At 44.6% G+C, this 115,343-nt stretch carries 110 protein-coding genes, 1 tRNA gene and 3 pseudogenes (2 of these 114 cut by a window edge); 42 read left to right on the forward strand and 72 right to left on the reverse strand.

What is annotated here, in order from left to right; all coding sequences use genetic code 11:
• Positions 1-96, forward strand: partial view of a phosphosulfolactate synthase gene (locus MHB72_RS11460; RefSeq protein ID WP_020451713.1) — the final stretch only. The gene continues 669 nt to the left of window position 1, outside the view; 96 of the gene's 765 nt are visible here — the last part of the coding sequence; its start codon lies off the left edge, out of view; its stop codon occupies positions 94-96.
• Positions 97-114: 18 nt separating this feature from the next.
• On the opposite strand, the gene MHB72_RS11465 is transcribed toward MHB72_RS11460, so the two are convergent.
• The 8 genes from MHB72_RS11465 to gltB all read right to left on the reverse strand — a co-directional run bounded on the left by MHB72_RS11465 (position 115) and on the right by gltB (position 12,627).
• Positions 115-738 carry a YitT family protein gene (locus MHB72_RS11465; protein ID WP_020451714.1) on the reverse strand — a complete coding sequence of 208 codons (624 nt, stop codon included), beginning with the start codon at positions 736-738 and terminating at the stop codon, positions 115-117.
• 90 nt (positions 739-828) lie between these two features.
• Entirely contained in the window at positions 829-1,935 is a 1,107-nt protein-coding gene (locus MHB72_RS11470; protein ID WP_023855743.1) for a mandelate racemase/muconate lactonizing enzyme family protein, read from the reverse strand.
• 17 nt (positions 1,936-1,952) lie between these two features.
• Positions 1,953-3,194 carry an MFS transporter gene (locus MHB72_RS11475; protein WP_020451716.1) on the reverse strand — a complete coding sequence of 414 codons (1,242 nt, stop codon included), beginning with the start codon at positions 3,192-3,194 and terminating at the stop codon, positions 1,953-1,955.
• A 65-nt stretch (positions 3,195-3,259) separates the two neighbouring features.
• Positions 3,260-4,267: a glycosyltransferase family 2 protein gene (locus MHB72_RS11480; protein WP_020451717.1), complete on the reverse strand. Its 1,008-nt coding sequence runs from the start codon at positions 4,265-4,267 to the stop codon at positions 3,260-3,262.
• Positions 4,268-4,289: 22 nt separating this feature from the next.
• Positions 4,290-5,990: a DUF6044 family protein gene (locus tag MHB72_RS11485; RefSeq protein ID WP_340904113.1), complete on the reverse strand. Its 1,701-nt coding sequence runs from the start codon at positions 5,988-5,990 to the stop codon at positions 4,290-4,292.
• Between the two features lie 139 nt (positions 5,991-6,129).
• Entirely contained in the window at positions 6,130-6,330 is a 201-nt protein-coding gene (locus MHB72_RS11490; RefSeq protein ID WP_020451719.1) for a hypothetical protein, read from the reverse strand.
• A gap of 233 nt (positions 6,331-6,563) precedes the next feature.
• A complete protein-coding gene (gltD, locus tag MHB72_RS11495; protein WP_020451720.1) occupies positions 6,564-8,045 on the reverse strand; it encodes a glutamate synthase small subunit in 1,482 nt (493 codons plus the stop codon).
• Between the two features lie 16 nt (positions 8,046-8,061).
• The gene (gene gltB, locus MHB72_RS11500; RefSeq protein ID WP_216920759.1) at positions 8,062-12,627 is read right to left on the reverse strand and encodes a glutamate synthase large subunit; all 4,566 of its coding nucleotides are present in this window, start codon (positions 12,625-12,627) and stop codon (positions 8,062-8,064) included.
• A 148-nt stretch (positions 12,628-12,775) separates the two neighbouring features.
• On the opposite strand from gltB, the gene MHB72_RS11505 reads away from it, so the two are divergent.
• The gene (locus MHB72_RS11505; RefSeq protein WP_020451722.1) at positions 12,776-13,678 is read left to right on the forward strand and encodes a LysR family transcriptional regulator; all 903 of its coding nucleotides are present in this window, start codon (positions 12,776-12,778) and stop codon (positions 13,676-13,678) included.
• Positions 13,679-13,834: 156 nt separating this feature from the next.
• Here the strand turns inward: MHB72_RS11505 and MHB72_RS11510 are convergent, their stop codons facing one another.
• Both MHB72_RS11510 and MHB72_RS11515 read right to left on the reverse strand, forming a co-directional pair.
• Positions 13,835-13,999, reverse strand: coding sequence for a hypothetical protein (locus MHB72_RS11510; protein ID WP_023855739.1), 165 nt, complete (start codon positions 13,997-13,999; stop codon positions 13,835-13,837).
• 69 nt (positions 14,000-14,068) lie between these two features.
• Positions 14,069-15,985, reverse strand: a complete 1,917-nt coding sequence (locus MHB72_RS11515) for a di-heme oxidoredictase family protein (protein WP_216920761.1) — start codon at positions 15,983-15,985, stop codon at positions 14,069-14,071.
• Between the two features lie 130 nt (positions 15,986-16,115).
• Here MHB72_RS11515 and MHB72_RS11520 point away from each other — a divergent pair, with 130 nt between their 5' ends.
• From MHB72_RS11520 to MHB72_RS11540, 5 genes are all read left to right on the forward strand, one after another.
• Positions 16,116-17,690 carry an alkaline phosphatase family protein gene (locus MHB72_RS11520; RefSeq protein WP_026579594.1) on the forward strand — a complete coding sequence of 525 codons (1,575 nt, stop codon included), beginning with the start codon at positions 16,116-16,118 and terminating at the stop codon, positions 17,688-17,690.
• Between the two features lie 139 nt (positions 17,691-17,829).
• The gene (locus MHB72_RS11525) at positions 17,830-18,303 is read left to right on the forward strand and encodes a MarR family winged helix-turn-helix transcriptional regulator (protein WP_026579593.1); all 474 of its coding nucleotides are present in this window, start codon (positions 17,830-17,832) and stop codon (positions 18,301-18,303) included.
• Positions 18,300-20,027: an ABC transporter ATP-binding protein gene (locus tag MHB72_RS11530; RefSeq protein WP_023855736.1), complete on the forward strand. Its 1,728-nt coding sequence runs from the start codon at positions 18,300-18,302 to the stop codon at positions 20,025-20,027. The genes MHB72_RS11525 and MHB72_RS11530 overlap by 4 nt, the downstream gene beginning before the upstream one ends.
• On the forward strand, positions 20,024-21,847 hold the full coding sequence (locus tag MHB72_RS11535) for an ABC transporter ATP-binding protein (protein WP_026579592.1): 1,824 nt from the start codon (positions 20,024-20,026) through the stop codon (positions 21,845-21,847). The genes MHB72_RS11530 and MHB72_RS11535 overlap by 4 nt, the downstream gene beginning before the upstream one ends.
• Before the next feature lie 236 nt (positions 21,848-22,083).
• Positions 22,084-23,298, forward strand: coding sequence for a cytochrome P450 (locus MHB72_RS11540; RefSeq protein WP_095292032.1), 1,215 nt, complete (start codon positions 22,084-22,086; stop codon positions 23,296-23,298).
• 46 nt (positions 23,299-23,344) lie between these two features.
• Here MHB72_RS11540 and MHB72_RS11545 read toward each other — a convergent pair whose 3' ends face one another.
• A complete protein-coding gene (locus MHB72_RS11545; RefSeq protein WP_020451729.1) occupies positions 23,345-24,061 on the reverse strand; it encodes a 3-ketoacyl-ACP reductase in 717 nt (238 codons plus the stop codon).
• A gap of 342 nt (positions 24,062-24,403) precedes the next feature.
• Here MHB72_RS11545 and ppsA point away from each other — a divergent pair, with 342 nt between their 5' ends.
• The 3 genes from ppsA (at position 24,404) to MHB72_RS11560 (ending at position 31,047) form a co-directional block, all read left to right on the forward strand.
• On the forward strand, positions 24,404-26,998 hold the full coding sequence (ppsA, locus tag MHB72_RS11550) for a phosphoenolpyruvate synthase (RefSeq protein WP_216920763.1): 2,595 nt from the start codon (positions 24,404-24,406) through the stop codon (positions 26,996-26,998).
• Between the two features lie 438 nt (positions 26,999-27,436).
• Positions 27,437-28,861, forward strand: coding sequence for an MDR family MFS transporter (locus MHB72_RS11555; protein WP_026579590.1), 1,425 nt, complete (start codon positions 27,437-27,439; stop codon positions 28,859-28,861).
• Between the two features lie 146 nt (positions 28,862-29,007).
• Positions 29,008-31,047: a molybdopterin-containing oxidoreductase family protein gene (locus MHB72_RS11560; protein ID WP_050821053.1), complete on the forward strand. Its 2,040-nt coding sequence runs from the start codon at positions 29,008-29,010 to the stop codon at positions 31,045-31,047.
• Between the two features lie 40 nt (positions 31,048-31,087).
• Here MHB72_RS11560 and MHB72_RS11565 read toward each other — a convergent pair whose 3' ends face one another.
• On the reverse strand, positions 31,088-31,564 hold the full coding sequence (locus MHB72_RS11565; RefSeq protein ID WP_023855731.1) for a MarR family winged helix-turn-helix transcriptional regulator: 477 nt from the start codon (positions 31,562-31,564) through the stop codon (positions 31,088-31,090).
• Positions 31,565-31,765: 201 nt separating this feature from the next.
• On the opposite strand from MHB72_RS11565, the pseudogene MHB72_RS11570 reads away from it, so the two are divergent.
• Positions 31,766-33,218, forward strand: a pseudogene (locus MHB72_RS11570) (MDR family MFS transporter).
• A 4-nt stretch (positions 33,219-33,222) separates the two neighbouring features.
• Here MHB72_RS11570 and MHB72_RS11575 read toward each other — a convergent pair.
• From MHB72_RS11575 to abc-f, 7 genes are all read right to left on the reverse strand, one after another.
• Entirely contained in the window at positions 33,223-34,320 is a 1,098-nt protein-coding gene (locus MHB72_RS11575; RefSeq protein ID WP_216920765.1) for a spore germination protein, read from the reverse strand.
• Positions 34,321-34,359: 39 nt separating this feature from the next.
• A complete protein-coding gene (locus MHB72_RS11580; protein ID WP_216920767.1) occupies positions 34,360-35,556 on the reverse strand; it encodes a Ger(x)C family spore germination protein in 1,197 nt (398 codons plus the stop codon).
• The gene (locus tag MHB72_RS11585; RefSeq protein ID WP_216920769.1) at positions 35,543-36,643 is read right to left on the reverse strand and encodes a spore germination protein; all 1,101 of its coding nucleotides are present in this window, start codon (positions 36,641-36,643) and stop codon (positions 35,543-35,545) included. Before MHB72_RS11585 ends, MHB72_RS11580 begins: the two co-directional genes overlap by 14 nt.
• A gap of 30 nt (positions 36,644-36,673) precedes the next feature.
• On the reverse strand, positions 36,674-37,780 hold the full coding sequence (locus tag MHB72_RS11590; RefSeq protein WP_216920771.1) for a spore germination protein: 1,107 nt from the start codon (positions 37,778-37,780) through the stop codon (positions 36,674-36,676).
• A 21-nt stretch (positions 37,781-37,801) separates the two neighbouring features.
• A complete protein-coding gene (locus MHB72_RS11595; protein WP_216920773.1) occupies positions 37,802-39,370 on the reverse strand; it encodes a spore germination protein in 1,569 nt (522 codons plus the stop codon).
• 1 nt (position 39,371) lies between these two features.
• Entirely contained in the window at positions 39,372-39,497 is a 126-nt protein-coding gene (locus MHB72_RS11600; protein WP_023855724.1) for a hypothetical protein, read from the reverse strand.
• Between the two features lie 146 nt (positions 39,498-39,643).
• Positions 39,644-41,371 (reverse strand): ribosomal protection-like ABC-F family protein, encoded by a 1,728-nt coding sequence (gene abc-f, locus MHB72_RS11605; protein ID WP_216920842.1) that lies wholly within the window; start codon positions 41,369-41,371, stop codon positions 39,644-39,646.
• A 464-nt stretch (positions 41,372-41,835) separates the two neighbouring features.
• Here abc-f and tlpB point away from each other — a divergent pair, with 464 nt between their 5' ends.
• A complete protein-coding gene (tlpB, locus tag MHB72_RS11610) occupies positions 41,836-43,821 on the forward strand; it encodes a methyl-accepting chemotaxis protein TlpB (RefSeq protein WP_216920775.1) in 1,986 nt (661 codons plus the stop codon).
• Positions 43,822-43,865: 44 nt separating this feature from the next.
• Here tlpB and csaA read toward each other — a convergent pair whose 3' ends face one another.
• Entirely contained in the window at positions 43,866-44,198 is a 333-nt protein-coding gene (gene csaA / locus MHB72_RS11615; RefSeq protein ID WP_075213116.1) for a chaperone CsaA, read from the reverse strand.
• Positions 44,199-44,420: 222 nt separating this feature from the next.
• Between csaA and MHB72_RS11620 the strand changes: the two genes are divergently transcribed.
• Entirely contained in the window at positions 44,421-45,749 is a 1,329-nt protein-coding gene (locus tag MHB72_RS11620) for a S8 family peptidase (RefSeq protein WP_101560970.1), read from the forward strand.
• A gap of 50 nt (positions 45,750-45,799) precedes the next feature.
• Here MHB72_RS11620 and MHB72_RS11625 read toward each other — a convergent pair whose 3' ends face one another.
• From MHB72_RS11625 to MHB72_RS11635, 3 genes are all read right to left on the reverse strand, one after another.
• Positions 45,800-46,210, reverse strand: coding sequence for a DUF5367 family protein (locus tag MHB72_RS11625; protein ID WP_026579583.1), 411 nt, complete (start codon positions 46,208-46,210; stop codon positions 45,800-45,802).
• A 6-nt stretch (positions 46,211-46,216) separates the two neighbouring features.
• Complete coding sequence (locus MHB72_RS11630) at positions 46,217-46,816, reverse strand: TetR/AcrR family transcriptional regulator (RefSeq protein WP_023855718.1); 600 nt, start codon at positions 46,814-46,816, stop codon at positions 46,217-46,219.
• A gap of 100 nt (positions 46,817-46,916) precedes the next feature.
• On the reverse strand, positions 46,917-47,402 hold the full coding sequence (locus MHB72_RS11635) for a MarR family transcriptional regulator (RefSeq protein ID WP_216920845.1): 486 nt from the start codon (positions 47,400-47,402) through the stop codon (positions 46,917-46,919).
• Positions 47,403-47,551: 149 nt separating this feature from the next.
• Between MHB72_RS11635 and yqeK the strand changes: the two genes are divergently transcribed.
• Positions 47,552-48,166 carry a bis(5'-nucleosyl)-tetraphosphatase (symmetrical) YqeK gene (gene yqeK, locus MHB72_RS11640; protein WP_375541449.1) on the forward strand — a complete coding sequence of 205 codons (615 nt, stop codon included), beginning with the start codon at positions 47,552-47,554 and terminating at the stop codon, positions 48,164-48,166.
• Between the two features lie 69 nt (positions 48,167-48,235).
• Here yqeK and MHB72_RS11645 read toward each other — a convergent pair whose 3' ends face one another.
• The 9 genes from MHB72_RS11645 to MHB72_RS11685 form a co-directional block, all read right to left on the reverse strand.
• Positions 48,236-48,721, reverse strand: a complete 486-nt coding sequence (locus tag MHB72_RS11645) for a DinB family protein (RefSeq protein ID WP_216920785.1) — start codon at positions 48,719-48,721, stop codon at positions 48,236-48,238.
• A 30-nt stretch (positions 48,722-48,751) separates the two neighbouring features.
• Positions 48,752-50,398, reverse strand: coding sequence for a YndJ family protein (locus MHB72_RS11650; RefSeq protein ID WP_216920787.1), 1,647 nt, complete (start codon positions 50,396-50,398; stop codon positions 48,752-48,754).
• On the reverse strand, positions 50,395-51,012 hold the full coding sequence (locus MHB72_RS11655) for a DUF4166 domain-containing protein (protein ID WP_026579579.1): 618 nt from the start codon (positions 51,010-51,012) through the stop codon (positions 50,395-50,397). The genes MHB72_RS11650 and MHB72_RS11655 overlap by 4 nt, the downstream gene beginning before the upstream one ends.
• Before the next feature lies 1 nt (position 51,013).
• A complete protein-coding gene (locus MHB72_RS11660; protein WP_216920788.1) occupies positions 51,014-51,913 on the reverse strand; it encodes a DoxX-like family protein in 900 nt (299 codons plus the stop codon).
• A 243-nt stretch (positions 51,914-52,156) separates the two neighbouring features.
• Positions 52,157-52,729 (reverse strand): TetR/AcrR family transcriptional regulator, encoded by a 573-nt coding sequence (locus tag MHB72_RS11665; RefSeq protein ID WP_197407142.1) that lies wholly within the window; start codon positions 52,727-52,729, stop codon positions 52,157-52,159.
• A gap of 7 nt (positions 52,730-52,736) precedes the next feature.
• Positions 52,737-53,450 (reverse strand): MBL fold metallo-hydrolase, encoded by a 714-nt coding sequence (locus tag MHB72_RS11670; protein WP_216920790.1) that lies wholly within the window; start codon positions 53,448-53,450, stop codon positions 52,737-52,739.
• An 81-nt stretch (positions 53,451-53,531) separates the two neighbouring features.
• Positions 53,532-54,005, reverse strand: coding sequence for a GyrI-like domain-containing protein (locus MHB72_RS11675; protein WP_041817222.1), 474 nt, complete (start codon positions 54,003-54,005; stop codon positions 53,532-53,534).
• Complete coding sequence (locus MHB72_RS11680) at positions 54,002-54,286, reverse strand: zinc ribbon domain-containing protein (protein WP_216920792.1); 285 nt, start codon at positions 54,284-54,286, stop codon at positions 54,002-54,004. The genes MHB72_RS11675 and MHB72_RS11680 overlap by 4 nt, the downstream gene beginning before the upstream one ends.
• Before the next feature lie 53 nt (positions 54,287-54,339).
• Entirely contained in the window at positions 54,340-55,275 is a 936-nt protein-coding gene (locus MHB72_RS11685) for a helix-turn-helix transcriptional regulator (protein ID WP_216920794.1), read from the reverse strand.
• A 207-nt stretch (positions 55,276-55,482) separates the two neighbouring features.
• Here MHB72_RS11685 and MHB72_RS11690 point away from each other — a divergent pair, with 207 nt between their 5' ends.
• On the forward strand, positions 55,483-55,962 hold the full coding sequence (locus MHB72_RS11690; protein ID WP_189396870.1) for a sporulation protein: 480 nt from the start codon (positions 55,483-55,485) through the stop codon (positions 55,960-55,962).
• A 40-nt stretch (positions 55,963-56,002) separates the two neighbouring features.
• Here the strand turns inward: MHB72_RS11690 and czrA are convergent, their stop codons facing one another.
• The 3 genes from czrA to MHB72_RS11705 form a co-directional block, all read right to left on the reverse strand.
• A complete protein-coding gene (gene czrA, locus MHB72_RS11695) occupies positions 56,003-56,335 on the reverse strand; it encodes a Zn(II)-responsive metalloregulatory transcriptional repressor CzrA (protein ID WP_003182557.1) in 333 nt (110 codons plus the stop codon).
• Between the two features lie 85 nt (positions 56,336-56,420).
• The gene (locus MHB72_RS11700) at positions 56,421-57,245 is read right to left on the reverse strand and encodes an MBL fold metallo-hydrolase (RefSeq protein ID WP_216920797.1); all 825 of its coding nucleotides are present in this window, start codon (positions 57,243-57,245) and stop codon (positions 56,421-56,423) included.
• A gap of 139 nt (positions 57,246-57,384) precedes the next feature.
• Complete coding sequence (locus MHB72_RS11705; protein ID WP_231006556.1) at positions 57,385-57,636, reverse strand: YnfE family protein; 252 nt, start codon at positions 57,634-57,636, stop codon at positions 57,385-57,387.
• A 152-nt stretch (positions 57,637-57,788) separates the two neighbouring features.
• Here MHB72_RS11705 and MHB72_RS11710 point away from each other — a divergent pair, with 152 nt between their 5' ends.
• Complete coding sequence (locus MHB72_RS11710; RefSeq protein ID WP_023855703.1) at positions 57,789-59,126, forward strand: APC family permease; 1,338 nt, start codon at positions 57,789-57,791, stop codon at positions 59,124-59,126.
• A 90-nt stretch (positions 59,127-59,216) separates the two neighbouring features.
• Positions 59,217-59,867, forward strand: coding sequence for a lysozyme family protein (locus MHB72_RS11715; RefSeq protein WP_254122149.1), 651 nt, complete (start codon positions 59,217-59,219; stop codon positions 59,865-59,867).
• A 134-nt stretch (positions 59,868-60,001) separates the two neighbouring features.
• Here MHB72_RS11715 and MHB72_RS11720 read toward each other — a convergent pair whose 3' ends face one another.
• The 6 genes from MHB72_RS11720 to MHB72_RS11745 form a co-directional block, all read right to left on the reverse strand.
• Positions 60,002-60,988, reverse strand: a complete 987-nt coding sequence (locus tag MHB72_RS11720) for a polysaccharide biosynthesis protein (RefSeq protein WP_145624558.1) — start codon at positions 60,986-60,988, stop codon at positions 60,002-60,004.
• Between the two features lie 38 nt (positions 60,989-61,026).
• Complete coding sequence (locus tag MHB72_RS11725; RefSeq protein ID WP_101560980.1) at positions 61,027-61,674, reverse strand: DUF1796 family putative cysteine peptidase; 648 nt, start codon at positions 61,672-61,674, stop codon at positions 61,027-61,029.
• A gap of 192 nt (positions 61,675-61,866) precedes the next feature.
• On the reverse strand, positions 61,867-62,424 hold the full coding sequence (locus MHB72_RS11730) for a hypothetical protein (protein WP_101560981.1): 558 nt from the start codon (positions 62,422-62,424) through the stop codon (positions 61,867-61,869).
• A 13-nt stretch (positions 62,425-62,437) separates the two neighbouring features.
• Positions 62,438-63,643 carry a glycosyltransferase family 4 protein gene (locus MHB72_RS11735; protein WP_101560982.1) on the reverse strand — a complete coding sequence of 402 codons (1,206 nt, stop codon included), beginning with the start codon at positions 63,641-63,643 and terminating at the stop codon, positions 62,438-62,440.
• Between the two features lie 168 nt (positions 63,644-63,811).
• A complete protein-coding gene (locus tag MHB72_RS11740; RefSeq protein WP_020451765.1) occupies positions 63,812-64,345 on the reverse strand; it encodes a DUF420 domain-containing protein in 534 nt (177 codons plus the stop codon).
• A gap of 152 nt (positions 64,346-64,497) precedes the next feature.
• Positions 64,498-65,478 (reverse strand): hypothetical protein, encoded by a 981-nt coding sequence (locus MHB72_RS11745; protein ID WP_020451766.1) that lies wholly within the window; start codon positions 65,476-65,478, stop codon positions 64,498-64,500.
• 230 nt (positions 65,479-65,708) lie between these two features.
• Here MHB72_RS11745 and MHB72_RS11750 point away from each other — a divergent pair, with 230 nt between their 5' ends.
• Entirely contained in the window at positions 65,709-66,218 is a 510-nt protein-coding gene (locus MHB72_RS11750; RefSeq protein WP_144498579.1) for a GNAT family N-acetyltransferase, read from the forward strand.
• Between the two features lie 44 nt (positions 66,219-66,262).
• A complete protein-coding gene (locus tag MHB72_RS11755; protein ID WP_020451768.1) occupies positions 66,263-67,228 on the forward strand; it encodes a S66 family peptidase in 966 nt (321 codons plus the stop codon).
• 31 nt (positions 67,229-67,259) lie between these two features.
• Here the strand turns inward: MHB72_RS11755 and MHB72_RS11760 are convergent, their stop codons facing one another.
• From MHB72_RS11760 to MHB72_RS11775, 4 genes are all read right to left on the reverse strand, one after another.
• The gene (locus MHB72_RS11760; RefSeq protein WP_216920801.1) at positions 67,260-68,849 is read right to left on the reverse strand and encodes a solute:sodium symporter family transporter; all 1,590 of its coding nucleotides are present in this window, start codon (positions 68,847-68,849) and stop codon (positions 67,260-67,262) included.
• A 160-nt stretch (positions 68,850-69,009) separates the two neighbouring features.
• Positions 69,010-69,819, reverse strand: a complete 810-nt coding sequence (locus tag MHB72_RS11765) for a 3D domain-containing protein (protein WP_023855696.1) — start codon at positions 69,817-69,819, stop codon at positions 69,010-69,012.
• A gap of 236 nt (positions 69,820-70,055) precedes the next feature.
• A complete protein-coding gene (gene recQ / locus MHB72_RS11770) occupies positions 70,056-71,837 on the reverse strand; it encodes a DNA helicase RecQ (protein WP_020451771.1) in 1,782 nt (593 codons plus the stop codon).
• Between the two features lie 184 nt (positions 71,838-72,021).
• Positions 72,022-72,543, reverse strand: a complete 522-nt coding sequence (locus tag MHB72_RS11775; protein ID WP_144498575.1) for a hypothetical protein — start codon at positions 72,541-72,543, stop codon at positions 72,022-72,024.
• A 99-nt stretch (positions 72,544-72,642) separates the two neighbouring features.
• Here MHB72_RS11775 and MHB72_RS11780 point away from each other — a divergent pair, with 99 nt between their 5' ends.
• The 3 genes from MHB72_RS11780 (at position 72,643) to MHB72_RS11790 (ending at position 73,375) form a co-directional block, all read left to right on the forward strand.
• Positions 72,643-72,777 (forward strand): hypothetical protein, encoded by a 135-nt coding sequence (locus MHB72_RS11780; protein ID WP_257878874.1) that lies wholly within the window; start codon positions 72,643-72,645, stop codon positions 72,775-72,777.
• Positions 72,778-73,000: 223 nt separating this feature from the next.
• Positions 73,001-73,177, forward strand: a complete 177-nt coding sequence (locus MHB72_RS11785) for a YjfB family protein (protein WP_003182594.1) — start codon at positions 73,001-73,003, stop codon at positions 73,175-73,177.
• A gap of 124 nt (positions 73,178-73,301) precedes the next feature.
• Positions 73,302-73,375: transfer RNA gene (locus MHB72_RS11790), tRNA-Arg, on the forward strand.
• Between the two features lie 244 nt (positions 73,376-73,619).
• On the opposite strand, the gene MHB72_RS11795 is transcribed toward MHB72_RS11790, so the two are convergent.
• Genes MHB72_RS11795 through fdhF form a run of 4 tightly spaced genes read right to left on the reverse strand, consistent with a single transcriptional unit; the run spans position 73,620 to position 77,810 of the window.
• Positions 73,620-73,976 (reverse strand): MmcQ/YjbR family DNA-binding protein, encoded by a 357-nt coding sequence (locus tag MHB72_RS11795; RefSeq protein ID WP_023855693.1) that lies wholly within the window; start codon positions 73,974-73,976, stop codon positions 73,620-73,622.
• Positions 73,970-74,239, reverse strand: a complete 270-nt coding sequence (locus MHB72_RS11800) for a pre-toxin TG domain-containing protein (protein ID WP_026579569.1) — start codon at positions 74,237-74,239, stop codon at positions 73,970-73,972. The genes MHB72_RS11795 and MHB72_RS11800 overlap by 7 nt, the downstream gene beginning before the upstream one ends.
• Before the next feature lie 60 nt (positions 74,240-74,299).
• Complete coding sequence (locus tag MHB72_RS11805; protein ID WP_101560986.1) at positions 74,300-74,860, reverse strand: DUF1641 domain-containing protein; 561 nt, start codon at positions 74,858-74,860, stop codon at positions 74,300-74,302.
• Entirely contained in the window at positions 74,853-77,810 is a 2,958-nt protein-coding gene (gene fdhF, locus MHB72_RS11810; RefSeq protein WP_216920803.1) for a formate dehydrogenase subunit alpha, read from the reverse strand. Before fdhF ends, MHB72_RS11805 begins: the two co-directional genes overlap by 8 nt.
• Positions 77,811-77,957: 147 nt before the next feature.
• On the opposite strand from fdhF, the pseudogene MHB72_RS11815 reads away from it, so the two are divergent.
• Positions 77,958-78,062: pseudogene (locus MHB72_RS11815) on the forward strand (YjgB family protein); the annotation flags it as partial.
• Between the two features lie 348 nt (positions 78,063-78,410).
• Here MHB72_RS11815 and MHB72_RS11820 read toward each other — a convergent pair.
• Together MHB72_RS11820 and MHB72_RS11825 are read right to left on the reverse strand one after the other, a co-directional pair.
• Positions 78,411-78,875, reverse strand: a complete 465-nt coding sequence (locus MHB72_RS11820) for an SMI1/KNR4 family protein (protein ID WP_216920813.1) — start codon at positions 78,873-78,875, stop codon at positions 78,411-78,413.
• A gap of 12 nt (positions 78,876-78,887) precedes the next feature.
• Positions 78,888-80,783 (reverse strand): T7SS effector LXG polymorphic toxin, encoded by a 1,896-nt coding sequence (locus MHB72_RS11825; protein WP_340902780.1) that lies wholly within the window; start codon positions 80,781-80,783, stop codon positions 78,888-78,890.
• 225 nt (positions 80,784-81,008) lie between these two features.
• Between MHB72_RS11825 and MHB72_RS11830 the strand changes: the two genes are divergently transcribed.
• Positions 81,009-81,125: a response regulator aspartate phosphatase gene (locus tag MHB72_RS11830; protein WP_023857323.1), complete on the forward strand. Its 117-nt coding sequence runs from the start codon at positions 81,009-81,011 to the stop codon at positions 81,123-81,125.
• A gap of 137 nt (positions 81,126-81,262) precedes the next feature.
• Here MHB72_RS11830 and MHB72_RS11835 read toward each other — a convergent pair whose 3' ends face one another.
• The 5 genes from MHB72_RS11835 to MHB72_RS11855 form a co-directional block, all read right to left on the reverse strand.
• On the reverse strand, positions 81,263-82,408 hold the full coding sequence (locus MHB72_RS11835; RefSeq protein ID WP_216904424.1) for a serine hydrolase: 1,146 nt from the start codon (positions 82,406-82,408) through the stop codon (positions 81,263-81,265).
• A gap of 859 nt (positions 82,409-83,267) precedes the next feature.
• Positions 83,268-83,933 (reverse strand): flagellar brake protein, encoded by a 666-nt coding sequence (locus MHB72_RS11840; protein WP_216920263.1) that lies wholly within the window; start codon positions 83,931-83,933, stop codon positions 83,268-83,270.
• A 360-nt stretch (positions 83,934-84,293) separates the two neighbouring features.
• On the reverse strand, positions 84,294-84,758 hold the full coding sequence (locus tag MHB72_RS11845) for an SMI1/KNR4 family protein (protein ID WP_216920247.1): 465 nt from the start codon (positions 84,756-84,758) through the stop codon (positions 84,294-84,296).
• 105 nt (positions 84,759-84,863) lie between these two features.
• Positions 84,864-85,142 carry a YwqI/YxiC family protein gene (locus MHB72_RS11850; RefSeq protein ID WP_216920245.1) on the reverse strand — a complete coding sequence of 93 codons (279 nt, stop codon included), beginning with the start codon at positions 85,140-85,142 and terminating at the stop codon, positions 84,864-84,866.
• A gap of 3 nt (positions 85,143-85,145) precedes the next feature.
• The gene (locus MHB72_RS11855) at positions 85,146-85,535 is read right to left on the reverse strand and encodes a YwqH-like family protein (RefSeq protein WP_020451783.1); all 390 of its coding nucleotides are present in this window, start codon (positions 85,533-85,535) and stop codon (positions 85,146-85,148) included.
• Positions 85,536-85,869: 334 nt separating this feature from the next.
• Here MHB72_RS11855 and MHB72_RS11860 point away from each other — a divergent pair, with 334 nt between their 5' ends.
• From MHB72_RS11860 to MHB72_RS11870, 3 genes are all read left to right on the forward strand, one after another.
• A complete protein-coding gene (locus MHB72_RS11860; RefSeq protein WP_039072786.1) occupies positions 85,870-86,148 on the forward strand; it encodes a hypothetical protein in 279 nt (92 codons plus the stop codon).
• 431 nt (positions 86,149-86,579) lie between these two features.
• Complete coding sequence (locus MHB72_RS11865; RefSeq protein WP_020451786.1) at positions 86,580-86,867, forward strand: YozQ family protein; 288 nt, start codon at positions 86,580-86,582, stop codon at positions 86,865-86,867.
• 359 nt (positions 86,868-87,226) lie between these two features.
• A complete protein-coding gene (locus MHB72_RS11870; protein WP_020451787.1) occupies positions 87,227-87,481 on the forward strand; it encodes a YciI family protein in 255 nt (84 codons plus the stop codon).
• Positions 87,482-87,821: 340 nt separating this feature from the next.
• On the opposite strand, the gene MHB72_RS11875 is transcribed toward MHB72_RS11870, so the two are convergent.
• On the reverse strand, positions 87,822-88,079 hold the full coding sequence (locus MHB72_RS11875; protein ID WP_231006185.1) for a hypothetical protein: 258 nt from the start codon (positions 88,077-88,079) through the stop codon (positions 87,822-87,824).
• Between the two features lie 272 nt (positions 88,080-88,351).
• Here MHB72_RS11875 and MHB72_RS11880 point away from each other — a divergent pair, with 272 nt between their 5' ends.
• From MHB72_RS11880 to MHB72_RS11890, 3 genes are all read left to right on the forward strand, one after another.
• Complete coding sequence (locus MHB72_RS11880; RefSeq protein WP_216920243.1) at positions 88,352-88,789, forward strand: hypothetical protein; 438 nt, start codon at positions 88,352-88,354, stop codon at positions 88,787-88,789.
• Positions 88,790-88,885: 96 nt separating this feature from the next.
• A complete protein-coding gene (locus MHB72_RS11885; protein WP_105978779.1) occupies positions 88,886-89,737 on the forward strand; it encodes an SMI1/KNR4 family protein in 852 nt (283 codons plus the stop codon).
• Positions 89,738-89,899: 162 nt separating this feature from the next.
• Positions 89,900-90,544, forward strand: coding sequence for a DUF1796 family putative cysteine peptidase (locus tag MHB72_RS11890; protein ID WP_020451790.1), 645 nt, complete (start codon positions 89,900-89,902; stop codon positions 90,542-90,544).
• Between the two features lie 171 nt (positions 90,545-90,715).
• Here MHB72_RS11890 and MHB72_RS11895 read toward each other — a convergent pair whose 3' ends face one another.
• The 4 genes from MHB72_RS11895 to MHB72_RS11910 all read right to left on the reverse strand — a co-directional run bounded on the left by MHB72_RS11895 (position 90,716) and on the right by MHB72_RS11910 (position 94,142).
• Positions 90,716-92,065 carry an amidohydrolase family protein gene (locus MHB72_RS11895; protein WP_216920241.1) on the reverse strand — a complete coding sequence of 450 codons (1,350 nt, stop codon included), beginning with the start codon at positions 92,063-92,065 and terminating at the stop codon, positions 90,716-90,718.
• A 370-nt stretch (positions 92,066-92,435) separates the two neighbouring features.
• On the reverse strand, positions 92,436-92,687 hold the full coding sequence (locus MHB72_RS11900; RefSeq protein ID WP_216920240.1) for a CotD family spore coat protein: 252 nt from the start codon (positions 92,685-92,687) through the stop codon (positions 92,436-92,438).
• Positions 92,688-92,918: 231 nt separating this feature from the next.
• Positions 92,919-93,128 carry a hypothetical protein gene (locus MHB72_RS11905; RefSeq protein WP_020451793.1) on the reverse strand — a complete coding sequence of 70 codons (210 nt, stop codon included), beginning with the start codon at positions 93,126-93,128 and terminating at the stop codon, positions 92,919-92,921.
• 231 nt (positions 93,129-93,359) lie between these two features.
• On the reverse strand, positions 93,360-94,142 hold the full coding sequence (locus MHB72_RS11910; RefSeq protein ID WP_039072832.1) for an alpha/beta fold hydrolase: 783 nt from the start codon (positions 94,140-94,142) through the stop codon (positions 93,360-93,362).
• Positions 94,143-94,279: 137 nt separating this feature from the next.
• On the opposite strand from MHB72_RS11910, the gene MHB72_RS11915 reads away from it, so the two are divergent.
• A complete protein-coding gene (locus tag MHB72_RS11915) occupies positions 94,280-94,783 on the forward strand; it encodes a hypothetical protein (RefSeq protein WP_031305168.1) in 504 nt (167 codons plus the stop codon).
• 81 nt (positions 94,784-94,864) lie between these two features.
• Here the strand turns inward: MHB72_RS11915 and MHB72_RS11920 are convergent, their stop codons facing one another.
• Positions 94,865-95,101 (reverse strand): CotD family spore coat protein, encoded by a 237-nt coding sequence (locus tag MHB72_RS11920; RefSeq protein WP_023857337.1) that lies wholly within the window; start codon positions 95,099-95,101, stop codon positions 94,865-94,867.
• Positions 95,102-95,275: 174 nt separating this feature from the next.
• Between MHB72_RS11920 and MHB72_RS11925 the strand changes: the two genes are divergently transcribed.
• Positions 95,276-95,899 carry a LysE family translocator gene (locus tag MHB72_RS11925; RefSeq protein WP_020451796.1) on the forward strand — a complete coding sequence of 208 codons (624 nt, stop codon included), beginning with the start codon at positions 95,276-95,278 and terminating at the stop codon, positions 95,897-95,899.
• A gap of 726 nt (positions 95,900-96,625) precedes the next feature.
• Positions 96,626-96,811 carry a type Z 30S ribosomal protein S14 gene (locus tag MHB72_RS11930; RefSeq protein WP_003182651.1) on the forward strand — a complete coding sequence of 62 codons (186 nt, stop codon included), beginning with the start codon at positions 96,626-96,628 and terminating at the stop codon, positions 96,809-96,811.
• 152 nt (positions 96,812-96,963) lie between these two features.
• Here MHB72_RS11930 and MHB72_RS11935 read toward each other — a convergent pair.
• Together MHB72_RS11935 and MHB72_RS11940 are read right to left on the reverse strand one after the other, a co-directional pair.
• A pseudogene (locus MHB72_RS11935) lies at positions 96,964-97,421 on the reverse strand (NUDIX hydrolase).
• 161 nt (positions 97,422-97,582) lie between these two features.
• On the reverse strand, positions 97,583-100,249 hold the full coding sequence (locus tag MHB72_RS11940; RefSeq protein ID WP_105978777.1) for a phosphoenolpyruvate synthase: 2,667 nt from the start codon (positions 100,247-100,249) through the stop codon (positions 97,583-97,585).
• A 263-nt stretch (positions 100,250-100,512) separates the two neighbouring features.
• On the opposite strand from MHB72_RS11940, the gene MHB72_RS11945 reads away from it, so the two are divergent.
• From MHB72_RS11945 to MHB72_RS11960, 4 genes are all read left to right on the forward strand, one after another.
• Positions 100,513-101,118 (forward strand): TetR/AcrR family transcriptional regulator, encoded by a 606-nt coding sequence (locus MHB72_RS11945; RefSeq protein ID WP_128823610.1) that lies wholly within the window; start codon positions 100,513-100,515, stop codon positions 101,116-101,118.
• 101 nt (positions 101,119-101,219) lie between these two features.
• Positions 101,220-101,345, forward strand: a complete 126-nt coding sequence (locus MHB72_RS11950) for a hypothetical protein (RefSeq protein ID WP_020451800.1) — start codon at positions 101,220-101,222, stop codon at positions 101,343-101,345.
• A gap of 21 nt (positions 101,346-101,366) precedes the next feature.
• Positions 101,367-101,822, forward strand: a complete 456-nt coding sequence (locus MHB72_RS11955; RefSeq protein WP_020451801.1) for a YndM family protein — start codon at positions 101,367-101,369, stop codon at positions 101,820-101,822.
• A gap of 124 nt (positions 101,823-101,946) precedes the next feature.
• Positions 101,947-102,462, forward strand: a complete 516-nt coding sequence (locus MHB72_RS11960; RefSeq protein WP_216920239.1) for a DinB family protein — start codon at positions 101,947-101,949, stop codon at positions 102,460-102,462.
• A gap of 42 nt (positions 102,463-102,504) precedes the next feature.
• Here MHB72_RS11960 and MHB72_RS11965 read toward each other — a convergent pair whose 3' ends face one another.
• Together MHB72_RS11965 and MHB72_RS11970 are read right to left on the reverse strand one after the other, a co-directional pair.
• Positions 102,505-103,131, reverse strand: coding sequence for an FMN-dependent NADH-azoreductase (locus MHB72_RS11965; RefSeq protein ID WP_020451803.1), 627 nt, complete (start codon positions 103,129-103,131; stop codon positions 102,505-102,507).
• A gap of 300 nt (positions 103,132-103,431) precedes the next feature.
• Complete coding sequence (locus MHB72_RS11970; RefSeq protein WP_216920238.1) at positions 103,432-104,895, reverse strand: serine hydrolase domain-containing protein; 1,464 nt, start codon at positions 104,893-104,895, stop codon at positions 103,432-103,434.
• 1,399 nt (positions 104,896-106,294) lie between these two features.
• Here MHB72_RS11970 and MHB72_RS11975 point away from each other — a divergent pair.
• Positions 106,295-106,699: a hypothetical protein gene (locus tag MHB72_RS11975; protein WP_182070520.1), complete on the forward strand. Its 405-nt coding sequence runs from the start codon at positions 106,295-106,297 to the stop codon at positions 106,697-106,699.
• Here MHB72_RS11975 and MHB72_RS22910 read toward each other — a convergent pair.
• The 4 genes from MHB72_RS22910 to MHB72_RS11990 all read right to left on the reverse strand — a co-directional run bounded on the left by MHB72_RS22910 (position 106,587) and on the right by MHB72_RS11990 (position 108,615).
• The gene (locus tag MHB72_RS22910; protein ID WP_154996755.1) at positions 106,587-106,874 is read right to left on the reverse strand and encodes an aminotransferase class I/II-fold pyridoxal phosphate-dependent enzyme; all 288 of its coding nucleotides are present in this window, start codon (positions 106,872-106,874) and stop codon (positions 106,587-106,589) included. The two genes, MHB72_RS11975 and MHB72_RS22910, sit on opposite strands and share 113 nt — an antisense overlap.
• A 150-nt stretch (positions 106,875-107,024) precedes the next feature.
• Positions 107,025-107,513, reverse strand: coding sequence for a TraR/DksA family transcriptional regulator (locus MHB72_RS11980; protein WP_195258131.1), 489 nt, complete (start codon positions 107,511-107,513; stop codon positions 107,025-107,027).
• Between the two features lie 112 nt (positions 107,514-107,625).
• Positions 107,626-107,970, reverse strand: coding sequence for a PH domain-containing protein (locus tag MHB72_RS11985; protein WP_020451808.1), 345 nt, complete (start codon positions 107,968-107,970; stop codon positions 107,626-107,628).
• A 435-nt stretch (positions 107,971-108,405) separates the two neighbouring features.
• Positions 108,406-108,615: a DUF6501 family protein gene (locus tag MHB72_RS11990; protein ID WP_020451809.1), complete on the reverse strand. Its 210-nt coding sequence runs from the start codon at positions 108,613-108,615 to the stop codon at positions 108,406-108,408.
• 267 nt (positions 108,616-108,882) lie between these two features.
• Here MHB72_RS11990 and MHB72_RS11995 point away from each other — a divergent pair, with 267 nt between their 5' ends.
• Together MHB72_RS11995 and MHB72_RS12000 are read left to right on the forward strand one after the other, a co-directional pair.
• Positions 108,883-110,370, forward strand: a complete 1,488-nt coding sequence (locus MHB72_RS11995) for an aldehyde dehydrogenase family protein (protein ID WP_216920237.1) — start codon at positions 108,883-108,885, stop codon at positions 110,368-110,370.
• 125 nt (positions 110,371-110,495) lie between these two features.
• Positions 110,496-111,728, forward strand: coding sequence for an MFS transporter (locus MHB72_RS12000; RefSeq protein WP_340902814.1), 1,233 nt, complete (start codon positions 110,496-110,498; stop codon positions 111,726-111,728).
• A 128-nt stretch (positions 111,729-111,856) separates the two neighbouring features.
• On the opposite strand, the gene MHB72_RS12005 is transcribed toward MHB72_RS12000, so the two are convergent.
• Complete coding sequence (locus MHB72_RS12005) at positions 111,857-112,393, reverse strand: GNAT family N-acetyltransferase (RefSeq protein ID WP_216920236.1); 537 nt, start codon at positions 112,391-112,393, stop codon at positions 111,857-111,859.
• A 17-nt stretch (positions 112,394-112,410) separates the two neighbouring features.
• Positions 112,411-112,812 (reverse strand): cytidine deaminase, encoded by a 402-nt coding sequence (locus MHB72_RS12010; RefSeq protein ID WP_216920234.1) that lies wholly within the window; start codon positions 112,810-112,812, stop codon positions 112,411-112,413.
• Between the two features lie 223 nt (positions 112,813-113,035).
• Here MHB72_RS12010 and MHB72_RS12015 point away from each other — a divergent pair, with 223 nt between their 5' ends.
• Positions 113,036-114,934: a terpene cyclase/mutase family protein gene (locus MHB72_RS12015; protein ID WP_436967733.1), complete on the forward strand. Its 1,899-nt coding sequence runs from the start codon at positions 113,036-113,038 to the stop codon at positions 114,932-114,934.
• Between the two features lie 50 nt (positions 114,935-114,984).
• Positions 114,985-115,343: the beginning of a superoxide dismutase gene (locus MHB72_RS12020; RefSeq protein ID WP_224067368.1), read on the forward strand. 427 nt of this gene lie beyond the right edge of the window; 359 of the gene's 786 nt are visible here — the first part of the coding sequence; the start codon lies at positions 114,985-114,987; the stop codon falls past the right edge of the window.

Genomic DNA, 115,343 nt, shown 5'->3' on the forward strand with positions numbered 1-115,343 from the left:
GACGCCAATTTGGCGAATATACCGTTTCAGGATGCCATTCCGCTTGAAACGCTGAGACTGGGACTTCGATCAGATACATTTTATTTATATGATTAGGGTCGTTTGAAAAGCGGCCTATTTTTTATTGCGGAAACTGGCGATAGGCATCAATAACGGACGGAAGCGAATCTGATAAATCGCATCGATGATCCTCGTAGAAATCCACTGGCAGATTAGTGCTTGGATAACGATTCCCCAGGCGATGACAGACGCCGTCAAAAGGAAGATGAATGCGTTCATCATAAACAGTGCAGTTCCCGGTTTTCCGCCGCGGTAAATCGATATCATTAAAGCCAGGGCGCCAAAACCGCCGTTAGAAATATTGTATTTATATAGCAGTCCAACCCCCGTCCCCAAAAGGACGGATCCGTAAAATAAATCCAGCCAGATATTGTTCGTCGTCATGAGGGGCATGCAGGATTCGAAGATCTGCACCGAAACGGACGTCATGGTAATCGCCCCCATCGTTCCGAAGACCGTTACGGGTTCAAGCCATTTAACGGCCGTTAAAAGCAGCGAAAAGTTGACAGCCCAGACGGTTAATCCGTGCGGAACCTGAAACCAAAAATTGAGCAAAACAGCGATGCCGGCTGCGCCCCCTGAAGGAATATGGTTCGGAAACAAAAACAGCGCCATGCCGAGACCCTGTAACACGCTGCCCAGCACGATAGCATGTACGATTTTGAGCTTTCTTCCCATACGGATATAATCCCCTTTAAAGAAACTTGTCCTCTTCCTACTATATGTAAGGGGAAATGAAAAATATCACATTTTTTCGAGTTGGCGCTTTCACATGTAAGACGAGCCGTCCCATCCATACGCTTCTACGAGCTCTGTATCGATTTCGATTTTGTCCGGGACTTGAATGTATCCGTCTTTTATGCTGACGGGCACGAGTTTTGTGAACGGATTCTCCATGGCATCCCATTCGAGCGGTTCGATATCTTCTCCGTCCATTTTGCTCCAAGGCGGCAGACAGGCTTGTCCGAAAACGGCGTACATTCTTGAAAGTCCGCCGTCATAGCTGTGGGGAGAAACCCTTTTTCCGAAATGCCTGGCGAGCTTCAGAACGGTTTGAAAATCGTCTGTGCCGTCACAGTGCATAACATCGGGTTGAGCAATATCGACTGCGTTCTCCAGAAAAATCGGCAAAAACGGTTTTGCGCCTTTTACATTTTCTCCTCCGGCAACCGGAACAGAAAGCGCTGAACGCAGCATCCGGTATTCAGCGGGAACGTCAAACGGCATGGGCTCTTCAAACCAAAGCACGTTGCCCCAGGCGGAAAACCACGTTTCCCACTTCCGTGCGGCGGCCTGGTCATAACTCTGGTTGGCATCGAGTATCAGTCCGGTGTTTTGGCCTGTCATCTCCTGGAACGCCTGAATATGCGCCAAGTCTTCGGAAAACAACTTGCCTCCCGCTTTCAGCTTGACGGTTTTAAATCCGGACCGCACGGCCTTTTCGACGAGCCGGAGGGAATGGCGGCTCCAATCGGGCCTGTCTGAATATGATTGAAATGAGGCATAGACCGGGATCTGCTCCCTCAGTTTTCCTCCCCATAATTCACATACCGAAAGGCCTGCTTTTTTCGCCGTAATGTCCGTTAAAGCCATGCTAACGGCAGCTGCGGCCCGCTGATGCCACTTTTTGATGACGGTGACAAGCTCCGTGCGATTGCCCGCTTCTTTTCCAATTAAGTAAGGAATGATCCGTTTTTTAAAGCCCGCATCCAAAGCAGGCAGCCAATCCGCACATTCTCCCCATCCCGACAGGCCTGAAGCTGTCGTGATCCGAATCAGGTAGCACGTTCTGTAGCTTTTCAATCCGTTCGCATCGCCGTAAGGGGAGGAAAGCCTGTGGAACAGCGGAAATGTGTCAACCTTTTCAATGCGCATATTTTTTCTCTTCCCTCCTATCTTGCGTCAGCAGGCTGCAGCCCCTTCTCCCCTTTTTTGGTGTCTTCCTTTTTGACATGAATCATCGTCAGCACCAACACACCGACGACTAATGTCAGGCCCGCAATCGACATAAACATGCCGAGTTTCGACCATTCCATCAGCCTCCCGAAAATCGGCGGACCGATCGCGACTCCTAAAAATCTGACCGATCCGTACAGCGATGTCACAAAGCCGCGCCTCTCTTTTCCGACAGCCCCGGTTATGAAGCTGTTGACACACGGCAGAACAAAGCCTGTACCGATGCTGCTGATGACAAGGATCGAAATAAAAGGAATGAGCGCGGAGAAAAAAGACAGTGTGCCGTAGGAAACCGTAATCAGAGCGAGCCCGATAACCATCATTTTTTTCATCAGCTGCTGATTTTGTCCGATTTTGCTGCCCGTAATATATGATGTTGTACACATGACAAGCAGAGGGATCGCCAAGATCAGACCTTTCTTTACGCCGTCTGTATGAAATTCTTTTTCCAAAACATCAGATAAGTAAAAGAGGATGCCAAACAGAGTAAACAAACAGACGGCCCCTGCGAGATATGCGGTGAAAAGCCATCTGCCCTCATGTTTAAAAACGCTTGTCAGCCCTTTCACATATTTTCCGAGAGGCGGCGGATCTTTTTTCTTGTCTTTTTCTTTGATAAAAATCCAAGTCAAAATGATCGGTGCAATACAGAAAGCAGGAAATGCAAAAAACACCCAAAACCAAGCGATCAATGCTATCAATGATCCTAAAATCGGAGACAGCACTTTTCCGAAGCCGTTCGAGGCTTCAACGAGACCGAGCACCCGGCTTTCTTCAGATCCTTTAAAAAGGTCTCCTGTCAGCGCCATTGCGATCGGCGCTGTACCGGCTGCTCCAAGCCCCTGCAGTCCTCTCCCGAAAAGCACCCACGGGAAAGCGTTCGCAAAGGTCGTCGATGCAAATCCTGCAAGAATCCCGCCGGCCCCGTAAAGGAACAGGCACGGAATAATCACCACTTTCCTTGAGAAGCGGTCCGCCAAGTAACCCAGCAGCGGAATAAAGAGCGCTGCAGTAATCGAAAACACGGTAATGACAAGGCTGACTTGAAATTGCGATAAATTGAGTTCAGATTTCATCTTCGGCAAAATCGGAATCAGCATCGAATTTCCCAACGTCATAATCAATGGGATCGACCCGATCGCGACAACCGTCATGCCAGAGGTTTGTTTTTCTGTCATAAATTTGTACATCCTTCCTTATTCAAAATGAACTGTAAAAGTTAAGTAATCCGTTTGATCCGTCATCAACTGAACTTCGTTTCCGGCCGTTTTTCAGGTTCGCGCCGGCCGAGCCGTTCCGTATATAAATCGATATCCACCGCATACCTCGGCCTTCTTTTCACTTCGGTGAAAATCGTTCCGATATATTCGCCGATAATGCCGATCCCCATCAATTGCAAACCGCCCAAAAACCATATCGAAATGATCAACGAAGCCCAGCCAGCATTCGTGTAGCCGAGCAGCTTTTGAATCATTGCATATAAACCTGCGATACAGCTTAGGAAAAATAAGAAGAAGCCAATCAGGGTAAAAAAACGGATCGGAGCGACACTGAATGACGTAATCCCGTGAAAAGCGAAAGACAGCATTTTTTTCAGCGGATATTTCGTTTCTCCAGCCAGCCGCTCTTTTCGGTCATAGAACACTTTGGCCGACCGGAGGCCGATCAGGGGCACCAGACCGCGCAGAAAAACATTTGCTTCTGCATAGCGGCTGAGCTCTTCAAGCGCCCGTTTATTCAAAAGCCGAAAATCGGCATGGTTATCGACCAGCTGGATGCCGAGCTTATTCATGATCCGGTAGAACCATGCGGCTGTTGTTCGTTTAAACCATGTATCCGTTTTCCGGCTGCGGCGTACGCCGTAGACGATTTCATAGCCTTCATGATATTTTTCGATAAACCGGCGAATTGCCGAAATGTCATCCTGAAGGTCGGCATCGATTGAAATAACGCAATCCGATTTTTGCTTCGCTTTATCTAGTCCGGCTAAGAGAGCTTTTTGATGTCCCGAATTACGGGCCAGCTTCAAGCCTGTCACATAGCGGTTTTTTGTGCTTTCCATAGCAATCAGCGGCCATGTGCGGTCCGTCGATCCGTCATCGACAAATAAAAGCTTGCTCTCTGCAGAGATCAGCTTGTCTGCTGTGAGATCATCCAATACCGCAGTCAGCTGTTTTGCGGTTTCGGCAAACACGTCCTCTTCGTTATAGCAGGGTATGACGATTGTCAGCAAAGGCTGTTGAAGATTCAATTTGCTTCCTCCTTATCGATGCTTATTTCGCTTCATATACATAGATGTTCCAAGCGGACTGCGGGTGGCTGAACCGCTTTAAAAACGCCAGCTTGTTTTGTTTTGCATTCATAATCGGAACCGAAGAAAAAATATATCGCCCCCCCATTTTTTTGAACGCTTCAGTGTTCAATTCGAGGTTCGTGATTTTTTTCTTCGTGCTCTTTTTGAACGCGTAATGTTTTCCGAGCTCGTCAACAAACAAGTAGCAGCGGCTCCCCCACTCATCGAAATAGCGTTCCAGGACCGGATTTTTATCAAGCTCTTTGGCGATGATTTTCCGGAATTGATACTTGTACTTCAGCGGATAAATATTGGCATACGTATCAAGTGTGTAAAAACCGTTATACTGCGCAATCGCGGGATGCAGGCCGATGCTCGCCACCCGGTAGGAATCGGGAGACCGGCCGATGAACCGTTTGATCTGTTTGAACTGATCTGATGCATAAAATTCCCGAAAGGTCGGGGCATGGTGGTATGCGCCGTAAGTCAGCTCTTCATGAAACGGTATAAGCACGAGCAGCTGGGCGACCAGCGCGGCATGGACGAAGCGCCGCCATCTCTTCCCCATTTTCCACAATATGTAGCATGCAACTGCAAAGCTTGCGTATATCACAAGAGGGCGCAAAAAGTGAAAACGCGCGAAATTGAATGCCGAAAGCAGACTGATCTTTTCCTTGGGAAGCGCCCACAGCTTGTTGAACCAGAGGGCATACCATAAAGAAAGCGCATAATTTAAAATGAATAAAAAGATGAACAGCTTTTCTTCTCTTGGCCGCTTTTTTCGTTGTCTCGCAACGACGAGCCCAAAAGTGAGCACAATCAAAGGCAGGATCACTGCCGTATGGACGGTCATGACATGATTGTGGCCGAGCACGAAATTTTTAAATGACAGCCGAAACGAATGAAGGATGTCGTGCCTGGATGAAATAAATTCAACCCGATGCATCGTTTCGCCTGAAGCGAAAACCGAATAAACAAGCCGGTATTCTATCGCCAGAAAAATGCCCGTCATGAGAGCGATGCTTCCGAGAAAGCGAAGGTTAAAGCTGCGCTTTGAAACCAAATCATAAAGCCAAATCAGTGAAACGGCTGCTAGGAAAAAGAAGAAACCGAGCACAAAGCTTGAGTAAAGCGGCAAAAGCGCAAGGGTCGCCCATTCTTTCCATGAGTCTCTTCCTGCCCTGATGTTTAAAAAAGCCCATAAAGCTAAAGGATGGCCAAGCGTGCTGAGCATTCCCGAAGGCCAAAAGGGTGTCAGGGCAAAAGCAAGTGATACCGCGATTCTGATGAAATACGCTTTTTCATCGCGAATCAAATGGCTTTTCAGCAGCAGGTACATCCCGACAAAGGCAAACACCCTCGTGATCGTTTGGCTTATAGCGTATGCGGTCATCGAGGGAAACAAGGCATGAAGCCAGACAATGCCGCTCCATTCCGTTCCGTAAGCATCCCGCGGCAGTCCGTTGATGATTTGCGGAATAACGGCTTTAACACCGCCGAGCAGTTGACCGCTTTCCGCCAGCACCTTATACCATGCAATGTTGGAATCCAGGTTGTCATGCACGCGGATATGAGCGTCTTCATTTAATATGTAAAGCGGAAGGACATAGAGAAGAATGACACTGAATGCGAAAATTAAATATCGCTTTTCCTTGCTGGTCTTTTTGACGAATAACGACACGAATACCACATCCAATTTTGTTCTCTTTTGGAAATATAGAGCTTTTATCATATCGCTGTTATTATTCGTGGAAGCGTTTTGAAAAATTCATCAAAATGAAAAAAGCTGTCTGTTTCACCAGACAGCTTCGCTTTACCCATTACCAAGGGTACGGGTAGTAAGGGTAGTATGGATAAAAAGGAAAGAACGGATAGAAGAATGGATACGGATAAAACGGCGGTCTCGGTCTAGGGCGCGGTCTTGGCCGCGGATAGGGGTAGCCGCCGTAGCCGCCATAAGTAAAAGGCTGCTGTCTATCCGCATCCGTCCAGTCATCTTGATATTGATAAGTTTCTTCCACTGTTATAGCCTCCTTTATTGCGTTGCATACTTTAGGTTATGTTATATACCATTAAATGGAGTACGTACACAATTTTTTTATCATTGCCTTTGTATAAATTCGAACAAATAACGATATGGCAAGTCGAATCAGCAGGTGAATATTGTGAAGCAAACAAAAAATCAGCCTGCCCTGTCAACCTAAAGAAGGTCGCAGGACAGGCTTTATTTATATGATGTGAAAACCCCTTTGTTTTATGGCAGTACAGAACTTCCCATTAAATATTTGTCAACCTCACGGGCGACTTCGCGTCCCTCGTGAATCGCCCAAACGATCAGGCTCTGTCCTCTTCTCGCATCCCCTGCTGCGAAGACTCCATCGACATTCGTTTTAAATTCCCCGTATGCTGCGTCAACTTTATTTCTCACCGTATTTACCCCGAATTGTTCAAGCAGCGGCTGTTCCGTTCCTTCAAAGCCGATAGCGATAAAGACATATTGAGCAGGCCATACTTTTTCCGTGCCCGGAATTTCGTGAAACTCAAATTTTCCTTGATCATTCTTTACTTTTTTCATTTGAATCGTATGCAGTTCTTTCAAATGGCCGTTTTTGTCTGCGACAAGCTTTTTCGTTTGGATCGAATATTGTCTCGGATCGCTGCCGAATGCTGCTTGCGCCTCTTCATAAGCATAGTCCAGTGAATGGACATGCGGCTGTTCAGGCCACATATTTTCGGCGGTTCTTGTATCGGGCAGCTTCGGATGTTTGCCGAACTGGACGACGCTTCGCGCTTTTTGGCGCAAGGCCGTTGCAACGCAGTCTGCTCCGGTATCTCCCCCGCCGATGACGATGACATCTTTATTTTTCGTATTGATAAACTGTTTATCTTTAAAATTCGAATCGAGCATGCTTTTTATAGTGCCTGTTAAATAGTCCATGGCAAAGTGGACACCTTTTGCTTCCCGGCCTTCAATCAAGAGATCGCGCTGTTTTTGGGCTCCTGTGCAAAGGATAACCGCATCGTACTGTTCTTTTAGCTCGTCGGCTGTAATATCTTTGCCGATTTCCGTATTGGTGACAAAGTCGATGCCTTCCTGCGTCAATAGTTTGATGCGGCGTTCGACAACGCTTTTTTCAAGCTTCATGCTTGGAATGCCGTACATTAACAGGCCGCCCGGGCGGTCGCTGCGCTCGTAAACAGTGACCGAATGCCCCGCTTGATTCAATTGATCGGCGCTTGCCAGACCGGCAGGCCCTGAGCCCACGATCGCGATTTTTTTGCCGCTCCGTTTTTTCGGAATCCGCGGCTGAATCCATCCGTTTTCAAATCCTTTGTCAATAATCGTCCGTTCGATCCCTTTGATGGATACGGCCGGGTCGGAAATCGCCACCGTACAAGAGCCCTCGCAAGGCGCCGGACAGACCCGCCCCGTGAATTCAGGGAAGTTGTTTGTCTTCAGAAGGCGGTCAAGCGCTTCTTTCCACCTTCCCTTGTAAACGAGGTCGTTCCATTCAGGGATTAAATTGTGTATCGGACATCCTGACGTATAACCGCCTATATCCATGCCGATTTGACAAAAGGGGGTGCCGCAGTCCATGCAGCGCGCTCCCTGTCTTTTTGATGCTTCCTCAGAAAATGGAGACGAATATTCGTTCCAGTCATTTATTCGTGTGAGAGGATCGCGTTCAGCAGGCTTTTCCCGCTTGAATTCCATAAATCCTGTTGCTTTGCCCATTTTCCCCTCCCCTTTCTTACTGTGCCACCGCTTCTTTTGATGAAGCAGCCGCAGACGGTTCAATCTTTTGCTTCGTACCGGCTTCAAACGCGTACATCAGCGCTTCTTCATCAGACAAGCCGGCTTCTTTTTGCTCTTTAATCCGCTCTATCATTTGCTTGAAGTCTTTCGGAATCACTTTCACAAACCGGCCGACGGCCTCTTCCCAATGATCAAGTATCGAAGCTGCTTTTGAGCTTTCAGTATATCTGTAATGGTTTTCGATCATCGTTTTCAGTTCGGCGATTTCCTCAGGTGCTTCAAGTGTTTCAAATTCGATCATTTCAGGATTGCATTTCCGTTTAAAGGCTTTTTTGTCTTCGGCGTACACGTAGGCGATTCCGCCTGACATGCCCGCGGCAAAGTTTTTGCCGACGTCGCCGAGAATAGCGACGCGTCCGCCGGTCATGTATTCGCAGCCATGGTCGCCGATGCCTTCAACGACAACGCTGACTCCGCTGTTTCTGACGGCAAACCGTTCGCCGGCGAGTCCGTTAATATAAGCTTCTCCGCTTGTAGCACCGTAGAACGCAACATTTCCGACAATAACATTTTCACGGAATGCAGGGTTGAATTCGTCAGGCGCTTTGACGGCGATTTTTCCGCCTGAAAGACCTTTGCCGATATAATCATTGGCATCTCCTGTCAAATACATTGTCATTCCTTTTGGTACGAACGCGCCAAAGCTTTGCCCCGCTGAACCTGTGAATCTGAGCGTAATCGTATCTTCAGGGAGGCCTTCTTCGCCGTAGCGCTTAGAAATTTCACTTCCGGTTATGGCTCCTGTTACACGGTTGATGTTGCGGATTTCAAAGGATGCTTCCGCAGACGTGCCGTTTTGAACAGCTGACTGGACGGCGGGTAGAATTTGCGTAATATCAAGTGATTCATCGATTTTGTGGTTTTGCGGCGTACGGAATGTGCGTGCGCCTTCCGGCTGATATAGCAGGTTTGATAAATCGAGCTGACCCGCTTTCCAATGTGCTTTCGCCCGTTCGCTGACACGAAGGACATCCGTGCGGCCCACCATTTCATCAACTGTTCTGAAACCGAGCCGGGCCATCAATTCGCGAACTTCCTCTGCGACAAAGAGCATGTAATTCACGATATGATCCGGATCGCCCATGAACTTTTTGCGCAGCTCAGGGTTTTGCGTCGCTACCCCGACAGGGCAAGTATCCAAATGACAGGCTCTCATCATAACGCAGCCGAGAACAACGAGCGGCGCTGTGGCAAAACCGAATTCTTCGGCTCCTAAAAGCGCAGCCATGACAACGTCTCTGCCGGTCATTAATTTGCCGTCTGTTTCCAATACGACGCGTTCGCGCAAACCGTTCATCATCAGTGTTTGATGAGCTTCTGCGAGTCCAAGCTCCCACGGAAGGCCGGTATGCTTAATGCTTGTTTTCGGTGAGGCTCCAGTGCCCCCGTCATAGCCGCTGATGACGATGACATCGGCAGTCGCTTTGGCGACTCCGGCTGCAATCGTGCCGACCCCGGCTTTAGCGACAAGCTTTACACTGATCCGTGCATCGCGGTTGGCGTTTTTCAAATCGTGGATCAACTGCGCCAAATCTTCAATCGAGTAGATGTCGTGGTGCGGCGGCGGTGAAATCAAGCCGACCCCAGGCGTAGATCCGCGTACATTGGCAACCCATGGATACACTTTGTTGCCAGGAAGCTGTCCGCCTTCTCCAGGTTTTGCACCCTGCGCCATCTTAATTTGCAGCTCATCGGCATTGACGAGATAATGGCTCTTCACACCGAAACGGCCTGAAGCGATTTGCTTGATCGCGCTGCGGCGGTTATCGCCATTTGCGTCAGGCGTAAAGCGCGCCGGATCTTCTCCGCCTTCCCCGCTGTTGCTTTTTCCGCCGAGACGGTTCATTGCAATCGCCAGCGCTTCATGGGCTTCCTTGCTTAAAGAGCCGAATGACATCGCCCCTGTTTTAAAGCGGCGCACAATCGATTCAGCGGATTCGACCTCTTCAAGCGGCAGCGGCTTCCGGTTTTCATCAAATGAGAAGAGATTGCGGAGAAAACCGATTCTTTCTTCATCAGCTGCTTTCGAATATTGTTTAAACAGGCTGTAATCACCTTTGCGGCATGCCCATTGCAGCGTGTGAATCGTTTTCGGGTTAAAAGCGTGGTGCTCCCCGCCTTTTCTCCATTGAAAATCGCTTCCCGAATCAAGCGTTTCGCTGAATGTATCTTCATACGCTTCCCTGTGGCGGCGCTTCGCTTCTTCGGCAATCGTATCCAGACCGATTCCGCCGAGCTGTGATGCCGTTCCTGTGAAATAGCTGTCTATGACGTCTTTGCTGATCCCAACCGCTTCAAAAATCTGTGCGCCCCTGTAGCTTTGAACAGTGGAAATACCCATTTTGGACATCACTTTTACGACGCCCTCTGTCACGCTTTTGCTGTATTTTGTAACGGCTTCTTCATAGCTGATGGAAAGTGCTCCGTCTTCAATCGCCTGCTTGTATGTCGCATACGTGAGGTACGGATGAATGGCATCCGCTCCGTAGCCGATCAAGGCGGCAAAATGGTGAACTTCGCGCGCTTCACCGGATTGGGCGATAATGCTGACTTTCGTACGTTTTCCCGCGCGGACTAAATACTGATGCAAGGCACTGACGGCTAGCAGCGCAGGAATCGGCGCTTTCTGACCGTCCATTTTGCGGTCGGATAAAATAAGGAGAGTCACGCCTTCGGCGATCGCTCTGTCCACTTCTTTAAACATATCTTCGAGGCCGCTCTTCAAGTCGTCTGTAAAGAGCGTATGAATCGTCTTGCTTTTGAAATCCTTATGCACAAGTCCTTTTAAAGAATTGAACTGTGCGTTTGTCAAGACCGGTGTATACAATTTAATCCGGCGGCAGCTGCTTTCATTCGGATGGAGAATATCGCCTTCCGCTCCGAGCCATGTCAATGTCGAAGTGACGATCTGCTCGCGGATTGCATCAATCGGCGGATTTGTAACTTGTGCAAACAGCTGTTTAAAATAGTTGAACAGCGATTGCGGACGGTCTGACAACACCGCCAGCGGGACATCGTGGCCCATTGAACCGAGCGGATCTTTGCCTTCTGTAATGACAGGAATTAAATATTTGTGAATATCTTCGTACGTAAAACCGAATGCTTTTTGGCGGGTCAATAGGTCAGGCACAGATTTTTCTTCGGTTTCCTCAATATCGTTTGAGACATGAACCAGTTCTTTACTGAGCCATTCCTGGTACGGAAACTCCCCGGCGATTTCGGATTTGACTTCTTCATCGGAGATAATCCGCCCTTCTTCAAGATCAACAAGAAGCATTTTCCCGGGATCCAGCCGGTCTTTATATAAGATGTTTTCCTGTTCGACATCAATCACGCCGACTTCGGAGGAAAAAATAAGGTAGTCGTCTTTAGTGACATAATAGCGAGCGGGTCTGAGCCCGTTCCGGTCTAAAATGGCCCCGATCTGTTTTCCGTTTGTAAATGAAATCGCAGTCGGGCCGTCCCATGGCTCCATTAAAGAGCTGTGATATTCGTAAAATGCCTTCTTTTCTTTTGACATGTACGGGTTCTCGTTCCACGGCTCCGGAATCAGCATCATTGCAGCATGGGCCGGATTCCTTCCAGCCAGAACAAAGAATTCAAAAGCGTTATCCAGGATCGAGGAGTCGCTTCCGTTTTCATCGAGGATTGGCAAAACCTTTGGCAAGTCTTCGCCGAACGCTTCGGAAACAAACTGCTGCTCCCTCGCTTTCATCCAGTTCATATTGCCGCGCAGCGTATTGATTTCCCCGTTGTGGATCAGATAGCGGTTCGGATGTGCCCTTTCCCAGCTCGGAAACGTGTTTGTGCTGAAACGGGAGTGAACCAATGCAAAAGCTGAGACGAAGTCCTCGTCCTGTAAATCTTCATAGAAAGCATCAACCTGCTCGGGTGTTAGAAGTCCTTTATATACGATGGTATTGCTAGAGAGGCTGACAAAATAGAACGTTTTGTCGTGTTCTTTCGCCCAATTTTCGGCCTGTTTGCGAATGATGTACAACTTCCGTTCGAATGCCAGATTGTCTTTCATCGCTTCATTTGCTCCGATGAATACCTGGCGGACGATTGGCGCGCTTTTCTGTGCGACTGTTCCGATTTTTCCGACATTTACAGGTACAGTTCGCCAGCCGAGCACTGTCTGTCCTTCCTGTTCGATCAGCTCGTTAATGCGCGCTTCGGTTTTTTCGCGCCCGCTGTCATCCTTAGAAAAGAAGATCATCCCGACGCCGTAGCGTCCTTTTTCAGGCAAGTTGAAACCGGCGCAGACTTTTTTGAAAAAAGCATCCGGAATCTGCATCATGATGCCTGCTCCGTCTCCGGTATGCGGGTCACTGCCCTGACCGCCCCGGTGGTCTAATTGGCAAAGCATTTGTAATCCTTTTTTGACAATATCATGAGTAGGAAGGCCCTTCAAATGAGCGTAAAGGCCGATTCCGCATGCATCATGTTCAAATTCAGGACGGTAGAGACCTTGTGCCTTTGGTAGTTGATTATAAGTCATTGTTCCTCTCCCCCGTTCATTTTTCCCGTTTGTCCCCGGTCATAAAATCTTACAAACTCTAATCCTATTGTAGGTTTTCAAATCTATACAAACAATATATAATTTAGATTAAAACTATCTCATTTTGAGATGAGCAGGTGAAACAACGATGGAATTACGCCAATTGCATTATTTTATGGAAGTTGCAGAAAGAGAGCACGTATCGGAAGCGGCCATGCACCTTCATGTCGCTCAGTCGGCGATCAGCAGGCAGATCGCCAATCTCGAAGAAGAGCTCGGTGTTGATTTGTTTGAGCGCGAAGGCCGCAATGTGAAGCTGACTCCGATCGGGAGACAGTTTTTAGACCATATTAAAACAGCGATGAAAGCGATCGATTTCGCGAAGGAACAAATCGATGAGTATTTGGACCCGAATCGCGGGACCGTTAAAATCGGTTTCCCGACAAGCCTTGCGGGCCAGTTCCTCCCGACGGTTATTTCCGCTTTTAAAGAGGAGCATCCTCATGTCGCTTTTCTTTTAAGGCAGGGATCTTATAAATTTTTAATCGAAGCGGTGAAAAACAGGGATATCGATTTGGCTTTTCTCGGTCCTGTTCCGTCAAATATCGCTGAGATTAAAGGGGACATTTTGTTTTCGGAAAGCCTTTTGGCACTCGTGCCGATCAATCATCCCCTATCAGGCCAGCAAAGCCTTCATCTCGGCGATCTCAGAAATGATCAGTATGTGCTGTTTCCAGACGGATACATCCTTCGAAAAATGGCTGTTGATGCATGCAAGCAAGTAGGATATACGCCTAAAATTTCCTCAGAGGGCGAAGATTTGGATGCGATCAAAGGGCTGGTTTCTGCTGATATGGGTGTGACGCTTTTGCCGGAAAGCGCCTTTAATGAAACGGCTCCCCGTTTTACAAAGAAGATCCCGATTGATTATCCTCAAGTAAAGCGCACAGTCGGAATCATCACCCCTAAAAACAGGGAGCTTTCCCCTTCTGCAAAAGTCTTTTATCAGTTCGTAAAGAAGTTTTTTTCTCGCCTTCAGCAATACCAATAGCCAGTATGACAACGAATTCAGCCGGGCGCAAAAGCTTGGCTGTTTTCATTTTATCATAAACAATGATTAATGTCTGAATTTTCTGTCCATTTATTCTCTGCGCATCTCTTCTATTGTAAAAAGCACATCTTATATATGTATGTTTATCCCCTTTTTTTATGCTGATTTTTCATACTGACGCCAGTTTTTTCTGTCTGGAAACGGGCTCGCCTGCACTGGCTGCAGCCTGGAACCGGCCTTTGACTCGTCAAAACCGCTGAAGTGAATGACATATTCCGTCAGCCGGATCGCGCCGTCACAAAGGACCGAAAAGGCGATCATATCGCCGCTCCCGTGATGAAGTTTTAAAAAAAGCCGCCATTCAGGCGGCTTATCGTTTCATTTTATTCCTTACTTTTTCGGCATATCGGCATGGATTAAATAATGAATCAACGCTTTTTGCTCTTGTTCGGAAAAGCCGCTTTTGGCGTCGATCCAGAATTCATGCCCTTTGCCGGTTACCCTGACCGCTTTTAAGTCGGGCGATTCCGAATTGCTTTTGACGACCTGCTGTCTTAAATCTCTGTCGATCATCGCCAGCAAACTGTTATAAGGATCCGCCTGCTTACCTTTTATGACCGTCTTTGGTAAGCCTGTCTCTTTTAATGAGCTTCCCACTGCAATCCCTCCGTCGTGCAAATAAGGAGCGCGCCAGTAAACGCCGATCAGACTCGGCACTTTGTACCCGCCTTTGGAATCTCCCTGCGCCCAGGAAAGCTTGATCTGTTCGGGGTCAAACCCGGCTGTCGGGACTTTCAGGATCTTCGGTTTGCGCGGCAGAGGCACCGGTGTGTCAGGCGAATGAATAAGGCTTTTCCCGAATATGTTTTCCGTTTTCTTAAAAGACCGGGCCCTTGTCGGCTCGGTTCCGATTTTTTCAACCGAGATGACCTTGTTGTTCGTCAAATACCGGCCGGCATGACAGGATATGCAGCCCGCTTGTTCAAAAACACGCCTGCCGCGCCTGACGGTTTGGCTGTCGGTTTTTTGCCGCGGATCAGGAGGTCTAAGTGTATTTTGCCAGGCGGATACAGCGTTGTTTTCTTCATTCACTTTTCGTCCGGGTGAGCTCACAAGTACGCCGTCGGGCGCCGCCAATGTGATGTTAGGATAGTTTGGCGGCTTGACCATTTGGTTGACGCCCGGTACTCCGGGAGTGGGATCGGCTTTTTTGAAAAACGCAGTCGGACTTTCCTTTTTTTTCGGCTGATACCTGTATGTTGAGACGGGAGCCCTTTGCAGGATCGTCCCGATATAAACATCTTCGCTCATGCCGAAAAGCGCCCGGCTTGCCGGGGCTTGCGAGAGGCTGTCCGAATTTTGCGCATGAACATTATTGCTGAACACAGTCAAGCCTTTAAAAGGACCGGCCATTGCCGAACCGCTCCAGCTGTACGGATGGTCGCCCAATGTATAGGCATCCGGAATCTGCGTGGGATTGCTTTTCATATCGATCGTCGAGTCGAAAAAACCTCTCGGCCACTTCAGGAAAATGCGATCGACCGCATCTTCGAGGCGGTCCGGATCGGGAAGGCGTTCTTTTTTGCCGTTTCTGGCAGTGATCACAGGGCTTTTATCATTCATAAATTGTTGAATATTATCAATTTCGGCATGTGTAAAATAAGCCGCTGAATTTGTCGCCAGCGCCAGCATCAGCCCTGTATTTAAATCAGAGTTTGTCACGCCTTCCATCACCTTCATCGTTTTCGGATCGACTGCGGCGTGGCAGGCCGCACAGCTGATGCCGGCTTTGATTTTTCCGTCAGCGTATTTGAAAGGCATGCCGAGCGGTGCGTATGCCCCTTTTGGAACATCAATGCCGGTGTCGATCTTCTCGCCTTTTTTAAAGATTTTCCCGCCGACCTTAACTGTTTCAGCTAATTCGATGCGCAAGTTCGTCGTCCCTTTCCCTTTCAATCCGGCAATGGCTTTCGTCATGTTGGCTGCTGTAATGGGACCGTCAAGGAGTCCGATGATATCTGTCAAAAACACTTCGTTGCCGAAAGTTTCCTTATAAAATGTCTCCCGTCCCAAGTCGAGAAGGCGGTCATCAACCTTTACAGCTCCCTCCTCTGCGGAGGCGGGCTTGTCCGGTGTAAATGCTCCCCATAGATCGTATCCGTGCACTCGTTTTTCTTTTGAGATGACTTTTTCTTTAGGAGGCATATATACATATTCCGGTTCAAGATGTCTGACCGTGATATAGCCAATTACGGCTAAAATCGCGATGATAGCAAATGCGGCTAACCATTTATGCTTTTTCATCATTGACCCTCCTTTCTAATTGAATAGGATTCCCCAGAGCTGCCGTGAATCATTTAGAACGTATTACCAGCTATAACTTCCGGCGTCCCATGCCAGAATATGCATATGATGGGATTAAAGGAATGAGGCCATTTTGAAAAAGCTAAGCATTGTTCTTGCCATTTTTATATGTGCGCTAATTTCATTTATTATATGGCTGAATGCCGGGAATGAAAAATTGGGACTCCCGGATGAAGAAGCAGAGGCCGTCAAATCCTCCAAAAAACCGGTCATTGTCCTGATCATCGACTCTTTGATGGATCAGCCTTTGAAAAAAGCGATTCAAGCAGGCCGCGCCCCGGCATTAAAATTCTTTCTTGAAAACGGTCATTATGAACCTGAAGTGGTAAACGCGTATCCGACCATGTCGGTCTCGATTGACAGCACCCTGCTCACCGGAACTTATCCGAATATCCACCGCGTTCCCGGGCTCGTCTGGTATGATCAGGATGAACAGAGAATCGTGAATTACGGGAGCGATAAAAAAGAAATCGCCACACTCGGCATCAAACAAACGATCGAAGACGGGATATTTTCTCTTAATCACCGCCATTTAAGCCGGAAGGTGACAACGGTCCATGATGATTTGCAAGTGCGAGGAAAACAGTCGGCATCCATCAACGGGCTCATATACAGAGGGCCTGACCGCCACGAATTAAATATCCCGCCCCCGCTCAAAAAGCTTAAATTGATGCCTGAACATATGATGGTAAACGGGCCGGCTCTTTTTTCGTTCGGCCGCTTTGCCCAGCTCGATCCCGATAACCCCCACCACCATATTTGGCAAAGTTATGGCGTTAACGACAAGTTCACAGCACAGGAAGTGGCCTATTTAATTAAAAAGAGGAAGCTTCCTGCGCTGACTGTCGCCTACTTGCCCGATTTTGACCATGATGCACACAAAAAAGGCCCGATGGATATGAAAGGCCTCGAAAAAATGGACCAGCAGCTGCAGCGTATATTGAATGCATATGATTCTTGGCGCGATGCGGCCGAAAAAGCGGTATGGGTCGTCATGGGTGATGGCGGGCAGACAGCGATCGGACGCGATAAAGACAAGGCCGCCATCCGGCTTCATTCGCTTTTTAAAGGATACCGGATCGCTAAAATAAACGAAGCCCCCGATCGAAACGCCCAGCTTCTTTTTGCAGTAAACGACAGAATGGCATACATTTATGTCACGGATCGAAACATGCCGCTGCAAGGTGCCGTCAATGAATTGAAAAAAGACGAACGAATCGCTTTCACAGCGTGGAAAAAAAGCGGCTGGATATATGTTGATTCGAAGCGTTCTTTAAAACCGCTTCGGTTTCGTCCAAAAGGCGGCTATCAAGATCCTTACGGGCAGTCATGGACGATCAGCGGAGATTTTTCTTTATTGGACATTAAAGCAGACGGCGTCTCGATCCAATACGGCGATTACCCGGATGCTCTTGCCCGCCTATACAGCGCCATGCATTCGCATCGCGGACAGTTTGTGATCGCCGACGCGAAACCCGGGTTCCAATTTGCCGGCGAAAAGTCTCCCCTCCATTTTGGCGGAGGCGGCCATGGCTCACTTTATAAAACGGATAGCTTGGCTCCGATGATCATCGTCGGTTCGGAAAAAGTTCCGGAACATCTTCGCCACCTTGAAATGAAAGATTTTTTTATGAAGCTCGTACAATGACCCGGTCATGTCATCAATGATCGGGTTTTTTCTTTTTTATAAGTTTCTTCTTTGACAATCTTTTGTTGTTCTATGTATGATAATACCGTGTTTTAGTTTATTTACTTAATTAATTAAAATGGAGAAGCAGGTGCTTTTTATGAAACAAGATAAAGTCAGCCGCAAGACCGTTGTGCAGTTGATCGAAGCTTTCAACCGGCTGCGGTATGCGGAAATGAAGCAGTCTTTTCCTGCAGTTGAATGGAAAAAGACTGAGGCAAAAGCGCTGATGTTTTTAAATGAAGCAAGCGGTGAAGGCAAAATGGCATCCGAAATCAGCCGCGCTCTGCATGTCACCTCCCCTTTCGTCACGCAGATGTTGAACAGAATGGAAAAAAAAGGGCTCGTTTTTCGGCGCATGGATGAGGATGACAGGAGGATCGTCCGGATTTTTTTAACCGATGAAGGAAAAAAAGCGGCGGACGATGCGCTTAAAGGGCTGAACCGGTGGTTCCTGCAGCTCACTCGGTTTCTGGGCGAGGATGAAAGCAGGCAGTTCGCCGATTTGATTCATAAGTTATCCGAGTTTATCGAACACGGAGAAAAAACAAGTGAAAAGAAGGTTGAAAAATGATCTCACTCTTAAAATATTTAAAGCCTTATAAGCTGCAAGTGATTCTTGTCGCTGTTTTTACTTTGCTGAGCAGTGTGCTTGAGCTTTATTTGCCGACGTTAATGGCAGATGTCGTTGATGTCGGAATCGTGAACGGCGACATGCCATTCATATTGAGAACCGGCGGCTGGATGATCGCCTGCTCCCTTCTGGCCATCATCATGACTGTCGGAAAAGCGTTTTTCGCTTCGAAAACAGCCCTCGGCTTTGGAAGGGATATCAGGCGCAAGCTGTTTGTCAAAGTTGAACACTATTCAATGGATGAATTCGGAAAAATCGGTTCTGCTTCTCTCATTACCCGTACCACAAATGATGTCAAGCAAGTCCAGGATGTACTCAACATGATGCTTTCATTGATGACAAGAGCGCCGTTAATGCTGGTCGGCGGTATTGTGCTTGCCGTGTCCAGAGATGCCAAGCTGTCGATTATATTTCTGGCCGCTCTCCCGATCCTTGCGGGGCTGATTTTTCTCATTACAAGAAAAGCTGTTCCCTTATTCGGCGTTCTTCAAAAAAAGACGGATCGTCTCAACCTTGTTCTCAGGGAAGGTTTGACTGGAGTTCGCGTCGTTCGCGCCTTTAACCGAGTTGATCAAGAAAAAGCCCGTTTTCAAAAGGCAAACGAAGAGTTTCGCGATACAGGCATCGCCGTCAACAGAATCATGGCTTTTCTATTTCCTGTCATGATGATTATGATGAATTTCACGAACATCGCGATTATCTGGTTCGGAGGCATCCGCATCGATCAAGGCAGCATGCAGGTCGGGAACTTAATGGCTTTCCTTCAATATGCATCCATGATTCTAATCGCGCTGATCATGCTTGCGATGACATTCGTGATGATCCCAAGGGCTCAGGCATCTGCCGACCGCATTAACGAAGTGCTGTTAACAGTGCCTTCGATTACCGATCCGAAAGAGCCGCAGAAAGACAGCGGCTTGCGCGGTTATGTGGAATTTCAAGATGTGACTTTTCGTTATGCCGGAGCTGAAAAGCCCGTTCTCGAAAATATTACGTTCAAGGCAAAACCGGGTGAAACGACTGCGATCATCGGCAGCACAGGGGCCGGAAAAACGACGATTCTTCAATTGATCCCGAGATTTTTCGATATTGAAAAAGGGTCTGTGCTTGTCAACGGAACAGATGTCAGAAAGATGGCGCAAAAGGAGCTTCGCGCGAAAATCGGCTATGTCCCGCAAAAAGCTTCAATATTCAGCGGGACGATCAAGGACAATATCCGATTTGGCAAAGAAGATGCAACAGATGAAGAAATTTTGGAAGCACTTGAAACGGCACAGGCTGCCGAGTTTGTGGAAGGCAAGGAAAATGGAATTGAATCTGATATCGAGCAGGCCGGAGCCAACCTTTCAGGCGGCCAGAAACAGCGGCTTTCCATCGCCCGGGCATTGGTCAGAAAACCGGAAATTTATTTATTTGACGACAGCTTTTCGGCGCTTGATTACAAAACGGATCAAAAGCTGAGAAAAGCGCTTCAGAAAACCACCGCTGATGCCGCCGTCATTATTGTTGCCCAAAGGGTAAGCACGATTACAGATGCGGACCAAATCATCGTATTAAATGAAGGAAAAATAGCCGGTATCGGCACCCATCAACAATTGCTTGCTGAAAATGGAATTTACCAGGAAATTGTGGCATCACAGCAGGCCGAGGAGGAAAGCGCATGAGCCAACAACAAAAGCATCACGGCTCGATACCAAAAGGAATGCACGAGACAAAACCGAAAGAATTTAAAAAGACCCTCTTGAGATTGGCCCGCTATTTAAAACCGCGGACCTTCCAGCTGGTGCTCGTTGTCTGTGCTGCAATATTGGCGACGTTGTTTAATGTCATCAGTCCAAAACTTCTCGGAGATGCGACCTCTTCCCTTTTCGCAAGCTTTACAGAAGGCACCGGTGTTCAATTCGGCTTTCTCGGCCGGATCACGATGATCCTGGCAGGACTGTATCTGCTTTCTGCTTTCTTTACGTTCTTGCAGCAATACCTGATGGCCGGCGTAGCCCAGAAAACGATATACGAAATGCGCCAGGAAGTGAATGAAAAGCTGACGCGACTCCCTTTAAAGTACTATGACAAGCATTCGCATGGCGATACGCTCAGCCGCGCCGTCAATGATATTGACAATATTAATACGTCACTGCAGCAGGCGCTGACGCAAATGATTACGTCTGTCATTACCATAGTCGGAATCATCGTCATGATGCTCCTGATCAGCCCTGTGCTGACGCTCGTCGTCTTCATCACGGTTCCGCTCAGCATGCTCGCTGTCCGATTTATCGCCTCATTTTCGCAGAAACACTTCGGCACGCAGCAGAAAGAACTCGGCGACATCAACGGACACGTTGAAGAGATGTTTACAGGGCACCAGGAAGTAAAGGCATTCGGTCATGAAGAAAAAGCGATTCAGCAATTCAATGAAGTGAATGAGCGTCTTTACCAGTCAGGCTGGAAAGCGCAGTTTATTTCAGGTCTGATGATGCCGATCATGACATTCATCGGCAACCTCGGCTATGTGTTTGTCAGCATAACCGGCGGTATTTTCGTTCTTAACGGCACCCTCTTAATCGGAGGCGTGCAGGCTTTTATCCAATACACGCAGCAATTTTCCCAGCCGCTCGTTCAAGCTGCCGGAATCGCGAATACAATCCAATCGGCAATCGCATCCGCCGAAAGGGTGTTCAGTCTTTTAGACGAAGACGAGGAAACCGAGGAGACGCCGGCTTCCATCGATACCGGCGCATTAAAAGGCGATGTATCGTTTGAACGTGTCGCCTTCGGCTATGATAAAAACGTTCCGGTCATCCGCGATTTAAGCCTCCATGCCAAAGAAGGCCAGACAATTGCGATCGTCGGACCGACTGGTGCAGGAAAAACGACGATCATCAATTTGCTGATGCGGTTTTATGAATTAAACAAAGGCAGCATCAAGGTCGGCGGCACTGACATCAGCGAACTGTCGCGCGAACAGGCCAGAAGCATGTTTGCGATGGTTTTGCAGGACACATGGCTGTTCAACGGCACCATCCGCGAAAACATCGCCTACGGACGTGATGGCGCAACAGATGAAGACATCATCAGGGCGGCAAAAGCCGCCTATGCCGACGATTTTATCCGTACCTTGCCGGACGGCTATGATACGGTACTGGGCGAAGATGCCCAAAACATCTCGCAAGGGCAGCGGCAGCTCCTCACGATCGCGAGAGCCATTTTAGCCGATCCGAAGATTTTAATATTGGATGAAGCGACTAGCAGTGTCGACACCCGGACGGAAATGAATATTCAAAAAGCGATGAACAAACTGATGGCTAACCGCACGAGTTTTGTCATCGCCCACCGTCTTTCTACCATTAAAGATGCCGACCTGATTCTTGTGATGAAAAACGGAGATATTATTGAAAAAGGCAGCCATGAAGAGCTTCTCCGCGAGAACGGTTTTTACGCCGATTTGTATAACAGCCAGTTCTCCCGGGAAGAAGCCGTAAGCTGAAAGATCGAGGCCGTACCTCATCAGGTGCGGCCTCGTTTTTTTCATCCATCTCTGAGCTGATGTTCCCGGTGTTGTGAGCATACCTCGCCTTTTTTCCTTTTTTAGATCCGATACTTTCGGCCAATTGACAATTTTTTCATGATATGTCCGTTGAAACCGTTGTAAAAATAGTGATAACGTAAAGATTGAACCGGTTCATCATGTATAAACGATTCATGTTAAAGGAGAGAGTTGACGTGGCAAATTCAAATTCACTTCAATCAAGCAAGCACTATGCCAATTGGATTCCGATGAAAGAAATCAGCTCCAGTAATGACCGGCTGTTTCCGTTCCCGATTTATAACCGGATCAGAAAGACGTCTCCTCTGCGTTACGATGATGAGCGAAAATGCTGGGATATCTTTTCGTATGAAGACGTTCAATTCGTGTTAAAAAACCCGAAGCTTTTCTCTTCAAAACGCGGCGGTAATATGGAAGGAAAAAGCATATTAACAATGGACCCGCCGAAACACACAAAAATGAGGGCCATCGTTAATAAAGCTTTTACGCCGAAAGCGGTGAAAGAGCTTGAGCCGCATATCGAAGAAGTGACGGCTTTTTTATTTAACGAAGCGAAACAGAAGGATTTGTTTGATGTGGTGGATGACTTGGCTGCTCCCCTTCCCGTCATTATCATTGCTGAACTTTTGGGCGTTCCGGCTGAAGACCGCCTCATGTTTAAACATTATTCAGACATCCTTGTCGCAGGTGCGGAAGACCGCTCGGCTGAAGCCGCTGAACAGATGTACAAACGCCGTGAAGAAGGCAATCGGTTTTTGGCGGATTATTTTAAAAACATTATCAAGCAGCGCAAAAAAGAGCCAAAAGACGACCTGATTTCGCTTTTGCTACGGGCAGAAGTTGACGGCAAGTCGCTGACAGAAGAAGAACTGCTGAATTTTTGCATCATTCTTTTGGTCGCAGGCAACGAAACGACAACTAACCTGATCGCAAACAGCGTCCGCTATCTCACCGAAGACAAAGCCACACAGGAAGCCGTAAGGCAAGATTTGTCCCTCGTTCCTGTTTTTGTTGAAGAAACACTGCGGTATTATCCGCCCGTGCAAGCAATCGGCCGCACGGCGGCTGAAGACCTTGACATCAAAGGCGTGCGGATTGCAAAAGGTTCCACGGTGATCAACTGGGTCGCTTCAGCGAACCGTGACGAACTGAAATTTGACGACCCTGACAGCTTTAAGCTTGATCGTAAATCAAACCCTCATATGAGCTTCGGCTTCGGCATCCACTTTTGTCTCGGTGCTCCCCTTGCCCGGCTTGAAGCGAAAGTCGCACTCGATTACTTGCTGCGGCATGCATCCGTGGAAAAGGACAGCTCAGAGGAGCTTGAAGCGATTCAAAGTCCGTTTGTCTTCGGCGTCCGTCATCTCCCCGTACGCCTTTCGCAAAAATAGCACGAAAAAAGGACAGGCTGTTTCAAGCCTGTCCTTTCCTGATTGTTTAAGGGTTTGTAGACCACATGCCCGCTGATTTAATAAAAATGCGCGGATGCAGTTTAAGTTGGGCAACCATGTATTCCGCCAGATCTTCAGGCTGCATGACGCGTTCCGGATTGCCGTCTGTTAATTTGGAGTCGATTGCCAAGTCCGTCGCAACCGTGCTCGGTGTAAGAGCACTCACGCGGATATTGTGCTTTCTGACTTCCTGCATCAGCGATTCGGTCAGTCCGAGTACCGCGAACTTAGACGCGCTGTAGGCGCTTGTCCCGGCTGCTCCCCTTTGGCCTGCTGTAGAAGAAATATTAATAATATCGCCGGCTTTTCTTTCGATCATTTCAGGCAGAACGGCGCGTGTTACATTATAAACTCCCATCAGATTCACCTGGACAATATTTTCCCACTCCTCGGGGGATTGCTCAAGAAATCCTGCAAACCCGCCGATCCCGGCATTGTTAATGAGAATGTCGATTTGTCCAAGCTCTCCTTTTACGGATTGGACTGCACGTTCTACAGCTGTTAAATCCTTTACGTCAGCTGCGGCTACAGATACTTTTACGCCGAACGCCTTTAATTCCTCTGCTGCTTTTTCAAGATTCGCAGCTGTACGGCCGATAAGGCCGATATGTACGCCTTCTTTTGCAAGGGCAATCGCTGTTGCGCGGCCGATCCCTCTTCCCCCTCCTGTAATCAGAGCGGTTTTGTTTTGTAAAGATTGCATATGAAAAACTTCCTTTCTATATGTATCACACGTTTAAATTATAGGAAAATAAACTACGTTTTTGCAAATATGACGACTTGCGAAGAATAAACCTCCTGCGCAGCTGGCATCTTCCGCGAACCGACCGGATTAAATCGGCCATCGTTATATTCGATTGCATGAAGAAACAAAAAAAGAACCATGGTTTTACCAGGTTCTTTTAATATTGCATAAAAACAGACGCGATGATATAATCAGATCACGTACGTTTAAAATTAAATGTCATAGATTTCCCATCTTACATTTTAAGTCTACCATATCGGAAAGCTCTTGTCAAATTTTTTTTCGAAGGAGAGATGCAGAATGAGTCATTTCGTTCTCGGTTTTCATGAAATGGAAAAAACACAGCTTTTGCTTGTCGGGGGAAAAGGGTTAAATTTAGGGGAATTATCAAAAATTCAAGGAATACAAGTACCAGAAGGCTTTTGCGTCACGACAGCAGGATTTCAAAAAGCCGTCAAAGGAAACGAAACGTTCCAAGCGTTGCTGGCTCAACTGGCCATGCTAAAAGTTGAGGATCGGGATCAAATTAGTGACATCAGCAGGAAGATTCGGCAAATCATTATGGAAGGAGAAATTCCTGCTGATGTTGTGAAAGCAGTTGCTCACTATCTCTCTCAATTTGGCAAGAAACATGCTTATGCAGTGCGTTCTAGCGCGACTGCCGAGGATTTGCCGCATGCTTCTTTTGCGGGTCAACAAGATACCTATTTAAATGTTATCGGCAAGGATGCGATCTTGCAGCATATCAGCAAATGCTGGGCTTCCCTGTTTACGGAGCGCGCGGTCATCTACCGTATGCAGAATGGATTCGATCACAGGCAAGTTTATTTATCCGTTATCATTCAAAAGATGGTTTTCCCGCATGCTTCAGGAATTTTATTTACCGCTGATCCGATGACTTCCAACCGGAAACTGCTTTCAATCGATGCCGGTTTTGGACTTGGAGAAGCTCTGGTCTCCGGCTTGGTCTCTGCCGATTGTTATAAAGTGCAAAACGGACAAATCGCCGATAAGAGAATAGCGGCCAAGAAATTGGCGATTTATGGACGAGCACAAGGCGGAACAGAGACAAAGCAGATCGATCCTGATCAGCAGATGTCTCAAGCACTCACTGACGGGCAAATTTTACAGCTGGCACGTATCGGAAGACAGATCGAAGCTCATTTTGGCCAGCCGCAAGATATCGAATGGTGTTTGGCTGATGATACATTTTATATTGTTCAGAGCCGGCCGATCACGACTTTATTCCCGATCCCTGAAGCGAATGATCAAGAAAATCACGTCTATCTATCTGTTGGTCATCAGCAAATGATGACTGATCCCATTAAACCGTTGGGATTGTCTTTTTATCTGTTAATTACTCCTGCACCTATGCGTAAAGCCGGCGGGAGATTGTTTGTTGATGTTGCGCCTAGGCTGACGACACGTGCCGGCCGGGAAGCTTTATTAAACACCGTGGGAGCAGATCCGCTTACAAAAGACGCAATCATGACCGTAATCGAGCGAGATTTTATAAAATTGATGCCAAATGATCAAACAGCACCGATTCCGGGCAACGGTCAAACAGATATGCCGGTGCAATTCGAGAACGATCCGACAATCGTTTCTGATTTGATGAAGCGCAATCAAACATCGATCGAAGAGTTAAAGCAAAACATCCAAGCGAAATCGGGATCGGATTTGTTTGATTTTATACTGGAAGATATCCAACAATTAAAGAAGATCGTATTTGACCCGCAAAGTACGGCTGTGTTTATGGCTGCTATAAATGCGACAACATGGATCAATGAAAACATGAACAAGTGGCTAGGCGAAAAAAACGCCGCTGATACCCTTTCTCAATCTGTACCGGGCAATATTACTTCGGAAATGGGTCTGGAGCTGATGGATGTCGCGGATGTGATTCGCCCTTATCCAGAAGTGATTGATTATTTGCAGCATGCAAAAGAAGATAACTTTCTCGATGAACTGGTTAAGTTTGATGGTGGAAAGGAAATTCAAGACGCTATTTATGATTATCTCAGCAAATACGGAATGCGGTGTCCCGGAGAAATTGATATTACAAGACCTCGCTGGAGTGAAAAACCAATTACACTTGTCCCCATGATTCTTAGTCATATCAAAAACTTCGAGCCTAACGCCGGCAATCGAAAGTTTGAGCAAGGGCGGCGGGCTGCTTTGGAAAAAGAACAAGAGTTAATTGATCGATTGAAGCAATTGCCGGATGGTGAACAAAAAGCTAAAGAAACAAAACGAATGATCGATCTCATCCGGAATTTCATCGGCTACCGGGAATATCCAAAATACGGCATAGTCAGTCGCTACTTCGTATATAAGCAGGCATTGCTGAAAGAAGCCGAACAACTCGTACAAGCGGGCGTTATTCATGAAAAAGAAGATATATACTACCTCACTTTTGAAGAGCTTTACGAAGTCGCACGCACAAAAAAAATAGATAACCAGATCATCAGCAAACGGAAAGACGAGTACAAATTATATGAAAAACTAACTCCACCGCGTGTGATCACGTCTGATGGCGAAATCATTACAAGTGCGTACAAACGAGAAAATTTGCCGCCTAATGCGATTGCAGGCCTGCCTGTTTCTTCCGGAGTGATAGAAGGAAGAGCACGTGTCATTTTAAACATGGAAAATGCCGATCTGGAAGATGGAGATATATTAGTCACCTCCTTTACCGACCCAGGCTGGACACCATTATTTGTATCCATAAAAGGCCTGGTCACCGAAGTCGGCGGATTGATGACCCACGGAGCAGTGATCGCACGCGAATATGGCCTGCCGGCAGTCGTCGGAGTGGAGAATGCGACTGGGCTGATAAAAGATGGGCAACAAATTCGCGTGCATGGCACAGAGGGATATATCGAAATATTGTAATGGTGTCTGTTGCCCAAATAAATACGGGAGTCGACAGTGCATTTAAAAGAACTCTTCAGATTTAGTATCTATCAGGGAAAGGATCCGGAGATAATTTTCTTCAGTCAGAACAGCTGCCAGCAATACAGGTAAATTATACCTGTAATAATCGGCTGATTTGACTGAAAAGATGATCTATGTCCTTCCCTCCCTGTCTTTTCATAATCATCCATACGTTAACTTCAAAAGATGAACCTGACAATTTTATTGTAAATATGGGTGAAACCGAGTATACTCATATAGTTGCCAATCATGAAGAAAAACAATGAACGGCGGTGGAGACACGTTATTATATAAGATGAAAAACGAAAGAAACAAATTGGGACTCCAGATATTCGGGAATCCTACATATCATTTGTCGTCATGTTTTTGGGTAAATTGTATTACAGGAGGTTTGATATGGAGAAAAAGTTTAATTCCAAAGCAATATTAGTCACCTTCATGATTGGTGCATTTTTTGCAATATTAAACGAAACGCTGTTGAACATCGCATTAACAGAGCTGATGGAAGTCTTTCACGTTGATGCCCCGACTGTTCAATGGCTGGCAACCGGATTTATGCTTGTCATGGGTGTTTTAATGCCTATTTCCGCTTTACTGATTCAATGGTTCACGACAAGACAGATGTTTATCGGCGTCATGTCGATTTTTTTAGTCGGAACCATCATCGCCGCTTGTGCAGTGAATTTTCCGATGCTCTTGACGGGGCGCATGATTCAGGCGGTCGGTACAGGTCTCTTGATCCCTATTATTATGAACGCACTCTTGCTCATTTATCGGCCTGAAGTCCGCGGGAAAATCATGGGGACGTTCGGTTTGGTCATCATGTTTGCTCCGGCGATCGGCCCCACTCTTTCGGGCGTCATTGTTGACATCCTCGGCTGGCGCTGGCTGTTTATTATCGTCATCCCTTTTGCAGTATTTTCAATCTTGTTTGCGGTGAAGTATTTGCAAAATGTCGGAGAAGCGACGCGCCCGCGGGCTGATTTTTTATCGATCGTTCTCTCAACCATCGGGATCGGCGGAATCGTATACGGATTCAGCAGTGCCGGAGAGGCTCCGGAAGGGTTTCAGTCCCCTCTGATCATCGGTGTAATCATCGTCAGCCTGATCAGTATCGTGTTGTTCGTGCTTCGTCAGCTGAAGCTTGAACAACCGTTGCTCGATGTGCGTGTGTTCGCCTATAAAAATTACACGCGCGGGGTCTGCCTATTTGTGATTGTCATTATGGCGATGTTCGCTTCCGAAATCGTGATGCCGATGTATTTGCAAGGACCGCTTGGTTTTACAGCCAAAGCAGCAGGGCTTTTACTTTTGCCCGGGGCCTTGCTAAACGGTCTCATGTCACCGGCCATGGGCGCTTTATTCGATAAGTTCGGGCCGAGAAAACTCATCATTCCGGGTACGATCGTTCTCGTCGGCGTGATGTTTTTCTTCAGTAGGATCAATCCTTCGGTGCCGGTCTGGGCGTTTATTATTGTGTACATCATCTTGATGCTGTCGATCTCAGCCATCATGATGCCTGCGCAGACGAATGCATTAAACGAATTGCCGAAACATTTATATCCTCATGGAACGGCAATCGCCAACACGCTTCAGCCTGTTGCAGGCGCACTCGGTGTTTCGGTGTTCGTCAGCATCATGAGCCAAGGCCAGAAAAGCTATCTTGCCGGACAAGAAGCCGCAAGCCCACAAATCGTGCATGAAGCGATGACTCACGGTGTTCACCATGCCTACTGGTTTGCGCTTGCTTTATGCTGTATCGCTTTCTTTACCGCTTTATTTATTAAAAAAGCGGTCGCGCCTGATTTTGATAAAGAATAAACAAAAACTTAAAGGATGTCCTTCCAGGGGCATCCTTTTTTATCGTTGTTCTGCCGCGATTCTTTCGGCTCTTATTTTCAGAATTGACGAGATTTTGTGATATAATGCTAGAATCATATTCATTTTATCGGAAAGGAACGGATTCCATGGAGTCATTTGTTGATCAAAAAGACGGGATTTTCAAATCCGTATGTTCGCTCGACTGCCCGGATCAATGCGGGCTGCTCGTTCATAAAAAAGACGGAAAAATCGTTAAAATACAAGGCGACCCGGACCATCCGGTCACACAGGGCAATATTTGCAATAAAGTCCGCAATATGACGGAGCGTATTTATGATCCCAAACGGCTGAAAACTCCGCTGAAACGGACGGGTCCAAAAGGTGACGGGATTTTTGAACCGATCAGCTGGGATGAAGCAATTGAAACGATTCGCTCCCGCTGGCAGTCGCTCATTGAACAGGAAGGCCCCGAAAGCATTCTGCCCTACAGCTTTTACGGCAATATGGGGAATTTGACGGCTGAAGGAATGGACAGGCGCTTTTTTCACCGCCTCGGGTCGAGCCAGCTTGACCGGGCGATTTGCACTCCTGCCGGTTCTGTCGGCTATAAATACACGATGGGCGGAAGCATCGGCACAGACCCTGAAGATACAACGGAAACAAAACTGTTTATCTTTTGGGGAATCAATGCAGTCTCAACCAACATGCATCAAATCACTATTGCTCAAAAAGCCCGGAAAAACGGTGCAAAAATCGTTGTGATCGACGTTCATAAAAATCAGACCGGGCGGATGGCGGATTGGTTTATTCCGATTCGTCCCGGCACGGACAGCGCGCTTGCGCTTGGCATTATGCATGTCTTATTCGAGGAAAATTTGGCTGATGAACCATTTCTGAAAGAATTTACAGTCGGCCATGAAGAGCTCCGTCGCCATGTACTGCAATACGATCCCGCCACTGTAGAGGCAATCACCGGCGTATCCCGGAATGATATTGTCGAGCTCGCCCGCTTGTACGGCCGCACCTCCCCTTCCCTGATCCGGATCGGCAACGGTCTTCAGCATCATGACAATGGAGGAATGATTGTTCGCACCATCGCGTGCCTCCCCGCGATCACGGGCCAGTGGACGAAAAAAGGAGGCGGAGCGATCAAAGGCAACACGGCATTTTTGGCCTATAATACAAAAGCTTTGCAGCGTCCCGATTTACTAAAAGGCAGAACGCCGAGGGTCATCAACATGAATCAGCTTGGCAAAGCTCTCCTAGAAACCGAGCCTCCGATCCGTTCGCTGTTTGTGTACAGCAGCAATCCGGCCGTCGTCGCGCCGGAGGCGAACAAAGTCAGGAAAGGGCTTGAGCGCGAAGATTTATTCACGGTTGTTCACGATTTATTCTTGACGGAAACGGCACGGTATGCCGATATCGTCCTGCCGGCTTCTTCAGCTTTCGAAAATACGGATTTCTATACATCATATTGGCACCATTATGCGCAAATTCAGCAGCCTGTTATTGAAAAATACGGTGAGAGCAAGTCAAATACAGAAGTATTCAGACTTTTGGCTGAGGCGCTGGGCTTTGATGATGAACCGCTGAAAGATTCCGACGAAGAGATGATCAGACAGGCGCTTGACTACCCTGATAATCCGTGGCTCGACGGCATTGACTACGACAGCCTGACTGAAAAGCATTTTGTCAAAGCCAATCGGAAAACGATTTTTCCTGATAAACTGCCAACGCCCAGCGGAAAAATTGAATTGTACTCAAAACTGATGGAACAGCACGGCTATCCGGGCCTGCCGACTCATACCCCGCTTGTTGAAACTGACAAGTATCCGTTTTTATTTGTACCCGGACCGAATCATAATTTTTTAAATTCGACCTTTTCAAACAATGAAAAGCATATCAAATTAGAAAAGGAGCCGAAACTTCACTTAAATAGAAAGGATGCCGAAGAAAAAGGCATCGAAAACGGAGATTTGGTGAAGGTTTGGAATGACCGCGGATCATGTATCCTGCCCGCTGCGGTCGGAGAACACGTCCTTCCGGGTGTGGCCGTCAGCCAAGGATTATGGGCGGATGCAGATGGGAAGCATTATCTCGTCAATGCACTGACGCCTGATCGATTAGCTGATATGGGCGGTGGAGCAACTTTCTTTTCCGGAAGAGTTCAAATTGAAAAAATATGAACGTGTACAAAAGACCGGTTGAAACAAAACCGGTCTTTTGTCACTTTGTCTTCTTTAAAGTTTTGGCATAATCGGCGGCGAACGCCGTGCTGTTTTTCAAAAATTTGATAATGGTTTGCAGTTCCCCCTCTGAATATCGGCTTAAAAATCCGGCAGATTCTTGCGCCAAGTCTTGAAAGATATGAGAGATCTTCTCCATGTTTTCCGGGATCAGTTCGACTAAAAGACGCCTTCTGTCGGACGAATCCCTGATGCGTCTGACATAGCCCGTTTTCTCAAGGCGGTCGATCACGCCTGTGATCGCTCCCGTTGTCAGCCCGCTTTTTGCGGCAAGCTCCCCCGCTGTTACTTTCCCTTCCCGCGCGATAATCTCAAGGCATTTATGATCCGTGGCGTTCAGTCCGATTTTCTCGCCGATCGCCTCGTGCAGAAAAATGGTTGCGGTGCTGTGAAATCTCAACTGCTGTATCAGCTCGTTGAGCAGCCCTTCTCCTTCAATATGATTTGTTCTTGACATCGGTAACACCCTTCTATAAAATCATTATGTCTTAGCAGCTAAGATATTTATTTCCTGATATAAATGATCATAACAGGATGAAGCGTCCATGCCAAACGCTGCTTTAGAACGAATTTATTTAAAGGAGAATAGATTGATTTGTCACAAACTCAAAATCAAAAATTAGGATTTGTTGTAGCAGGGCTTTTGCTTGCTATTTTGATGGCTTCGATGGACAATACCATCGTTGTCACGGCAATGGGAACAATTGTCGGCGATCTTGGCGGACTCGACAGCTTTGTCTGGGTTGTATCTGCCTTTATGGTCGCTGAAATGGCCGGCATGCCGATATTCGGCAAGCTGTCGGATATGTATGGAAGAAAACGTTTTTTTCTTTTTGGCAGCATCGTGTTCATGGCGGGATCAGCATTGTGCGGAACGGCTACAACCATTGAGCAGCTCAGCATTTACCGCGCGATCCAAGGAATTGGCGGAGGCGCGCTCATTCCGATTGCTTTTACCATCATTTTTGATATTTTCCCGCTGGAAAAACGCGGTAAGATCACTGGACTTTTCGGCGCTGTTTTTGGCCTTTCGAGCATTTTCGGACCGCTCATCGGCGCCTATGTCACTGACTACATCAGCTGGCACTGGATTTTTTATATGAATCTGCCGCTCGGTATGGTTTCTTTTGTTTTCATTCTTCTATTTTACAAAGAAACGAAACAGCATGAAAAGCATCGCATTGATTGGCTAGGGGCGATCACGCTCGTAGGAGCGGTCGTCTGCCTCATGTTTGCGTTGGAGCTCGGCGGCGAGAAATACGCCTGGGATTCGAATGTCATCCTTACACTTTTCGGAAGTGCAGCCGTCTTATTGGTTTGCTTCCTCATGATCGAACGTAAGGCCAGTGAACCGATCATTTCATATGTTTAAAAACCGGCTGTTTGCCGGCAGCACGCTTGTCGCTTTATTTTACGGCGGGACATTTATTTCAGCTACCATCCAGATTCCGATCTTTGTTCAGGGTGTTTACGGAGATTCTGCGACAAACTCCGGGCTTGTTCTTTTGCCGATGATGCTCGGCTCTGTCGTATCAGCCCAGCTTGGCGGATTCTTAACGACAAAAATGAGCTACCGGAACATTATGCTCATCTCAGGACTGGTTCTCGTCAGCGGGTTTTCTTTATTAAGCACGCTTAACATTGACACTCCGCGTTTATTATTAACCATTTATATGATTGTTGTCGGCTTGGGAGTCGGTTTTTCTTTCTCTGTATTAAGCATGGCGGCTATCCATCATTTCGGCCCGGAACAGCGCGGCTCAGCGACTTCTACGAGCAACTTTATGCGCTCTCTCGGCATGACGATCGGCGCCAGTATGTTCGGCATGATTCAAAAAAACCAATTTTCAGAACAGATGGAAGATATGTTTAAAAGCACAGGCGCTTCAAATCTCGCCTCACCGAATGATGCCAACCAGATTTTGTCTAGTGCCCGGGCATCAATGCCACCGGATATTTTAAATCACATCACCGAGGCGCTGTCACATTCGATTGTTCATACGTTTACTTGGGCAATTTTCCCCGCAGCGGCCGCCTTTTTGCTCGTGTTTTTCATGCCGAATGACAGGGTGAAACCGAGAGCTAAGAAGCAAGTAAACAAAGCGGGCTGAACATCTAGCTTTGCAAAGGTTTCTTTTTCCTCATTTTCGAAATCAATAAAAGCGGAACCGGCACAATGCCGAATAAAACCACCGCAATGTAGCTGATCATGTTGCCGAGAGAAAAAACGCCATCGAGGTTTTTGGGCGTCATCGCGATAACATACATCACCGGAAGCAGACCGAACATAATCGGTCTGCTCTTTTTTTTGAAAATTTGCGACAGCCCCAGCGATGCGGCGTAAAATGAGACGGAAAAAGTCGCAAACAACTGCATAATCCAGATGACAAGGAGCAGCGATTCAAAACGTTCAAATATTAAGCCGGGCATTTCAAAACTGCGGATGAGATCAAGCGTCGGCCATGTCAACGCGGTTACCCCGTCGACTGACAGCCCTCCGATCACGAATACGACCGTCGTTAAGTAAAAGAGTATCGCAATGCCGATTCCCATGACAACGACTTTGACACCATCTTTCGGCTTTTTCATAAACGCCAAAAGAAACATCATTACTTCTGCGCTGATAAATGAAAGCATTGTCGCTTTTGTCCCCTTTAATGCCGGCATGATGCCTTCCCCGAGGACTGGCCGCAGGTTATCCAGTTCGAATATGCCAAAACTCATAAATACGACGGTTAAAAAGAAAAGGATTGTAATCGGAAAAATGATTTCAAATAAACGGGCAAGCGATCCCATACCGTCTTTTATCGAATAAAATCCGACCCACATCATCGACATGACGATCGCCCAAATCGGTGTTTGCTGCAGCAAAAAAAAGGTGATGACTTCTGCCATAATTCTTGCTTCAAAAGCCGCAATCATCACAAAATGCTCAATAAACAGTAGGCTGCTCACAATACTGAGCCACTTTCCGACAATGTTTTCCCCATATTGAAAAAATGTTTGCCCGGGATAATCCTGGCTTAATTTTGTCATCACGACTCCGGCTGCCATTGTGACAATTCCGCCTAATAGGACGGAAATCCATACATCCGGCGTACCGGCTTCTTCTGCAGCGGTTCTTGGCAAGGTGAGAATCCCGGCAGCCATAATATAACTGACTAAGACAACAATGGCCTGAGAAGTCGTAATTTTATCTTCGGAACGGATCATTGCGTATTTCTCCGCCTTTCGTGATTAGAAGTGCTTCTGTTACTGATCCCCAACGGTACCGTATTCTTTAATCGTGATTTGCACATGAAATGTAATCGGTATATCGGTAAAAGTCTCATCCCAATTTTTCTTTAGTTTTTCCCAAAGCCTCGGATGCTTGATCCTCAGCTCGTTCCCGAATCCGGCAAGATCTGCTTTGTATTCGGTTTTCATTTTTTTTGTAATGTCCTCCATCGTTTTTTTCACCGTTTTCTCGGTTGTTTTTTCGACCTTTTCTAAAAATTTGTTATCAAAAGCTTTTTCATTCGTGCTCCAGTTTTCCGCAAGATAACCATCTGACTTTACGTTCACTTCAAAAGAAAGACGGTTTCCTTTGACGATAGGCTTGATGTCGCTTTTAATCGTTTCGACACCAAATGCGGTCACTTTTTTTTCTTCCGGGTCATAACTTTTAACCGTGCCTCCAATTCCCATTCCGGTGATCCACATTACCCCTTCTAAGTCATGTTCATCCAAATAACCGATCAGCTTATTGGTTTTTCCGTTGATCGCGGCTGCTCCTGCATATTTGACTTCCCCATCGGTACCAATAACATTTTGAAGCAGATAGCTCGTTCCTGACCTCATTTTGCCTGTCAGTTTGGCAAGTGTCACAGGAGGAAGAATTTTTTTCGCTTTATATTCATTTTCGACGATTTTGCGCAGTCGAAACGCCGGCATTTCACCGGTTTCCTTCAGCTCAAGCGTGTCTCTCGCCCGCCCTCTTGTGACGATCACCATACTGCTCGGCCTGATTTCATTATCGCGGAGAGGCTGATCAAGCAGTTCTGCCAGCGAATAGGTGCGGAGAAGCTCAGCGGCGATGACAATCACCTTTAAATGAGGACTGAATACAGGCCTGTCCTGTCTCAATGCTACTTCAGAGTTAATTTGCTGAAGCGAGTCCCCCGTTCCATAAACGTTAATATACGATTTTTGATCAGTGCTTCCTCCGGTCGATTTTGAACCGGCCGCCTGTTCGTTCACGTATTGATAGATCATCGTGATCCGATCTTTTTTCGGGTAATTACCTCCCATTTCGTCAAATTTTTTTTCGAGTTCGGTTTCTTTGCCTTTGTCAATCCCCATCGCAAATGTGAGACCCAGCTCTTCAATTTCATGGCTGCTCCAGCATCCGGTTAATAAAAACAAAAGGAAAGCAATCGTTAAGTAGCGAATGGTGTTAATTTTTTTCAAACTTTCTCCTCCTTACTTTCGATATCACCAAAAGCATGAGCGGGATGAGCCCGACTAAAAAGATGGCGCTGTTGCCGATCAGATCTCCCATTTGAAAGAGCTGGTCGATATTTTTAGGCGTCATCGCAATGAGATAAATGACCGGAAGCAAGCCGAATAATATCGGTTCCATCCTCCTCTTCAAGAGTTGTGACAGACCTATAGCAGCAGCAAAATAGCTAATCGTAAAATTGGAGAATATTTGCATGATCCAGATGACCAGCAGCATGGACTCAAACCGTTCAAAAATCAGCCCCGGCATTTCAAAGCTTCTCATTAAATCAATCGTCGGCCAGGTCCATGATGTCACTCCATCGACCGACAGTGCACCGATGACCATAATAACGGTGATCATATAAAAGATAATCGGGAAAGAAATGCCCATTAAAGTAGCTTTTAACGCTTGCTCGGGCTTTCTCATAAAAGGAACGATGATCAGCAGAACTTCTATGCCTGTATAAGCAAAAGACGTTGTCTTGACTCCTTGCATCACCGGCACGATCCCTTTCCCGAGAACCGGACGCAAATTGTCGGTCTCGAATATGCTTGCACTCATAAATATGACGACAAGAAAAATGAGTACTGTAATCGGAAAAATGATTTCATAAAGTCGGGCAATCGGATTGATACCGCCGATTATTAAATAGATCCCGCTCCATAAAAAAACCATCGCCATCGCCCAAAGCGGCGTGTCTTCCAGTAAGTAAAATCCCATAACCTCTGTAACAGAGCGGACTTGGAAACTTGACGTTGCGAGAAAATAGCAAATCAAAAGCAGGCTGAAAAGTCCTCCCGGCCACTTGCCAATAATATCGCGGCTGTATTGATATAACGTTTTTTCGGGGTACTCCATGCTTAATTTCACCATGATGAAACCTGCCAATAGAGCAATCAATCCTCCAAATGCAACAGACAGCCAGACATCCGGCGTCTTAACCGCTTCCACAGATGTCCGCGGCAGTGTCAAGATACCAGTTCCCAGCAGAAAATTCGTGATGACGATGACGGTTTGCGAAACGGTAATTTTGTCTTGCTGACTCACCATCATGGAGAAATCCCCCCTTTCCTTTTTCAATCATCAGCCTCTGTCAGTTCCTTGTTTCCTCCTTTTTATTTTTGAAATCACCAGCAGGACGAGCGGTGTCATGCCGCCTAAATAAACGCCGCTGTTTCCAATAAAATCTCCGAATGCAAACATGTTGTTGATATTTTTCGGGATCATGGCCATGAGATAAATCACCGGAAGTAAAGCAAACAGCATCGGCCGAATATTTGTTTTAAAGAGCTGGGCCAGGCCTAATGCTGCACCATAAAAAGAAATGACAAAGGTGGAGAACAGCTGCATGATCCAGATGACCAGCAGCAAAGACTCAAACCGTTCAAATATCAGACCGGGTATTTCAAAGCTTCTCATCAAATCAATCGTCGGCCAGGTTCGTGATACCACCCCGTCTATAGACAGGGCGCCGATTACCATAACGACGGTGATCATATAGAAAAGCAAAGGGATGGCGATCCCGATCACAACCGTATGAATGGCCTTGCGAGGCTGATACATGAAGGGCATCAGGATCAAAATGATTTCAATACCTGAAAAAGACAATGCGGTCACCTTTATTCCTTTTAAGACAGGCCCTATTCCCTTGCCAAGTACAGGACGCAAGTTGTCCACATCAAAAATTCCGATACCCATAAACACGACCAGCAGAAAAAGAATAAATGTAATGGGGAGCACGATTTGGAACAATCGGGCGATCGAACTTAAACCGCCAACGATCAAGTATAATCCCACCCATAAAAAAATCATGACAATGGCCCAGCGGGGTGTTCCTTCCAGTAAAAAAAAGCGGATGATTTCAAGCATCGAGCGGACCTGAAAACCGGAATGGGCCAATAGATAAGATACGAAAAACAAGCTGATCAGGCTGCCGATCCATTTGCCGATGATGTCCTGACTGTATTCATAAAAGGTTTTATTAGGATATTGATGGTTGAGCTTTACCATGATGACCGCGGCCAAGAGAGCGACTAAGCCGCCTAATATAAGCGTGATCCAAACATCAGGGGTTCCGACCTCGTCAACAGACGTTCGCGGAAGTGTCAGGATCCCTGTCCCAAGCAGGAAATTGGTGATGATAACAGCTGTTTGCGAAGTGGTAATGCGCTCTTCTTGCCTGACCATCATAAGCGTTTTCTCCTTTCTCTGCTACTGACGTGTCGAATCGTCTGTTTTTAGCAACTTCGGCCGCTTTTTCATCAACTGTATCGGCATGCGAACGATGAAATCTTTCCAATCTTGCAAACGATAAGGGACAGCCGGGCTTGCGTATGGAACACCAAAGCTTTTCAGCTTCACCGCGTGGCTGGCAAGCATGAGGAAAAACATAATCACCCCGTACAAACCGAACGTGGCTGCACAAAACATCGCCACAAATCTCAACATGCGCAGCGAAATACCGGCGCTGTATTGCGGAATGGCGAATGAAGAAATCGCGGTAACGGCGACAACGATGACCATAATCGGGCTGACAATGCCTGCCTGCACGGCAGCCTCCCCGATGATGATACCGCCGACGATTCCCATCGCCGGACCGATTGGTTTTGGCAGCCGGAGGCCGGCTTCGCGCAAAATTTCGATCGCCACTTCCATAATGAGCGCTTCGATCAGCGATGGAAAAGGTACACCCACCCTCGTTCCGGTAATGGAAATCGCAAGTTCACTCGGAATCAGCCCAGGATGAAACGAAATAAAGGAAATATATAAAGCGGGTCCAAGAAGCGAGATCATCGCTGCGCCAATTCGCATGATGCGGATCAGTGAACTCGGGAGCCAGCGTTCATAATAATCCTCGGGCGATTGCAGGAGCATACTGAATGTAACCGGAACGATTAAAACAAAAGGCGTCCCGTCCAATAAGATGGCCACTCTGCCCTCCATTAACGCACTCATCACCCTGTCAAGACGTTCAGTGCTTTGCACCTGCGGAAATGGACTGAGATAATTGTCTTCGATCAGCTGTTCGACAAAACCTGATTCGAGCACATCATCGATATCAATCTTTTCGATTCTTTTTTTGACTTCTTCCACCAGTCCTGGTTCAGCCACGTCTTTAATATAGGCGACGACAAGATTTTTGACAGCTCGCTTCCCAACTTGAAATTGAACCATAGACAAATTTTGATTTTTGCCGTGCTGCCTCAAAAGGGCTGTATTTGTGCCAATTGTTTCCGTAAAGCCGATGCGCGCCCCTCTGACCAAGGATTCAGATACGGGCTCTTCAATGTTCCTTGTATTTTTTTTAACGGTTCCCAGCAATAAAACTTCCGCTGAACCGTCGATCAGCAGTATGGCCGTACCCATCAACACTTCCGGCACTACTTCGCTGACATGCTTTGCCACTGATACTCCGCTGATTGATAAAATCTGCTTTTGGATTAAGTCCGGTATATTGCTGCTTAATGAAGAAAGCTCAATGTTATATTCTTTGGAGAAATCATCCATAAGGGATTTCATAATATGTTTGTCAATCAGGTCTTGATCTGCAAGCATTTCAACAAAAACAATCGCCGCCCGGATGCCGGTGCGCCCTAAGTTGAATTCTCGGAAATGAACGTCTGAGTTATTCTCCAAGGCTGTTTTGACCGCTTGCAGGTCGTGATCAAAATCGCCGGTCAAATACCCCGTTGATTCCAAAGCCGGCACTTCATTTTTAGGTTTTTCATGCTTGTTGGACGACTGTATCAATCTGCGTGTTTTTGCTTTCCACCATCTCATATCAATCATCCCCTGCCGTACGAAGCCACAGAAATACTTTTGATATGGCAAACGGGACGAAAAAAACAAAAAAAGCCTGCATCAGGACCATCCAGTCCGGAAAATAGGAAACAATCGTTTTCCACATGTTGATCACCCTTTTTTATTGCTGTAGTAAGTCCATCATTTTTATCCTATTATTACCTTGGGTGCCATCTCTAATGGGTGGTAATTTAAACCACGTCAAACAAAAAAGAACCATCTGTGTTAAAAAACACAAATGGTTCTTTCCATTTATTCTTTTTCTAAAAACGCCCGTTTGCGTTTGGCCAGCTCTGAAAATTCCTGATCCAATTCATGATATCTCGGGTCTTGGGGGGTGAGTCCGGCTAATTCTCCGAGAACGGCGGTCATCTGATTTTCGATGCGAAGCCGTTCCTCTTCATAGCGTTTTGCATGTCGCTGTTTCTTTCTGCTCCGATAATCTTTCAATCCGGTTTCGACGCGGGTGATGCGCCCATTTTCAAATACGAGAAGTTTGTTACACAATTGATCTGTAAAATACAGGTCATGCGACACAATGATGATCGTGCCTTGAAACTCAAGCAATGTCTGTTCAAGCTGCTCTCTGCTTGGCAAATCAAGGTGGTTGGTCGGTTCATCCAGAATCAGCAGATCATAATCCTTTAAAATCATACCTGCCAGTTTAATCCGGGTCCGCTCCCCGAGGCTGAATGTCCCGATTTCATTATGAAAGCGGTTTTCTTTGATTCCCATATTGGCCAAAATGGTCCGCGCATTTGCGATTTCGGCTCTGTCAGACAAATTCAGTACTTCAGCCACTGTTTGATCAACGCTTAAATCACTGACATCCTGGCTTAAATATGCGGCCTTTACAGATCGGCTCTTCCATAGCGTTCCGGCTGTTGCAGGTTCAGCATCCAACATCATCTTCACAAGGGTCGTTTTGCCGCAGCCATTGTCTCCGATAAGCCCTATTCTCTCGCCATGTTTGACATAAAAATGGCTGTCTTTGAATAAGGTGCGTCCGTCAAACGCTTTTGTCAGGCCTTTCGCTTCGATAATCCGCTTGCCCCTTTTTTCTCCCGATGAAAATTGAAAATTGACAGATTCTGCTTCTTGTGGCTTTTCCGCTTTGTTTTTTTCAAGTTCCTGTTCAAGGCGTTTAAGCTTTGATTTGACTTGGTTATCGAGCTTTTTGGCTTTTACCCGGTGGTATTCTTTAAAGCCCAGCTGCCTTCGTTCTGACCGTGATCCCTGTTTTGTTGAGTCACGGTGGGCTTTCTGTGACCAATTTTGGAGCGTTGCAATCTGTGACTCGATTCTTTCTTTTTGCTTTTGCTGGACTTCATATTGGTGCAGACGTTCTTCATATAACCGTTTTTTCTCCTGCCGGTATGCACTATAGTTTCCTTGATAAGTGTGCAACTTCCCATCTTCCAGCTCAAGTATTTTGGAAACGGATTGATCCAAGAAATAACGGTCATGAGAAATAATCAATACAGCCCCTCGATATTGTTGCAGTTCTTCAAGGAGCCAGCTGATTCCTTTTAAATCCAAGTGATTGGTGGGCTCATCTAAGATGAGGAGGTCAGGCATCGTTTTCCAGACGTGCGCAAGCGCAAGCTTTAGTTTTTCTCCCCCGCTCAAATGACTGAGCCGCTCGGAATTCCAGCTTTGGACCTTTGATAAGCCAAGACGGCTGGCCAACTGATATAATTTCCCGCCCTCATCGTCTGTTAATATGCTGTTGAAGTCATGAATGGAGTACTCAATCGACTGGAGCAGATAGCCGATTTTAAGCGTCCGGTCTGTTTGAACAGTGCCTTTGTCAGCTTTTATATGACCGCTCAATATATTTGCGAGCGTTGTTTTCCCCGCTCCATTGTATCCGACCAACCCAATCCGCTCTTGATTGGAAATGTCAAAAACGATGTTTTTTAAAATCGTTTGCTCTCCAAAGCTTTTTTGCAAACCTCTTATTTTCATTAAGATCGTCATACCGTTCACCTCTGTTTTTATTTTGGCTGACAACAAAAAACCTCTCGCGGAAACCCGGAGAGGATATCATGCCAAAATATGCACCGTGAAAGCGGTATGAACCGATCCCATTTCTTTGCACGACAAAAAACATGCAAATTTCAGAAATTGATGCAAGGTATAAAAGGGCATACTCATCCTATTCTCCAAGTTTCCGTTTTTTCATATTAAAAAAAACGATGGAAAATAAGATTACTGCTTCATGTCCCCTATACCTATTCCTTTCACTGTATTTACCGATTAGTATATAAACGAAGGTAAACTTTGTCAACAGTTATGCAGCCCTTTTTTCAGCCAATCCCGAAAACTGTTGCCTTCGCCTTAGTTGAGCATTTTATTTTGGAGTCTAAATTTTAAAATTTGATGCAAAAGTGTGAAAATTGTCCGATATTAATCTCGTAACCTATAAAAAGGAGTTTTGGCGAATGAAAAAAATAGTAAATTGGATCAAGCATCCATCTCTTTCCAAAAGATTAGCGGTCTCATTTTTATTGATTTTAACACTCCCTGTTTTAATCCTTTCAGGTGTTTCCTATTATACGGCGGGAAGTTCGATTGAAGATGAAATCATGAGAAGCGCAAGAAACAGCGTGGATCAATTAAACGAAACGATCGATCAAAATATCGAAAAAAAAGCGGATGCTATTACATATTTCAGTGAAGTGATCAAAGAAAAAACATACAAGGATAAAGGCCAGACTTCGTTAAGACAACAGTTTGAACAATACGCCAGACAAAATAAAGATGTAGAAGCCGTGTTCACAGGCTCTGCAGACGGTGTCTACGTGCAGCATCCTTATACGAAAATGCCTGACGGCTATAATCCCGCGGAAAGGCCATGGTTCCAAGAAGCGGTTGAGAAAAAAGGCGAAATCATCGTCACTGATCCATACACCTCTGCCGCTACCGGCAACACGGTCATTACCATCGCCAAGCAGAATGAAGACGGGTCAGGCGTCGCGGCGCTCAGCTTGAATATCGATGAGCTGATTAAAGCGACAAATGATGTCAAAGTCGGAAAAGACGGCTTTGCTTTTATCTCAAGTGCATCTAAAAAATATATCGCCCATCCGAAGATTAAAGCCGGAACTGAAGGTGAAGGCGGTTGGGTTGACCAAGTTTACGGCAAAGAAAAAGGTGTATTCAAATATACTTTTGAAGGAAAAGAAAAGCAAATGGCGTTTGCAACAAACAAACTGACAGGCTGGAAAATTGCCGGGACAATGTTTTCCGATGAGATAACAAACGCCACAAAGCCCGTCTTTTATATGGCTCTGATCGTCTTTTCAGGGGCTTTGGTGCTAGGCGGAATTCTCATTTTCTTTATCGTCCGCGCGATCAGTAAACCATTGAATCAGCTCGTTCAATCTGCAAAAAACATCAGCAGCGGCGACTTGACACAGCAAATTAAAGTCCGTTCAAATGACGAATTCGGGCAGCTCGGCACAAGCTTCAATGATATGGCGGAATCGCTCCGCACACTGATCGGCACCATTCAGGAATCGGTTGAGAATGTCGCCTCATCATCAGAGCAGCTGACAGCAAGCGCGGAACAGACGAGCCAAGCGACAGAACATATTACTTCCGCGATCGAACAGTTCTCTAACGGGGCCGAAAGCCAGAATGAAAAAGTCGAAACCAGCTCGCAGCAGCTCAGCCAAATGAATGATCATCTGAGCGAAATGACCGAAGTGTCGGAATCGATTACTGAATCATCGATCAAATCGACAGAAATCGCCGAAACCGGCGGAGAACTCGTTCAGAAAACGGTCGGCCAGATGAACTCCATCGATCGATCTGTCAAACAAGCTGAGAGCGTCGTCAAAGGTCTCGAAGGCAAATCGAAAGATATCACATCAATTCTCAGGGTCATTAACGGAATTGCCGATCAAACGAATCTATTGGCATTGAACGCCGCGATTGAAGCGGCCCGCGCCGGCGAGTCAGGCAGAGGCTTTTCCGTCGTCGCCGAAGAAGTTCGAAAGCTTGCTGCCCAATCAGCGGAATCGGCAAAAGAAATCGAAGCGCTGATTCAGGAAATCGTCAAAGAAATCGAACATTCTCTCAAGATGTTTCAATCGGTCAACCATGAAGTCCAATCCGGACTCAAAATTACCGAGAAAACAGAAACAAGCTTTCACGAAATCAGCGGCATGACGAATGAGATTGCCGGCAAGCTGCAAACGCTCAATGCAGCGGTCGAACAATTGTCGAAAGGCTCAGAGGAAGTCTCCGGTGCCGTTCAGCAAATCGCCGATGTTTCAAGGGAAAGCACAGCTGGAATACAAGATATTGCGGCATCAGCGGAAGAACAGCTGGCTTCAATGGAAGAAATCAGTACGTCTTCTGCCACACTTGAACAAATGGCGGAAGATCTGCGAGAATTGACGAAAAAATTCAAGGTGAAATAAAAAAAGAGGCTTCCTTCTGGTAGAGGGAGCCTCTCTTTTATGCATCAGCTGATCTTCGTTCCATTGGGCGCTTCTTGATCAGGCGCCAGCAAAATAACGTCGCCTTTTTCCGGCACGCCGCCAAGAACGAGAACTTCCGATTTAAACCCGGCAATCCGCCGCGGCGGAAAATTGACGACTGCCGTCACCTGCCGGCCTATAAGCTTTTCAGGTGTATAACGCTTTGTGATTTGAGCGCTCGAACGTTTGACGCCAATCTCTTCTCCGAAATCGATGTCAAGCTTAATAGCCGGCACTTTCGCTTCAGGAAACTCTTCCGCTTTTAAAATTGTCCCAATCCGAATATCCAGCTCTAAAAAATCTTCGATTGTTGCCATGAATTCAGCTCCTTTGGCCGCTTTCTAGAGGGTGATATTGACATGACTAGAATATCATGTATTTTGGCTCGTTTAAACCCTGGACTTCCGTTGCCACTTTCAGAAGCGAATGGGAAACAGGCCTCTTTTGCCGCCGTTTTAGGACAGCCAACTTTACGGGACCCCCCTTTCATTCATAGATTAAGAGGAAGAATAAACTATAAGAGATGAGGTGGAACTAGGATGTTCGGTTCCTATATGGTTCAAATGGTAAGGTCCAACGCCCATAAACTGGACCGGCCGCTGAGAGAAAGCGTGCTGAAACTCTATAAACCTTTTAAATGGACCCCTTGCTTTTTACACGGATTTTTCGAAAAAATATTAATGAAGAACAAAAAAATACCGGTCATTATTGAATTTGAAAAAGACAGCCACCATAAAGGCTATCAATTAGTCAATGAAATGATCGGCAGCAAGAGAAGAAACAAAATCAAGCATCGCTTTTCCAACATTAGCTGCTGCAGCGCGGAAGTCACCCCTTCTTCTTTGCAATCGCTTCTATCTCAATGCGGTGACATTCGCAAAATTTATTTAAATCGCAAAGTGAAAGCGCTCCTCGACGTAGCGGTTGAATCAAGCCGTGCCAAAGAGGTGATCAGAAACAACCAGACGCTGACAGGCAAAGGTGTCACAATCGCTGTCATTGATACGGGCATATACCCTCACAAAGATCTTGAAGGCAGGATCAGGGCTTTTCAAGACTTTGTCAACCAAAGGACAGAACCGTATGATGACAATGGCCATGGCACACACTGCGCCGGCGATGCTTGCGGAAACGGAGCTGCCTCATCGGGTCAGTACCGGGGGCCTGCTCCTGAAGCGGAACTTGTCGGTGTAAAAGTATTGGACAAAATGGGATCCGGCACGCTGGAAACTGTCATTCAAGGGATCGATTGGTGCATTCAATTCAATGAGGAAAACCCTGATGATCCGATCGACATTCTTTCAATGTCATTGGGGGCAGATGCGTTACGCTACGAGAATGAGGAAGAAGATCCGGTCGTTAAAGCTGTTCATGCAGCATGGGACGCAGGCATTGTTGTATGTGCGGCAGCCGGAAATTCCGGTCCTGATGCGCAAACGATTGCCAGCCCTGGCGTCAGCAGCAAGATTATTACAGTCGGAGCTTTGGATGACCGGGATACAGTCAGCCGGGAGGATGATGATGTTGCCTCTTATTCAAGCAGAGGGCCGACGATCTACGGTCAAGTTAAACCGGACTTGCTGGGACCGGGCACAAATATTACATCGCTTCGTTCACCTGGATCTTTCCTCGATAAGATGCAAAAAGCAAACAGAGTCGGCACAGATTATATGATATTATCCGGAACCTCGATGGCCACGCCGATCTGCGCAGGCATTGCAGCCCTTATTCTTCAGCAAGCCCCAGGGACAGGACCTGATGAAATCAAACAACTGTTAATAAACGGAACCGATTTATGGAAAGATCGCGATCCAAATGTTTACGGTGCTGGATACATCAATGCAGAACAATCGGTTCCGCAAGATTAAAGACCGTTCGCCCGTTTTAGCATAAAGCGGGCGAATCTTACATAAAAGATTTAAACCGCAGACCTTCTTTTTTCAAGTATGAGCGGTATCGTCAAATACATGGCATACGCGAAGACCATCCAAACCGCAAATCCAATCACCTGGCCCTTTGAAAGCGCCGGGAAGATCAATGAATGATGCCATAAAGAAAATGTGTCGAGAAACAAACCGACTGCCGACCCTACAATGCCAAACTTAACCGCAGCAAACCTCGATTTGTCAACTCGCCGGTAAGCGAGGATCACGGCATATAGTAGGGCAAAAGTTCCGGCTTCAAGAAGCAAAAAGCGGAGCATAAAAGAATCTTGGCCGGGTTCGGCAAGAACCGCACTGCCGAACAGCATAAAAAACACGGTGGCGCCAAGCCAGACAACGAACGAAAAAACAAGAGCCAAACCGAGTTTTTCAGTTAACATCTCCATCTCCCTTTACTCCCCTCCATGCTGTTTTACGGCGGTTTCCGTCAGCATCTGCAGCACCGCCTCTAATTCCCCGTAGACTTTTTCAGAGGAAAATCCCGAAGACATCAGCGACTGAAGAGCAAGACCGTCGATTAGTGCGTTTAAAAGAATGCCCCACGTGCTGAAAGAAACCCCGTCAACAGGAGAACGCTTCCACATCTCGGAAAGCTGTTCTGCCAACACCGTATTTTCCTCTTCGAGAAGTTCTCCAAGCTGCTCGTTTATCTTTTCATTTCGAAAACCTAAAACGGCCAATTCTAAAAAAAGCTGATGGTAATACGCATCTTTCCGTGTTCTTGATTTCGCCGATGACAATCCGTCTTTTATCCTTTCGGCAGCGGGTCTATCATTTGCTTTCAACCGTTCCCACGACGCGCGGCAAAGGTCGCGGACCACTTCAAACACAAGCTGCTCTTTTGTCCGGAAATGATAGTAAACCGTTCCCTGTGTCACCTTTGCTTCTTCAGCTACCGCCTTTAACGTCAGTTTGTCCAGACCCTGTCCGGCAATGCGGCGCTTAGCTGCCTCAATCAACGTTTCTTTTGAAGTCACATTCGGCCTCGCCATTCACTTCACCTCTTAGTTATCCGAATAACTAACTCATTAATTCAACTATAATCTGGAAGGGATTTCTTGTCAATCGCTCATTCAAGTTAACATAATATTATTATTGTTTCCTATCCGTTTCTGTCATAAGTGTCAGACCTTGAAGAAATTTCAAAATAGCTCCCTGTTCTGCTGTTGAAAACGAATCGAGAAACCTCTGAAACTGTTCCGCTTTTTGCTGATGGAGCTTTTCATGAAGTTCATACACTTGTTTTCCGCTGGGGGTCAGCCTGAAGTAGATCTCTTTTTTATTGTCCGTCAATTGAAACCGTTTAATGAGGCCTTCTTTCAGCAGCTTTGAACTGATTTTTGTAATATTTGCTTTTGATAAATTCATTTTTTTGGCGATGCTTGTATTATTAATCGGTTCATCATGACCGATACAGCTGATGACATGGATGGTCGTCATATTCCCCGGGAGCCGTTTAACATCAGATTCTGCCGCCTGCTTTAAAAATGCCTTGAGATCAGTATCCGCTTTTTGTTCGTTCAGGTGCAGGAGTTTAACATACATATCATAGATCAGCTGTTTTGTCAGTTCAGACATAGTCAATGGACAGTCCCTTCTTTTTATTTTCCGGTTAACAAAATATTTTAATGGTAGGTTTTAGGATTTGTCAATGTTATGATAAGGTAAAATCAGATAACGAATGTGTTTTGTTTATCATGAAACAACCTCAAAAAGGAGAATCTCTGATGAATATTGAAGGAATAGAGATGGAAGTTCGTTGCACAGGTGATGTATGTTCAGATGCCCTTGAATTTTTGAGACGCCATAACCACGAAAAAACAGCCGAACATTCGATAAGAGTGAAAAAAGCGGCGGAAGAATTGGCAAAGCGTTTTCATGTTCCTGCACAAAAAGCGGGAATAGCCGGTATTATGCATGACATCAGCGGTGTCATCCCTAATGAAAAAAGAATTGCGGCTGCTGAGGCGCTCGGTATTGATATTCTGCCCGAAGAACGGATATTTCCGATGATTATCCATCAAAAACTGTCGAAAGTGATGGCGCGGGACCTGTTTCAGGTGGCGGATCAAGATATTTTAGATGCAATAGAATGCCATACAACGCTTAAAAAAAATCCCTCCCAGCTCGATCTTGTCCTGTTTTCAGCGGACAAAATAGAATGGGATCAGACAGGGACTCCGCCTTATATCAAGGAGCTTTATGAAGCGCTTGAAATTTCTCTGGAGCACGGGGCGTTTGTTTATATTCAGTATTTGTGGAAACAAAAAGATAAACTGAAAGTTGTCCATCCCTGGCTAAAAGACGCCTATTATCACCTGAAAGCAATAATCGAAGCTTGACCCAGGCAAAATGAACTGCGGCTTAGGGTGGGTGACCGCCTTAAGCCGCCATCTTGCCTGACAACACCGTTAGTTGACGCCTTTTGAAGGGTCCCACGATTTCTGCTGTTTTCGGATCGTGACGATTTGTCCCAGATGGTAAGCGTTATGAAGAATGAGAAGGGACAAAATCTCCGCCCAGGTGGAATGCGGATCATGCTGGGCCGGCTCCATCAGCATCTTCTCTTCGCATGCCGAAAGCGCATCGATCCATTCGTTATAGATCGTATTCAGTTCTTGCCGGCTTTCTTCCCAGCCAAGTCCGCTTTTGTTTACAAACGTATCATCGATCGTATAATCAAAAGCCGGAACGGGAATTCCTTTAAACCACTTTAAATAGCGCTCGTTGTAAAAAATCAAATGGTTGGCAATTTCTAAAATCGAATTTTCCGAACCTTCCCCTTTTTGCCTTGCCTGGCTTTCCGTAAGATCAGCGGAAGCCGTTTGAAAACAAACAAACCAAGTCGTTTCGTTAAAGCATGCTTTAAACTGTTCAAGCAAAATGTTTTTTAGCATAAATACCCTCCAGTTCGATTCGATTTTTGCCTAGCTTTCTTTTGCTATTTTCGCCCTATTGACGGCAGAATCCTTTTTTTCAATATGATATTGAATGTCGAGAAACCGTATGCCGAACAGCCACATGCAGTGATGAGCGCAGAGCCTCTTTCGTCCCTGCTCTTTGATGATAAAGCGTTCGGCAAGCGGCAGTTTAAACGTACCTGTTCCGGTCGAAAGGAAAATGCCTTCATCACCCCGGTCAGATCGTTTGTCTCTGCTCGTCAAAATCAGGCAGCCGTCCTCTGCTTTCGGCTTTAAAATGCCTGTCATATTGGAAAACGGCAATGGCAGTGCAATATTCATATATGTGATGTCATCATGGGTATGAGCAGAATAAAGCGCCACGAACACAGTCTCGCCTTCCTCGTTCGTTCTGACCCAGGCGCGCACATTCTTCCTGCCGTCTTTGGCTGAATCAACACCGATAATCTCGCCCTCCATCGTTTGCCGCCCGGTCTTTGTCCCCAAATGAATTTGCCCTGTCATTTTTGAAATCAGCTGATACATGTGCGCAAGCGGCTTAAACCATGGACGCCAGGCGATCTCCGCTGTTAACGAATAATCGGCAGTATGCTCATAGAAATCGAGAATGAGAGGAGAAACCGTCTCAAGCTGAAATCCGTTTCTCTGAAATGCGCTCATATCATCGGCAAGACCTTGGTAAGACGAATCGCTTTGTAATCGGTGCCGTTGTAAAAAATCGGCTCCGATTCTCCATGATCCGTAAATGTTGCTCATCATTTCGCCTTGCCTCCTTTCACAGTCCGGCTCAGGAGATTCAAGACGCCAGCCGGTCAGCGCTGGAATAATGACGCCAAAAGCGTTGACAAGCCCGTGAATCCAAATCATTTCCTGAATTGTAAAAGTCGGCCGGCCGCGATAAACACCGTAAGAGTAAATAAGTGAAAAAGCAATGGTAATCATCAATGTAAAAGACGAAAAGATCACAAAGCGGCGAGCCGCGCTGTTTTTGAAGGCCGCGATCGAGACGAGAAAGCCGCTGCCGTATATGGCCGCCAAATACAGCGCAACGGCGAAGACATCAATGGTTTTCGAAAACGATATGCCGACCGCAATGAAAAGCGGAGACAGCATGATGAGCCATGTCACCGCTGTATAAAAAAGGCCTTTCTTTTTCAGCTTCCTTCCGAGCATTCCATTAAAAATCGGAATGAGAAATGCAGAATAATGAAAATGCACCGCTGTCAGCAGCACGATCAGCGGGCTGAAATCCATGACCTGGAGATTCAGCGTATAAGCAAAAAGCCAACCCCCTCCGAAAGGAAGGTAAAGCAGACCGCTGTCAATCGATGCCTCTTCAAGGTCCTTTCCTCCTCTTTCCCAGAGACGAAGGACGCCGTATAAGGCGATCATCCCCGTATAGCAGAGCCAAATCGCTGAAAAAAGCGGGGAATGGAACAACAGGGATAACGAAGCCGCACAAGCCGCATAAGGAAAGCACGCGCTGATCAGCCGAAACATTCCGTTTTCATGCTGAGTAAGATCGAGTGCGGCCGGAACAAAAAATAGCATCGCTAATAAAAGCAGCGCCTCTGCTGGCGGGATGTCCGGCGCTTTGCCGGCGAAAAAAACCGCATAGCAAAGAACGCTTACAAAAAAGCGGCGGAATTTCATGCCATCTCCTCCTCCCTGTTAAACGTTCCTCTGTAGGCAAACAGCGTTCCGAACAGCGGATTTTTCACATGAACATCAATCGTAAAACAGCCTTTTTCTTCGTCATACGATTCATTCACCCTGGAAATACCGTATAAACACTTTGTAAGGGGCAGCTTTTTACTGAATAAAGGCAGCCATTGTCTGACAGAAGTAATCGACAGTGATCCGTCAGCTTCCGCCTTAAACCGCAGGCTTGAAATTAAGATTGGCGGATGTCCGAAATAGTCGATGATTTCTCCCCGGCTTTCATCATAGATCATGACAGCATCAAAATACCTTTGTTTATCACGAAAAAAGAAAGTCCTGTTCCAAACGGCTGCCGGTGTATCATTTTTCGTCAGCCGAATGTGATTTTCAATCGTGAACGGAATGTTCCTCCCTCTTTCGGGAAAAAAACAGCGGAAGACCGTTCCCGCTTTAAACAACAGCCTGATCCAGTACGAACCGCCGGATATTTCCGTCATCACTCCTTTTCCTCTGAACGCGCTTTCTTGGGTGAGGTGATACCGTTCCTTGAGTTTTGGGTGAAGAAGGTGAAAATCCTCGATCACCCGTTCATACATCGAAACCAAATCAACGCCTCTTTCTGATCGTATTACCCGCGTTTGGAATGCCACAAGCGCTCACATAGCCGACAACGGACAAGATGATAAGCGCGGCATTAAGCACGACCGGGTTAAAAGGTTGGGCAAAAGATGCGAGATTAGCCATTCCTGCAGATACCGAAAGCAGCACAAGCAGGGCGATATGCAAAAGAAACCACTTCCTTTTCCGACCTGGATAAAGCCATAACACGCCGACCATCACCTCGGCCATGCCGATCAGTTTCAGGAGCATTTCGGGATGAAAACGGCCGCCCGTGAAAGTCGAAAGCATGCTGATTTCCTCAGGATGAACCATCATGAGCTTTGGCACAAGCCCCTGGTAAATCCAGACGAAAGAAAACAGCAGACAAACGAGCCAATAGATCAATGTTTTTTGAAAAAGCAGCCTTGGATGGTGTCCTTTTTCAAGCCAGATCTTCAGCGCAGCGAAGCTCCAGGCCGTCGCCCAGCCGATGAGCGGCCTGAATGCCTTATCTGCAAGCCGGCCCAGCCTCCCGTAACGGGTGTCATAATCGTATTGTGTCATAAACGTGATCCCGGTTTCGCTTTCGCTGTATTTCCAATATCCTCGGCCTTCGCGAATGACAGAAAGCGGGTGGTTTGTAGCGAACTTGAGTGACGAGACTCTGTCTCCCGTGTCTTGATATACGTTTCCGACAGACACTCCTGTACCGGAAATTTTTAAACCGAAGCCGATTCTCGTTTCGTATAAAAACCTTTGCGGTTCACCCGGTCTGCGCTTTAAATAGGTAATGTCCGTAAATCGCAAGTCCCATTGCCGATGGAGGGCAGGATCTTGAGTATAGCGCCATAGCCGCTCCATATCTGTCTGGATAGATATTTCTACGTAAATCGGAGTTTTTTTCATTGCGCACGCCCTTTTGTGAATATATTCACAATAACAGCATAACATGGAACACATCATGTGTGAACCAATTTTTGCATATCCAGTCTCTCTTTGCCGACATAAAAAAATCCTCGGCTGTTAGGCCAAGGCAATTAATGGCTGGTTAAGCCTTCTCATACCTATGACTCAAAAAATGGAAGAGCCATACGAAAATCATACTAAATTTTCGAAAAAATGTAAACAATTAAGGAAAAATTCCCTTGTTTATTCAGTCTGATAGGTAGCGATGCCTTTTAGGAAGGCACGGATTGTCAAATCAAAACTTTCTTCCACATCATAAGGAAGACCGAACGCATCGTGTTGCCTGAGTGTTGCAAATCCATGCATGATGCTTCTCAAGCCTCTGACCGCATGGATCGCGGAGTCATTGTCTAAATGATAGTCTTTCAGAACGGAAAGCACCAAGGCGAGGATTCTGTCTCCTGCTTCGTCAAGCCGTTCATCTTCATCAGGCATTGCAATAAAAGTTGCTTCATAAAGCCCCGGCCTGTTTTTGGCAAAAGTGACATAGGCGTGAGCCATTCTGCTGACAGCCTGATCCTCTTCGGCTCCCTGGACAGCAGAAGCCATGTTTTCATAAAGTATCGTCAAGCCGTAAAGTGCGAGTTCTTTCCGTAAGTCGTTCAATCCTTTTATATGATTGTACAGAGACGGAGATTTGACATTCAGCCTTTTGGAAAGAGAAGCAAGCGTCACTTCATGAATGCCTTCCTCATCAGCCAGAAATGCCGCAGCTTCCAATACTGCTTCTTTATTCAAACCGATTCGTGGAGACACGATTTCTTCATCCTTTCCTGTTCAATTTGATATGTGCTTCGTTCACCGCTTTTGTCATCGCTTGAACCGGATCATGGACAAGATTGCCGTGGCCGGCGGCAAGCGCCTTCGGTTTTAAATCTAACAGCTTTTGCGCGCTTTCTAAAGCAGTTTCTTTGTCCCACGTGGCCAAAGCTGGAAAAGGAAATGAAAGCTTTAAATGCCCTGATACCGTCATGCCGCTTCGCGTATGGTACGCGTCACCGACTATGAGAAGACCGCTTCTTTCATCCAAAAACGAAATGCTGCCAGGCGTATGCCCGGGTGATGAAACAGTCAGCAATGAACCGATCCTGTCTCCTTCCTTTAAAAGGATATCAGGATTTGTCTTGATGTTTTTCGGAACGCCTCCTTTGATTGTTCCGCGCTCCCCTTCCAGCATCTTTGTATCACTTTTTAACAGACGCGCATCCCGTTCAGATATGGACACTTTCACACCGGGAAGGCTGTAGTACAGCGCGTCAAGCGAACCGACATGGTCGCTGTGGGCATGGGTCAGCAAAATCCGTTTAATCGGCTTACGGAGATGATCCGCAGCCTTTAAAATCCCTGTTTTGCTGATCGGAATCCCTGTATCAATTAATGTAAGGCCGTCTTCTTCATCTGCTAAATAACAGTTGACAGGAAATAGGCGCGGAAAAAAAGTCAGCTGGTAGACCGATTCAAATCGGGTAATCCTCATCGCTTTCACCTCTTCGATCAAAATAAAAAACTAATACCGTTAGTTTTCATTTTAAAACTAATGGCATTAGTTTTGCAAGCATTATTTTTTTCGATCGACAGCAACATAGATGGCAACTTGGGCATTTTCGGGATTTTCTGCTTGTTCATCATAAACTTCAAAATCTCCGGTATAAGTACGAAGATTTTTTTCATCCCATGTCCAAATCTCTTGCCAAGTTTCAAACACGACCTCCGCGATCCTCCCCCGCTTTGAAACAAAAACGGCATATTCGGATGCAGGGAGCGAAATGAGATTGGCCGTTTTTTCTTGCTGATCAACGAACGTTCCGATTGAAAATGTATATGTCCCGTGTTCGTCCGTCTCATAATCTGAATAAAGTGCGATCGTGTCTCTCCTAATGTCCTGGCGTTCAGTATGCGGAAATTTTTCGCGATATAAACTCCACATGGAAGGAATTTTACCTTTTTCGGATACTTCATCACGGTTGCTTGTCACGGTCGATATCCCGCTGAATAACTTTGCCTTCTGTTTTTCGAAATGAGAAAAGCTCATCTTCTCTGCCCGCCTTTCGTTTGCGTATCCGACGCCCACCGTTTTAAATGAGGGAGCGTCCGCTCCAAGAGCGATCTCGCTTCGGCCTCGGTTTTTCCCTCTTCTTTTATATAAGGAACACAGATGTCGATCATCTCTTTCAATGTCGCATCCGGATGTGTATATGCTCCGTTTTCATAGCAGTACATACAGTAGTAGCGATTCTTCCCCCCGTCTTTTTCTGTGCCGAAAAGTTCGCTTGTCATCGGCATGCCGCAGCTTTGGCAAATATGATGTTCCATGTTTCATTCCTCCTTTTTCTTCATCATACAAAAAGAAACCTGACAGCATCGTGTCAGGTTTCGTATAAATGTACAATTTGATTAGCCAAATTTTTTATTTTTTGACGGATGCGGGGAGGTGTGAGAACTTCAATATGTGTTCCAAATTGGAGGAGAAATCCGTACAGCCATTGATCTTCCGGATAAGAAACGGTTGCCACGCATTTTCCGTTTTCATAAGTGAGAGCTTCTGAGCCAAACCATTCTCTCGCCAAAGACTCTCCCGACGGTTTAATGAGAAGGGTCAACTCGGTCATATTGTCCGGTTTGTACCATGATGTTTCCCAAGGAAGTGAAGACAGATCAACTTCCTTTCTTTCAAACTTTTCTTCAAGCATCTGTACGTCTTTCATACGCAACAGTTTAAAGAAGCGAAACGCCTGTCTCTTTAGGCAAAACGCATATAAATACCAGTGCCTTCCCTTTAGGACGAGGGTATGCGGCTCAGCTTTCCTTGTTCCGGTTTGCCCCTCTCTGTTCACATATGTAAAGGAGACCGCCCGCGTGCTGTCTGCCGCTTCATCCAACAAACGGATCTTTTCTTTGATGACAGGACTTTCTCCCCAGGAAGAGATGTCAACAAACCATTTTTCCGTTTTCTTGCGGAATTCCGGCATTTCTTCTTCGGAAACGAGAAACCGGATTTTTTCAAGGGCAGAACCGTGATGAAGGACTTCATACGTTGAAGAAACGCTTTCCAAAGCCGTAGTAATGGCAGCCAGTTCGTCTGCAGAAAGCAGTTTATTTTCGAGCCGAAACCGCTCCATGATGCTGATCCCGCCTCCCGCTCCCTGTGAGGTGACAATCGGAATGCCCGCCTGGTTGATCGCCTCGATATCCCGGTAAATCGTTCTGACAGAGACTTCGAACATGCCGGCAAGCTCCTTTGCCTGCACTTGGCGTTTATTAATCAATAAAATCACGATGGCCAATAGCCGGTCAATTTTCACCGCAGATCCCTCACATTCATCTTACGCTCCTATTTTCATTCTAAAGCACACACCATTTTGGAATATCATGACAAAAAAGGGGATCTCATCACCCAATTATTTAGAAAATCACTTTTCCTGTTACGATTTATACAGTTTGGACATATACTCCTTAAAAAAGGAGGTTTTAAAAACATCATATATTATTTTTTACAGTTTTTCGCCATTGTGTCCTTCGTCTATATCAAGTTCAAACGCTCAGTCGGCTATCAGCCTTTAAAGCCGGCACGCATGCTGTTCCGGATCATCCTCTTTTCGGGAATTTTCGTTTTTCTGCTGACGATGAGCGCACTTCACCCTTTATCATACTTCTATGATCTGATTGGGATCGCGCTCGGACTCATCTTGACCGCCTATGCGCTGAAGCATGTGTCAATCGAAAATCGGGACGGCATCCTTTATTTCAGAACGCATTTATGGATTGAATTGATCGTACTTTTGTTATTTTTATACCGGTTTCTTTACCGAATCGCCGAGATCGGCCAGCTCCAGACTGCGGTTTCAAACGGGGGTTCAGCAGCGTACGGCGCCCTTTTTGCGCAGGACCCGGCCACGATGATCGGTTTTTTTGTACTGGCCGTTTATTATGTCGGTTTCTCTTTTTTTGTTTTAAAAAAAGGAAGAAACGAAGAAAAACGCTCAGCGTAAAAGGCAAACTCGGGATGTGGAGTTTGCCTTTTCATAAGCTTTAGTCATGCTGTGTATGATCGATCATCTGCTGAAGTACATCGAGGACATGCTGGTCTTCCGGAGAATAAAAAATGGAAGTCCCTGCCCTTCTTGATTTAACGAGACGAAGATTTTTTAAAAACCTGAGCTGGTGCGAAACGGTTGACTGCAGCAGACTCAGCTTCTCTGCTATTTCATTGACCGAATGTTCGCCTTGTGAGAGCAGATGAAGAATTTTGATTCTCGTAGGGTCTGAGAGCGCTTTAAACGTCTGTGAAACGAGAAATAAAGTTTCTTCATCTAACTCGGCCCGCACCTGTTTTTCTGTTGTTTCCTGATTGTGCTCACTCATGCTTTTCACCTTTTCCGCGCAACTTTTACCTTCATATCATATACCAAAACATACCGGTTGAAAAGTTTTATAGCCAGGGAACAGATCAAGTCGAAAACAGCGTTCCCTGAAGCGCTTCTGCATACCTTGCGGCTGACAGCTGTACACGTTCTCCGGCATGGTTTTCCACAGAGCGGCGAAAAGCGCCGTACAGCCGGTTGAATGGAACATTTTTTAATTGATCAGCTATTTGCTCCACTTTGCCGGCGGGAAGAGGAATCAAATTTGGATAGCTGTACATAAAACTTACCCATCTGCGATCTTGAACGACTTGGATAATGTCTCCTGAAAGGAGGATTCCCTTGCCTCCGTTTCCGTTTGCCCAATGGCAGACCGCTCCCCCTTTAAAATGGCCGCCAAGCCTGTGCAAGGTCAACCCGCTTGACAGCTTGAGGGAATCGCCGGACCAAAAGACAATCCGGCTGCTCGGCCGCTGCACCCATTGTTTGTCATCTTCATGAATGTAGATCGGAGCATCAAACATTTCAGCCCATTCCGTTTGTGCAGCATAATAATGCGGATGTGATAAAGCGATCGCCTGGACTCCGCCCATCCGCTCGATATTCTCAATCGTCCGCTGATCCATGTATGTGATACAATCCCACAGTAAGTTAAAACCGGGCTCCTGTATCAGGTATGCCGATTGACCGATGCCGAATTCGGGGGTTGTCGTCAAACTGTATAATCGCTCTTCTTCCCATGCGATTTCGTTTTGAAACCTTCCGCATTGCTTCATTTCTTCCAGCGTTGTCCAAGCTTGCCCTGAATGATTGACATACTGTCTTTCTTCATTGCAAATAATGCATTCCGCCGGCTCTTTCGTAGCAGCTTCACATTGAACACCGCACGTCGTGCAAATATAGTTAGTCAAAATTGCTCCTCCCCTTTCAAACTATATTTTACCATCTCCTTCACATGTACATGATTTTTTCGCTTCTATATATTGCGCTATCCAGGTGATCTGTCCGCATCATCCTGAATCGCGAAAAAAGCGTCCGCTGATCCGGACGCTAGCTGCCTTCTTGCTGATACATATGTTCAAGCTGTGAAAATGAAATATCGCCGGCCGCACAATCTACAGCGGCATCGACTACCTGATCAAAGCGATCGGCCGAAGCGCTTTTCTCTTTCAACCGTTGTTCATAGCGTTCGAGCTCTTCCTGCTGTTTTCTTAGATCCTCTTCTTTTCCATCATAATCAGATGCATTCATCGTCTCCATATTTCTTTTGACGGCTTCAACATAGCCTCTCAATATATCCATACCTTCATACTCCTTGCCTTTTTTCAAAGGGTTTGCAACTGTTGCTATTTTTATACAGGAAAAAGAGGTTTTATACAGTTGCTCAAGCGCAAAAAAACAGATAAAATATGTCTTAATTTCTGTATTTTTTACATAAGGGGATTTAGAAGTCATTGAAAAACGAAACTGCGCTTAAACGAAGCCTTACACTCGGCCCGCTTGTTGTGATCGGCCTTGCTTATATGGACCCGCTCGTCGTATTTGATTCATACGGAGTGGTCGCACAACTGACAAAGGGGCACGTTCCGGCGGCATACATATTCACTGTTGCCGCACTCCTTTTGACCGCTTTGAGCTACGGCAGCATGGTCAAAGCCTATCCAAAAGCGGGATCGGTTTATACATATGCATATGAAAGCATTCATCCGCACGCAGGATTTTTAGCCGGCTGGACGATCATGCTAGACTATTTATTTTTGCCGATGGTCAATTTTGCGATCGGCAGCGCTTATTTGACGGCGGCTTTTCCTGAAGTGCCGCATGGCTTTTGGGTCGTTCTGCTCGCTTTATCGATTACCGTTGTCAATATTTTAGGCATCAGACTAACCGCAAATATTACAGGGCTGTTCGTCGCTTTTCAAGTGATCGTCGCCCTGACTTTTGCCGGATTTATGATCGCCGGGCTCGCAGACGGCCTCGGGACGGGCGAGCTGGTTTCAGCCGATCCGTTTTTCCGTTCTGATATCGAGCCTTCCCTGATTGTATCAGGAGCGACGATTTTGTGTTTTTCGTTTCTTGGCTTTGATGCGATTTCCACCATGTCTGAAGAAACGGTCAACCCGAAGAAGAACATTCCGTTAGCCATCTTTTTAACAGTAGCGATCGGCGGAACGCTGTTTACGGCGATTTCTTACTTGATGCAGCAAATCTATCCGTCCTATGATAGCTTCCAGCATGCCGATTCGGCATCGCTGGAAATAGCCCTATATACAGGAGGCGCCTTTTTAAAGTCCTTCTTTTTGGCGGGCACGATGGTCGCTGTCGTTTCATCCTCGCTTTCTTCGCATGCGAGCGCTTCGAGGCTTTTGTATGCGATGGGGCGGGACAGCTCTCTTCCGAAACGCTTTTTCGGCTATGTGCATCCGACTTTAAAGACGCCGGTGTTTAACATTATGTTCATCGGGCTGATTTCATTGACGGCCATGATCGGGGAACTCGAGGTCATCTATTCATTCATCAGTTTCGGCGCGCTGATCGGATTCATTTTTGTCCACCTGTCTGTCATCGGCCATTACTACATTCGAAAACAGGAAAGAGGCTTTTTAAAAACGCTTCGCTATTTGGTTCTGCCCTTTTTGGGAGCCTCTTTCTGCGGCTGGCTGCTGCTTAGCATCAGCAAAAATGCGCTCATGATTGGAGCCGGCTGGCTGATTGCCGGTTTTATATACTTTTTGTTCAGAATCCGTACTCTTCCGAACGTCACATTCGGCTTTGACCGCGATCCAAGATAGAAGGATATCGCTTGGTCTTCTTGAAGATATATGTCATAATAAATGAGGCTGTATACTGTTTTGCATCAGGGCGCTACAGAGGTGAAACCATTGAAGAAAAAGAAATCGGGATGTTTAGCCGGAGCTGGCTGTTTGTCTTTTTTTGTGTTTGTTCCCTTGATCATTTTCTTTGCCATCTCCGGTCTGGAACAATTAAAATGGCTTCCTCTTGACACTGAATCTAACATTCTTGAGAGATTAAAAGATTACAAACCTCTTGTTGAAGAAGAACTCGATGAACAGGATCTTTCACAATACACCGCTCTTTTATTGGGCATGATGTATCAGGAGTCGAAAGGCAGAGGCGGTGATCCGATGCAGTCGTCGGAATCTCTCGGTATGAAGCGAAATGAGATTGACGATCCAAAAGCAAGCATTAAGCAGGGTGTGCGCCACTTTACAGCAATGTATAAAAAGGGACAGAAAAAAGGCGTCGATATTGAAACGATCATCCAAAGCTATAATATGGGATCGGGTTATATCGATTACGTCTCAAAACACGGCGGAAAGCACTCAGAGAAGCTGGCAAAGACATTTTCCGAAGAACAAGTCAAAAAGAACCCCGACCTGTATAATTGCGGCGGAGATACAAACAATTTCCGCTACCCTTATTGCTACGGGGATTACTCTTACACGGAAAAAGTAATGGAACGCACAAAAAAAGTCGAAGAACATATCGAAGGGTTAACACTTGAACATTGACAAAACGGCAAGCCGGGTGAATTTTCGTCCGGCTTGTCCTGTTTTCGAGGAGCGAACAGAAGCATCGCCTGCAGCCGCATGCCATGCCTGTCATCAGTTCGCGTATTCTCCCGTGAACGCTTCGGTCCATCCTTCTACTCCAAAAAACCGCCTTCTTTCAGCATTTCTTTTACTTCCTTTTTTGAGATTAAAAAGTCTTTTGAGCTCAAATGATCAGTTTCTAAAGGCTGACAATCCGCATACTTTTTATGAAGTTCAGGCATTTTGATTGCAGGAAGCACCACCGCGAGGTCATTTGTAAATGAAACAGCATGCTGCCGTTCATGAGGTGAAATCAGCAGTTCATGAAGCTTCTCCCCCGGCCTTGCCCCCGTTTCTGCAATGGACGTTTTTTCGTTTCCGTAAGCTTCGATCAGCACTTCAGCCATGTCTAAAATTCTGCAGGCCGGCGAATTCATAATGAAAATTTCCCCGCCTTGGCCGCTTTCAGCCGCTTTTAATAAAAGCCGGATCGTTTTTTCCTTCGTGAGGAAGAAACGGGTCATTCTTTTGTCTGTGATGGAGACCTGGTTCTTTTCCCTGATCTGGTCTTTAAAAAGCTGAAGAACACTTCCGCTGCTTCCGAGCACATTTCCTCCCCTTACACAAATAAAATCCGTGTCTGAATAGAGATGGTTCGCATATACGATCAACTTCTCGCCGATCGCTTTCGTCATTCCGTAAAAGTTGGCAGGGTCAGCCGCTTTGTCAGTCGAGACGTTGATGACTTTTTTAACCCCGTTTTCGATCGCTGCTTCAATAACGTTTTCCGTCCCTGTGACATTCGTTTTTAATGCTTCAAGCGGCTGTTCTTCACAAACCGGCACATGCTTCAGCGCAGCTAAATGAAAGACATAGTCGACACCTTTTAATCCTGTATTCAGCGCTTTCCGATCTCTGATATCCCCGATGAAAAACGTCAACCTCGGATCTTCAATCTGCCTTCTCATTTGAACTTGTCTTTCTTCATTTCTGGAAAATACAATGAGCTTTTTAGGATTTAAGGATAGCAGCTGAAGAATGAGTTCCTGGCCCCATGAGCCTGTTCCTCCAGTAATGAATATCGTTTTATTTTCAAACATTTCTTTTCCTCCTCTGGTAAACTCCAAAAAAATCCGGTTTAAACGAGAGTGATTCCTTTAAACAACGATGCCCATAGATCATTGTTTGACTCCCATATCTCTTTGTCCGGCAGTTCAACAGTGCAAGTCTTTTCTAATGGCCAATTTTTCTCTACAATCCCATTCACCTTCGAGTGCTTCACCAGAAGAACGCTAAAGTCGTGCTGAACCAAATCTGATAATACAAGTTCAAGTTCCTGTGCTTCTTTAAAGCTGCCTTCTCCTTCTGTCCTGACAAATAGGATGCGATTGCCTGTTGAAACTTTCTCCAAAAAGCGGTTAATCCTTCTGTTGTACTTCTCCATCACTTCAGAATAAGTGATCAATTGATCAAGCGTATTTTGATCCGCGTCAAAGTCGTGAACAGAGCCAATGTTATAAAAGTCATCTAAAACATAGATTGTAGATCCCTCTTCTTTTTTTTCACCTGTATTATAGCCAATGACTCTGATATTTTTAGAATTCATAAAGCCGGTGAAGCGATTTCTAAGAAGCCGATTGAGATCTGAGAGAGAATTCGTGGTAACCCAGTCCAGAGGTCCTGCAAAAGGCCTTAAATCATTGTTTCTCAGCTGAATAGCCGCTAAACAAAGATGTCCCAGACTAAAAACGGCATCATATTGACCTTTAATGTCTTTTAAATTCATCTATCAATCACCTCATCGTTCCCCTCCTATTTTATGTTCTTCTTTAATAGGAAAAAGATATACTGCTGATAGTATTGTATGCCTCGTAACGGAAAAAGGTAAAAGACAGCTACCTACTGCATTTAATTTCAATTTGAAATAATAAGAATACAAAAAAATAAAAAGCCTTCGGATTGCGAAGGCTTTTTATTTTTAATTGTTTTCACTTTCATTACGATTTTCTTGAACTGCTTTAAGCACCTTTACAGTTTCGGGGCTTGGGATTGTGTGGTCTTCGGGCAATGATTCTGTAAGTGTTTCTACAACTGACCGTTCCAAACTTTCAGTAGAGCTGGTAACCGTATTATTGTCAGTCGATTCTTTAAACGTTTCTAAAGACTCTGCCGTTTCGGGATCAGACACTCTGACTTCTTTACGCACTGACTCGATGATTTCCTCTAAAACATTGCGATCAATTCCTTGAGCTGCAGCCCCTAGAATATCTTTTAAAACTTTATTATTATTCTCCAAAATGCTGCTATTCATATCTTCAAAAATATCTTTTAGCTCTGCTATTAAAGGTTTAAGGCTCTCATCGACAGATTCACTCACATCTGTATCTGATTCTGCGGATGCCGTTGAGCTATCTTGCTTCTGGCTATTCCGCTCTTCGGTGAATTCGACCAGCAGATCCACATATTTTGCCCACCATTCAGCATCTATTTCTTTGTTTAAACCTTCAAACAAGTGATTAATAATTAAAGATTTCATTCAATTTCACTCCTTATTTCTCATTTTGATAAATATCAAGGACCCTGGTGACGGCTTCATCCATATCCCAATGCTTCCTAGCAAACTCCCTGGCGTTATTCCCCAATTGATTTCTAAAATCATCGTCTTCCAGCAATCGTTCTAAACTATTTGCCAGTGCATTCACATCTCCCTTTGACACGATAAGGCCGGTCACTTCATGCTCTACCATTTCCGGCAAACCTCCAGCATCACTGACAATTGCAGGAACCCCGGCAATTTGAGCTTCAATTAAAGATAAAGGCTGGTTATCCAAAAGACTTGGAAGAACATATATATCAGCGAGGGATAACAAGTAAGGCACATCTTTCCGATTTCTCAGAAATTCGACGTTATCATCAATACCCTGCTGCTCGCTTTGAATTCTGAGTCCGGCGAGCTTTTCCCCTTCTCCTGCCAGCCAGCATACCCAATCGTCTCGACGGTTTTTTAATAGAGCTAGTGATTCAATTAAGTGATGTATACCTTTATTTTCAATCATTCTTCCGGTAAAAAGGATCACTTTCTTATCCGTTAAAGGCATATCAGCTGCCTTTGTGTCCATCCGTCCCAGAAATCCGTCAATATCATAGCCGTACTGAGAAACAAGGATTTTTTCTTCCGGCACTTCAAATTCTTCCGTCAAAATATCTTTAAGCCAGTTGTTTGCAACAATCGCCGTATCGCCAGACATCGCACCTATTGTTTCTAGGTGGTCAAAATATGCCTTTGCAACATGGGAAGTCGACGATCTGTGGATGGTGTTGAGCTGATCTCTGATTTCATATGCGACACTGCCGTGAAGCGACGTGACAAGCAATTGATCTTTAGGCATAACACGCTTAATACATGTACTTGAAATGATATCCTGCGCATGAATTAGATCATATTTGTCAAGTCCCAAATAGGCAGCGCCCAGCTCATAGACATAGCGCTGAAGCTCAGTATAGCTGACCAATTGATTTGCGTATATTTCCGGATACTTCTCTTCGCTCATCATTGCTTTAACTAATGGAAGCAGCTCATCTTTTTTGACGCTGCGGTTTTCATCTACGATATGAACGATACTGCTCTCTTCTCCATATCCGAGCAAATCCACTTCATGTCCTAAGGACTCCAGCTTTTCTTTTAATTGCTCCATATATGTCCATACACCACCTACATGGGGTATATTCCAATAAGTGGCAAGCAAAATTTTCATATCCATCTCCCTTTTTCATTTCTATAAAAAGCTCTAATTATTTATATTCCTATTTCCATATCTTGTGTAGACGATCATCTATTTCAGCATATATTTTTGTACCAGAGGAAAATCGCTTTTAAAAGAGAAGAAGTTGCGGGAACAAAAAAAAGCCGGATTCTCCGGCTTTTAATAGTATGGGGAAATCATCATATAGACGAGAACACCTGTCAGGCTGACATACAGCCAAAGCGGCATCGTCCAGCGGGCGATTTTGCGGTGGCGTTCCACCTGCATGCTCAGGCCTCTGAACAACGTAAACAAGGCCAAGGGAACGATTAAAGCGGACAAGACAATGTGTGTGATCAAAATAAAATAGTAGATCGGTCTTATAATCCCTTCCCCGCCAAAATGAGTGTCAGGCATTAATGAATGGTAAGTTAAGTATGAAACAAGAAAGATGAACGTTGTCGTAAAAGCGGCAAAAATAAACCGCTTGTGCGCCTTAATGTTTTTCTGTTTAATCATGATCAGTGCAGCCACTAAGAAAATGAATGTGAAGCTGTTGCAGACTGCGTTCAAAAGCGGCAGAAAAGTCAAATCCAAATGAGCGAATTTGTCGCTTTTCGGCATGAAAAACAAGAGGGCAATGACACCGTTTATGATAATCGTCAGAGCAACAACAATGCCTGTATAGTTTTTATTTTTTTGTGTATGTGTCATATCGGGCAATCTCTCCTATTTGTGCAAGCTATCAAAATCGTATTCAAATTCAGGAGGAATGTCAACGTTTTCGGCTTTTCGTCAGAATTTAGTCACAGAATATACAAAAATTCCCCTCCTCTAGAACGAGGAAGGGAACCAAGGCGGATGCCTTAGAAATTCATAGCATCTTTAGCCATTAATTTTTCGAATTCTTCTTCAGTTACGATATCTTCTTTATTCGGTTTATGCTCAAACTTTACGTCACCATCGATATTTTTGTAAGTTGTAGATGCCGTGATGCCTAAAGATTGAGGTGCTTTTTTGCTGTCAACAGACAAAGAGATATCCGCATTTTCAGTCAGAAGATTTTCTTTGTCATCGATTGTTGATGTCACATCGAACTTTTTGAATGTGACGTCTTTCAGTCCGTCTTTAATCTTGTTCAGCTCGCTCTTCGGAACAGCTTCTCCGCTCGCTTTTCCGGCGATTTCGATGAACTTGACGACCGCAGCTTTAATTTCTTTGTCACTAAAGCTGAAAGCGACTTTTTGAGCAGCACCCTGCTCTTTTTCTTTATCTGTCAGATCCGCTTTTTCAAACTTATCTGCAGGCAGATTGTCTGCAGCTTCTTTGATGGATTCCATCAATTGTTTTTGAAGTTCATCCGTGTCTTGAGATGAAGTTTTGTCATCTTCAAGCGGGAATTCAAGGTACTTGCCTTTGACGCTGTCAAAATTCATGCCGGCTGTTCCAAGGAAGAAGCCGAAGCTGTCAAGAACGCTGTCAATTTTGATGTAGCCGACTTGTTTCTTTTCGTCCATATAAACCGGAATATCGAAATCAAGCGACATGTTTTGGACTTTCAGCTTCGCTTTAATCACAGCCTCAGACTGTTTCGTTTCAGCATTCGTTTTTCCGCTGATCGTTAATGTTGCATCGTTCAGCATATCAGCAACTTGCTTATCTTCCGCTCCAAGGTTGGATGCGTCAACTTTCAAGCCGATATCACTTGAAAATTCGTATGATTTCGCAGAAATCAGCTTTTTATAAGCCGTTGCGTAAGATCCTTTTGGATCAGCCTGCTGACATGCAGCTAATACAAGAACAAAAGCTGACATCAGCATCAATAGAGAAAAAATTCTTTTCTTCAAAATCGTACGCTCCTTTTGTCATGGTTTTTCTGGGATTAGGAGGATCCATTGTCTCGTATCCTAGGTAAATATACCAGAAGTCATATGAATTCTATCACAAAAAAATCGTAGAATGTGAAATTTTTGTTTAAAATTACATTAAAATTTAATTCTAGCAACCCATTTGCAAATTGCCGTTCTTTTTACTATAATCGAAAACTGTATGTTTTAATGGAAAGGAGTAAGTTTTTATGATAACGGATGAAGAAATGCAAAAAGACAGCTCCGGCTTGCAGAAGGAATTGAACGAATTGCAATTTCAACTGTTTCGGATGCGTGAAAATATGAAGGATATCTCCAAAGATTCGCGAGTGCTCGGTATTGATCAATCGAAAGACGATGAATGGATGATTGTCCATTCGATTGATGATGGCCGGACATGCAAGATCATGTTAAGCGATTGCCAGTCGCCGTACCGCGGAAGATGTGATTTTTCTCTTGTCGCTTCCTACAAAGAAGAAAAACGCGCGATCCATATCGGGGATATTAAAGGGCCGGCAAGCTACGGTTATGGTTCCATCTGCATGAAGTATTTAAAAGAAAAAGCCCGCGAGCACAACATACCGGTCATCACGGGGGACATTGCTGAAAGGGATTGGGACCATGTGGATCGGCTGATCCATTTTTATGAAAAGCATCATTTTGAAGTAACGATCGACCCCGGTTCAAAATCCGGTGAAATTCAGTGGCAGGATCTTTAAAAGTATGGTGAAATAGATAGAAACAATGAAAGGTGTGCCCGTTCATGTTTCCAGAAAAACTACAGCCCGGTGACGAAATCAGGGTGATTGCCCCATCGAGAAGCCTGTCACTTCTCAACACCGATAAGATCGAAAAGGCGAGAACGGTTTTAAACAATCTCGGATTTCGAATCTCGTTTTCCGCACATGCTAATGAAATTGATGAATGTTCTTCCTCCAGCATTCAATCGAGAGTAAGCGATCTCCATGATGCCTTTTCCGATCAACGCGTCAAAGGAATACTCACTGTGCTCGGCGGGTATAACAGCAATCAGCTGTTATCACATTTGAATTATGAACTCATAAAAGCCAACCCAAAAGTGTTCTGCGGCTTTTCAGATATTACCGCTCTTTCAGCGGCGATCTATGCAAAAACCGGGCTTGTCACCTATTCGGGACCTCATTTTTCAAGTTTTTCAATGGGGTATGGACTAAACTATATGACAGATTACTTTTTGAAGTGCTGTTGCGCAAGCGGTGTCTACGATGTTGAACCATCATCGATGTGGTGTGAAGAAATCGAAACTGAAGAATGTCCCAAACAAAACAGCGGCCCTGTTGTGATCAACGAAGGCTCAGCAGACGGAAAGATCATAGGAGGGAATTTGTGCACATTGAACCTATTGCAAGGTACGGAATATTTCCCTGACATCAAGAACGCCGTATTGTTTCTTGAGGATGATTGGGAATCGCCGGCAGCGTTTTTTGACCGCGATCTGCAGTCCTTGCTTCATCTGCCCGATTTTTCCGGTGTCAAAGCCGTTCTCATTGGCCGTTTTCAGACAGCATCAGCCGTAACGCTTGAGCGCCTTAAACAAATTGTGCAAACAAAAAAAGAGCTTTCTCAAATACCCGTTATCGCAAATATAGATTTCGGCCATACAACCCCTTTCTTTACATTTCCGATTGGCGGACGGTGCCGGATCGACGCACAGAAAGAACATGTATCACTTTGTATCACAAAACATTAAGGCAGAGGATGAACACATCCTCTGCCTTTTTTTATTTGGCAAGACCCCAAGGCGAAAATAACAGATAAATGCAGGCCATCAGACAAATCACAAGAATAGAAGCAAGTTTGGCATGCTTCCATGGCCGCAAGTCAACCTTTGCATTTTTCTCAAGCTTGAATTCTGACGGCCTTGGCTTCAATTTTCCGATGAAAAGCATCAAGAGGACGGAAAACGGAAACAAAACGGCCAATATATAGAGAAAATGAATATGGCCAAAATAGATTTTTGAGATGGTATACAAAACAATGTGTGCGAATATCGCCCATTTCACGGCAAGCGCCGGCACTTTTTTCGTAAAGAATCCAACGACGACGGCAGCCAATACAGGGACATTGAAAAATCCGAACATTTCCTGCAAATAATTGTAAAGTCCGGACGGCGCAAACAGAATAAAAGGCGCGATGATAATCGACACCGCGGCAAGGATCACCACAAAGATCCTTCCCGTTTTCACAAGCTCTTCTTCTTTTGCCTCAGGCTTGAAGATCGGTTTGTACAAATCCAATGTAAACAACGTGATCGTGCTGTTCAGCGAACCGTTAAACGAGCTGAGAATCGCTCCGAATAAAATCGCGGCAAAGACACCGATAAGTGCAGTCGGCAGCAAATCAACGATCAGCTTAGGGTAAACGGTGTCAGCATTTTCAATATGACCTCCGTAAAGATGGTAAGCAATAACCCCGGGAAGAACGAGATAAAACACACCGATCGTCTTAAATACACCGGCCAGCAATGCGCCTTTCTGCCCTTCAGCCAAGTTTTTCGCCCCAAGCGCCCGCTGAACGATCGACTGATTAACAGCCCAATAAAATAAGTTGTTCACAAGCAGTCCCGTAAAAATCGTCGGCCACGGGACTTCTGCAGTGTTGTCAGCTGTAATGGCATTCAGCTTTTCCTTATGTACACTCGTCAGCTCAGTATAGCCGTTTAAGAGACTGCCGTCGCCGATTGCCATGATTCCAAGCACAAAAATAAACAGACCGCCAAGAATTAAACCGGCGCCATAAATGGCATCAGCCGATGCCGCAGCTTTTAGTCCCCCAAAAAATATGTAGCAGCAGCTTGCGGCCCCGATCACAAGCGAGATGAAAAAAACAGTCGCAAACTTGCTGATTCCAAGCGCAGAGGAAATATTAAACACTTGATCGAGAACGAGCGCCCCGGAGTACAATACGGTTGGCAGAAACGAGGTCGCATATCCCAGAAGCAGGAGAATCGAGACGATTTGCCGCGTTCTTTGATCATAGCGTTTTTCAAGAAAGTCAGGTATCGTCGTAACCCCAGAACTGAGATACCTCGGTAAAAAAACGAATGCCAGCATAATGAGCGCAAGCGGTGCTGTAACCTCCCAAGCCATCGCACTCATCGTTCCCGAATAGCTTTGACCGTTTAACCCTACCATTTGTTCTGTTGACAAATTGGTTAAAAGCAGCGAACTTCCAATATAGAGAGCAGTGAGACTGCGCCCGCCGAGAAAATAACCGTCTGACGTCTTCAAATTAATATCTTTTGTCCTCAGATAAGAAAAAATAAAAATCCCTGCATTAATCAATAAAAATGTCATGATAATCCACAGCAATACTCTTACATCTCCTTTTCTAAATCAGCTGATATGTACATATCTATTGAACTACCCATTTGCCAATCTAAAAAAACATCTAAATCGAAAAAAAGATGCAGAAAACAGAAAAAAGACACTGATCATCTCCATGGTCAGTGTCCATCAATGGTAAAACTTCTTATTTTAAAACTTTTACTTTAACCGTTTTAACGCCCCAGTTTTTTGCCGCGGATTTGCTTGGAACAAATACGTCGATTTTGTTCCCTTTGATCGCACCGCCGGTGTCGGCAGCAGTCGCTTCTCCGTAGCCTTCAACATACACCTTGGATCCAAGCGGGATCACGTTTGGATCCACCGCAATAATCTTGGCGTTTTTATTGGCGTTCAGATCAAAACCCGTAGCTGTCACGCCTGTCATTCCGCCGTCATTGGCAGTGTATGCCGTTGCGGTAACCGTCAGTTCTTTTGCAGCGCTTTGAGAGCTTTGAGATTCGTTTGAACGGGAAGCCGTTTCTTTTTCCTGCTTAGGTGCAGGCGCAGCTTTCTCAACTTTCGCTTCTTTTTGTACGGCAGGCTTTGTTTCCGCAGGCTGCGCCGCAGCAGCTTGAACCGTCGCCTGTCCGTCAACAGTTATGGATGTATTCGGGTAAATGATATCTGATTTTATGTTGTTCCAATTTTTAAGGTCGTTCACGGAAACGCCGAATTGTTGAGCGATTTTCCAGAGAGTGTCTCCCTTTTTAATGGTATATTGTTTCTTTTCTTCTGTCTGTTTTTCAGAAACGTTCAGCTTTTGTCCTGGAATAATCAGGTCTGAGGAAAGCTGATTCCATTCTTTTAAGTCCTGCAGATTTACCCCTTGTTTTTGCGAGATTCCCCAAAGGGTGTCACCTTTTTGGACTGTTACTTCTTTTGCAGAGGCACTCGCTCCGAATGCAGTTGAAGATAGTGCTGCAACTGCAACAAAGGACATAAACGTCTTCTTCATAAGTAAATCCTCCCTTGTTAGCTTTTTATTGTCCGGCTAACAGGAGCAATCGTAACATATGAAAATGTCAAATCAATAACAAAACAATTTGTTTTTGATTACAGTTATTTTACGAGGAGGATTTTCAGCCGTCCAAAAATCGGCATAAATTCAGGTGTATCAAGGGTTCCAATCTTTTTTTATCTGCAATAGGAGATTTACTAAAAAAACTTTTTACATATGATGTTTTTGGGTTTTTATGCTTCTTTCTCAGTTTTATAGGCTTGAAGCTCCTGTAGAAATACAGCGCCGTATTTTACTCTTTTTTGTTCTCCCACTCCTTTGACTGACAAAAGTTCTTCGTCTGTCAGGGGAACTTTCCCGCTCATTTCCCGCAGCGTTTCGTCAGAGAATATGACAAAAGGAGGCACGCCTTGTTCCTGGGCAAGCTTTCTGCGCAGCGCTCTTAACCGTTCAAACAATTCGTCATCTTTAACAATTTGACTTGTCTGCATTTTTTCTTTGCGCATCACCGCTTCCCGGCCGAGCAAAACGTTTCGCCCCTTGTTGGCGACAAAGAGAACGGGATATGTTCCGTCGGACATCTGGATGTACTCATCTGCGATTAAAAACTCTATAAAATCGCTGATGTCGGCAATAGACCGGTTCTTTAAAATTCCGTAAGTCGATAATTGCTGGAAGCCGTTTTCGGTCACTTTCTTATTTTTCGAACCTGCCAGAACTTGCGCCACCATGGTTTTTCCGAACCTTTCTCCCATGCGGATGATGCAGGACAGTACCATCTGTGCTTCCTTCGTCACATCGGTGATGCTTCGGGTGTCGAGACAGCTGCTGCACCTGCCGCAGTCTTCAGTCGAAACTTCGCCAAAATAAGAAAGAATAAACCGCTCAAGACAGCCTTCAGTATGGCAAAAATCAACCATTTGCCTCAGCTTTTTCACGTCTTGCGCCCGAATGTCTTCATCTTCTGTCGACTGTTCGATTAAAAACCGCTGAAGCCGGATGTCCTGAGGAGAAAATAGCAGGATACACTCGCTGTCAAGACCGTCGCGTCCGGCTCGTCCTGCTTCTTGATAATAGCTCTCCATGTTCTTTGGAATTTGAGCATGAATCACATAGCGGATATTGGATTTATCGATGCCCATTCCGAATGCTGAGGTCGCTGTCATCACACTGATCTCGTCATTTAAAAAGAGATCCTGCTGCCGGTCTCTTTCTTCATCATTCATCCCGCCGTGATAGCACCCGGCCGCAATTCCTTTTTGAGACAGGCGGCTTGATATTCTTTCGGCTTCCTTTCTTGTCGCTGTATAAATAATTCCCGCCTCTGAGCGGTTTTTCTCCACATATGATTCGATAAAACGATCCTTGTTTTCGCCTTTTAAAATTTTAAACGTCAAATTATCCCGTGAAAAACCGGTGAAAACCGTGCTCTCTTTTTCGATCCCGAGCTGTGTGCAAATATCCTCATGAACCTCGGGCGTTGCGGTAGCCGTCAATGCCAATACGACCGGACGGGTGCCGAGGCTATTTAAAAAGCTTTCAATATGTCTGTAGCTCGGCCTGAAATCGTGGCCCCACTGTGAAATGCAATGAGCTTCATCAATCGCTGTCAGCGGGATATGAATGCGGGAAAGCACGCGAATAAAATCGGGAGACGTCAGCCGCTCAGGTGTGACATAAAACAGCTTGTAGCCGCCTTCCTTTAAAACGGAAAGCCGCTCAGCGATTTCGCCATGGCCTAAAGAACTGTTCACGTACGCAGCTTGAATTCCAAGCTGATTTAACGCATCCACCTGGTCCTTCATCAAGGAAATTAAAGGAGAGATCACAATGGTTGTCCCCTCCATAAGGAGCGCGGGAATTTGGTAGCAGATTGATTTCCCTCCGCCCGTAGGCATAATGCATGCTGTATCCCGTTTTTCAGAAACGACCGATTGAATGGCTTTCTTCTGACCCGGACGCAGTGAAGGATAGCCATAATAGTGCTGCAATAAAGCTTCAGCTTTCTCTAGCATATAAATGAAACCCTCTCTTATCATAAACTTCTTCCTGTCCACCATGATATCATATTTAAACCGGCAATCAGCCTCTCTCCGTAAAATCGTCTATTCGATAAAGAAAATTCATTTTTAGCTCAAATACAAAAAAACTCCGGCGCTGATGTAAAGCGTCAGAGTATCAAATGAATCGTTTCGCCTTTCATTTAATCGCAGTTTGTTGTTCAGCTAATAATTGCAAACGCTTCGCTTCCTCCAAGCAAAGTGTTTTGTATGCCAGGGCTCCGGTAATGCTCACTCTGTCCGATGCATCCCGACGCAGAGCGGAAAGCTCTGAAAGCACAGATGCCGCGTCGTCTTGTATCATTCCGTGGTCATGCAGCATTTGAATCAATTCATCGCCTTCAAGGCGGATCGCATTTTGATCAAATGTCGAGGCTGTTTCCCGCAGAACATTGTGAACATCAGACCAAGCGCTTTCGATCATGTTCTCCCCTGCCGGCGCTGACCGTACAGATGTCAGTCCCGATAACCTTTTTTCCCGTACGGAGACGAGCTTCTGAAGCCTTTTGTCAAACTCCAATTCAAAGTCCTTGTATTTCAGTTTGATCAATTCCTTCATCCGTTCAGACAAAGGTTCCTTTAACAGCAAAACGCACATCATCAAAGTAGCTGGCCATGCCAATGATTGAACCGTCGCAGAAACAAATTCAAGCCAATCCATAAAATCAGCCTCCGTTTCAAAAGGAAAGTTGTTTTGTGAAAGACCAGGTGGTAATGTTGAATCGAAAGGAAAATTTTGTGCAAAAGGGTGTGGTTTACCATGTGGATCATCATCATATTAATGATCATATTGATCGGATTTGCAGGAAACATTGTTGCCATGTTGCGAACGATTGTCAAGCAGAATGATAGAATCATCAGCCTCTTCGAGAATGAAATCAACAAAGGACATTAGACAAATGCTCAGGAAGTGAAGAATCGCGGAAGATACAAAACAGCTCTTCTTATTCGAAGACAAACAAGGAACCGGTCAGTGGCGGTGAGAGACGGCTTCTTTTTCATGGTGTTTAAGATGCCGCTGGGATCGGTTTACCACTATATTAAATTGAATATTCAGATTAGTAAATATGAGTAAAGTCCTCACCTCTCTAACCGATACACATGTTAAGGAGGTGGTTATGTTGGATATTGCTGTTTTATCAATGGCCATGAGTCAGGCCGCTCTTTATCAAAACGTGCAAATGTCGCTGACAAAGACGGCTTTGGACACCGCCGAACAAAGCGCACAGCAGCTCGTTGACATGGTTCAGGCGCCACATCCCGTTTCAGGACATCATATTGACCTGAAAGGTTAAGGCCAAAACATACATTCAGCAGGCTGCAATGTCTGCCGGATGTATGTTTTCCCGAAGAAATTTTTAAAAAAACCGCTGCAACCTCTTTATTTTTTCTGATTTTTGCACTATAATATTGTTCTGTGTCCCAGTAGCTCAGGTGGATAGAGCAACAGCCTCCTAAGCTGTGTGTCGGGAGTTCGAATCTCTCCTGGGACGTTTTAAATGAGAAGAGGCAAACCCTTGGTACGTAAGGGTTTGCCTCTTTTGTTAATGGCCGTGTTGTTGTTGCTTTAAAATAAAGTTGATTAAAATCATCATGAGAACCCACATATTATAGAAAGAACCCGTTTTGAAAAAAAGATTGATCAAAACGGATTCTTATCCAACGAATTTAAGTTTCGGTTTTATAAAAAAGTTTGAACATTTTCTGGTTCCTTTTGCGAAACGATCATTTCATGATTTACTTGGTTAAATTAAAGCTTTGCTCAATTAAGTTATAAACTTCTTCTTCTGAATCTATACGTTCTAAAACAAGTGATATCCAATTTTCCTTATCCATATGATATCCAGGTAAAATGCTCTTTCCATTTCTTAAACTGCCGCTTATTTCGGGAGGGCATTTTAAATTCAGAATATCTATTTCGTCATTTCCATCTAAGCCTAACTTTTCTGGGAGAACATTCATTACAAGACCATACCATTTTTCGTTAGATTCATGTCTTAAAGCGGCATAGTTTGGAAATTTTTGAAATGGGTAATCTGGCGATGTACCGAATTTTTCTTTGACATGCTTAAAGATATCTTCTCTTGTTAACATACTGAATCATTCCTCCAACAACTTAAATAGATTTTCGGCAATTGCCGATCCAGATGGAACAATGGTGAATTTTTTGAAGTCATGATGTGAAGGAGACATGTTTCTCCTGTAACGGGATTAACACCCTCAGTGGCTTTCTTGTAATCATAATATCCGGTGATGTTTCCTGCAAATGTGCTGCCTGCATCCAACACTTTTTCATACCACTCCCGCTCGCAAGATCTTCCTGTTTTTTGAGTGAGCTCTTTTTGCTTCGATTTCATATTGATTAGCCGGCTGCCTGCAAAAAACCCGAGCTGGCAACAGCCGGCTCGGGCGGGTGGTCAATCCCTCTTATTCATCCCCCTTTTCTCTCGGGGTTCCTGATGTTGTTTTTGGTGCTCCGGAGGCTGAGTCGTGCGTTCCAGCTCCTCTGTATCTTGTCCCATTCCTTTTAAAAAGGAGAATAGCAGTGTAACTGCTTTGTTGATTTCCGGGTCTTTGAGTGAGCGGATGACATCAAAATAACCTGTTTTCTCTTCGCTGTCCTTTTGTTCCACCGCGTTTGCCACCCCCGCATTCACTTTCAAAATGAGAGGTTCCAGCTGTTTCACGTCTAACATGCCGAGCGTCCCAAACAGAAGAAGCAGATTTTTAAGCGTGTTGGCCGTTTCCTCTGTATCTGCCTTTTTCACTAAGATGTCCAGAACTTTATCTCCTTGGCCAAAAAGGCCGCGGAGCATTGGCAAAACACCGCGCTCGTTCATGTGCCCAATCATATGCAGCGTTTCAAGAATGGCTTCCTTATTTTCGACTAATGCATCTTCTATTTCTTTCATATCACGCTTTCTCTGATCCTCTTCGGTTATCTCGATTTTCTGAATTCGTTTAATCGCTTTAGCCATTATGCCCAATCCCCCTTTTCACAGCGTCGCCAGGGAAAATATAATCGTTCCGCGCCCATTTCTTTTGTACCTGCACACCGATTTGCGGCTGCGGATTGCCGTTGCGGTGATTGATCTTAGGCAGCGGATTGGTTCCATCGCGCTTCAAAATTTCCATTTTGGCCGATGTTTCTTTGTATGCAGGCGTATCGGTATCCTTATCAGCATGACTGCCTGTCAACAGGTTAATCGCCGCTTCTCCTGAATCGTTCATTGGCAGATACACTTCCTTCCCTTTGACACGATCAGTGATCAGACACTTCACTTTGACATTTCCGAAAGGCGATGTGAGTCTGACAAGGGTTCCGTCCTGAATTCCCCGCTCTGACGCCAGTTCAGGAGAAATTTCTAAGAACACTTCCGGCGTTTTTTTCGAAATCCCTTTTGATTTGTAGGTCAGGTTCCCTTCGTGGAAATGCTCTAAGAGCCGCCCATTGTTGACGTGGATGTCATATTCCTCACCGAACTCTTCAGGCTCTGTCCACTGAACAGGGTAGAGTTTGGCCTTGCCGTCCGGGAAAGGGAAGCGCTCTGTAAAGAGTAAAGGCGAATCCTTTCCATCAGCGCTTACAGGCCATTGCAGGGAATTGTAGCCTTCAAGGCGTTCATAGGTGACGCCGGCATAAATCGGCGACAGCATGGCTGCTTCCTCCATAATCTCTCCAGGGTGCTCATAGTGCCAGCCGGCGCCAAGCTTATTGGCTACCTCCATAATAATCTGCCAATCAGGCTTTGATTCGCCCAGCGGTTCAAACACCTGATACAGCCGCTGAATACGGCGTTCTGTGTTTGTAAAGGTTCCTTCTTTTTCAAGGCTCGGGCTCGCAGGAAGAACAACATCAGCAAACTCGGCTGTTCGTGAAAAGAAAATGTCCTGCACTACAAAGAAATCAAGCTTTTCATATGCGGCGTGTACATGATTGATATTGGAATCGACCAGACCCATTTCTTCACCTTTTACATACATCGCTTTCAGCTGGCCAGAATGGATTTTTTCGATCATTTCGTGGTTGGTCATGCCCGGCTCCTTCGGCAGCGGCACACCCCACGCCCGCTCGTATTTTTGGCGGACTTGTTCGTCCGTCACTTTTTCATACCCCGGCATTCTGTCAGGCATGCTGCCGAAATCACTTGCCCCCTGCACGTTGTTATGGCCGCGCAATGGGTAAGAGCCTGCTCCCGGTTTACCGTAGTTTCCTGTCACAAGCAGCAGATTAGAAATTGCCGTGCTCGTGTCGCTTCCGCCAATATGCTGTGTCACGCCCATTGCCCACAATGCGCACACACTGTCAGCCTGACCAATCATCTCCGCCATTTGGATGAGGGTTTCTTGATCAATTCCGGTTTTCTCCTCGGCATATTCAAGGGTATACGGCGTTAGGCTTTTCACATATTCGTCCCGTCCGTTCACTCTTTCCTGCAAAAAGCGTTCATCTGCCTTGCCGTTTTCAATTAAATATTTGGCGATGGCATTCAGCCAGACGATATCTGATCCGGCACGCGGCTGGACAAATAAATCAGAGCGCTCTGCCATTTCGTGTTTTCTGATATCCGCTACGATCACTTTCTGTCCCCTCAGCTTATGAGCCCGTTTAATGCGAGTGGACAAGACCGGATGCGATTCAGACGTGTTCGAACCGATAATCAACACAAGGTCCGCTTCCGCGATATCTGTAATCGACCCTGAGTCACCGCCATAGCCGACTGTCCGGAACAGGCCGGCAGTCGCAGGAGATTGGCAATAGCGCGAACAGTTGTCGACATTATTTGTGCCGATGATCCCTCTGGCCAGCTTTTGCATGAGGTAGGATTCTTCGTTTGTACATTTAGAAGATGTAATAAAGGCAAGCGAATCCGGGCCAAACTCCTCTTTTAAATCCGTGAACTTGCTGGCGATCAGCGATAACGCCTCTTCCCATTCAGCTTCGCGGAAATGGTCGCCTTCTCGGATCAGCGGCTTTGTCAGGCGTTCCTCGCTGTTGACGAAATCCCAGCCGAACTTTCCTTTTACACAAGTAGAAATGCCGTTGGCCGGCGCTTCCTCCTGCGGCTCGACTTTCAGAATGTCTCTGCCCTTTGTCCAGACATCAAAGCTGCAGCCGACGCCGCAGTATGTGCAGACGGTTTTCGTTTTTTTGATTCGTTCATCACGCATGGCAGATTCCATATCGGAAATGGCGAGAATCGAGCCGTACCCTGTTTCTACGCCTTTTGTGATCTCGATCATCGGACGCAGCGTTTCGTCATTGATTCCTGTTAAATATCCGGCTTCCCCCTCCATTCCTTTTTCCATCATCGCATTACATGGACAGACGGTAGAACAGTGTCCGCATGATACACAAGATGACTCATTGATCGGCACATCATTATCCCAAATGACGCGCGGGCGTTTCCGCTCCCAGTCTATGGTCAGTGTTTCAGTTACCTGAACATCCTGACACGCTTCGACACAGCGTCCGCACAAAATACATTGATCCGGATCATACCGGTAAAACGGATTTGATTCATCCTTATGGTAAGGCTTCTGATCAAACGGGATGCTTTGATGATTGACTTTCATTTCTTTCACCGTATTATGTATTTCACATCCCCCATTGTTGTAATCGCAAACTGTACAATAAAGCTCATGATTATATAAAATCTTGTCCATCCCGATAACCTGCGCTTTTTTCACATCAGACGAAAGCGTATCAATGACGTCGCCATCCTTTAATTCAGCGGAGCACGACCTCTTCAGCTCGCCATTGATGCTGACGATGCACGTATCGCATGTTTCAATCGGCCCTAAGCTAGGATGATAGCAAACTTGCGGCACTTCAATCGAGCTGTTATTCAAAAGCTGCAGCACCGTCTGTTCCTCGGACGCTTCCATTTCAACGCCGTTTATTGTGATTTTTTTCTTGTCAGCCATCTCCATTCCCCTTTCTTGCTTGTGTATATACCGAATTACCCATTTCTCTTCCCTTGCAAGGGATCAATAAAACATACAAAGCGCACTCACATGTTTTATTGCATCCTCACCGGGAAACGAGAGGGTAGATGAAAAAGAGGGATCAGCATGAAAAAAACAATGTCTGTTCTAACCGTGGCAGCAGCACTGACAGGCTCTCTTTCCGGCTTTGGGGCGGCGTCCTTTTCAGCACCGACAAACACCGTAACTGAAGGCGCGCAATCCTGCATAGACTCCAGCCGCTCCTCCTGTGAAGCTGACGACCTTCATCATCATTCGATACATCCGGGTACACACTTGATAAGGGAAAGGTGCGTCTCCCATTCTGGCCAATAAAAAAGCGGCCACCAATCAGCTGCACAATATCCGTGTGCAAAAGATCAGTGTCCGCAGGCTCTCCTTCTTGGACTCAGGTATACGTTCGTTTTTCTTGTCTCTATCGTATGACAAAATGGAATAGAAAAAGTCCTCCATTTTATCCCCCTTTTTGTCGGATTTTTCTCGGAAATTGAACAATAAAAAAAGCACTCAATCAGAGATTAAGTGCTTGAATATATTAAATTATTCTTCATCGTCCCAATCTTCGTCTTCTTCCCAGTTTTCTTTAGACTCCTTAAGGTCTTCCATGAAAAACTCTAGAAAATTAGTAGCTACTGTTCGACCATAACCCTCTTGATTATCCCAAAGTATAACTGGGCATTCACCATCTACCATCCTGTTTGTATCAAGACAATAAGAGAATTCATCTACATATTCAATGACTACGATACCATCAATTAAACCATAGTGATTTCTGTAATCTTCAGTAACTGTTACTACTCTTGGTGAAACTTTTCCATGACCTAAAATATCTACACCGTAAATTCCACCGGACCCATAGTTTTTTAAAAACCATTTATAACTTTCGGGTAGTTTTACGTTTAGGTTTTCTTGAATTTCATTAATTTTTTCGATGCTAATGCCACCTGTAAAATCATCATCTTCAGCATTTTCTTTTATGAATTGTTCAACTTGCGAATAGTTCACTAAAACCACCTCTTAATCTTGATTCTCAAATTGTTTAGCTCTCCATTTCCAATATCTTTTCCTGAAAAGATTATACTGTTTTTCAAGTATAGGATCGTTTCTGAAACTTTCTCCCTTTCCTTTTAGTCCATGAAGAACTTTGGAGTATTTTGTATGCCAACTATCAGGTATTTCTGCCATTGGTCCAGGCTCTTCTTGAATTAGATGATGGAGGTTAATTTGAGTACCATCGTTCGCATACGGAGTTCTTCCTTTTTGCATCAGTTGTAAATTTGTCATTCCAGTTTCAGGGTCAATTCTATTTATATCAAGATCCTTAAACGTATAAACTCTTCTACTTACATTTTTAATCTTTCCTTTAGTCTTTACATGCCCTTCAATTTCTTTCGCTTCAAATCGTTCCTTATTTAACCAAGGTACATTTATATTTTTTCCTGTAAACGGTTTTCTGCTTATATCAGAAACTTTCTTCGCAAACTGAATAAGACTGTCTTTTATATGCTCCCCATTAAGTGCATGATAAGGGACTTTACCCCCACCTGCAAACTGAACTTGCGGCGCAAAAGGGTTGTGTATTTGAATTCCTTTTATGTTTGAAGCGACCCTTTGCATCGATTTCTTTAAAGACGCTACGCTTTTTTCCAAAGCTTGTTTCGATACTTTTTTCGAAGCTTTAGTTGCTTTGGCAGCGACCTGCCCTACCTTCCCCGCCTTGGCAGCTTTTGCTGCTTTGTCAACGCCTTTTGAACCAACAATCGATGTCCCGACCATTCCAACGGCATAGCTAAACCATCTGGCTTGGGTGTAAGAATCACCATTGACGACATCTCGTTGATACGAGTCTTCAATTCCTTTTTTTATAATATTGAATGTGACATCAGGATGATGAAGTGTAAAGTTAATGCCCTCAATCGTTTCGTCTGCGTGAACGACCATGTCCCATAGGCCTACCGCAGTATCGACGACTGCATTTTTGAGTCCTTCAGCGCTTCCTTTAATTGCGTTGCCAAAATCACGAGCGCCTTCAATTTGATTGAAATATCGCTGTTGCCAAGGGGAAAGGTTTTCGTAGCCAATTTCCGCGGCCATCTCGTAAAACTCTGAAGCTGTTGAAAAATTGTAATCATCAAGCTTCTTCTTTAGTTTAGCAATTTTATTATCCTGTTTGCTAACCTCGCTAACTTCTTTTTCAAGCTTCGATCTCTTGTCCAGCTTATCCATCATGACGCCCATCGCTGTGTCTTGTCCACCACGCAAAGCATCCATCTCATCTGGCTTTAAAATGGATCCTTTTTGATAACTCGCAATCTCAATTTTTGGCCCAGTATACATTTTCTCCAGCCTGGTTATGTATCTCTGCATCGTCTCAAGGTCGTTTTCGGCGGTTTTGAGGGCGCTTGTCTGTTCTCTGTCGAACGTATGCAGCTTTTCAATTGTCTGATTGATTTCCTTTAAGGATTTCTGATACTGTTCATGAAAATCGGTGTCATTCAAATCAGGCAAATCGACAATATGACTGACCTTCGCGATCGTGGCGTTGGCTTTGGACACCAGGTGTTTTGTTGTGCGGTCCGCAGCATTCAATCCTTGTTCCAGCTCGTGCTCAAGAAAGCTTTGCGAAATAAACCCGTTATCGTTTGGTTCCAGGGAATTCAGCACGCTTTTCATTTTCTTCAGCGTGGAACTGTATTCCTCTATAAACGTATCATAGAACTGTAGAAAAGGGGTGTGGCATTCCTCGTAAAAGGCGCGGATAGCGTCTCCACCTTTTCCTTTTAAAGCATCATCAAGTGATGCAATATCCTCAACGCTTTTTTTTACTTGAGCAAATTCTTCTGATTGTTGTTTTAATTGTTCCAACGTTTGATCAATAGCTTTGTGCAACGCCTGAACATCAAGAGTCTTCATAGCATTCTCCTCTAATACTACAGTGACATACCACGAAACATTTTACCACTTTATAGAAAAGAATTGGTGAATAAATCCTGTCAATTCATGAAAATGAATCTTATTGAGTAGGTCTTATACCCTGACACGTTCGGCATAACCTTTTTCAGATTCCAAAAAAGGAAAAGACCAGACATTAATTTTTTGAATATTTAAAAACAACTATATGAAAGGATGCTGGGGACATTGGAAGCTAAAGTTGCGTTTGAGAAAGTCGGTAAAATGCTTAATGATTGGTATTGCTTTATTAGACAAAACAATATTCAAAATGCTACTAAACTGCGGGAAGCACTTCAACATTGATAAACTCTTTACGCTGCGTGTCTCTATTAAGATGAGAGTAAACAGCTAAGATTATTGATTTCGAGAAACCAAGAATTGAAATTATATTTTGGCCAAATACGGCAAAGACCGCGAGCGTGGTTTCCGATGGGGGATAGTCATGAAAGTGAACCAGGCAAATCTAAAATAGATAATTCTTTTTTGATATGGGCGCGGAATTTAGAGTCTTTTAAAAATTTCAGCAGGAACCCATTCATATTTCGAGAAAGTTTTGCTTTCTCGACTGGAGTTAAATCATTTGCAAAAAATGCAATATCTGTCTGGTTTCCATCTTTATCTGTCGCATACATTGCAATTGTAAGAATAAACGCGGTAGATCCTCCCTTTTGTCCCGCATGAACAAGCCATTCACAATTGTTTGGATTTCTCATTATTTGTTCCATTACTGGATCAAGATATTGATATACACTTTCACTAAAATATACTTTGCTATTTAGCTTTTTCATAATAGATACATAATCTCTAGTCGTTGATCGGGGCAAACGGTCGGACCAAATTTTTTGAAAATCATTGTCCAAAGTTTTTCTTAATTGTTTTTTTTCTTGATCAGTTAGTGGTTGGCTCAGCCATCTATTATGAATTTCAATCGCTTTATTACGGTATTCATGCATATCCATGTTTTTCATTACTTCTAGGACTTCTTTTTTCGATAAGTTCTTTTCATTCATCAGTTGGGTAGGTATATAAAGTGCACTTACAATGGGATACATAGGCTCATGCTTTAACATATCTAAGCTCTTTGGAACATGATTGATGTTTTGAAGCCCCAGCACCTCAATTAAGTATTCAGTATTTGCATTAGAACTGTAAGCAATCATCCCGTTGACTACCTCACATAATGGAACACGATCTATCTCTTTGTCTTTTTTCAATTGAATAATCCAAGCCTCATGCGCACCGCCGTCTGTTTTTGGGATATAGAAATTCTCTAATTCCTTTAATCTTACTTCTTTTTGCGGATCGATTTTTCCTGCTGCTGCTTGTTGTGCATATTCAATGGCTAAGATGATTTTCACAGTACTTGCCAGAGGGAGTTGCTCGTTTACGTTAACATCAACCCAATTCTCATCGTTGTGCTTTATGGATAATGAGACATTCCCGCTTCCTGATTTTGCTTTAACAAACTGTACAATATACTCTGGATTTAACTTTTTTATTTCCCTCCGAAACATAAGAATACCGATTGCTATTACTAAACCAAGAGAAATTATTATACCTGCAATAATCAATAGTGCAATCTTCAATTTAACACTCCCTATAATGTTCAAATTACTATAGATACGAATTAAATAATGTTAGGTTTCAATTTCCTTCACACCAGCTCTTATGGTACGCAGTCCAGAAACCGTTCTTCTCAGGATTTCTGGGCATCATGGTCCATCCGAATGATACGGCCATCATCACGTTGATACTTAAGCTGGAATCACCAGTCCACCGCTTTTAAGAATAGCAAACGTTATTTCTGCCTTTTTGATAATCTCCTGGTTTCTCATCGTAATCTTCCTTTTAAAATAAGCCATCCCAAACGGCCTTTTTTAATTAAGTCTTGATCGGTTTTAATTTGTCATCAAGCAATTTCTCAACCTTTTTTCAATTCGTATTCGATTCTGCCAGACGAGAGCTCACAGAAATCTTACGACCGCCTTTTTCTACTGGTGTTTGGTACTTTTGCTTCAAAAAAAGAAGTTTTTCAGCAAATTAAAAAGCCCTTTTTCTTCATTGGCAGAAGAAAAAAGGCTTCTCTTTTTTTCGTTGGTTCAGCGGTCGCGACCATTAAATCCCGGTTATGTCACCTTTTTTGATAACGCATTCCAAGCTTATGCGACGAGAACTCAAGCTTCTTTTTTGACCTTGAAATCGGCCGGCGCAGCCTAGGATTCCACTGCTTCACCGACGGTGTTGCTTGTCGATCTGCCGTTTTCATGCAGAATATCTGTTACATATGAAGGATCACTACACTTCAGTGCAGTTGATGACTTCTGTTGGCAGAGTTGGACGCCAACTTGCCAACAGGTTTCCATAAATGTATATGGCGGGGACGAAACATCTCCTCTGAATTAATTGAGGGATATCAGGCAGATCACTGTATTCCTAAACTTCCATTTATTCAGTTTTCAATTTCCTTCTTTCTGTCAATTGCAATTTTATGCAATAATGTACAAGGGTTTGCTCATCATGTTCATTCATCTTGATAAATTCAACTGTCATGAGCTGTTTGTTTGTTCTGCGATCAATGTAAGTGCGTTTAACTTGAGCATGGACGTCAATCACATCTTCATCATGTCCCTCATTTGGCAGATGGATACTTAGCTTCAAATCATCTTCCGGTTCGTGTTTTTGCGTTTCTTCAATGATTAACGCAGCGCCTCCAGCACTGATATTTGATGTATATGTTTTAAACATTGAGCCAGATCCATATGAGCGAACAGTGACGGGAAGCGTTGTATTGACTCTAAAAAATTGCCGTCTTTGAACTTTTTTCATTTGAACTTCTTCAGGTAAATACATATTTAGTACAGGTATATCCTGATAAATTTCTCGGCCTTTTATTACACTATTAAATTTATATGGGACTTGTTGCTCATTTATAAAATGAACTGTTACCGCTGTATTTGTTGGAATAATAACAGTTCTCCCCGTTTCTTCATCAACAGGATAATGCACTCTTAAAACATTGTCTTCAATTGATAACACTTTACTTTTCGCAAGGACATATTCTTGAATTTCGTTTTCAAATTCTATTGTTATAATATTTCCTAAAGATAACAATGGACATCACTCTTTCAATTCTACTTAATCATTATATCGGTACTATGACATATAATTTTTAAAAAAGAAAGAAGAAAGCATTGAAAGGCTACTAAATCTTACATACTGCATAGACTCAGCCGCTTCACCAGTAACCCTGACGATCTTCATCTTCATTCGATACATCATTTGATTATGGAAAGGTGTGTCCCCGGCATTAAAAAGCGGCCGCCAATCAGCTGCACAACATGTGCAAAAGATCAGTGTCCGCAGCCTCTTCGTCTTTGACTTAATATTCACGTTCGTTTTTCTTTTCTCTAGTTTTATCCCCTGAACATAAAACAAGCACTCGATCTGAGATAAGTGCTTGAATATATTAAATTATTCTTCATCGTCCCAATCTTCGTCTTCTTCCCAGTTTTCTTTAGACTCCTTAAGGTCTTTCATGAAAAACTCTAGAAAATTATGTGCTACTACATTTCCGTAACCTCCGTCATTAGCCCATACAATTACAGGACACTCTCCGTCTTCCATTTTATTTGTATCGAGGCAATAGGAGAACTCGTCAACATACTCTATTACAACTATCCCATCAGGTAAATTATAATATTTCCTATAGTCCTCAGTTTGCTCTACAACATAGGCACCCTCAAGGTCATATCCAAGTATTTCCACGCCGAAAATTCCACCTGAGCCATAGTTTTTTAAAAACCATTTATAACTCTCCGGCAATTCAACTTGAAGTGTTTCTTCGATCCACTTTATATTATTTTCATTCGTGCCTCCAGTAAATATTGCCTCATGTTTATTCTCTTCAATAAATTTACTAATTTTTGAGAATGTCATAAAATGATTCACCTCATCTGCTTTTCAATTTCTTCTGCTCTTCCAACGTTTGATCAATGGCTTTGTGCAACGCCTGAACATCAAGAGTCTTCATGGCATTCTCCTCTATTTTGTTTTCATTGAAGAAGCCAGCTGTTTGTCGGTGCCCTGCATTCCTTCGACTGCTGATTCCGTTTGGGCGGCTTGTTTTGAGAAGGCAGAGGCATAGGAAGAAGCGATCTTATGAATCGCCCGATTCAATTCCTCTATCTTCTTCGTCGCATCAAGCTGATTCTGGCCCTTGATATCTGTCGGAACCGATGCTTTCATGGAATGGCTGGAATGCTTCAAATTAGAAAGCGCTTGTTTGACTTCCCCAGTATTTACTTTTATTTCTTGACCCATTTTTCATTTACTCCTTGCTTCGCGCTTCGCGTTCTCAATCTTTTTCTCTAAAGAACGAACTTCCTGGCTGAGCGATTGAATATCCTCTTCTAAAGATTTGATTCGTTCATCGATTTTGCTTAAAACATCAGAAAGCTGTTTTCCGCTGATGTCATTGTAGGCAGTCTTCATCAGGCCTCGAATACGGTTAAAGGAGTCAGCAAGACTGCCTTGCCACGAATGAGACGACAACTGTGGTTCGGTGATCGTCTTTTTAGAATCAGAGAACTCCGTTTTGTCTTTTTCTAACTCTTTACGGCAAGCTTTCAGCTCTGTCAAAAATTCTTTCTTCATCGATAAATCAACTTTCATGATATCTAAAGCCAGCGTTTCTCCAAGTATTGAACCGATCATATGCAATACCTCGCTTCCCGAAAAATGTATGACAAAAGTAATGACCAACTAAGAGTTTACCACTATACGGAAAGGAATTGGTGAATAAATCCTTTCAACTATTCTTTAATCAAGAATTTCAAGCGCATAAAAAATGCCGCTAATGAAACGGCTGCAAAAAGATAATTCAAAACTTATTTCTAAGCTAAACAACAACATCATGACTGAGAGCGCTTGTGATGTTTCTTGAAGCTGATATACTGCCTCATTTATGCGATCCGTAAGTTTTTCTGCTGCTCGGGTTAAATACTTTTCAGCAAATCAAGAAATACTGATGAAAAAGGTGGTGTCTTTTTTGGATTTTCCAATCATTCATACAAACTTTTGGGATGCTGTTATAGCAGTGCCAATTATTTTGATCGTCACACAGATAATTAAAATTTTTCTCAAGGTTCCCAAAAAGTATGTCCCATCAATTGCGATCGCACTAGGCTTAATCATATCTGTTTGCATAAGCCATCGACACAGCCTCATAGCTGGAGTATTTATGGGCGGATTCTATGGTTACGCAGCTATTGGTTCATATGCATCATTGAAAACAACCATTTCATCATATAGAAACAAAAAAGCATAAACAGGCAGGAAAATATACATTCCAGAGTTCAACTCGCTTTTTTTCCACTTTTATCCCCCAGTGAAGGCGCCCAACGAATTAAAGCAAGTTCACATGTTCTTAAATACATAAGCCTTAATCATCGAATAGGAAGTTATCCTGTTTGATGTCTGCCATTGAAAGGATCGGCGTCGTTCCTGCTGCACGCCCGGTTTTGCTTTATGATTTTTGTGCGCCTGTTCTCTTTCCCTTGATATAGGGTTGAAGATTGATTTCCCGAAAAAGCGAATGAATACCACCTCAACAGACACAATAAAAAGAGTTGATATTTCAGCACAATTCGCAAAGGAGTGAAACCATTGTATTGAATGATCATCAGACTGAAATGGTCTTCAGATGCCCCTGTCTAATTTTAAAGGAAACATAAAATTCAATAATATGGAGTGATAAACGTGACGCAAAAACATGGAGCAGACAGACCCGATGACTACAAAAGATTTTCTTCAGCAGACAAGGAATACGATTCTCAGCAATCGTTAGACAGCAATGCTAAGACAGAGAACGTTAATACTGAAACTGATAACAAAGAAAACATGAATGACAGCACGGATGTGGCAGGAAAATATTTTGACCCCTCGGATTATGAAGGAGCCACGCAGTTGGAAAAAGGATTGGCTGAAACTCATGAACAAGTCAGTGATGACTATTTTGAAGGAACGATCGATCAAAATCTGGATTAGTCATTTGAACGGCGGAACTAACTTAAAAAGTAAGTTAGTTCCGCTTAGATTAACAAAGTATCGATGTTCTCAAGTCCCAAATTAATCATTCAGTAACATCAAAAGTGATGGCCGAATAACAAAATATCTATTTTTTTATTCCCTGTTTCCCTATTATTATCCGTGCCACTCTTTTCATGAAATTCAAATCCCGTCTCCTTGGTCTTCCACTCCTTTACTTCAAAATCACTTTCAATCATTGCCAATGTGGCGCAATCGAAAGGAAAGCAGCTACGCCTTCCGCCGATCGAACTTTTATATGAATCTTCTATATATTTGTGCTAAGATAAAGTCATCTTTTGACAGAAAGGCGTGCTACGATGAAAAAATATTTACTCATAACAACCAGAACCGAGAATTTTGAAGATCAATATGTGCCAGCCCATTATCAATTTTTGGACAGGCTTAAAGCCGAGAACCGCTTGGAAATGTTTGGCCCTTTCAGCGATGCTTCCGGGGGCGCTTATCTTATCAGCGCAGAGTCTCTCAAGGAAGCAACAGAGATCGGAAATTCTGATCCGATTGTTGACAGCGGCTCTTCAACACTTGTCATTAAAGAATGGCAGATTAAATAAACTATTTGGACATAGCCAACATAAACCTCTCCAAACACGGGAAGGCTAATCTTAAACGGAAAATCTAGACCTGCGGGTCATTTTGAAATTACGGTAAAACCGTTTTTTCCCTATTGAAGGAGAATAATATAAACGGCCGGATCGACATTTTTTAAAATTCTTTGATTTTTCATGTTCCATATTTCTTTTCCTTCGTCGGTAGGACAAGAAGCTGTTTCTTGCAATCAACAATCTAGGGGGAGCCAAAGGTGAAATCGGCAGCCCCTAGTCCCACGATTCAATTTTCTGAACAGTCACTTGCTGTTTATGATCAACTTTCCACCCATTCCTTCTATCCCTTTCACTGACTGCCATGACCGTCAGTTTTTTGTTTTTCATAGTTTTTGACAGTACCGCCTATCCCTTTCCCTTTGATCCACATGGTCCCGTCTACATCTTTTTCATCTAGTAAACCAAGGTCGTTAATGGCTGCAGCTCCTGCATATTTGATTTCCCTATTGACACCGATAACGTTTGAAGCAAATAGCTCGTTCCAGCATTCATCATGCCCGGCAATCTGGGCTCCTGCTGTGTACGGATTAACATATTGGTATGTCAAGGTGATTCGATCTTTCTTTGGATCATTGACGCCCATTTAAATAAATTTTTTCAAGGGCAGTCTCTCGGCCTTCATCAACCCCTACAGCAAAAGTCAAACCAAGATCTTCAATTTCATGGCTGCTCGACCATCCGGTTAAAAAAAGTTGGAGAGGCTTTTACACCCTATCAAAGCCATACGCGATTTTTGGTTTTGTGCTTCTCCCTCAAAAAACTTCCATCTTTTTCAACTCATCTATGCTACAATAAAATGGAAAAAGGAGGGGGTTTTGAATGAAACGCTTTTTGCTGGTCATGGTGTTATTTTGTGGATTTTTCAGTTTTGGGAGCAGTGCTGAAGCTTATTCGTTCCCGCACAAGCTGAATCTTACGTTTACGGGAACTCATGTGGAGGACATTCCCTATAGCGACTCTAACGTTTCTCACTGGCATATTGGCTACAAGTTTACGATTTTTAATGCAGAAAACTGCAAAACAACGATTAAAATTCAGATGATGCATCTTTCCGGCAGGTTTATGAGTTTAAGCATTAAAGATTTTGAAGGGAACTGGCCTGATCGAACTGCTCAGGATGTCATCACATTGATGCCTAGGGCTTACAGGCTTTATTTTGAGAATACCGAAGGTGAATGTAAAGATATTCGTATTAAAGGAACATACGGAGCTATTCCGCAAACGTATGATAATTTCTCGGTCTTCAGCCAAAGATAGCCGTTATAAAAGACTGCAGGAAGGCAATACAAGCATAAAGGCCCGAGCAGCATTTTGCATGATAGATACTGATATAAACGAATGTGGGGGAATCATTTGAAAAACTTTTGGATATACGAAGACGAAGATCCGTACACTTTAAAAAGCATATCAGAGAGAGGCATTCTGAAAGCTGAAAAAAAGTTAGGTGTGAGACTTCCGGAGGAATATAAAGCGCTTATTCTTGAACAAAATGGTGGCTATATCAATTTTAACGCCTTCCCTTCTGAACGGCCCACCTCCTGGGCTAAAGATCATGTCCAGTTTGACTACTTATTAGGCATAGGGAAAAAGGATGGAATTCTCGAGAGTAAAGCCTTTATTAAAGAATGGGGACTGCCTGACAACCTGGTCCTTATTCATGGAGACGGCCATACGTGGATAGCGCTTGACTACAGGGAGACGAAAGAAAATCCGCCGGTTCACTATTTTGACTCAGAATTTGAAGAGGATTTTAGATTAGCCGGCTCATTTGGAGAATTTCTCTCTAAACTTTATACAGATGACTCCATTGATGATGACCGCTGCGGACATACGGGAGGCATACATTCTGGGAATGCAGATATTCCCTATGTCTATTCGGAAGATGCCATCACAAAAGAAAAAGCGGAACAGATTCTGACTGAAAATTCGGCAGCCGATCTGTATCAGATTCATTACTACCCTATTGAAGGTTTGGATGATTTAAATTGGCTTCTGACAAAAATAAAAGAAAGCTCATTGATAGCAAATATTGAGAATGGTGTCGAACTTGCCGTTGTTTTGGAATCTATTATTTCCCATCATAAAGATTTAATCCTTGATAACGAACAAACAAGAAGGCTGGTTTTAGACATTTCAGCTATTCTAAAGAATTTGAATGACTCTGTTATAGACATCCTTTTATTACAGATAAAAGATTCCCTTTAAAAAACAACTTTTACGTTGTTTTTTATTTATGTTTCCGCCCCATTCTTTAAACTCTCCTGTTCCGAGACCTCAATGTAGGCAACTGTTGTTACTCAACCCTTTTATAAAACATAGAATACTAAATAGATTGTTGGAAATTAATCCACAAAAGGAGTTAAGATTATGAATTTGAATGATATAAAAGGAGACTATAATGCCATTTTCGGATTAGGCCACCTCTGTTTAACTGCTCTTCAGCTTAGGAAAAACAATTTAAGGCCGTATGCAGGTCCTTTAGACTGGGTCGGCACCTCTTCCCTGACCGAACTGAACCGTCTTTTAAAGAATCGCTTTTCAAATTTTATGGCACCCCAAAATCTAAGGGTAACAGGCTACTCAACAGGTGTTTATACTACTGACCGTTATATCTCTTTAACAGATGATTATTATCATGTCGATTCAGCTCATGATTTTAAAGCAGATAAAAATACACTCGAACATCTTGCCACATACAATGAAGTGATGGAAAAATTCAATAGAAGAATCAACAGATTTTATGAAAAGATGTCAACCGCTAATCGGATCCTTTTTGTCAGAACTAACGGAACCTACAAGGAGGCTCAAGAACTGGAGTCCGTATTATCGGATTTAGTACAAAACGACTTCAGGGTACTCCTTATCAATCACTCAAAAGTTAAAGGAATTGTCGAGCAGAATTGGCCATTAAAAAGAATATGCGCGGTTACACTTCCAGATCGTGAAATCTGGCAGTCTAATGATCATCTGTGGAGAGAAATGCTTAATGGCGTGAATTATATCCCCTTTTAATCAAAACTTATAAGCGACAGGAAAAGGTTATAACATCATCATAACCTTTTCCATACATACTCTTCTCTGAAAACTAAACCAAAAAGCTGGTCTTCAAACAGAAACAATTCCCGAAGAGCGGCCTTCTGAAGTCAAGCAAGGTAAGTTTATCACTGAATTTCAAAGGAAAGATCAATAGGCGCCTTCAGGGGATCGGGATAAGATATGGTCTCTAGCTTCCAGCGCTTTTTGTCTCACCTTTTCAAGATCTGCATCAACCAATCGACCGTTTCGTTTCACTGCTTTTCCTGCGACATATACGGAATCTACATTTCCGGTGTGCGCGCTTTGGACGATGGCCCCCACCGCATCAGTCAAAGGGAGCAAATTGACGCTGTCCGTTTTCACCATGATAAAGTCAGCTTCTTTGCCGGGGGAAAGCGAGCCGATTTTATGATCGAGCCTTAATGCCCTCGCCCCGTCAATGGTCGCTGCTTTCAAGATTTGTTCGGCCGATATGCTCAATTCGGGACCAGGCATGATCCCTTCTTTCAACAGCTCTTCATTGCGCTTTGCACGCTCTGCTTGAAGGGCAAATTTCATCTGTGCGAAAAGGTCACCTCCCGTCGATGTCACAACATCAACCCCAAGTGCAGTAAGAACCCTGTTTTTTAAGGCGAGCCCTGTAACAGGATAGCCGTGCCCCATCATCATCTCAATTTCTGGTGTCACAGAAATCGAGCTTCCGTGAGCCGCAAGCATTTTCATTTCTTCTTCACTCATCGCATTGGCATGCACCATATTTAAATCGGGACCGAGCAGCCCGGCTTGATTCAGCTTCTCAATCGAACGATCTTTCGCTCCCCAGTTGCCAAACGCAATATGCATGCTGCATAAGGCATCAAGTTCCCGGGCCGTTTCGATTTCAAACACAGATGTCTTCCATGAAGAAAACTCCGGACCGCGAATGGCAAGCCCCATCGTCAAAAGCTGATCCTTCGATTGAAAATATGCTTTTTTTACCCGTTTCGCTTCGTCCATATTCGAAAGATCACTGTCTCTGTCCCAATATTCGGCATCACCGGATGTTCCGAAAGCGAATACTGCGCGAATGCCGGCGTCTTTCAGTCCCGCAATCAGCTGGTCCGTATGATCAGGCGATTCAATCATCGTCCAGTCCAGCAAAGTTGTGACCCCTGCCTCAAGCGCCTCAAGCGCTCCTAAATAGTTCGCGACCCAATCATCCTCAGGCCTTCTCATTGATCCATAATTGCCATAATAAATCCGGTTTAAATAGGTTTGCAGGGACCAGTCGGCTCCGATTCCGCGGATCACAGATTCCCATACGTGGCGGTGTGTATCGACAAATCCAGGCATGATCAGCATGTTGGAGGCATCAACAATCTCAGCGTCTCCCGGTGCAATCGACTCGGCAACGTCCAGAATGACGGAGCCTTCAATCAGCATGTCCCCTTTTTCGATCGTATGAAGCTGCGGATCAAGAGTTACAATCGTTGCATTTTGAAAAAGTGTTTTTTTCATAACGGTTCTCCTTTCTTCCCAGCCAACTAGAAAAAACAACATCCTATATGTACCATTTTAAAATAAAAAAGGTATAAATGATATTAATATGTATTGTGCGACTTGAAAATCCGCCTTCTGAGCTAGATGGAAGAGATGGAGTACACGATCACGTTAGAAAAAGAAGAAAGGTGAATTGCAGGAAACAGCGGTTGTTTAAATTGCAATGATGCGTTGTGTATTTATCGTAAATTCTGCTTTCATACTGCTCGCAATCACGATATACGGTTACTACCTCCCAAATGGAAACAGACCATAAAAAAGCTATGGTCTGTGAAATGAGTGAACGTATATTTAACTGCGATCAAAATATGGTATAATCAAGCTTTTATTAATAGCAATGGCCATAGTCCGACTTTTTTTCAAAGCCTTTGCAAGGTTTTCCGCAATGATAGTGTTCATGCGAAACGTCTTTATGATGTGAATAAGTGTGCGGATAGTAATGAACATGTTCATATTTGTGGTGGTCAATTTTTTTAGTATGCTGCGGATGAATATGAGGAACGACAGACTTTGAATACTTATGATCCTCACAATATTTCGTAGGGTAAACATGCGGCTCATGATGTTTTTTGCAGTACATGTGTACACGCTCCTTTCATTTTATAGATTCACTAGTACATTATGCTGAAAAGCTAAAGCCTGACTGCATAAGTACCTATACTTTGTCCCTATTTTTGCCCGTTCATTTTCTGAAGATCGTGTTTGGAAAATCTGCTTGATTACCCTGAAGCATCCGCCGGTTGAATACCCCTTGCTTCCGGAGTTAAAAAAAGACACTAAACGAATACTTTAAATGTTCGCTTAAAGTCCTTCATCTCCAATATACCTTGACGGGCTCTGTATGAATATGCAGCTCTGTTTTTGTATCGAAATGAACAACAAAGCCTCTGATTAATCCATAGAACTTGTTTTTTTCTGTAATTTTCATAACGGTCGCTTCGTCTTTAAATCCTGGCGGATGGCATGGCTCACCTACAATATATTGCTTTGAATGAACGGTGATTGCTTGAATTGACTTCATTAAATTCCATTCCCCCTCAGAAACGTCATGCTTCCTTCTGCTTCTGCGCAAAACGGAGATTCACCCTAGTAAAAATTGCGATTCTTCTCTTCCCTGGAATGCAAAATTATTCGGGTATTTTTACGCTACAAACTGTAGAAGCAGTCTCGGTGATTATCATCATAACACGTTATCCAAAATATTCCTTTCTGCTTTTTGAACATTATGTGGCGGCAGCTCCTCGGTATAGAATCAACCGATAAACTGCGTTAAAATACGGTTGAACATTTCGCGTTCCTCCCAGAACGGACCGTGTCCGCTGTATTGAAACGGAACAAGATATGAATTTCTTATTTTGCGGTTGAGTTCCTTTGCTTGTGCAAACGGAATCACCTTGTCTTGAACACCGTGAATGATCAAGGTCTGAGCAGCGACTTTTCCAAGATCATCATACAGTTTCTCATCTCTCAGCATGTCGATGACCGCTTTTGTTGACCAGCCTGCCGCCTGCAATCCCAATTGAAAAAACCAGTCCGAGAACGGTTGTGTAATATATTGAAAGAAAAATGTGTCGGTCACTTCACGCATCATCTTAGGACGATCGTGAGACGCTTGCTGAAGCAATTTGGCTGCCGTCTCTTCTGTAAATCCCACAGGTGCCGCTGCATCGATCAAAACCAGCTTTGAGACCCCGGAACCCCTGTATCGCGACATATAGCGAAGTGCTATGGCGCCGCCGGTTGAATGACCGGCAAGCGTGAAGCGGTTTAGTTGAAGCGTCTCAACGACAGCGCGGATATCGTCAGCCAAACGGTTGTAATTGTAGCCCGTCGCCGGCTTATCCGAACGCCCGAATCCCCGCCAGTCAATGCCGATACAGCGGTATCCCTTTTGTGAAAGATCGTCAAATTGATATTCAAACTGCAGATGGCTTAATGGCCAGCCGTGCAAAAATACAATTGTTTTGCGGCTTTGAGGATTAATGTCTTCTACGTACAGGTTAACGCCTGATTCTGCCTGAACAAAGTATCCCATGCCGTCGCCCCCAATCATGGTGTCTTTTACCATAAGGTACTCCCAAAATGTCAATAGGTGAATGTCCTGGCGGCTGAAGGTGAAGAATTTGAAAAGGTGTGACTGGTTAGACTATTTCAAGATACGGAGGTGGTTCAATGATGAAACGCTTGGGAAGTCTTGCGCTGTCGCTTGTCCTCATGCTGCCTGCGGCGGCGATCCAAGCGCAGCCTGCCGCACCAATACCTTATCCATGCAGCGTCGTTCTTCATCCAGCCCAGGATATTCCCAATGCCCGTGGAACGGCTTTAATTGCAAAAGTGAAAAAACCGTATACCGAAGCACCTGACAGTCCAGTCAGGGAACGGCGAAGCGTCGGCATCTACGCCGATTGGCTTCCGGCCCCTGCTTCATTTGGAGATTATGATCAATATGAAGGAATGGCCCGGATACCGGACCAGATCAGCTGGCGCTTCACCATGCATCTCGTCCGGGAAGACGCGCCAAGCTGGTTTGGCGGAAGTCTTTGGGCGGGCAAATTTGACGAAATATCGTCAGAGCTGACTGTGAATACCCGAGTCGAAGTGCGTCCTTTCAATTCGAAGACGAAAAAGGCCGGCCGAGCTGTTTTGCAGGGGACTTTGCAAGGTTGCAGGAACTAAATGAAAAAAAGGCCGCAGAAGCACCATTAGGACGCTTCTTACGGCCTTTTTTCATGAGAAGAACTTTTTCTTCCGGAAAGGTTAGTATTTTTCGTAGCGATTACAAGGTTTACCGCAGTAAGAGTGATCATGATAAACCGGCTTATAGTTTGAATAAGAATGCGGATAATAGTGAACATGCTCGTATTTCTGATGATCCACTTTTTTAATATGCTGCGGATGGATGTGAGGAACGATCGTTTTAGAGTATCTGTGATCCTCACAGTACCTGGTAGGATGCACAACTGGCGGCAGAACGCGCGGTTTGCAGTAAGACATAAGCACTTCTCCCTTCCTTGAGTTTCATTCTTCATTATCAAAATATGTTGATTAGCACAAACTTGTACTAATACAAGAAACTAAAAAACCGTCCATTTTCCCCGCCTTTTCACTCAAAAAAGAGTTTCTCTGATAGTATAATAAAAAAATACTAATGAAAATGGAGTTGGACAGATGGATGTGATATCGATCGTTTCTTTTTTAGGTGCGGCTGTACTGCTTACACTTATGCCGGGCCCTGACAACTTGTTCGTTTTGGCACAGAGCATCTCAAAGGGAAAATCGGCAGGTACAGCAACCGCATGCGGGCTATGCACAGGGTTAGTCGTCCATATCACAGCTGCTGCAGCAGGTATTTCTGCTGCGATCTATCAATCAGCTGTCGCCTTCTCGATCGTGAAATATGCAGGTGCAGCCTATCTGTTGTTTTTAGCTTACCAGTCTTTCCGGCGAAAAAGTGCTGGTTTCAATCTTGAAGCTAAAGATTCATTGAACCGCAGGGCTTTATACCAAAAAGGCGTTGTGATGAATCTATTAAACCCGAAGGTCTCATTGTTCTTCCTTGCCTTTCTTCCGCAATTTATTCATCCCGGCACCTTCAGCGTGACAACGCAAATGCTCGTTTACGGCATGTTATTTTTAATTCAAGCGTTTGTGATCTTTGTGATGATCAGCCTGTTTGCGGAAAAAGTCGGAGACCGGCTGCGCAGAAGTCCGCAAGCCGCCAAAAAAGTTCATTTGCTGGAAGGGTCTTTATTCGCTTTGATCGGGCTTAAAATAGCGGTCAGCCAAAGGTAGCCGCTGAAAAAAAGGTGTGCAGCCGGCACACCTTTTCCCGATTTTACCGCTTATAACATTTGACGCGTTTACCATTTCCGCCGTCGGCGCCGCTTTCAAGGACACAGCGGCAATGTCACCCCTAGAACATCGAGGTTCATGTGAAAATGAACAGCCCTGCATTCCGTGATTCGTTTTCAAGCTTGATCTAGAGCGGGAGCTGGTGTTACGGAATCGAAGTGATTTGTTTCTTTGGCTGGAGTCGAATCACAAGACTGTCAAATTCTGCAGCGCTTTCTTGCTGTGTTAGATTCTTCCTTCGTTTCATTGTATAGTGGAGTGCCAGACAATGAGACAAAAATCTAAATACCGTTGTTCTCTATCCTCCCCCCTTTCTTTGAAGCCAGTATACAAATTTCCCGCTGCTTCGTAATGATGCAAATCGGTTATTTTCCGCTCAATCCAAATCATCAGATCGAGCAAAGCGGACACATCGATCTTAGGGATGGCAGATCAGTCAATCGATGGGCGTGGGTCTTTTTTGATAGAATATGCCGCTTTTTAAGGAGAAACGGGATCGTTTAATTGCTTTAATCAATGAGATTCATTTTCGCTTTTTATCTGCAAAGCGAGTCTTTTGAATTTATTTACAAATGATATTTTAAATGTTATAATAAATTGTTTACAGAAATAAATTCTATTTTTATTTATATAAATCGATGAATTTAAAATGAAGGAGGTAAAAAGATGGCCAAGACTTCAATGATTGTCAAACAAAAACGGGAACAAAAGTTCAAAGTCAGAGAGTACACCCGCTGTGAACGCTGCGGCAGACCGCATTCCGTGATTCGGAAGTTTAAATTGTGCCGCATCTGCTTCCGTGAGCTTGCTTACAAAGGGCATATCCCCGGCGTTAAAAAAGCAAGCTGGTAAGAACGACTTCGTCAGCCTTTTTAAGAGGCTGGCTTTTTTGATTTAGGCTCTGTTGAATTTTAATGTTGATATTGCATGAAAATAGAGGAAATCCTATGATTAGGGTTTCCTCTATACTTGTTCAACTAACGTCTCTGTTAGCTGGATAAGAACTATTGAATCAGTTGCTCATTATACACACTCATTGAGTGTACATTCTCTTTTAATAGGTTATCAATGATTTGCTTTATTACATTTGGTTCTCGTAAGTCTTCGTTCTCAAATGTTACAAGGTCACTTACTTTTATCACTTGCAGTCTGAAATTTCATCTTCTTCGAGCTTGATAGAACCTCCGGTAACTTCACCAATAAAATGAAATAAAATAACTTGATTCTTCGTCCTGCTGATAAAATTATATACACCAGCAGCCGCAATCAGTTTTACGTCCAATCCAGTTTCCTCTTTAACTTCTCTTCGAGCTGAATGGAGAATGTCCTCTCCATATTCGATACGTCCACCCGGAAAGTTCCACTTATGAACGGCGGTAGGCTTATTCTCTTTTATCATCAAGACTTTATCATCCCGTAAGATTGATACACTGGCTACTAAAACAATTCCATTTTGCGACATCCATTTCTCCTTCATTTTCATTGGTTTGACTGGCTTCTTCTTTCATGAATCTGCTTTGTTCATTGAAAGCTCTCAACGCTTTGCTCACCTTGAGAATCAAACCGAACTCTTGTTCTGTTTTTATTATATCAGGTATAAGCATCAAACATCAATATAAGCGCTCATGAGCCGTCACTGTTCAATATTTGAACAAACCCGTTTGTTCCGTCGATTCGGATGTAGGCGCCGTCTTCTATGATGTCTGTCGCTTTGTCAATTCCGACGACCGCAGGAATGCCGTATTCCCTTGCCACTACTGAACCATGAGTCATCATGCCGCCCACCTCCGTAATCAGTCCAACCGCTGAAGTAAAAAGCGGAGTCCAGCCCGGATCAGTATACGGCGCCACTAAGATGTCCCCTTGATTCAGCTTCGCGTCTTCAGGGCTCTTCACAACTCTGGCGGTCCCTTCAATGATGCCCGCAGAAACCGGTGTCCCTGTGAGAGCTCCTTCGGGACTTTTTGCATTTCGCAGCCTCCCTGTGATGATCTCCCCTTCACTTGTCATCACGCGGGGGGATGTGAGCTTTTGATTGGACATATGCTGCCGTTTTCTGTCTGTTAACCATTCCGGAATATTCCCGATGCTGCGATTCTCCAATAGCGCGATAAGCTCTTCAAGCGTCAAGTAAAAAACATCGTCTTCACAATTGAGGATTCCTTTTTCAACGAGGTGGCGGGCTTCTTTAAGAATGGCTTTTTTGTATAAAAACATCAATTTTACAAGTGTAAATTTATGATGCTCCCGCATTCCCATCAGGCTTCGATACATATGAACGAGCCGGGAGATTCTCTTTTTTTCCGTGAAACGAAATTGAGAGATGATTTCCTTTTTTGCTTCTTCCGCTTCCATTTCGCCTTGTTTAAATTTCCTCCTGTGTTCCCCTTGGGCAGTCGTCCGAATATGGCTGAGTATGGACGGAACGAGCTGAACCGGAGCCTCTGCCCATCTTGGCCTTGTCATATCGATTTCTCCCACGCACCGCATCCCGTACTTTTTGAGATAACCATCTAAACTCGACTTCAATTCGGCGCCGCCGGGGATTTTGAGCAATTCTTCCATAAAGTTTTCGCTGTCTGCACGCTTGAAATAGTCAATGACTTCAGGATACTTCCTCGCTTGATCGGAAAGATCCCCCAACTCAAGACCCATTTCCGTTGTGACATTATGAGGCAGGGATTTATACAATTTTCCCAGTAAAATAGCGCTTTTTTCGTCCCCCAGCTTTTTTTTCAGCTTTTTTTCGAGCGCTCCGGCTGCAATCATTCCGCTGAAGACATATACAGCGACTTTTGAAAGCACGTCTTGGAACATCCTTTCCATTCCTTTTTGGATGACGCGGATCGTCTCAGCACCGGAAGTCCGGCTAAGCTTCTCCTCGGTGTCCGTCACGATCGCTTCAATGATCAATTCCGCTTTTTTCTCGGCTTTATCGGGGTTTTTCATCAGCAGGATTCCGACAACCTTTAATGCTGCCGGAATCAAAATCGGCATCAATCTCCCGGCAATATGAAACATGCCTTTTATCGAAATGGAATTAAGCTGTTGTTCTTTGCGCTTGACTGCCTCCGATACAGCAGATGCCATCAGCTGATCCATACCATTTAATACTTTAAGCAGCCGGCTTCGGGCGAATCTGAGGGAAAGAGCACCCGTAATATCGGCGAACACTCTTCCTCCCGCTTCGCGAAGAATCGGCTGTGCCGAAGGGTCTTTTTTTAAAAATCGGAGAACTTGGCTGATCACCGATACACCCAATGGTTTCATTGGATCGGTCATCATTTGGATATAGCCAAAATTAATCAATACATGCGGCTTATCATCAAAAACGTGTACGGCCGGGTATAGGGATGTGATCGGCCGGCTTTGAAGAATGTAAAAGCTGCCGCCGGCAAAAGCCCATTCTATATCCTGTTCCTTACCGTAGTGAGCCTCGATTCTGCGCCCCAGTTCTGCCAATTCGACGATTTTTGGATCCGGCAAAGCCTGTGTTTGTTGTTCTTCCGGAGAGAGGGTTTTCTGAACGGTTCCTCCTTCTGGAACGGAGTAAATGGCCGATTCCTTCTTCGAAAGTTGTTTTTTGACGATTTCACCTGACTGAACCTGATACAGATCAGCGCTCACAATTCCGGACACCAACGCTTCACCCAAGCCGAAGCTGGCATCGATGGAAACCGTTTTGCGGTGCCCCGTGATCGGGTCCGCAGTGAACATAATACCGGACACCTCGGGAAAAACCATCTCTTGCACGACAACTGCAAGAAAAACAGAGCGGTGATCGAAACCGTTTTTCGCGCGGTAGGAAATCGCCCTGTCCGTAAACAGAGAGGACCAGCATTGTTTTACCGCATCAAGAAGCTGATCTTTTCCGCAGACATTCAAAAAGGTATCCTGCTGCCCCGCAAATGAAGCTGTCGGCAGGTCTTCTGCCGTAGCACTGGAGCGGACAGCATAGGCTTTATCTTTGCCGGTCGTATCAACGCCTTCCAGTATCGCCGATTTGATCTCGTCAGGTATGGGAATCTGGGCAAGATGCTCGCGAATCTGCTTCCCCGCAATCCGAATCTGTTCCAGATCATCATGCTTGAGCTGTCCAAGCTGGTCGAGCAGGCTGTCGATGATGCCGCTTGTTTGTATGAACGCGCGATAGGCGGCAGTTGATATGCAAAACCCCTCGGGAACGGGAAAACCCGCTTTTGTCATTTCCCCGAGGTTCGCCCCCTTTCCGCCGACATAGGGCAAAGCAAATTGATCGATTTCATTGAAATACAGCACATATTTCTCCATTCTATCCTCTCCTTAGAGCCGCTTTTTGAAATTCCACGCCTCATTTTGGACGATTGATTTTGCCCTGGCCGGACTTTCAACACACTTTGTCTTATGAGGCATGCTTTTTCATACACAAATATTGAACACTGTGTTGATTAATATTCATCATGTTTATTATAATTGCACAAAAGGCGAATGCAATGAACAATCAATCAGCAAATGTTAAGTTCTCAACACAAACATGGACATTGTTGATTTTCATGGACCTCAGGAGGATTTGTATGACTGGACAAAAAAAAGACCGCAGGGTAAAGCGCACGAAAAAAATGATTAGAGACGCACTTTCTGAACTGATGAAAAATAAAACGTTTGAAGAGATATCCGTCACGGACATTACAACGAAAGCCGATATTAACCGCGGCACGTTTTACTTGCATTACGAAGATAAATACGATTTGCTGGAGCAAAGCGAGGAGGAAATTATCCAAGAGATCAGTAACATTGCTAAACGCTCGATTCACTCAATGGACATATTAAATCAGGATGTGATTGATCATCCGCTAACGTTTGTCGTCGATATTTTTCAATATATAAGAGAAAACGAGGTTTTTATGAAGGCAATTTTAGGCCCGAAAGGCCCGGGTTCTTTCCGTTTGAAATTCAAATCGGTTTTGAGCATCAATTTAAAACGGCTGAAAAAAGCGATCAAGGCGGATCCGATCGTACCGGAAGACTACTTGATTTCCTATATAACCGGCGCTCTTATCAGCGTCATGCAGCAATGGCTGGAAAACGGCATGAAAGAGACGCCGCATGATATGGCGCTCATTTTATCAAAAATAACCGGGATGGGCCCTGCATACGCGGCAGGACTGAGAAAAAAATGACAGGCTTTCAGGAAGAGGGATAACCCTCTTTTTTGCTTTTTTCGTGGTATGTATAAGAAATCAAAAACAATCCAAAATATAGTGAAAAAGGTGGTGAGACCATGCAGAAGAAAGGCATTCAAAACAGCAGCCTCGAGCAGCTGAAAAACGACCACGAAACAGAAAGCGCATTCCAGCAGGATAACAAAAGCAATAAACAGCAACAAAACAGGAATGCTTTAAAATAAGCTGAAAGGTGTGGAAACGAAATGAAGCATGTAAGAGCATTGTGTTTAAAATTTATTGTGAGCCTTGTCCTCTTATATGTGGTGCTAACTCTGTTTTTTGGCGTTCCATTTGGCGAAATGTTTGTTTTGACATTGTTTTTAGGTGTGATCTCCTATCTGATCGGAGATCTTCTTCTTCTGCCGAGAACAAACAATACAACTGCAACAATGGGAGACTTTGGCCTTTCCCTCGTATTGATCTGGGCGATTCTCGCCATGCAAAATAATCCGCCGTATGGTTCGCTTGCTGCCGCTTCAATCGTGTCAGCAATCGGCGTCACAGTGTTCGAATATTTCTTCCACCGCTATATGGAAGCCAACGTTTTGGGCGAAACGGAAAACGAAAAACGGGAAAAGCCAGGCTCATTGCAGTATCAAAGTGAAGCATCGGAAGAACTTTACCCGGTTACCCCATCTAAAAAACAGGACGAAGACTAAGCACGACAACCTGCCGATCGGCAGGTTTTTTACTCTTTATGCCCCGAGGTATTTTTTTCCTCGTTTAAAGGAATATCGGTCTTTTTCACGAATTGATAATAAAAAAGTGAGGAGGGCTAAAAATATGACACATCGCGCACTAAAGCATTTAGATTATCACAACTGGGCGAATCAAAGGGTGCTCAGCCACCTGAAAAGCCTGCCTGAAGAGCTGTTCACCCGGGAAATCGAAAGCGTTTTTCAATCTGTATCTGAGGTTGTTACCCATATGTGCGTGGCTGACGCCTTGTGGCTGAAAGTAATATCCGGAGCCGCTTACGAGGAAGCAAAGGAAACCGGCATGCGGCTGAAAGAAATGTTAAAGGGAAAAAAGATTGATGACTTCGTCTCCATTTTTCAAGACACGGCGCTTCAATATGAAACGTTTTTTGAAAATCTTGAAGACCCCGATGGTGAAATCACGATTGCACATCCGGCATTCGGCGAAATCAAAACGCCTGTTAGCGAACTCCTTCATCACGTGGTCAATCACGGCACGTACCACAGAGGCAACATTTCAGCGATGCTGAGGCAAATGGGTGAAGCGGGTGTGCCGACGGACTATGTTTATTATTTATTAAGCGTGAAGCAGCCGACATAAATAAAAAACCCTTGTTCCGCTTTTGGAACAAGGGTTTCACAATTAAAATGATGCTGCAAGCTTTTTAGCTTCTGCTAAGCCGTTTTCGATGATTTTTTGAGCGTCGTCAGGAACAGCGTTGTGTCCTTCGATGACAACGGTATGCAGGTCTTGAACACCGAAGAAGCCCATGACGGTTTTCATGTAGTTCAATGACATTTCCATTGCAGCCATCGGTCCTTCAGAATAGAAGCCTCCTCTGGCATTTAACAGAGCAACTTTCTTGTCTCCCATCAGGCCTTTAGGTCCTTCAGGAGTGTATGTAAACGTCACTCCTGCGCGGGACAAGTAGTCCACATAAGTGTGAAGTACAGCTGGAACAGCAAAGTTCCACAATGGGAAAGCAAAAACAACTTTATCGGCTTTGACGAATTCGTCCAAGTAACGGTCCGCTACAGCTGCAGCTGCTTTTTCTTCCTCGTTCAATTCCATGCCTTTTCCTGCTTTAAATGTCCCGTTAATAGCATTTCTGCCCAGGTACGGCGGGTTTTCTTTGTAAAGATCAAGCTCTACAATTTCATCGTTTGGATGATTTTCTTTATAGCTGTTAAGAAACGCATCATAAAGTTTTACAGATACAGCTTCTTCAGCAGTACGGTCATTAGCTTTAACAAACAATACTTTAGACATTCTATTTTCCTCCCGTGCTAACGTTTCAATATTTACTTACAAATAGTATGTTACTTTCTTTTAAATAGAAAGTCAACTCATTTATTTTGATGCCAAAATATGTTTCTATCAAAAAAGCCCTGTTCATATTTGATAAAAAACAAACGATTGCTCATATCAGCAAGAACTTTCGTTCGGATAATACAACATTATTTAAGTTCAAGCATAAAATATTATATTATGTAGCATATTTATGCGTGGTCGGAATATGCTGCGAAGCAAATAAAAAAGTTTTCGTTTAGGTTACAATGGCACATCTCATTAGGAACATTTATAGCGATAACAATATACAAACCAAGTGATACTTGCACTTAGTAAAAACAACGCAATCAGTGCGGTTAGATAACTATACGTTTGCCAAACTAGAAATGACCTCCAACTAGCCCCAAATATTGTGGGGAGGATTATGCATAGGATACCTATAAAAATTGTAGTCACAAGCCAAAAAGCTATGAGTGTCAATCTCTTTTTCGTTAACGGTAATTTCCTATTCTGTTTCTTTCTACGCACCCCTAAAAAGAAAAATAGAATTGCTAGTAATGTTAGAGCAATTGTAGCGGAAGATAGGGCGATATCCGAAATCTGCATCAAACTCATTTGATAGCTTTGGGAGATATTCCCGTCTAAAATATCCTTAATATTATATAACATGTCAATATTTGTACTGGCACTATTGGATAATAGAGAGATACCTAGCTGTTCTTCTGGGAATAAGAATATATTTGTTGCAAACGTTGGATTACCACCTGCGTGTTGGCTGAATGTCTGATCTGCATTCACGACCCACCCCGCCCCATAGTACAGTCCATCCACAGCCGCAACAGACCTATTGCCCTCATGTGATTTTGCAATCAGCCCTTGAAAGATTTCCGGAATATCTTCAACAATTCCCAATTGAATTCCCATCCAACGGGCTATGTCTTGAGAGGACGAAAACAGATACCCAGCAGGTGTGTTTCCTCTAAATTCCGGTGCATCATATGGCAGTGTCATGAAAAAAGCGGAACGATAGCCCTGTGCCAACTGACCTGTCGCTTGTACCTTACCTCTATTCGCATAAGTTTCATACAACCCCAGTGGTCGAAATACTTGTTCTTCCATAAAATCCTCAAAGCTTTGTCCCGATACGGTTTCTATCACCAAGCCCAGCACATCATAATTTACCGTCCCATATTCATATCTTTCGCCAGGTGGAAATACCACTTCGGCATCTATTAACATTTCAACGGTCTTTTGCAACATATCTGGTGTATTTCCCTCTGGGATATGCTGAGTATGATACCTATTGATTAACCCTGTAGTATGATGAAGGAAATGATTCAAAGTAACACTCTGCATGTCAACGGGCTGTCCCTGATATCGCAATGAGAACCAAGGTAAATACTCTACAACCGAATCGTCCATAGACAAAAATCCCTGCTCTTCCAAAAGTAAAATTCCTAAAGCAGTAAAAGCTTTGCTGACGGAGGCTAACTCCCATATGGTGTTTTCATTGGTCAAAATCCCTTCCTCAGAGTTTGCATAGCCGGATGAAAAGAAATAGGTATCATCCCTTGATTGTATTGAAACTGACATGCCCGGTGTGCCAGATATACGCCTAGCATCTTCTAATAATGATTGGATTGCAACAGACTCTTCCTCTGTCAATGCATAGACTGAGGTGTTAAATCCAACAAACAACATAAATACTGTGATTATTGTTATAATTATCATCTTACTTCTCATGAGACAACCCCCAATAATAAAATATTGACTCGCTATCTGTGATCATGATGCCACTATATTTTTTCATTTCAAAGCAGACACATTCTACCAATTATACAGGGGAAAAGGTTATTTCTGAATATGTAATGAGATTAATAAAATGGAAAAAAATAGATTGAGTTCTGGCGCAGTACGTAAAAACTATTACCTTATCTTTGATAAACATAATAGAGAAATTTACATATTAAACATGATTATATGTAAATCTCCTTATTTTTCTGCTAATGTAAAAGATTTTGATAGGTGTATATTCAATGCTTTCACATGATTTTTAATGTCTACAATCCATCAAGCAATTGTTTCTTCGTTTTATATCCAGATATTATACTTTATCGGCGTTCTGTCTCTCACTCAACATCGATTATGCCCCTATGACAATATGTCCGCAAGAATTTTATTGCAGCAAGAATTTCATTGCAGAATTTGATACTTTTTTCTCCCTCTCTAATAGTTGATATGATAAGGATATTACACAATATCACAACTCATCATGCGATAATAACATTGAACAAATAAAGATTTATTTTGCCCCCCCCTACAACTCCAATACAAATCGTAATATGATATTAACCGTAACAAAGATATAGACAGAAACTTAGCAAGCGAGAAAATAAAAATGAGAAAGAGCGATGTATGAAGAGCTATTTTTTTGAAAAACAACATTGCATATCGTGATATTTATTTTGTGAGAATAGCCATACTAAAACCTTTCTACATGCGAAAAATCACTTCATAAGCTGTCTCTGAAAGGAATTATTTGAAAATACTCCCATACAACTAAATACAGAAGTTTGAAACTACTACATTCATGAATGGAAACCTAAGATGACTTGTTTCAAGCGAGACATACAAGCAGTCTCTAAACATTGTAGTTGATAAAACAGCGAGCAGTATTGACCGTAAAAGCTGTTATGTAGACTAATGATTGTAAAAACAATCTACTATATACCGCCATGATGGAAGCCTATTCCAGAGCGATTGATAAGCGCCGAGATACCGAATACGAACGGTTAGCGAGATAAATAGAAATAGTGCTTCATTTTTCACAATGGAAGTGAGTGCATGGAGAAATTATGAAAAACAGTGGAAGCGGTGTGCTTGTCGTTGCGTAGCAACGACACCATTCTACCTCCCCATATCTAACAGGGAGGTAGGAAATAGAGAATAATAGTATGGAATCCGTTGATACGGTAAGGGAAATGATGTCCTGTGCTGGAATTTTGTGGCGGACATTTGAGATATATCAAGGAATTGGATAAAAAAGGTGATAAAAAAGACTTTTATATCAGATTGATGGAAGAAACAAAGAGATTTGACTTAGGCATAGATTCTTTTAAACAACTAACACTGGATATATCTTGTGAAGAAAAATGATATACAAAAAGCTACGTTTCAAAGATACCTAGAAGCGTCAGGAATTATTAGAAAGTTATTCGGAAATATTCAGTTAAAAGATATGAATGACATTGTTGTGCAAAGAAAAATTGATGAATACGCAAAGAAGCGTTCTCACAGTACCACTCGCAGCTTGTTAATAAAAGTCAAAATGGCACTTCGTGACGCTTACGCTCGTGGTTATCTCACGAATGATTTCGCAGAACTTGTCAAACCTCGTGGGAAAGAGTTATCGAAACGAAACAAAGCGTTATCCATTACGGACTTCCAAAAGCTAAGAACATATCTACTAGCACACACAGAGGAAGAATTTCATGTGCTCGTCTTAGTAGCTTTAGAAACAGGTATGCGAAGAGGAGAATTGGGTTAACGTAGACACCTTCTTGATGAAGTGAGTCTGCAAAACGTAAAGTTGTGTCGCGATCTGGAAGAATAATTGGAATAATAGGTGATTCACTATGTAATACATTAAGTCCTATTTGTTGAATGCCGTCTCTTAAGTAAGTACTTTTCGTTTTCGTGTAACTTTTCCTGGATGTCCGGATTTTTCTCTAGAATATCAATAGCTGCAATTAAACCTCCGATAACTGATAAATGTTTTATTGTGTCGAGTACTTGACTCCCCGTCGACAGTTGTAGGACATCTCTTTTAACAAACAGAGCCATAAAAAAAAGCACCCTGTTTTTGCGGGTGCTTATTTTGAATCCTGCTCCTCATCAAGACGTTCGTAAGCATATGAACGCTTTTGATCCATCGTTTCTCTGTTTGTCAAATCCTTCATTTGCCGTGTAAATTGCTCGTCATATCCTTCCCCCTCTTGATTTCTTTTTTCTGTTTCAGCTTGAGTCTCCATGGTTTTTCTTGCATATGGAACGGCTTCGAGGCGCTCATATGGTATTTCTTGACCTGTTGCTTCACATATTCCGTATGTGCCGTCTTCCAATCGCTTGAGGGCGTCTTCCACTTCTTTTAATAAATTTCTGTCCGTCTGCCGGAAGGTCTGCTCTCTCATTCGTTCAAAATAAACGCTGGCATGGTCAGCCTGATGATTGTCAACTCCGTTTGAAAGCTCGCCCGTTTCTTCCGCCATCGACTGATCTGTTCCTTCTGCAGGGGAAAGGCTTTGTTTTAAGTCAATTAATTTATGGTAGAGATGGTCTTTTTGTTTTTGTGTTAATGGCATGGCTGATCCTCCTCCTTTCTTCTTCCTTTCCCGATTTCGTGGGAGAAAAACCCGCCTTTCCAAAATAAAAAGGCCGTTCAGACGCGGACAAGCGGTGAACAGCCTTTACGGTTTATGCACATAAGTATTTTGATAACAGCGCTTGAATTTCAAGCATGTCGGTATCCTTCGTAAATTCCAGGTCAAAGATTTTGCTGCTGGTCATCAGAGAAAGAGAACTGTCTGGATTGAACATGCTGACTTCTCTAATCGCAAAGCCTTCAATCGATCTGTATGGCAGAAAGACGCGGACTTTCTTTTTGGAAAACAGTTTATTATCAAAAAAAATAATCCGCTTGTTCGTAAAACAAATTTGATCTATCCTCAGTCTGCAAACCGATTCAATTTTTTCTCCTTCTATGAGCAGCGGTTCAAATTTTTTGCCGTCTGCTGTCTTGCTTGCTGAAAAAACGCCCAATCAAAACCCCTCTTTCTGTATATCCAATTTATGTTTATGCACAAGGCAAAGTATACTTGTCAGTTACTAATAAGGATACGATAACCCTGATTTATAAACAATTACGAGCAGATTACATTTCTTTAACGCGATATGTTTGTTTTTACTATCAATTAATACGCCCGGCAGACGCATGAGGTTTCAACTTTTCATCAGTTTTTTCAGCTTATTTTTCGTTTGCTACCAATCAAAAGGTGGATAACGGATAGAACAAAAAACCGCAGCAGGATGTTCTTCCTCTGCGGTTCTCTTCTGACTATTATGCCTTTTATGTACATATCAGGCGCTGTTCCTGCTTCGGTCAAGCAACTGATTCAGTCAGCCGATTTTTTATGAATGCGTGCGGGGGTTTGTTCAACTACCATTCATTGCTGTTGATGACCCGCGCAAATTGATTCAGGCTTTTACTTCTTCAAAGTACTCTTTGTAATAGCCGCCGACTTTGTTTGTATTATCGATGATAAACAGAAACTCTTCCGTTTCGTTTTTGACCTCGTATACGTTGCCTACGGTCAGCGCTCTGTTGACGATGTACTTTTTGGCATCGGTATGTATGCACTTTACTTTTTTAATGGTGTTATTGTTCTGCCATTTTTCGTGAATCATGCGGATGTCTCCTTTTTCATACGTGTATAGTTTCCATTGTAGCGTTTTTTCGCCGAAATGCAATGCGATCTGGAGGCGAATGTGATTTTAAAGAACATGGATATTGATTTGGTTTCATTCCCTGTTATAGAATGGTGGTGTATAGTTCCAAAATCAGAAATATATCCCTCTTTCATCCGCGCAATGACCAAATCAAAAGACAAACCAGCACCAAGACAACTCACCCGAAGACAGACCAAAATTTCAAAGGAGGTTTGTTTGACAAACATGAGTTCATTAACAATGCAGGTCAGTAAAAAGCTGGAGTCATTTTTGCAGGGAACAAAGAAGCTCTATATTAACGGGGAATTTGTAGCCAGCGCCTCAAACAAAACGTTTGAGACCCCAAACCCGGCGACTGGTGAAACGCTCGCCACCTTATATGAAGCAGGTCCCAAGGATGTGGACAAAGCGGTGAAAGCCGCGCGGGAAGCTTTTGACCGCGGTGAGTGGCGGACGATGAACCCGGCCGAAAGAAGCCGGCTGATGTACAAACTCGCCGATCTGATGGAGGAACACAAAACGGAACTGGCTCAGCTTGAAACGCTGGATAACGGGAAGCCGATCAGCGAAACGATCGCAGGCGATATTCCGCTGTCAATTGAACATATGCGCTATTATGCCGGCTGGGCGACGAAAATAACCGGACAGACGATTCCTGTTAACGGACCTTATTTTAACTATACACGACATGAGCCTGTCGGAGTTGTCGGGCAAATTATCCCTTGGAACTTCCCGCTTCTGATGGCCATGTGGAAAATGGGAGCCGCTCTTGCAGCCGGATGTACGGTGGTCTTAAAACCGGCGGAACAAACGCCGCTTTCCGCTCTGTATTTGGCGGAACTGATCGATGAAGCAGGCTTCCCGAAAGGCGTCATCAACATCATTCCTGGCTTCGGTGAGACGGCCGGAGAAGCTCTGACCGATCATGCCCTTGTCGACAAACTGGCATTCACAGGGTCAACGGAAATCGGCAAAAAAATTATGGAGAAAGCGGCCAAATCGGTTAAACGGGTGACCCTTGAACTCGGCGGAAAGTCGCCGAATATCATCCTCCCTGACGCCGATCTGAAGAAAGCGATTCCAGGCGCACTAACCGGCGTCATGTTCAATCAAGGCCAAGTGTGCTGTGCGGGATCGCGCGTGTTCATCCATAAAGACCAATATGACAAAGTCGTCGATGAAATGGCCGCATATTCCAAGTCGCTCCGCCAGGGTGCGGGCCTTCATGAAGACACGCAAATGGGACCGCTTGTCAGCAAAGAACAGCACGAACGCGTCCTCTCGTATATTGAAAAAGGACGTCAGGAGGGTGCGAAAATCGCAGCCGGCGGAACATGCCCTTATGAGCAGGGATACTTTGTTTCTCCGACTGTATTCACCAATGTCGAAGACGAGATGACAATAGCAAAAGAAGAAATCTTTGGTCCTGTTTTGGCGGCGATCCCTTATGAAACGGTAGATGAAGTCATCGAACGGGCCAATCGCAGCGAATACGGCCTTGCTGCTGGCGTATGGACGGAAAATTTGAAAAACGCCCACTATATCGCCGACCGTCTGCAAGCCGGTACCGTTTGGGTCAACTGCTATAATGCCTTTGACGCCGCATCCCCATTCGGCGGCTACAAACAGTCGGGACTCGGACGTGAAATGGGCTCATACGCTCTGGATAACTATACAGAAGTAAAAAGCGTCTGGATTCATACAGGCGAATAACGCAAGACATGAGTTTCTGCAGCCGCCCTGTCGATCAGGGCGGTTTTCTTTTTTATAGAAGTAAACATTTATAGATACATATGGTAAAATAGATGATAGTTTAAGTCGACTGGAATGATAAAACCGTGTATTCTTCCTCTCTTGGCAAAACCCTCTGGAATCAAAAAAGTTTTAGATACATATGGGCGTCACAAACAGCACAGGCTGTCGGGTCGATTTTGATGACGATCATCGTCATGGTCGATGTGTTTAAGGAAACGAACTCTGTATTCGAATCGGGTCTGGTTTTGGCTTTATCCTCGTTTGGCAGTGTATTAGGAGGAGCGATGGCTGCTTTTGCTATTCAGCGCCTCGACCTGCTGCAAACAGCCGCTTATTCAACATGGTTCAGAGCGGTCTGCGCATTATGCATCGGCTTATGTCAATCGCTGGGCTTACCCTCTTATATCATTTATATGCTGCTGTTTTTGCAAAGCTTTGTCGGCTCCTGGTATTCCCCCGCACAGTTAGGTTTACTGTATCAAGCGATTAAAAAGCGCGATTACGTGGCGGCATCGGGAAGCATCGTAACGGTCAATCAGTTTGTTCAGGCAGCAGGCTGGGGGCTCGGCGGCTATTTAACCGTTTTGGCCCAAACTCACACGCTGACAGTGTTTACAGCAGGACTCTTTTTCGTATCAGGGCTTTTAATCAAATTGCCGGATTTGAAAACAGCGGTTATCCCTCGTCAAAAAACCCGCACACAATCAGTCTGGCGCACTGTATACAGGAAGAAAACCGTTTTGCTGCTTACGATGATGGACATGTCAGAAGGTTTAGCAAATGCGGTCTGGACTTCCGCCGTTTTGCTGGCTTTTACGAAAGAGGTGCTAAATAAAGGGGAGGCTTGGTGGGGATTCATCAATGCCGGTTATTTTTTGGGAGCGATTTTGGGCGGCATTCTCGCTGTGCTCTTTTCCAACCAGCTCAAGAAAAGGCTTGGCCTCATGATTGTCTTGGGTTCTGTTTCAATGGGAATCACAACGCTTTTATTCGCCTATTCGTCAAATCCCCTCCTTTCGGTCATCCTCTGTATCATGATGGGTCCGCTTTATCAAGTAAGAGACGTCAGCCAGACGGTTATCCTTCAAGATACGTTGACAGATGAAGAGCGTGCACCGGTCAACGCCGCCAAAAATACTATTTTGACTGCATGGTCTGTCTTAACAATCGCCATTATGGGGGCTTTGGCGGACTTGATCGGGGTGCAAAGCGTATTTATCGCTGCCGCTGTATTATATGCCGGAACAGCCGCTGTCACATTTTTCGTGCGGGATGTGAGAACGTACAGCCAGTCTGCAAGGCAAATAGAACGATGAAGCTGCTGTGGATATTCGATGACAATGGCGCTGATTGCCGGCGGCATTTACAGCCGTTCAGCAAAGATTGAAAAATAAAAATGAACAAAGCGGCGCTCAGTAGAATAACATGCTGCGCGCCCTCTGATTCAGCGGGATATCAGCTCTTCGTATTCCCGCTTCAATATCCCCATAATGATTTCATCTGAGTACTGTTTATTCATATAAAGAGCATCCCTAACCGTACCTTCCCTTTTAAATCCGGCTTTTTCATATGCTTTCAGCGCGCGCTTATTGTGTGAAAAGACTTCGAGCTGAAGGCGGTTAAGATCGAGCATTTCGAATGCAAACTGCATGGCCAGCCGCACCGCTTCAGGACCATAGCCTTTGTTCAAATAAGCGGGGCTGTGCAAAGCGATTCTAAACCCTGCTTTTCGATTCGTCCGGTCGATGTCAATGATGGACAGATCGCCTATCAAGCGATCGTCCTCCTTTAAGCAGACGGCAAAATCATAGCGCGTCTCATCGCTTGTGATTCTCTCGTAGTGCTCATAAATGTCTTCCATCGTAAATTCGCGCGTCGTGCCCGTCATATATCTGATGTCTTCATTTTGAACAGCTTTGTAAAAGCTCTCCATATCGCCTTTTTCAACAGGTCTGAGATAGACCTTGCGGCACTCGAACATCGAACGCCCCTCCCCTGCTACTTTTGATACACAGCAAACCAATGGTATGGCTGTATTTCCTTTAAAGATTTATAAAGCAGACGCCCATCCGGTACAGTTACAGCTGCTTTAAGATCCGGCCCCCAATAAAAAAGTCTTTCCTGGCATACCCCACACGGCGTTAATACCTTGCATTCGGAATGTTCATCATCTCTCACGACACAAACAGAGTGCGTAATTTTTGCCTGATATTTATGGGCTTCGAGAATGGCGCCCGTTTCAATGCATAAATCGGTTGAAGCGTTGATTACTTCCGGCGCTACGCTCGTCAAGATTCTCCCGTCTTCGGTATACATGGCGGCTGCCCCGCCCCATCCGGTCGGATACCTCTTTTTGATCAATTCGACTGCGGTGTCATACAGGATCTGTTCAATATTCATTCAGCAACATCCCCCAAACATTGTTTCTAAGGTCTCTCTTTTTACAATACCTGATAATGGAACAGAGGTAAACGAAGATATTCATGATTTCCTGATCATGCTCACGCATGCCCGCGCTGACGAATGCCTCTGTATGCTCATCACATATTCAAAATCGCTGTTCTTCTGTTTTCATCCGGTTGGCATGACACATTTCCGAAATGAATACAGTAAAATGAAGGAGATGAGAAGATTGCGTTCTTTACTAGAAGACGTGAAAGCTTTCAGACAAAAGACGCTCGCAAAGCTTCAAAATAGACAGAGACCTGATGGGTCATGGCGGTTTTGTTTTGAAGGGCCCGTGATGACAGACAGCTTTTTCATTTTGATGCTGACCTCACTTGGCGATCAGGACTCTTCTCTCATCACAAGTCTTGCTGAACGAATCCGTTCGAAGCAGAGCGGAGACGGTGCGTTTCGCAATCATCCGGATGAAACGGCAGGCAATTTGACCGCGACAGTCCAGGGCTATACCGGGATGCTGGCTTCGGGGCTCTATGACCGGAGAGATGCGCATATGCAGAAAGCCGAGGCGTTTATTAAGGCAGCAGGCGGTTTGAAGAATGTGCACTTTATGACGAAGTGGATGCTCGCTGCCAACGGGCTGTATCCATGGCCGAGAGCCTATATTCCGCTTTCGTTTTTACTGATCCCGCCCTATTTCCCGCTGCATTTTTACCATTTCAGCACATACGCAAGAATTCATTTTGTCCCGATGGCCATTACGTTTAATCGACGATTCTCTTTAAAAAACAACCAAATCGGCTCGCTTCGGCATCTGGATGAAGCCATGTCAAAAAATCCTCTTGAATGGCTGAACATCCGCTCTTTTGACGAGAGAACCTTCTATTCTTTCAATCTGCAATGGAAACAGCTCTTTCAATGGCCGGCTTATGTTCATCAGCTCGGATTTGAAGCGGGCAAAAAATATATGCTGGACAGAATCGAAGAAGACGGAACACTATACAGCTATGCGAGCGCGACCATGTTCATGATTTACAGCCTGCTAGCGATGGGAATATCAAAAAACGCCCCCGTTGTTAAAAAAGCAGTCGGCGGAATCAAAAGCCTTATTTCCTCATGCGGAGAGGAAGGCTTCCATTTGGAAAACTCAACTTCCACTGTCTGGGACACCGCGCTCATCAGCTTTGCCATGCAGGAATCCGGAATACCTGAACAACATTCTTCCATCTCATCGGCAGCGGACTACCTTCTCAAAAGACAGCATGTGAAAAAAGCGGACTGGGCGGTCTCAAACCCTCAAGCGGCACCGGGAGGATGGGGTTTTTCACACATCAATACAAACAATCCCGATTTGGACGATACCGCTGCGGCATTAAAAGCAATTCCGTTTCAAAGGCGTCCGGCTGCCTGGAACCGGGGGCTCACCTGGCTTTTATCAATGCAAAACAAGGATGGGGGGTTTTCAGCATTTGAAAAAAACGTTGACCATCCGCTCCTCCGACATCTGCCGCTCGAATCTGCCGCTGACGCAGCAGTCGATCCGTCAACGGCAGACTTGACTGGGCGCGTTCTTCATCTGCTCGGACTTAAAGAGCGGTTGACAGATGACCATCCCGCAGTCAGACGCGCTCTAAGGTGGCTTGATCACCATCAGGAAGCTGACGGTTCGTGGTATGGCAGATGGGGCGTCTGCTTTATTTACGGGACATGGGCCGCACTCACCGGAATGAAAGCCGTCGGAATTTCCCGCAATCACGCGTCTGTCAGAAAAGCGGTCTCCTGGCTTAAATCGATCCAGCTTGAAGACGGAAGCTGGGGAGAATCTTGCAAAAGCTGTGAAGCGAAGCGTTTTGTCCCTCTTCACTTTGGAACAGTTGTTCAATCTTCATGGGCGCTGGAGGCGCTTTTGCAATATGAGCGTCCGGATGACCCTAAGATCTTAAAAGGGATTCGTTTTCTCACCGATGATCACGAAAGCTCGCCTGAGCGACTCGAATACCCGACGGGAATCGGGCTGCCGAAACAATTCTACATCCGCTATCACAGTTATCCTTTTGTGTTTTCATTGCTCGCTTCAAGCGCATTTATTAAAAAAGCGGAAATGAGGGAGACATATTGAATGCTTACAAAGAAAAAATAGCGTCATGGGCCAAAGGTCTGAAAGACCAGATGAAAGATGATCCTTCTATAGAAAGCCAGTTAGAAAAACTTTTTCAATCACTGGATGATCCTCGTGCGACCGAACAGGAATGGTATGAACAGGCAGAAGCCGTGTATCAAGCCATCTCCCGCAGTGATGCGTCTCAAGCCGGCCGGCAGCCATTCAGAACAGTGCCGATCGGAGGCCATCGCCTGCCAAGCCTGCCCTACTCTTATTCAGCCCTTGAGCCTTATATTTCAAGAGAAATTATGTTTCTTCATCATACAAAACATCACCAAAGCTATGTCGACGGCTTGAACAAAGCTGAAAAAGAACTGCAGAAAGCAAGGCAAACCAAACAATTCGACCTTGTAAACCACTGGGAAAG

Origin of the sequence: Bacillus sp. FSL K6-1284 (assembly GCF_038002625.1) — a bacterium.
Lineage (GTDB): Bacteria > Bacillota > Bacilli > Bacillales > Bacillaceae > Bacillus > Bacillus paralicheniformis.

Coding starts and splice junctions, on each gene's coding strand:
- MHB72_RS12010 (WP_216920234.1), bottom strand. CDS start 112,812: ATGAATATTGAACAGATCCTGTATGACACCGCAGTCGAATTGATCAAA.
- csaA (WP_075213116.1), bottom strand. CDS start 44,198: ATGGCAACAATCGAAGATTTTTTAGAGCTGGATATTCGGATTGGGACA.
- MHB72_RS11750 (WP_144498579.1), top strand. CDS start 65,709: ATGATAACGGATGAAGAAATGCAAAAAGACAGCTCCGGCTTGCAGAAG.
- MHB72_RS11680 (WP_216920792.1), bottom strand. CDS start 54,286: ATGGAACATCATATTTGCCAAAGCTGCGGCATGCCGATGACAAGCGAA.
- MHB72_RS11620 (WP_101560970.1), top strand. CDS start 44,421: ATGTTCGGTTCCTATATGGTTCAAATGGTAAGGTCCAACGCCCATAAA.
- MHB72_RS11635 (WP_216920845.1), bottom strand. CDS start 47,402: ATGTCTGAACTGACAAAACAGCTGATCTATGATATGTATGTTAAACTC.
- MHB72_RS11890 (WP_020451790.1), top strand. CDS start 89,900: ATGAATTTGAATGATATAAAAGGAGACTATAATGCCATTTTCGGATTA.
- czrA (WP_003182557.1), bottom strand. CDS start 56,335: ATGAGTGAGCACAATCAGGAAACAACAGAAAAACAGGTGCGGGCCGAG.
- abc-f (WP_216920842.1), bottom strand. CDS start 41,371: ATGACGATCTTAATGAAAATAAGAGGTTTGCAAAAAAGCTTTGGAGAG.
- MHB72_RS11630 (WP_023855718.1), bottom strand. CDS start 46,816: ATGGCGAGGCCGAATGTGACTTCAAAAGAAACGTTGATTGAGGCAGCT.
- MHB72_RS11755 (WP_020451768.1), top strand. CDS start 66,263: ATGTTTCCAGAAAAACTACAGCCCGGTGACGAAATCAGGGTGATTGCC.
- MHB72_RS11515 (WP_216920761.1), bottom strand. CDS start 15,985: ATGATGAAAAAGCATAAATGGTTAGCCGCATTTGCTATCATCGCGATT.
- MHB72_RS11775 (WP_144498575.1), bottom strand. CDS start 72,543: ATGGATTGGCTTGAATTTGTTTCTGCGACGGTTCAATCATTGGCATGG.
- MHB72_RS12015 (WP_436967733.1), top strand. CDS start 113,036: ATGAGAAGATTGCGTTCTTTACTAGAAGACGTGAAAGCTTTCAGACAA.
- MHB72_RS11510 (WP_023855739.1), bottom strand. CDS start 13,999: ATGATCGCCTTTTCGGTCCTTTGTGACGGCGCGATCCGGCTGACGGAA.
- MHB72_RS11535 (WP_026579592.1), top strand. CDS start 20,024: ATGAGCCAACAACAAAAGCATCACGGCTCGATACCAAAAGGAATGCAC.
- MHB72_RS11725 (WP_101560980.1), bottom strand. CDS start 61,674: ATGAATTTAAAAGACATTAAAGGTCAATATGATGCCGTTTTTAGTCTG.
- MHB72_RS11545 (WP_020451729.1), bottom strand. CDS start 24,061: ATGCAATCTTTACAAAACAAAACCGCTCTGATTACAGGAGGGGGAAGA.
- MHB72_RS11825 (WP_340902780.1), bottom strand. CDS start 80,783: ATGAAGACTCTTGATGTTCAGGCGTTGCACAAAGCTATTGATCAAACG.
- MHB72_RS11905 (WP_020451793.1), bottom strand. CDS start 93,128: ATGAAGTCAATTCAAGCAATCACCGTTCATTCAAAGCAATATATTGTA.
- MHB72_RS11845 (WP_216920247.1), bottom strand. CDS start 84,758: ATGACATTCTCAAAAATTAGTAAATTTATTGAAGAGAATAAACATGAG.
- MHB72_RS11995 (WP_216920237.1), top strand. CDS start 108,883: ATGAGTTCATTAACAATGCAGGTCAGTAAAAAGCTGGAGTCATTTTTG.
- MHB72_RS11780 (WP_257878874.1), top strand. CDS start 72,643: ATGTGGATCATCATCATATTAATGATCATATTGATCGGATTTGCAGGA.
- recQ (WP_020451771.1), bottom strand. CDS start 71,837: ATGCTAGAGAAAGCTGAAGCTTTATTGCAGCACTATTATGGCTATCCT.
- MHB72_RS11930 (WP_003182651.1), top strand. CDS start 96,626: ATGGCCAAGACTTCAATGATTGTCAAACAAAAACGGGAACAAAAGTTC.
- MHB72_RS11945 (WP_128823610.1), top strand. CDS start 100,513: ATGACTGGACAAAAAAAAGACCGCAGGGTAAAGCGCACGAAAAAAATG.
- gltD (WP_020451720.1), bottom strand. CDS start 8,045: ATGGGCAAAGCAACAGGATTTATGGAATTCAAGCGGGAAAAGCCTGCT.
- MHB72_RS11645 (WP_216920785.1), bottom strand. CDS start 48,721: ATGCTAAAAAACATTTTGCTTGAACAGTTTAAAGCATGCTTTAACGAA.
- MHB72_RS11980 (WP_195258131.1), bottom strand. CDS start 107,513: ATGCCATTAACACAAAAACAAAAAGACCATCTCTACCATAAATTAATT.
- MHB72_RS11585 (WP_216920769.1), bottom strand. CDS start 36,643: ATGATGGTGAGTCAGCAAGACAAAATTACCGTTTCGCAAACCGTCATC.
- MHB72_RS11465 (WP_020451714.1), bottom strand. CDS start 738: ATGGGAAGAAAGCTCAAAATCGTACATGCTATCGTGCTGGGCAGCGTG.
- MHB72_RS11525 (WP_026579593.1), top strand. CDS start 17,830: ATGAAACAAGATAAAGTCAGCCGCAAGACCGTTGTGCAGTTGATCGAA.
- MHB72_RS11925 (WP_020451796.1), top strand. CDS start 95,276: ATGGATGTGATATCGATCGTTTCTTTTTTAGGTGCGGCTGTACTGCTT.
- ppsA (WP_216920763.1), top strand. CDS start 24,404: ATGAGTCATTTCGTTCTCGGTTTTCATGAAATGGAAAAAACACAGCTT.
- MHB72_RS11505 (WP_020451722.1), top strand. CDS start 12,776: ATGGAATTACGCCAATTGCATTATTTTATGGAAGTTGCAGAAAGAGAG.
- MHB72_RS11795 (WP_023855693.1), bottom strand. CDS start 73,976: ATGTTAACAAGAGAAGATATCTTTAAGCATGTCAAAGAAAAATTCGGT.
- MHB72_RS11730 (WP_101560981.1), bottom strand. CDS start 62,424: ATGAAATCTTTAATTATTAATCACTTGTTTGAAGGTTTAAACAAAGAA.
- MHB72_RS11740 (WP_020451765.1), bottom strand. CDS start 64,345: ATGACACATACACAAAAAAATAAAAACTATACAGGCATTGTTGTTGCT.
- MHB72_RS11950 (WP_020451800.1), top strand. CDS start 101,220: ATGCAGAAGAAAGGCATTCAAAACAGCAGCCTCGAGCAGCTGAAAAAC.
- MHB72_RS11940 (WP_105978777.1), bottom strand. CDS start 100,249: ATGGAGAAATATGTGCTGTATTTCAATGAAATCGATCAATTTGCTTTG.
- MHB72_RS11870 (WP_020451787.1), top strand. CDS start 87,227: ATGAAAAAATATTTACTCATAACAACCAGAACCGAGAATTTTGAAGAT.
- MHB72_RS11915 (WP_031305168.1), top strand. CDS start 94,280: ATGATGAAACGCTTGGGAAGTCTTGCGCTGTCGCTTGTCCTCATGCTG.
- MHB72_RS11850 (WP_216920245.1), bottom strand. CDS start 85,142: ATGGGTCAAGAAATAAAAGTAAATACTGGGGAAGTCAAACAAGCGCTT.
- MHB72_RS11595 (WP_216920773.1), bottom strand. CDS start 39,370: ATGAGATGGTGGAAAGCAAAAACACGCAGATTGATACAGTCGTCCAAC.
- MHB72_RS11805 (WP_101560986.1), bottom strand. CDS start 74,860: ATGGCTAAAGCGATTAAACGAATTCAGAAAATCGAGATAACCGAAGAG.
- tlpB (WP_216920775.1), top strand. CDS start 41,836: ATGAAAAAAATAGTAAATTGGATCAAGCATCCATCTCTTTCCAAAAGA.
- gltB (WP_216920759.1), bottom strand. CDS start 12,627: ATGACTTATAATCAACTACCAAAGGCACAAGGTCTCTACCGTCCTGAA.
- MHB72_RS11960 (WP_216920239.1), top strand. CDS start 101,947: ATGACACATCGCGCACTAAAGCATTTAGATTATCACAACTGGGCGAAT.
- MHB72_RS11855 (WP_020451783.1), bottom strand. CDS start 85,535: ATGATCGGTTCAATACTTGGAGAAACGCTGGCTTTAGATATCATGAAA.
- MHB72_RS11705 (WP_231006556.1), bottom strand. CDS start 57,636: ATGGATATATTGAGAGGCTATGTTGAAGCCGTCAAAAGAAATATGGAG.
- MHB72_RS11900 (WP_216920240.1), bottom strand. CDS start 92,687: ATGTACTGCAAAAAACATCATGAGCCGCATGTTTACCCTACGAAATAT.
- MHB72_RS11965 (WP_020451803.1), bottom strand. CDS start 103,131: ATGTCTAAAGTATTGTTTGTTAAAGCTAATGACCGTACTGCTGAAGAA.
- MHB72_RS11555 (WP_026579590.1), top strand. CDS start 27,437: ATGGAGAAAAAGTTTAATTCCAAAGCAATATTAGTCACCTTCATGATT.
- MHB72_RS11670 (WP_216920790.1), bottom strand. CDS start 53,450: ATGAGGATTACCCGATTTGAATCGGTCTACCAGCTGACTTTTTTTCCG.
- fdhF (WP_216920803.1), bottom strand. CDS start 77,810: ATGGCTGACAAGAAAAAAATCACAATAAACGGCGTTGAAATGGAAGCG.
- MHB72_RS11650 (WP_216920787.1), bottom strand. CDS start 50,398: ATGAAATTCCGCCGCTTTTTTGTAAGCGTTCTTTGCTATGCGGTTTTT.
- MHB72_RS11575 (WP_216920765.1), bottom strand. CDS start 34,320: ATGATCCGTTCCGAAGATAAAATTACGACTTCTCAGGCCATTGTTGTC.
- MHB72_RS11475 (WP_020451716.1), bottom strand. CDS start 3,194: ATGACAGAAAAACAAACCTCTGGCATGACGGTTGTCGCGATCGGGTCG.
- MHB72_RS11625 (WP_026579583.1), bottom strand. CDS start 46,210: ATGGAGATGTTAACTGAAAAACTCGGTTTGGCTCTTGTTTTTTCGTTC.
- MHB72_RS11560 (WP_050821053.1), top strand. CDS start 29,008: ATGGAGTCATTTGTTGATCAAAAAGACGGGATTTTCAAATCCGTATGT.
- MHB72_RS11970 (WP_216920238.1), bottom strand. CDS start 104,895: ATGAGAAGTAAGATGATAATTATAACAATAATCACAGTATTTATGTTG.
- MHB72_RS11910 (WP_039072832.1), bottom strand. CDS start 94,142: ATGGGATACTTTGTTCAGGCAGAATCAGGCGTTAACCTGTACGTAGAA.
- MHB72_RS11920 (WP_023857337.1), bottom strand. CDS start 95,101: ATGTCTTACTGCAAACCGCGCGTTCTGCCGCCAGTTGTGCATCCTACC.
- yqeK (WP_375541449.1), top strand. CDS start 47,552: ATGAATATTGAAGGAATAGAGATGGAAGTTCGTTGCACAGGTGATGTA.
- MHB72_RS11470 (WP_023855743.1), bottom strand. CDS start 1,935: ATGCGCATTGAAAAGGTTGACACATTTCCGCTGTTCCACAGGCTTTCC.
- MHB72_RS11880 (WP_216920243.1), top strand. CDS start 88,352: ATGAAACGCTTTTTGCTGGTCATGGTGTTATTTTGTGGATTTTTCAGT.
- MHB72_RS11530 (WP_023855736.1), top strand. CDS start 18,300: ATGATCTCACTCTTAAAATATTTAAAGCCTTATAAGCTGCAAGTGATT.
- MHB72_RS11675 (WP_041817222.1), bottom strand. CDS start 54,005: ATGAGCTTTTCTCATTTCGAAAAACAGAAGGCAAAGTTATTCAGCGGG.
- MHB72_RS11660 (WP_216920788.1), bottom strand. CDS start 51,913: ATGAAAAAAACTCCGATTTACGTAGAAATATCTATCCAGACAGATATG.
- MHB72_RS11785 (WP_003182594.1), top strand. CDS start 73,001: ATGTTGGATATTGCTGTTTTATCAATGGCCATGAGTCAGGCCGCTCTT.
- MHB72_RS11990 (WP_020451809.1), bottom strand. CDS start 108,615: ATGATTCACGAAAAATGGCAGAACAATAACACCATTAAAAAAGTAAAG.
- MHB72_RS11720 (WP_145624558.1), bottom strand. CDS start 60,988: ATGTTTGAAAATAAAACGATATTCATTACTGGAGGAACAGGCTCATGG.
- MHB72_RS11895 (WP_216920241.1), bottom strand. CDS start 92,065: ATGAAAAAAACACTTTTTCAAAATGCAACGATTGTAACTCTTGATCCG.
- MHB72_RS11765 (WP_023855696.1), bottom strand. CDS start 69,819: ATGAAGAAGACGTTTATGTCCTTTGTTGCAGTTGCAGCACTATCTTCA.
- MHB72_RS11565 (WP_023855731.1), bottom strand. CDS start 31,564: ATGTCAAGAACAAATCATATTGAAGGAGAAGGGCTGCTCAACGAGCTG.
- MHB72_RS11800 (WP_026579569.1), bottom strand. CDS start 74,239: ATGAAATCGAAGCAAAAAGAGCTCACTCAAAAAACAGGAAGATCTTGC.
- MHB72_RS12005 (WP_216920236.1), bottom strand. CDS start 112,393: ATGTTCGAGTGCCGCAAGGTCTATCTCAGACCTGTTGAAAAAGGCGAT.
- MHB72_RS11955 (WP_020451801.1), top strand. CDS start 101,367: ATGAAGCATGTAAGAGCATTGTGTTTAAAATTTATTGTGAGCCTTGTC.
- MHB72_RS11735 (WP_101560982.1), bottom strand. CDS start 63,643: ATGAAAATTTTGCTTGCCACTTATTGGAATATACCCCATGTAGGTGGT.
- MHB72_RS11590 (WP_216920771.1), bottom strand. CDS start 37,780: ATGATGGTCAGGCAAGAAGAGCGCATTACCACTTCGCAAACAGCTGTT.
- MHB72_RS11600 (WP_023855724.1), bottom strand. CDS start 39,497: ATGTGGAAAACGATTGTTTCCTATTTTCCGGACTGGATGGTCCTGATG.